The organism is Streptomyces sp. NPDC027672 (assembly GCF_055566335.1).
The window spans coordinates 1-112,861 of the sequence record NZ_JBVHSO010000018.1; the positions used below are offsets into that span (position 1 = coordinate 1).

98 protein-coding genes and 12 pseudogenes are annotated in these 112,861 nt (G+C 71.6%); 43 read left to right on the top strand and 67 right to left on the bottom strand.

Annotated elements, in window-relative coordinates; translation table 11 throughout:
- The 5 genes and pseudogenes from ACZ4SV_RS32160 to ACZ4SV_RS32180 form a co-directional block, all read right to left on the bottom strand.
- A pseudogene (locus ACZ4SV_RS32160) lies at positions 1-161 on the bottom strand (cytochrome P450); the annotation flags it as partial.
- Positions 162-186: 25 nt separating this feature from the next.
- Positions 187-903 carry a hypothetical protein gene (locus ACZ4SV_RS32165; protein WP_468008829.1) on the bottom strand — a complete coding sequence of 239 codons (717 nt, stop codon included), beginning with the start codon at positions 901-903 and terminating at the stop codon, positions 187-189.
- Positions 904-1,213: 310 nt separating this feature from the next.
- Complete coding sequence (locus tag ACZ4SV_RS32170) at positions 1,214-1,924, bottom strand: hypothetical protein (protein WP_468008833.1); 711 nt, start codon at positions 1,922-1,924, stop codon at positions 1,214-1,216.
- A gap of 93 nt (positions 1,925-2,017) precedes the next feature.
- Positions 2,018-3,188: pseudogene (locus ACZ4SV_RS32175) on the bottom strand (MFS transporter).
- The gene (locus ACZ4SV_RS32180) at positions 3,185-4,588 is read right to left on the bottom strand and encodes an NAD(P)-binding domain-containing protein (RefSeq protein WP_468008836.1); all 1,404 of its coding nucleotides are present in this window, start codon (positions 4,586-4,588) and stop codon (positions 3,185-3,187) included. The pseudogene ACZ4SV_RS32175 and the gene ACZ4SV_RS32180 overlap by 4 nt, the downstream one beginning before the upstream one ends.
- A 114-nt stretch (positions 4,589-4,702) precedes the next feature.
- Between ACZ4SV_RS32180 and ACZ4SV_RS32185 the strand changes: the two genes are divergently transcribed.
- Both ACZ4SV_RS32185 and ACZ4SV_RS32190 read left to right on the top strand, forming a co-directional pair.
- Entirely contained in the window at positions 4,703-5,755 is a 1,053-nt protein-coding gene (locus ACZ4SV_RS32185; RefSeq protein ID WP_468009299.1) for a flavin-containing monooxygenase, read from the top strand.
- A gap of 43 nt (positions 5,756-5,798) precedes the next feature.
- Positions 5,799-6,173, top strand: a complete 375-nt coding sequence (locus tag ACZ4SV_RS32190; RefSeq protein ID WP_468008840.1) for an ArsR/SmtB family transcription factor — start codon at positions 5,799-5,801, stop codon at positions 6,171-6,173.
- Between the two features lie 157 nt (positions 6,174-6,330).
- Here the strand turns inward: ACZ4SV_RS32190 and ACZ4SV_RS32195 are convergent, their stop codons facing one another.
- From ACZ4SV_RS32195 to ACZ4SV_RS32210, 4 genes are all read right to left on the bottom strand, one after another.
- Entirely contained in the window at positions 6,331-7,155 is an 825-nt protein-coding gene (locus ACZ4SV_RS32195) for a sulfite exporter TauE/SafE family protein (RefSeq protein ID WP_468008845.1), read from the bottom strand.
- Positions 7,156-7,227: 72 nt separating this feature from the next.
- On the bottom strand, positions 7,228-8,295 hold the full coding sequence (locus ACZ4SV_RS32200; protein WP_468008849.1) for an ArsO family NAD(P)H-dependent flavin-containing monooxygenase: 1,068 nt from the start codon (positions 8,293-8,295) through the stop codon (positions 7,228-7,230).
- Entirely contained in the window at positions 8,292-9,404 is a 1,113-nt protein-coding gene (gene arsB, locus ACZ4SV_RS32205; RefSeq protein ID WP_468008853.1) for an ACR3 family arsenite efflux transporter, read from the bottom strand. The genes ACZ4SV_RS32200 and arsB overlap by 4 nt, the downstream gene beginning before the upstream one ends.
- Positions 9,401-9,709 carry an ArsR/SmtB family transcription factor gene (locus ACZ4SV_RS32210; RefSeq protein ID WP_468008857.1) on the bottom strand — a complete coding sequence of 103 codons (309 nt, stop codon included), beginning with the start codon at positions 9,707-9,709 and terminating at the stop codon, positions 9,401-9,403. The genes arsB and ACZ4SV_RS32210 overlap by 4 nt, the downstream gene beginning before the upstream one ends.
- Before the next feature lie 91 nt (positions 9,710-9,800).
- On the opposite strand from ACZ4SV_RS32210, the gene ACZ4SV_RS32215 reads away from it, so the two are divergent.
- The 4 genes and pseudogenes from ACZ4SV_RS32215 to ACZ4SV_RS32230 all read left to right on the top strand — a co-directional run bounded on the left by ACZ4SV_RS32215 (position 9,801) and on the right by ACZ4SV_RS32230 (position 11,417).
- A complete protein-coding gene (locus ACZ4SV_RS32215) occupies positions 9,801-10,235 on the top strand; it encodes an arsenate reductase ArsC (protein ID WP_468008861.1) in 435 nt (144 codons plus the stop codon).
- Positions 10,232-10,360, top strand: a complete 129-nt coding sequence (locus ACZ4SV_RS32220) for an FAD-dependent oxidoreductase (RefSeq protein ID WP_468008866.1) — start codon at positions 10,232-10,234, stop codon at positions 10,358-10,360. Before ACZ4SV_RS32215 ends, ACZ4SV_RS32220 begins: the two co-directional genes overlap by 4 nt.
- Positions 10,360-10,639: pseudogene (locus ACZ4SV_RS32225) on the top strand (FAD-dependent oxidoreductase); the annotation flags it as partial. The gene ACZ4SV_RS32220 and the pseudogene ACZ4SV_RS32225, both read left to right, overlap by 1 nt.
- A gap of 250 nt (positions 10,640-10,889) precedes the next feature.
- Positions 10,890-11,417: a DUF6233 domain-containing protein gene (locus ACZ4SV_RS32230; RefSeq protein ID WP_468008869.1), complete on the top strand. Its 528-nt coding sequence runs from the start codon at positions 10,890-10,892 to the stop codon at positions 11,415-11,417.
- A gap of 8 nt (positions 11,418-11,425) precedes the next feature.
- Here ACZ4SV_RS32230 and ACZ4SV_RS32235 read toward each other — a convergent pair whose 3' ends face one another.
- The 4 genes and pseudogenes from ACZ4SV_RS32235 to ACZ4SV_RS32250 form a co-directional block, all read right to left on the bottom strand.
- The gene (locus ACZ4SV_RS32235) at positions 11,426-11,572 is read right to left on the bottom strand and encodes a hypothetical protein (RefSeq protein WP_468008873.1); all 147 of its coding nucleotides are present in this window, start codon (positions 11,570-11,572) and stop codon (positions 11,426-11,428) included.
- Positions 11,573-11,627: 55 nt separating this feature from the next.
- Positions 11,628-14,330 (bottom strand): GDSL-type esterase/lipase family protein, encoded by a 2,703-nt coding sequence (locus ACZ4SV_RS32240; protein WP_468008878.1) that lies wholly within the window; start codon positions 14,328-14,330, stop codon positions 11,628-11,630.
- 338 nt (positions 14,331-14,668) lie between these two features.
- Positions 14,669-15,210 (bottom strand): annotated as a pseudogene (tpg, locus tag ACZ4SV_RS32245) (telomere-protecting terminal protein Tpg).
- A 12-nt stretch (positions 15,211-15,222) separates the two neighbouring features.
- Positions 15,223-15,785, bottom strand: a pseudogene (locus ACZ4SV_RS32250) (telomere-associated protein Tap); the annotation flags it as partial.
- Positions 15,786-15,828: 43 nt separating this feature from the next.
- Here ACZ4SV_RS32250 and ACZ4SV_RS32255 point away from each other — a divergent pair.
- The gene (locus ACZ4SV_RS32255) at positions 15,829-16,023 is read left to right on the top strand and encodes a hypothetical protein (protein ID WP_468008883.1); all 195 of its coding nucleotides are present in this window, start codon (positions 15,829-15,831) and stop codon (positions 16,021-16,023) included.
- 860 nt (positions 16,024-16,883) lie between these two features.
- Here ACZ4SV_RS32255 and ACZ4SV_RS32260 read toward each other — a convergent pair.
- The 3 genes from ACZ4SV_RS32260 to ACZ4SV_RS32270 form a co-directional block, all read right to left on the bottom strand.
- Positions 16,884-17,087, bottom strand: a complete 204-nt coding sequence (locus ACZ4SV_RS32260) for a hypothetical protein (protein ID WP_468008887.1) — start codon at positions 17,085-17,087, stop codon at positions 16,884-16,886.
- Positions 17,088-17,277: 190 nt separating this feature from the next.
- Positions 17,278-17,436 (bottom strand): hypothetical protein, encoded by a 159-nt coding sequence (locus ACZ4SV_RS32265; RefSeq protein ID WP_468008892.1) that lies wholly within the window; start codon positions 17,434-17,436, stop codon positions 17,278-17,280.
- Between the two features lie 1,178 nt (positions 17,437-18,614).
- Positions 18,615-19,385, bottom strand: a complete 771-nt coding sequence (locus ACZ4SV_RS32270; RefSeq protein ID WP_468008896.1) for a hypothetical protein — start codon at positions 19,383-19,385, stop codon at positions 18,615-18,617.
- A 260-nt stretch (positions 19,386-19,645) separates the two neighbouring features.
- Between ACZ4SV_RS32270 and ACZ4SV_RS32275 the strand changes: the two genes are divergently transcribed.
- From ACZ4SV_RS32275 to ACZ4SV_RS32290, 4 genes are all read left to right on the top strand, one after another.
- Positions 19,646-20,155, top strand: a complete 510-nt coding sequence (locus tag ACZ4SV_RS32275; protein WP_468008900.1) for a SigE family RNA polymerase sigma factor — start codon at positions 19,646-19,648, stop codon at positions 20,153-20,155.
- Entirely contained in the window at positions 20,148-20,960 is an 813-nt protein-coding gene (locus tag ACZ4SV_RS32280; protein WP_468008904.1) for a hypothetical protein, read from the top strand. Before ACZ4SV_RS32275 ends, ACZ4SV_RS32280 begins: the two co-directional genes overlap by 8 nt.
- Positions 20,961-21,259: 299 nt before the next feature.
- Positions 21,260-21,463: a hypothetical protein gene (locus ACZ4SV_RS32285; protein ID WP_468008910.1), complete on the top strand. Its 204-nt coding sequence runs from the start codon at positions 21,260-21,262 to the stop codon at positions 21,461-21,463.
- Between the two features lie 140 nt (positions 21,464-21,603).
- Positions 21,604-22,110 (top strand): hypothetical protein, encoded by a 507-nt coding sequence (locus tag ACZ4SV_RS32290; protein WP_468008914.1) that lies wholly within the window; start codon positions 21,604-21,606, stop codon positions 22,108-22,110.
- Positions 22,111-22,219: 109 nt separating this feature from the next.
- Here ACZ4SV_RS32290 and ACZ4SV_RS32295 read toward each other — a convergent pair whose 3' ends face one another.
- From ACZ4SV_RS32295 to ACZ4SV_RS32310, 4 genes are all read right to left on the bottom strand, one after another.
- A complete protein-coding gene (locus ACZ4SV_RS32295) occupies positions 22,220-22,483 on the bottom strand; it encodes a hypothetical protein (protein WP_468008918.1) in 264 nt (87 codons plus the stop codon).
- Positions 22,480-22,785, bottom strand: coding sequence for a DUF6247 family protein (locus ACZ4SV_RS32300; RefSeq protein WP_468009301.1), 306 nt, complete (start codon positions 22,783-22,785; stop codon positions 22,480-22,482). The genes ACZ4SV_RS32295 and ACZ4SV_RS32300 overlap by 4 nt, the downstream gene beginning before the upstream one ends.
- Before the next feature lie 20 nt (positions 22,786-22,805).
- Entirely contained in the window at positions 22,806-23,318 is a 513-nt protein-coding gene (locus tag ACZ4SV_RS32305; RefSeq protein ID WP_468008922.1) for a hypothetical protein, read from the bottom strand.
- 181 nt (positions 23,319-23,499) lie between these two features.
- A complete protein-coding gene (locus tag ACZ4SV_RS32310; RefSeq protein ID WP_468008925.1) occupies positions 23,500-24,093 on the bottom strand; it encodes a CGNR zinc finger domain-containing protein in 594 nt (197 codons plus the stop codon).
- A gap of 91 nt (positions 24,094-24,184) precedes the next feature.
- Between ACZ4SV_RS32310 and ACZ4SV_RS32315 the strand changes: the two genes are divergently transcribed.
- From ACZ4SV_RS32315 to ACZ4SV_RS32340, 6 genes and pseudogenes are all read left to right on the top strand, one after another.
- The gene (locus tag ACZ4SV_RS32315) at positions 24,185-24,979 is read left to right on the top strand and encodes an MBL fold metallo-hydrolase (protein ID WP_468008929.1); all 795 of its coding nucleotides are present in this window, start codon (positions 24,185-24,187) and stop codon (positions 24,977-24,979) included.
- A gap of 118 nt (positions 24,980-25,097) precedes the next feature.
- Positions 25,098-26,183, top strand: coding sequence for an LLM class flavin-dependent oxidoreductase (locus tag ACZ4SV_RS32320; protein ID WP_468008933.1), 1,086 nt, complete (start codon positions 25,098-25,100; stop codon positions 26,181-26,183).
- Between the two features lie 183 nt (positions 26,184-26,366).
- A pseudogene (locus ACZ4SV_RS32325) lies at positions 26,367-26,441 on the top strand (hypothetical protein); the annotation flags it as partial.
- Positions 26,442-26,556: 115 nt separating this feature from the next.
- Entirely contained in the window at positions 26,557-26,799 is a 243-nt protein-coding gene (locus ACZ4SV_RS32330) for an NADPH-dependent FMN reductase family protein (protein WP_468008938.1), read from the top strand.
- 248 nt (positions 26,800-27,047) lie between these two features.
- Positions 27,048-27,692: a hypothetical protein gene (locus ACZ4SV_RS32335; protein WP_468008942.1), complete on the top strand. Its 645-nt coding sequence runs from the start codon at positions 27,048-27,050 to the stop codon at positions 27,690-27,692.
- Positions 27,693-27,745: 53 nt separating this feature from the next.
- Complete coding sequence (locus ACZ4SV_RS32340) at positions 27,746-28,507, top strand: SDR family oxidoreductase (RefSeq protein ID WP_468008949.1); 762 nt, start codon at positions 27,746-27,748, stop codon at positions 28,505-28,507.
- On the opposite strand, the gene ACZ4SV_RS32345 is transcribed toward ACZ4SV_RS32340, so the two are convergent.
- The 11 genes and pseudogenes from ACZ4SV_RS32345 to ACZ4SV_RS32395 form a co-directional block, all read right to left on the bottom strand.
- The gene (locus ACZ4SV_RS32345; protein ID WP_468008952.1) at positions 28,422-29,087 is read right to left on the bottom strand and encodes a hypothetical protein; all 666 of its coding nucleotides are present in this window, start codon (positions 29,085-29,087) and stop codon (positions 28,422-28,424) included. The genes ACZ4SV_RS32340 and ACZ4SV_RS32345 overlap by 86 nt on opposite strands.
- Before the next feature lie 742 nt (positions 29,088-29,829).
- Positions 29,830-30,000: pseudogene (locus tag ACZ4SV_RS32350) on the bottom strand (RHS repeat-associated core domain-containing protein); the annotation flags it as partial.
- Positions 30,001-30,076: 76 nt separating this feature from the next.
- Positions 30,077-31,501: a chondroitinase-B domain-containing protein gene (locus ACZ4SV_RS32355; protein ID WP_468008957.1), complete on the bottom strand. Its 1,425-nt coding sequence runs from the start codon at positions 31,499-31,501 to the stop codon at positions 30,077-30,079.
- Between the two features lie 205 nt (positions 31,502-31,706).
- Positions 31,707-32,105: a DUF8189 domain-containing protein gene (locus ACZ4SV_RS32360; RefSeq protein WP_468008961.1), complete on the bottom strand. Its 399-nt coding sequence runs from the start codon at positions 32,103-32,105 to the stop codon at positions 31,707-31,709.
- A 513-nt stretch (positions 32,106-32,618) separates the two neighbouring features.
- Positions 32,619-33,360: pseudogene (locus ACZ4SV_RS32365) on the bottom strand (calcium-binding protein).
- Between the two features lie 103 nt (positions 33,361-33,463).
- Complete coding sequence (locus ACZ4SV_RS32370) at positions 33,464-33,967, bottom strand: DoxX family membrane protein (protein WP_468008963.1); 504 nt, start codon at positions 33,965-33,967, stop codon at positions 33,464-33,466.
- Positions 33,968-34,428: 461 nt separating this feature from the next.
- A complete protein-coding gene (locus ACZ4SV_RS32375) occupies positions 34,429-34,599 on the bottom strand; it encodes a hypothetical protein (RefSeq protein ID WP_468008965.1) in 171 nt (56 codons plus the stop codon).
- Positions 34,600-34,758: 159 nt separating this feature from the next.
- Positions 34,759-35,646, bottom strand: coding sequence for a prohibitin family protein (locus tag ACZ4SV_RS32380; RefSeq protein WP_468008967.1), 888 nt, complete (start codon positions 35,644-35,646; stop codon positions 34,759-34,761).
- 271 nt (positions 35,647-35,917) lie between these two features.
- Positions 35,918-36,725, bottom strand: a protein-coding gene (locus ACZ4SV_RS32385; protein WP_468008971.1) for an IS5 family transposase whose coding sequence is annotated in 2 segments (ribosomal slippage) — positions 35,918-36,374 and positions 36,373-36,725 — 810 coding nt in all. Because the reading frame shifts where the segments join, the coding sequence is not laid out codon by codon here.
- 1,043 nt (positions 36,726-37,768) lie between these two features.
- A pseudogene (locus ACZ4SV_RS32390) lies at positions 37,769-37,921 on the bottom strand (LexA family protein); the annotation flags it as partial.
- A 260-nt stretch (positions 37,922-38,181) separates the two neighbouring features.
- Entirely contained in the window at positions 38,182-38,934 is a 753-nt protein-coding gene (locus ACZ4SV_RS32395) for a hypothetical protein (RefSeq protein ID WP_468009304.1), read from the bottom strand.
- 607 nt (positions 38,935-39,541) lie between these two features.
- On the opposite strand from ACZ4SV_RS32395, the gene ACZ4SV_RS32400 reads away from it, so the two are divergent.
- The 8 genes and pseudogenes from ACZ4SV_RS32400 to ACZ4SV_RS32435 form a co-directional block, all read left to right on the top strand.
- Positions 39,542-40,741: an ROK family protein gene (locus ACZ4SV_RS32400; RefSeq protein WP_468008976.1), complete on the top strand. Its 1,200-nt coding sequence runs from the start codon at positions 39,542-39,544 to the stop codon at positions 40,739-40,741.
- Positions 40,742-40,945: 204 nt separating this feature from the next.
- A complete protein-coding gene (locus ACZ4SV_RS32405; protein WP_468008980.1) occupies positions 40,946-41,989 on the top strand; it encodes an ABC transporter substrate-binding protein in 1,044 nt (347 codons plus the stop codon).
- Between the two features lie 5 nt (positions 41,990-41,994).
- A complete protein-coding gene (locus ACZ4SV_RS32410; protein WP_468008984.1) occupies positions 41,995-42,834 on the top strand; it encodes an ABC transporter permease in 840 nt (279 codons plus the stop codon).
- Positions 42,810-43,544: an ABC transporter ATP-binding protein gene (locus ACZ4SV_RS32415; protein WP_468008987.1), complete on the top strand. Its 735-nt coding sequence runs from the start codon at positions 42,810-42,812 to the stop codon at positions 43,542-43,544. The genes ACZ4SV_RS32410 and ACZ4SV_RS32415 overlap by 25 nt, the downstream gene beginning before the upstream one ends.
- A complete protein-coding gene (locus tag ACZ4SV_RS32420) occupies positions 43,541-44,899 on the top strand; it encodes an LLM class flavin-dependent oxidoreductase (protein WP_468008990.1) in 1,359 nt (452 codons plus the stop codon). The genes ACZ4SV_RS32415 and ACZ4SV_RS32420 overlap by 4 nt, the downstream gene beginning before the upstream one ends.
- Before the next feature lie 11 nt (positions 44,900-44,910).
- A complete protein-coding gene (locus ACZ4SV_RS32425; RefSeq protein ID WP_468008995.1) occupies positions 44,911-45,801 on the top strand; it encodes a TauD/TfdA dioxygenase family protein in 891 nt (296 codons plus the stop codon).
- 218 nt (positions 45,802-46,019) lie between these two features.
- Positions 46,020-46,250, top strand: a pseudogene (locus ACZ4SV_RS32430) (hypothetical protein); the annotation flags it as partial.
- Positions 46,192-46,569: pseudogene (locus tag ACZ4SV_RS32435) on the top strand (sulfatase-like hydrolase/transferase); the annotation flags it as partial. The pseudogenes ACZ4SV_RS32430 and ACZ4SV_RS32435, both read left to right, overlap by 59 nt.
- A gap of 360 nt (positions 46,570-46,929) precedes the next feature.
- Here the strand turns inward: ACZ4SV_RS32435 and ACZ4SV_RS32440 are convergent.
- The 5 genes from ACZ4SV_RS32440 to ACZ4SV_RS32460 all read right to left on the bottom strand — a co-directional run bounded on the left by ACZ4SV_RS32440 (position 46,930) and on the right by ACZ4SV_RS32460 (position 54,103).
- Positions 46,930-48,378: a hypothetical protein gene (locus ACZ4SV_RS32440; protein ID WP_468008999.1), complete on the bottom strand. Its 1,449-nt coding sequence runs from the start codon at positions 48,376-48,378 to the stop codon at positions 46,930-46,932.
- Between the two features lie 1,241 nt (positions 48,379-49,619).
- The gene (locus ACZ4SV_RS32445) at positions 49,620-49,988 is read right to left on the bottom strand and encodes an STAS domain-containing protein (RefSeq protein ID WP_468009008.1); all 369 of its coding nucleotides are present in this window, start codon (positions 49,986-49,988) and stop codon (positions 49,620-49,622) included.
- The gene (locus tag ACZ4SV_RS32450) at positions 49,985-51,409 is read right to left on the bottom strand and encodes a PP2C family protein-serine/threonine phosphatase (RefSeq protein WP_468009011.1); all 1,425 of its coding nucleotides are present in this window, start codon (positions 51,407-51,409) and stop codon (positions 49,985-49,987) included. The genes ACZ4SV_RS32445 and ACZ4SV_RS32450 overlap by 4 nt, the downstream gene beginning before the upstream one ends.
- A gap of 866 nt (positions 51,410-52,275) precedes the next feature.
- The gene (locus tag ACZ4SV_RS32455; protein ID WP_468009014.1) at positions 52,276-52,848 is read right to left on the bottom strand and encodes a hypothetical protein; all 573 of its coding nucleotides are present in this window, start codon (positions 52,846-52,848) and stop codon (positions 52,276-52,278) included.
- An 844-nt stretch (positions 52,849-53,692) separates the two neighbouring features.
- The gene (locus ACZ4SV_RS32460) at positions 53,693-54,103 is read right to left on the bottom strand and encodes a hypothetical protein (RefSeq protein WP_468009019.1); all 411 of its coding nucleotides are present in this window, start codon (positions 54,101-54,103) and stop codon (positions 53,693-53,695) included.
- 690 nt (positions 54,104-54,793) lie between these two features.
- Here ACZ4SV_RS32460 and ACZ4SV_RS32465 point away from each other — a divergent pair.
- From ACZ4SV_RS32465 to ACZ4SV_RS32485, 5 genes are all read left to right on the top strand, one after another.
- Positions 54,794-55,486: a lytic polysaccharide monooxygenase gene (locus tag ACZ4SV_RS32465; RefSeq protein WP_468009023.1), complete on the top strand. Its 693-nt coding sequence runs from the start codon at positions 54,794-54,796 to the stop codon at positions 55,484-55,486.
- Between the two features lie 159 nt (positions 55,487-55,645).
- Positions 55,646-57,052: a helix-turn-helix domain-containing protein gene (locus ACZ4SV_RS32470; protein WP_468009028.1), complete on the top strand. Its 1,407-nt coding sequence runs from the start codon at positions 55,646-55,648 to the stop codon at positions 57,050-57,052.
- Between the two features lie 233 nt (positions 57,053-57,285).
- The gene (locus tag ACZ4SV_RS32475; protein ID WP_468009032.1) at positions 57,286-60,492 is read left to right on the top strand and encodes a M20/M25/M40 family metallo-hydrolase; all 3,207 of its coding nucleotides are present in this window, start codon (positions 57,286-57,288) and stop codon (positions 60,490-60,492) included.
- Positions 60,493-60,767: 275 nt separating this feature from the next.
- Positions 60,768-65,399 (top strand): phage tail protein, encoded by a 4,632-nt coding sequence (locus tag ACZ4SV_RS32480; RefSeq protein WP_468009036.1) that lies wholly within the window; start codon positions 60,768-60,770, stop codon positions 65,397-65,399.
- Positions 65,400-66,050 (top strand): hypothetical protein, encoded by a 651-nt coding sequence (locus ACZ4SV_RS32485; RefSeq protein WP_468009041.1) that lies wholly within the window; start codon positions 65,400-65,402, stop codon positions 66,048-66,050.
- 108 nt (positions 66,051-66,158) lie between these two features.
- Here the strand turns inward: ACZ4SV_RS32485 and ACZ4SV_RS32490 are convergent, their stop codons facing one another.
- From ACZ4SV_RS32490 to ACZ4SV_RS32590, 21 genes are read right to left on the bottom strand one after another with little or no spacing between them, the layout of a single operon-like run.
- Complete coding sequence (locus ACZ4SV_RS32490) at positions 66,159-66,449, bottom strand: hypothetical protein (protein WP_468009045.1); 291 nt, start codon at positions 66,447-66,449, stop codon at positions 66,159-66,161.
- Positions 66,450-66,454: 5 nt separating this feature from the next.
- Positions 66,455-68,629: an ATP-binding protein gene (locus ACZ4SV_RS32495; protein WP_468009049.1), complete on the bottom strand. Its 2,175-nt coding sequence runs from the start codon at positions 68,627-68,629 to the stop codon at positions 66,455-66,457.
- Positions 68,630-68,634: 5 nt separating this feature from the next.
- Positions 68,635-70,416 carry a hypothetical protein gene (locus ACZ4SV_RS32500; protein ID WP_468009052.1) on the bottom strand — a complete coding sequence of 594 codons (1,782 nt, stop codon included), beginning with the start codon at positions 70,414-70,416 and terminating at the stop codon, positions 68,635-68,637.
- Positions 70,413-70,949, bottom strand: a complete 537-nt coding sequence (locus ACZ4SV_RS32505; RefSeq protein ID WP_468009055.1) for a hypothetical protein — start codon at positions 70,947-70,949, stop codon at positions 70,413-70,415. The genes ACZ4SV_RS32500 and ACZ4SV_RS32505 overlap by 4 nt, the downstream gene beginning before the upstream one ends.
- A 2-nt stretch (positions 70,950-70,951) precedes the next feature.
- Complete coding sequence (locus tag ACZ4SV_RS32510; RefSeq protein WP_468009057.1) at positions 70,952-72,085, bottom strand: hypothetical protein; 1,134 nt, start codon at positions 72,083-72,085, stop codon at positions 70,952-70,954.
- Positions 72,082-74,073 (bottom strand): hypothetical protein, encoded by a 1,992-nt coding sequence (locus ACZ4SV_RS32515; RefSeq protein WP_468009059.1) that lies wholly within the window; start codon positions 74,071-74,073, stop codon positions 72,082-72,084. The genes ACZ4SV_RS32510 and ACZ4SV_RS32515 overlap by 4 nt, the downstream gene beginning before the upstream one ends.
- Positions 74,074-74,075: 2 nt before the next feature.
- Positions 74,076-75,335, bottom strand: coding sequence for a hypothetical protein (locus ACZ4SV_RS32520; RefSeq protein ID WP_468009062.1), 1,260 nt, complete (start codon positions 75,333-75,335; stop codon positions 74,076-74,078).
- An 11-nt stretch (positions 75,336-75,346) separates the two neighbouring features.
- Positions 75,347-77,317, bottom strand: a complete 1,971-nt coding sequence (locus ACZ4SV_RS32525; RefSeq protein WP_468009066.1) for a phage tail protein — start codon at positions 77,315-77,317, stop codon at positions 75,347-75,349.
- Positions 77,314-79,347, bottom strand: a complete 2,034-nt coding sequence (locus ACZ4SV_RS32530) for a putative baseplate assembly protein (protein ID WP_468009069.1) — start codon at positions 79,345-79,347, stop codon at positions 77,314-77,316. Before ACZ4SV_RS32530 ends, ACZ4SV_RS32525 begins: the two co-directional genes overlap by 4 nt.
- Entirely contained in the window at positions 79,344-81,284 is a 1,941-nt protein-coding gene (locus ACZ4SV_RS32535) for a putative baseplate assembly protein (RefSeq protein WP_468009073.1), read from the bottom strand. The genes ACZ4SV_RS32530 and ACZ4SV_RS32535 overlap by 4 nt, the downstream gene beginning before the upstream one ends.
- A complete protein-coding gene (locus ACZ4SV_RS32540; protein WP_468009077.1) occupies positions 81,281-81,703 on the bottom strand; it encodes a GPW/gp25 family protein in 423 nt (140 codons plus the stop codon). Before ACZ4SV_RS32540 ends, ACZ4SV_RS32535 begins: the two co-directional genes overlap by 4 nt.
- The gene (locus tag ACZ4SV_RS32545) at positions 81,700-82,401 is read right to left on the bottom strand and encodes a phage baseplate assembly protein V (protein WP_365876943.1); all 702 of its coding nucleotides are present in this window, start codon (positions 82,399-82,401) and stop codon (positions 81,700-81,702) included. Before ACZ4SV_RS32545 ends, ACZ4SV_RS32540 begins: the two co-directional genes overlap by 4 nt.
- The gene (locus ACZ4SV_RS32550; protein WP_468009083.1) at positions 82,398-83,579 is read right to left on the bottom strand and encodes a phage late control D family protein; all 1,182 of its coding nucleotides are present in this window, start codon (positions 83,577-83,579) and stop codon (positions 82,398-82,400) included. Before ACZ4SV_RS32550 ends, ACZ4SV_RS32545 begins: the two co-directional genes overlap by 4 nt.
- A 10-nt stretch (positions 83,580-83,589) precedes the next feature.
- Complete coding sequence (locus tag ACZ4SV_RS32555) at positions 83,590-84,261, bottom strand: CIS tube protein (protein WP_468009087.1); 672 nt, start codon at positions 84,259-84,261, stop codon at positions 83,590-83,592.
- Entirely contained in the window at positions 84,258-84,443 is a 186-nt protein-coding gene (locus tag ACZ4SV_RS32560; protein ID WP_468009092.1) for a putative phage tail protein, read from the bottom strand. The genes ACZ4SV_RS32555 and ACZ4SV_RS32560 overlap by 4 nt, the downstream gene beginning before the upstream one ends.
- Positions 84,444-84,448: 5 nt before the next feature.
- Complete coding sequence (locus ACZ4SV_RS32565) at positions 84,449-84,967, bottom strand: phage tail protein (protein ID WP_468009096.1); 519 nt, start codon at positions 84,965-84,967, stop codon at positions 84,449-84,451.
- Entirely contained in the window at positions 84,964-86,463 is a 1,500-nt protein-coding gene (locus tag ACZ4SV_RS32570) for a phage tail sheath family protein (protein WP_468009100.1), read from the bottom strand. The genes ACZ4SV_RS32565 and ACZ4SV_RS32570 overlap by 4 nt, the downstream gene beginning before the upstream one ends.
- A gap of 25 nt (positions 86,464-86,488) precedes the next feature.
- Positions 86,489-86,944 (bottom strand): phage tail protein, encoded by a 456-nt coding sequence (locus ACZ4SV_RS32575; protein ID WP_365876955.1) that lies wholly within the window; start codon positions 86,942-86,944, stop codon positions 86,489-86,491.
- A 31-nt stretch (positions 86,945-86,975) separates the two neighbouring features.
- Positions 86,976-89,240: a phage tail sheath C-terminal domain-containing protein gene (locus ACZ4SV_RS32580; protein ID WP_468009106.1), complete on the bottom strand. Its 2,265-nt coding sequence runs from the start codon at positions 89,238-89,240 to the stop codon at positions 86,976-86,978.
- A 12-nt stretch (positions 89,241-89,252) separates the two neighbouring features.
- Positions 89,253-89,981: a carboxypeptidase-like regulatory domain-containing protein gene (locus ACZ4SV_RS32585; protein WP_468009108.1), complete on the bottom strand. Its 729-nt coding sequence runs from the start codon at positions 89,979-89,981 to the stop codon at positions 89,253-89,255.
- Entirely contained in the window at positions 89,978-90,556 is a 579-nt protein-coding gene (locus ACZ4SV_RS32590) for a Pvc16 family protein (RefSeq protein WP_468009111.1), read from the bottom strand. The genes ACZ4SV_RS32585 and ACZ4SV_RS32590 overlap by 4 nt, the downstream gene beginning before the upstream one ends.
- A 186-nt stretch (positions 90,557-90,742) precedes the next feature.
- Between ACZ4SV_RS32590 and ACZ4SV_RS32595 the strand changes: the two genes are divergently transcribed.
- The 5 genes from ACZ4SV_RS32595 to ACZ4SV_RS32615 all read left to right on the top strand — a co-directional run bounded on the left by ACZ4SV_RS32595 (position 90,743) and on the right by ACZ4SV_RS32615 (position 96,835).
- The gene (locus tag ACZ4SV_RS32595) at positions 90,743-90,940 is read left to right on the top strand and encodes a hypothetical protein (RefSeq protein WP_468009115.1); all 198 of its coding nucleotides are present in this window, start codon (positions 90,743-90,745) and stop codon (positions 90,938-90,940) included.
- A gap of 97 nt (positions 90,941-91,037) precedes the next feature.
- On the top strand, positions 91,038-91,841 hold the full coding sequence (locus tag ACZ4SV_RS32600; protein WP_468009119.1) for an AfsR/SARP family transcriptional regulator: 804 nt from the start codon (positions 91,038-91,040) through the stop codon (positions 91,839-91,841).
- A gap of 290 nt (positions 91,842-92,131) precedes the next feature.
- The gene (locus ACZ4SV_RS32605) at positions 92,132-93,334 is read left to right on the top strand and encodes a peptidoglycan-binding domain-containing protein (RefSeq protein ID WP_468009123.1); all 1,203 of its coding nucleotides are present in this window, start codon (positions 92,132-92,134) and stop codon (positions 93,332-93,334) included.
- A 554-nt stretch (positions 93,335-93,888) separates the two neighbouring features.
- Positions 93,889-94,485, top strand: coding sequence for an SRPBCC family protein (locus ACZ4SV_RS32610; protein WP_468009126.1), 597 nt, complete (start codon positions 93,889-93,891; stop codon positions 94,483-94,485).
- A gap of 37 nt (positions 94,486-94,522) precedes the next feature.
- Positions 94,523-96,835, top strand: a complete 2,313-nt coding sequence (locus ACZ4SV_RS32615) for an FdhF/YdeP family oxidoreductase (protein ID WP_468009130.1) — start codon at positions 94,523-94,525, stop codon at positions 96,833-96,835.
- Positions 96,836-96,898: 63 nt separating this feature from the next.
- On the opposite strand, the gene ACZ4SV_RS32620 is transcribed toward ACZ4SV_RS32615, so the two are convergent.
- Positions 96,899-97,045, bottom strand: coding sequence for a hypothetical protein (locus ACZ4SV_RS32620; RefSeq protein WP_468009134.1), 147 nt, complete (start codon positions 97,043-97,045; stop codon positions 96,899-96,901).
- Here ACZ4SV_RS32620 and ACZ4SV_RS32625 point away from each other — a divergent pair.
- On the top strand, positions 97,034-97,534 hold the full coding sequence (locus tag ACZ4SV_RS32625; RefSeq protein ID WP_468009137.1) for a hypothetical protein: 501 nt from the start codon (positions 97,034-97,036) through the stop codon (positions 97,532-97,534). The two genes, ACZ4SV_RS32620 and ACZ4SV_RS32625, sit on opposite strands and share 12 nt — an antisense overlap.
- Positions 97,535-97,859: 325 nt before the next feature.
- Positions 97,860-98,045 (top strand): hypothetical protein, encoded by a 186-nt coding sequence (locus ACZ4SV_RS32630; RefSeq protein WP_468009141.1) that lies wholly within the window; start codon positions 97,860-97,862, stop codon positions 98,043-98,045.
- Between the two features lie 327 nt (positions 98,046-98,372).
- Here ACZ4SV_RS32630 and ACZ4SV_RS32635 read toward each other — a convergent pair whose 3' ends face one another.
- The 7 genes and pseudogenes from ACZ4SV_RS32635 to ACZ4SV_RS32665 all read right to left on the bottom strand — a co-directional run.
- Positions 98,373-99,404, bottom strand: a complete 1,032-nt coding sequence (locus ACZ4SV_RS32635; protein WP_468009308.1) for a hypothetical protein — start codon at positions 99,402-99,404, stop codon at positions 98,373-98,375.
- 1,974 nt (positions 99,405-101,378) lie between these two features.
- Complete coding sequence (locus ACZ4SV_RS32640) at positions 101,379-101,837, bottom strand: alpha/beta hydrolase family protein (RefSeq protein WP_468009144.1); 459 nt, start codon at positions 101,835-101,837, stop codon at positions 101,379-101,381.
- The gene (locus ACZ4SV_RS32645; protein WP_468009148.1) at positions 101,834-102,334 is read right to left on the bottom strand and encodes an RICIN domain-containing protein; all 501 of its coding nucleotides are present in this window, start codon (positions 102,332-102,334) and stop codon (positions 101,834-101,836) included. The genes ACZ4SV_RS32640 and ACZ4SV_RS32645 overlap by 4 nt, the downstream gene beginning before the upstream one ends.
- Before the next feature lie 139 nt (positions 102,335-102,473).
- A complete protein-coding gene (locus tag ACZ4SV_RS32650; protein ID WP_468009152.1) occupies positions 102,474-103,922 on the bottom strand; it encodes an endo-1,4-beta-xylanase in 1,449 nt (482 codons plus the stop codon).
- 1,055 nt (positions 103,923-104,977) lie between these two features.
- Complete coding sequence (locus ACZ4SV_RS32655; protein ID WP_468009156.1) at positions 104,978-105,484, bottom strand: DinB family protein; 507 nt, start codon at positions 105,482-105,484, stop codon at positions 104,978-104,980.
- Between the two features lie 8 nt (positions 105,485-105,492).
- A complete protein-coding gene (locus tag ACZ4SV_RS32660; protein WP_468009160.1) occupies positions 105,493-105,741 on the bottom strand; it encodes a VOC family protein in 249 nt (82 codons plus the stop codon).
- 56 nt (positions 105,742-105,797) lie between these two features.
- Positions 105,798-106,132, bottom strand: a pseudogene (locus ACZ4SV_RS32665) (IS5/IS1182 family transposase); the annotation flags it as partial.
- A 251-nt stretch (positions 106,133-106,383) separates the two neighbouring features.
- Here ACZ4SV_RS32665 and ACZ4SV_RS32670 point away from each other — a divergent pair.
- From ACZ4SV_RS32670 to ACZ4SV_RS32680, 3 genes are all read left to right on the top strand, one after another.
- Entirely contained in the window at positions 106,384-106,728 is a 345-nt protein-coding gene (locus ACZ4SV_RS32670; RefSeq protein WP_468009165.1) for a GNAT family N-acetyltransferase, read from the top strand.
- Between the two features lie 219 nt (positions 106,729-106,947).
- Positions 106,948-108,597, top strand: a complete 1,650-nt coding sequence (locus ACZ4SV_RS32675; protein ID WP_468009168.1) for a purine-cytosine permease family protein — start codon at positions 106,948-106,950, stop codon at positions 108,595-108,597.
- Positions 108,598-108,877: 280 nt separating this feature from the next.
- Complete coding sequence (locus tag ACZ4SV_RS32680) at positions 108,878-109,378, top strand: hypothetical protein (protein ID WP_468009172.1); 501 nt, start codon at positions 108,878-108,880, stop codon at positions 109,376-109,378.
- Here the strand turns inward: ACZ4SV_RS32680 and ACZ4SV_RS32685 are convergent.
- On the bottom strand, positions 109,359-109,736 hold the full coding sequence (locus ACZ4SV_RS32685) for a MerR family transcriptional regulator (RefSeq protein WP_468009176.1): 378 nt from the start codon (positions 109,734-109,736) through the stop codon (positions 109,359-109,361). The two genes, ACZ4SV_RS32680 and ACZ4SV_RS32685, sit on opposite strands and share 20 nt — an antisense overlap.
- Before the next feature lie 73 nt (positions 109,737-109,809).
- On the opposite strand from ACZ4SV_RS32685, the gene ACZ4SV_RS32690 reads away from it, so the two are divergent.
- From ACZ4SV_RS32690 to ACZ4SV_RS32700, 3 genes are all read left to right on the top strand, one after another.
- Positions 109,810-110,538, top strand: a complete 729-nt coding sequence (locus ACZ4SV_RS32690) for an SDR family oxidoreductase (RefSeq protein WP_468009181.1) — start codon at positions 109,810-109,812, stop codon at positions 110,536-110,538.
- Positions 110,539-111,277: 739 nt separating this feature from the next.
- On the top strand, positions 111,278-111,544 hold the full coding sequence (locus tag ACZ4SV_RS32695) for an MDR/zinc-dependent alcohol dehydrogenase-like family protein (RefSeq protein ID WP_397942670.1): 267 nt from the start codon (positions 111,278-111,280) through the stop codon (positions 111,542-111,544).
- 73 nt (positions 111,545-111,617) lie between these two features.
- Entirely contained in the window at positions 111,618-111,845 is a 228-nt protein-coding gene (locus ACZ4SV_RS32700; RefSeq protein ID WP_468009185.1) for a hypothetical protein, read from the top strand.
- A 32-nt stretch (positions 111,846-111,877) separates the two neighbouring features.
- Here the strand turns inward: ACZ4SV_RS32700 and ACZ4SV_RS32705 are convergent, their stop codons facing one another.
- Entirely contained in the window at positions 111,878-112,264 is a 387-nt protein-coding gene (locus ACZ4SV_RS32705; RefSeq protein ID WP_468009188.1) for a hypothetical protein, read from the bottom strand.
- Positions 112,265-112,861: the final 597 nt, after the last annotated feature.

Below are 112,861 nucleotides of genomic sequence, written 5' to 3' on the forward strand. Positions count from 1 at the left end.
CCACCGGCGACATTAACCGCGAAACGCTCGTCCGTCAGCAACAGACGCAACGTGTTACAGATCCAGTTCCCGGTCGGCTGCTGCGCGGCAGCAATAACAGAAATCAAATCCTGCACAACCTCCACATCACTCAACCCAGCAGAATGGACCAACATGTGCGAGTGGTTCGACCCGAACCGCCCGCCGCTACGACCGCTCGGCGCGCCGGGCTGCGTCCAGGGCATGGCGCTCCGCATAGGCGCCGTCACCACTTGCGGGAAGGGAGCCGTAGCGTTCCGTCGCGATCTGGTCAATGCGCGCGGCGTAGCGGCTCTTCGCTGCCTTGACCGCCTCCGCAGGGGGGAGAAGCTCTTCCGCGGCACGCAGTGCGCGAAAGAGCTCCTGGGTGAGCTGCAGGAGTCGGTTGAGCTCATCTTCGGCGACGGAATACCCATATGAGGCGGTGGACTTTCTGCGGGCAGCCATGCTGCGGCACGCCTGCTGCTCCATGGCCAGGCACACCGCCTGCCGGCGTCGCTCCAGGGCCCGGAATGTGGCGCTGCCGGGATCCGCGATGATCTCTTCGGCAGCTTTCACGGCCCTGGCCAGTACCGGCGAGAAACGCGTCGCGGCAAGCGCAGCAGCTTCCTGCTCCTTGCGCTCAGCCTCGCGCCGCTGCTCCTGGAGTGCTGGCCAGGCGGGGAACTCCTCATCCCCCAAACGCTGTCCGCGAGTACGCGGCTGCGCCTTCTCGGACTTGGTCAGGCGGCGGTCCCACTCGCCGTGCGCTGTGTAGCTGTAGGCGCTGCAACCAACCGTCCCCCATCCTCCGATCCCGTAACGGCCATGGCTCCACCGGTCGTTGACACGAGTGATCGGCTCACCGCAGTGTCGGCACAGTTCTTGAGACCCGTCACGCTCCATTCGCGCGATCCCCCCGATCTGGTATTCGACTCTTCCCAGAGCCGCGTGAACTGCTTCAGTTTGCCACCTGTAGAGATGCGAGGAACGCCGGGGGCCATCGCTGCAGGAACCGGTGAGAGTCACACTGGATGCACCGCGCCGACGGTCCGGCCACTCACCTCGTGCGCCAACCCTGGGAGACGTTGTCCCCTACGCCGACGGCACACCAACCAGCGTCCAGGTCCGCTCGCCGCGCCGCTCTGCCGATGGCGTATGGAACCAGAACTCCCGGCCGGACAGCATCCTCTACGGGCACCGTCCGCTGCCCCGACTAGGGGGTCGCACAAGCGGGTTGCAGGATCGGGTTCCAGGCGAACCAGTCCAGGTTGTCGGCGCCCAGTTCCCACGGAGCATCCAACAGCCGTTCCCTCGTTGCCTCAAGACTCCCAGTGATCCCAGCCGGTGCGGGACCGATCCGGGTCATCAAGTCGCGCCGTGTGCGCCAGGACTCTTCGTCCTCGCCGTGCAGCCGGCTCATCGCCGCTTCCACGCAGGCAGGCCATCTCGGCATGCCGTAGTGGTCGACATGGGTTCCGATCCGAGGAGCGCCGGCGAAGAGGAGGAAGTCCTCTGGCGGTAGTCGCCGCTCGAAGTGGGCGAGCATGCCGATGTGATGTCTCACGTGCTTCTTGATGTCTCCGAGGAATCCCCAGCCGAAGTCCGTCAAGGTCCCCTCGCATCCCGGCCAGACCAGGTCCCGGTCCCGGATCAGGTCCTCCAGGTCATAGAAACGGAACCGGCTCTCGGAGCCCAAGGCATCGAACGCCTGCCGGGTGAGCCAGGTGTTGCGGGCGAACGTCGTCCCGTCGTGCAACGCCTTGCGCCGACTGGTCGGCCGCGAGGCGTGCGCGTCCTCGACCGGGCTGTTGCGCCACACGGACACGACAATGCCGTGAGCCGCAGCCCACCGCAGCCCATCCTCCGCCTCGAAGACGCCCATCTCTTTCAGGCTCTGCCGCGCCCAGTCCAGCGCGGCCTGCATCAGGTCGCGCCGGGCGCCGCTGTCCTGTGACCACGCAGCTCAGTTGGCAAATCAGCACGCTTCTAGGCAAACGTTGCTGGTGTTGCTGCGTGGTTACTCTGCGGAGTGATCGCGGCTGTCGTCAGAGTCGCGGGGTCGGCGGCGTACAGCGCTGATGGCTGTCCACGGTGCGATGAGCGCGGCGACCACGGAGACGGCGGCCAGGATGCGAAAGAGCGGTCCGTAGCCGCCGAGCGGCACGGCCAAGGCGGCGCCGGTGAACGGGGCGAGGGCTGCGGCGGTGGTCGCTGGTGCTGCGAGGAGTCCGGAGAGGCGGCCGTAGTGGATTGCGCCCCAGCGGTCGGTGATGGCGGTGGCCTGGAGGAGGGTGAGGTTGCCGCGGACCATGCCGGTCACGACCGACACCGCGATGAGCAGGGCGTACGGGCCGGGGGCCGCGGCGAAGGCGGCGGTGGTCAGCCCGCCGAGCGCGGTCAGGATCGTTGTGCGGGCTGTTGGGGTGGTGCGGCGGGCGAGGGCGGCGTACAGGGTGCGGCCGAGGGTCTGTCCGGCGCCGCCGATGCCGAGGGCCCAGGCGGCCTGGCTAGACGTGTACCCGCGTTCCAACAGGAGCAGCGAGGGACGAGCGCGACGACGGCGTACATCGCGAAGCCGGACAGGGTGAAGGCGGCAGCGAGCACCAGGAACGGCCGGCTGCGCCCGACGCCCTCAGCGCCTTCGGCCTTGTGTGCCGGGCTGGTTGGGGCGTCGGGCCAGGGTGCGCGCAGGGCCAGGGCGTGGGCGGGGATGGTGACGGCGGCGAGGTGACGATGGTTAGGGCGCGCACGTGGTCGGGTGTCCCCCAGCGGGTGAGGGCGGCGAACGTGGGCTGGTAGAAGGTGGCGGCCATCGCGAGTCCGGCCAGCGCCCAGCCGGCGATGAAGACCAGGATGTTAGGGGCCGCGGCCACGATCAGCAGGCTGACCACGCCGAGCACGGAGCCGATGGTCATGACGGCGCGAGGGCCGCGCCGGTCGAGGATGCGTCCGACGCGGATCCCCGCGAGGGCGGAGACGACGAGCGCGAGGGAGAACCCCGCGGTGGTCGCCCCGGCCGGCCAGCCGGTCGCGGCGGCGATCTGGGGGTTGAGGACGGGAAAGGCGTAGTAGACGATGCCCCAGCTCACGATCTGCGTGGCGCAGAGGGCGGGCAGGGCGGCGCGGGGCCGCGACCGGTCCCCTGCTCCGGTCGCGCCCCCACGCGCGGGGGTGCCCAGGTCGGTCACGAGCCGCAGCAGCCGCCCGCCGGCGCCTGCCCGGCAGGCGCACCCACCTCGGCGGGGACGCCGACCTGGACGAGCTGCGGCGCGGGTGCGCAGCAGCCACCACCGTCGCCCTGAGCGGCGTCGGGAGCGTCCAACAGGCCGGCGCCGCCGCAGACTCCGGTCTCGGGCAGGGTGAGTTCCACACGGTCGGCCGCGTCGAGGTCGCCGGTGATCGCGGCGGCGACGGAGCGGACCTGCTCGTAGCCGGTCATCGCCAGGAACGTCGGGGCGCGGCCGTAGGACTTCATCCCGACCAGGTACACGCCCTGCTCCGGGTGGGACAGCTCACGGTGGCCGTGCGGGTAGACGGTGCCGCAGGAGTGCTGGTTGGGGTCGATCAGCGGCGCCAGCGCGAGGGGCGCCTGGAGGCGCTCGTCGAGGCCCAGGCGCAGCTCGTCGAGGAAGGACAGGTCGGGGCGGAAGCCGGTCAGCACGATCACCTCGTCGACCGGGTCCAGGCGGCGGCCGTCCTCACCGACCAGGACCAGGCGGCCGTCGCTGTCGCGCTCGATCGCTTCGGTGCGGAAGCCGGTGACCGCGTCCGCGTGGCCCTCGTCGACGGCGGCCTTCGCCGCCAGGCCCAGGGCGCCGCGGGCGGGGAGCTGGTCGGCTTCTCCGCCGCCGAAGGTGGAGCCGGAGATGCCGCGGCGCAGGATCCACACGCCCTTGGTTCCCGCGCCGTCGTCGGACTTGGCGAGGTCGGCGAGGTAGGCGAGAGCGGTGAACGCGGAGGCGCCCGAGCCGATGACGGCAGTGCGCTTGCCCGCGTACCGGGCGCGGACGGCGGGGTCCTTCAGGTTTGGGACGCGGTAGGTGATCCGGTCAGCGGCGGCCTTCTCGCCGAGTGCGGGCAGCCCGCTGCCGCCGGCCGGGCTGGGCGTGGCCCAGGTGCCTGAGGCGTCGATGACGGCGCGGGCGAAGACGCGCTCCTCACGGCCGTCGGTATGGGCGACGTGCACGACGAACGGCTGCTGTTCGCGGTCGGCGTCCACGATCCGGTCCCGGCCCGTCCGGGAGACGCCGGTGACGCGCGCGCCGGTGCGGACACGGTCGCCCAGGACGTCGGCGAGCGGCTGCAGGTAGAACTCCGCCCAGTCACCGCCGGAGGGATAGGTGGCCGGGTTGGGGCGGGTCCATCCGGTGGGGGCGAGGAGCTTCTCGGCGGCGGGGTCGACCACCTCGCCCCAGGTGGAGAACAGCCGCACGTGCGCCCACTCGCGCACTGCGGTGCCGGCGGTAGGCCCGGCCTCCAGGACCAGGGGTTCGATGCCCTGGTCGATGAGGTGGGCGGCGGCGGCCAGGCCGGCGGGTCCGGCCCCGATCACGACGACGGGCAGCTCGGTGGTGGCGGGCGCGTTCACGGCGACTCCTTGCGTGTTTCGACATCTGTCGATGGCTTGCGCGGCTCAGCATGGCACCTGTATTGATGAGCGTCAACATAGACATTCATCGAAATCAGGGGGGATTGCTCGTGCATCGACGTCGCCGTCATCGGCGGCGGCCAGTCCGGCCTCGCCACCGCCCACGCACTGCTGCGGCGCGGGCTGCGCCCGGTGGTGCTGGAGGCGTCCGGCCGCGCGGCCGGGTCGTGGCCGCACTACTACGACAGCCTCACGCTGTTCTCACCCGCCCGGTACAGCTCCCTGCCCGGGATGCCGTTCCCCGGCGCCGACCGCGACCGCTGCCCGCACCACGACGAGGTCGTCGCCTATCTCGCCGCCTACGTCGGCCGCCTGGACGCCGAGATCCGCACGGGCTGCCGCGTCAGCGCGGTCCGCCGCACCGGCGACGTCTTCGCAGTGGAAACGGAGAGCGGCGGCCGGCTGTCCGCGCGGGCCGTCGTGGCGGCCTCCGGGACGTTCGGACACCCGCACCGGCCCGCACTCCCGGGCCTTCAGGAGTTCACCGGCCAGGTGCTGCACGCCGCCGGCTACCGCAGCCCGGCCCCGTTCACCGGCCGCCGGGTGGTCGTGGTCGGGGCCGGGAACTCCGCGGTGCAGATCGCCGCCGAGCTCGCCGAGACGGCACGGGTCACGCTCGCCACCCGTCGGCCGGTGAAGTTCGCAGCCCAGCGCATCCTTGGCCGCGATCTCCACTTCTGGACGGCCCGCACCGGCCTGGACACCGCGCCCCTCGGCCGGCTCCTGTCGCGCCCGCCGGCGCAGCCGGTCCTCGACGACGGCCGCTACCGGGCCGCCCTGGCCGCCGGACAGCCCGACCGGCGGAAGCTGTTCACCGGCACCGACGGAACCAAGCCCGTCTGGCCAGACGGGCAGCGGGACGAAGTCGACGCGATCGTCCTCGCCACCGGCTACCGCCCCCACCCGCCCTACCTCACCGGCCTCGACGGCGCTCTCGATGCTGAGAGGAACCCACGGCACCGCGAGGGCCTCGCCATCAACATGCCGGGCCTGGCGTTCGCCGGGCTGGAATGGCAGCGCAGCTTGTCGTCGAACTCGCTGCGAGGAGTCGGCCGGGACGCAGAGCGGATGGCCCGGCGCCTGGCCACCTACCTCGCGCGCCGGTGAACGGCTCTCGCCCTACTGGTTCGACGTGTGTCAACATAGACGTATGTCGAATGCGAAGGTGCTGCCGCTGCTCGAGCCCGCCGACGACCAGGGCGTGGCGCCGTGCTGCCCGCCGCTGACCGAGCGCCCGATGACCGCCGAGGAGGCCGAGACCGCCGCGCGGATGTTCAAGGCGCTCGGTGACCCGGTTCGGCTGCGGCTGTTCTCGCTCGTGGCCTCGCACGAGGGCGGAGAGGCGTGCGTGTGCGACATCTCCGATGTCGGCGTCTCCCAGCCCACGGTGTCCCACCACCTGAAGAAGCTGAAGGAGGCCGGGCTGCTCACCTCCGAGCGGCGCGGCACCTGGGTGTACTACCGGGTCGAGCCGTCGGTGCTCGCCGCGATGGGCAAGCTGCTGACGCTGCCGGCCGCGGCCTGACGAGTAGTCGTGCCCGCACGAGCGTGCGGTTTCGTGTGCTGGGCATGCGAGCGCATCGGCAGGAAGCACGGCCGCTGGCGCGACGTTGTCCTGGCCGAGCGCCGCAGCCCGGTCAGCGATTGATTCAGCGCTGGGCGACGGACGGCTCCACGGGGGTTCAGTCGTGACGCGCGAGCTTGACTGAGGAAATGAGCAGGATCACTGCCAGTACGGGCGCGAGCACCAGGTCGGAGAAGACACCGGCCAGCAGTCCGCCCAGCAGCGCGCCGGCGACCGAGCCCGCGGCCATCACGGCGGTGAAGCGAAGGTTGGCGCCCAGGACCGCGAAGCTGCCGTCGCGGCTGTAGCGGGCGAAGGCGACCAGCATGGCCGGCAACGACACCAGCAGGGACAGGCTCCCGGCCGTCTTGATGTCCAGGCCGAAGAGCAGCACGATCGTCGGGATCAGCAGCTCGCCGCCGGCCACGCCCATGATCGCGGCGACCACGCCGATGCCGAAGCCGGCCACGACTCCGCAGGAAACTTGCGCCCACAGCGGCAGCCCGAGTGTCCCCACGGTCGCGAGGTGGGTGGCCAGCAGAGCGGCGGCCATGAGCACCATCAGTGACGCCAGCACCTTGTACAAGGTGGCGCTGCGCATCCGTACCGCCCAGCTCGCCCCGGCCCATGCGCCCAGCAGGCTCCCGGCCAGCAGGTTGACCGCGACGGGCCAGTGACCGGCCAGCTGGGAGGCGGACACCGCGGCCAGCCGGGCGGGCAGCGCCACCACGACCACGACCAGGCTCATCGCCTTGTTCAGGATGACCGCGGACAGTGCCGCGAACCCGAACAGGCTGATCAGCAGGGGGAGCCGGAACTCCGCACCGCCCAGGCCGATCATCCCGCCGAGGACGCCGATGCCCGCGCCCGCGCTGAACACCACGGGCACGGAGCCAGCCCGGCTCACAGGGCGGGGAGGATCGTCGGCCAGGGGTGAGGTCATGGAGGGCAGTCTGCAGCGATCACGCCGCGACGCGGTACTGGGGGAAGTCACGAAACACGTGGGGTCGCCCTGTCAGTTCTGCGTGCACAGCGCCGCGATCGCGCGGGCGGCCTCCCGCGCGGGGCGCCCCACCCCGATCAGCGTCGCGGACGCCGGGCCGGTCCAGTCGCCGTAGCCGAGCAGGTGCAGCCGCGGTTCGCCGACCGCACGAGTGCCCTCGGTCGCGATGTGCCCGCTCGCGCCCCGGAGCTGGAGCGGGCCGAGGTGGGACAGGGCAGGGCGGAAGCCGGTGCACCAGATGATCGCGTCCACTTCGGCGCGGGTGCCGTTGGCCCACACCACGCCGTCCCGTTCCATGCGGACGAACATGGGTGACGCCTTGAGCAGGCCCGCATCCCGTGCCTCCCGCACCGGTGGCACGGCCACGATGTCGCCGAGCGAGGCCACCCCGCCGGTGTCGTCGCGGCCGGCATCGAGGGCGCGGCGGCGGGCGGTGGCGACATCGAACAGGGCACGGCCGTCGATGTCGTCGGCCAGGAACCGCGGTGGGCGCCGGGTCACCCACGTCACCTCGACATGGCCGTCCAGAGCGAGGTCGGCGGCGATCTGGGCGCCGGAGTTCCCGCCGCCGACCACGATGACGCGCTGACCGGCGAAGTCGGCCGGACAGCGGTAGTTCACCGTGTGCAGCTGCCGGCCGGTGAAGACGGATCGGCCGGGGACTGCGGGCAGGAACGGCCGGGACCAACTGCCGGTGGCGCTGATGACCGCACGGGCCCGCCAGGTGCCGGAGTCGGCTTCGACCAGGAAGCGGTCTGTGTCGCGGCGTACGGCGTTCACACGGGTGCCGTGCTGGACGGGCAGGTCGTAGCGCTTCCCGTAGTCGGCGAGGTAGGCGACCACGTGCCCGGCGCCCGGATACGTCTCGCCGGGCTGGGCGGGCATGAGGCGGCCGGGCATCGAGGAGTGCTCGGCCGGGGAGAACAGGTGCAGTGAGTCCCACATGTGCTGCCAGGACCCGCCCGGCGCCGCCTCGGCGTCCAGGATCACGAAGTCCAAGCCCTGGCGACGCAGGTGGTAGCCGGCGGCGAGCCCCGCCTGACCGCCGCCGACCACCACCACATCCGTCTGCTGCGTCACGGGGCCGTCGTCACCGCGTCGGCGGTGAACTTGGCCCGCCAGGCGAGCGCGACGTAGACCAGGCCGATCAGCACCGGGACTTCGATGAGCGGGCCGACGACGCCGGACAGGGCCTGGCCGGAGGTGACGCCGAAGGTGGCGATGGCGACCGCGATGGCCAGCTCGAAGTTGTTGCCCGCCGCGGTGAAGGCGAGGGTCGCGGTGCGGTCGTAGGCCAGGCCCAGGCTCTTGCCGAGCAGGAAGGTGCCGAAGAACATGACCGCGAAGTAGACCAGCAGCGGCAACGCGATCCGGGCGACGTCCAGCGGCTGCGACGTGATGGTCTTCCCTTGGAGGGCGAACAGGATGACGATCGTGAACAGCAGCCCGTACAGCGCCCACGGCCCGATCTTCGGCAGGAACCGCTGCTCGTAGTCAGCGCGGCCGAGCTTCTTCTCGCCCAGGCGGCGGGTGAGGAAGCCGGCTAGCAGCGGGATACCGAGAAAGATGACCACGTTCAGCGCGATCTTCCACATGGAGATGTCGAGGTGCTCGCCGTCGCCGAGGCCGAGCCAGCCGGGCAGCAGGTCGAGGTAGAACCAGCCCAGCAGGCCGAACGCGAGGACCTGGAACACCGAATTCAGCGCGACGAGGACGGCTGCGGCCTCACGGTCGCCGCAGGCGAGGTCGTTCCAGATGATGACCATGGCGATGCACCGGGCCAGGCCGACGATGATCAGGCCGGTGCGGTACTCGGGCAGGTCCGGCAGGAAGATCCACGCGAGCGCGAACATGACCGCCGGGCCGACGATCCAGTTGATGACCAGCGAGGAGGCCATCAGCTTCCGGTCGCCGGTGACGGCGTCGAGCCGGTCGTAGCGGACCTTCGCCAGCACCGGATACATCATGATCAGCAGACCGAGCGCGATCGGCAGGGAGATCCCGCCGATCTCCACCTTCGCCAGGGCGTCGTCGAGACCGGGGATGAGCCGGCCGAGCCCGAGGCCGACGGCCATGGCGAGCAGGATCCACACCGCGAGGTAGCGGTCGAGGGCGGAGAGCTTCTTGACGATCGAATCGTCCCCGCCTCCGGCCGGAGCGGAGGCGGTGGTGGGCTCGGTGGAGGTCACGGGCAGGCCCTCTTGTTCTCGGCAGCGGTGCGGGCGGAGGCGGCGAGTTCGGCGAACTGCTCGGACAGGCCGGCCAGGACGTCGGGCTTGAGCTTGTAGTAGGTGAAGCGGCCGCACGGCTCGGTCTCCACCAGCCCGGCCTCGCGCAGCACCTTCATGTGGTTGGACAGGTTGGTCTGCCTGGCCCCGGTCTCCTCCACCAGGTGCGTGGTGCACAGCGTCTCGCGAGCCAGCAGGGTCACGATCTGCAGCCGGAGCGGATCGCCCAGCGCCCGGATCACATCAGCATCGACTGAAGTCAGCATGCACTGATACTCTCACATCACTATTCGCTGATACCAGCGGATGCTGATGTCATGGGTGGCGTCCAGCCGCCGCGAGACGAGAGAGCCCCTCATGCCCGAGAGCCCCGGCACGAAGCCGTCCGTCCTGTTCGTCTGCGTCCACAACGCCGGCCGTTCCCAGATGGCCGCCGCCTGGCTGACCCACCTGGCCGGGGACCGCGTCGAGGTCCGCTCCGCCGGCTCCAACCCGGGCGAGCAGGTCAACCCGGCCGCCGTCGCCGCGATGGCCGAGGTCGGCATCGACATCTCCGCCGAGGCCCCGAAGATCCTCACCGTGGACGCGGTGAAGGAGTCCGACGTGTGCATCACCATGGGCTGCGGCGACACCTGCCCCGTCTTCCCCGGCAAGCGCTACCTGGACTGGAAGCTGGACGACCCGGCCGGCCAGGGCGTCGAGGCGGTCCGCCCGATCCGCGACGAGATCAAGACCCTGGTGGAGGGCCTGATCGCCGAGATCGCCCCGGCCAAGCCGGAGGCGACGGCGTGAGCGAGAGACGCGACGTCGTCGTCATCGGCTCCGGCCCCGCCGGATACACCGCCTCCCTCTACACCGCCCGCGCCCAGTTGCGGCCCCTGCTGTTCGGCAGTCCAGGTCGCGCGTGGCGCCGGTGAAGACCTCGCGCAGGACCGTGACGGGCCTGTTCATCGCGATCGGCCACGACCCGCGCACCGAGTTGTCCACCGGCCAGCTCGAGCGGGACAGCGGGGGCTACATCAAGGTCGCCGCCTCGTCGGCGTACCAGCCTGCCTGGGGTGTTCGCGGCCGGCGACGTCGTCGACCACACCTACCGCCAGGCCATCACCGCCGCCGGAACCAGCGCGGCCGCGGCCCTGGAGGCCGAGCGCTACCTCGCCGCTCGCGGCGCGTCCGAGACCGAGTCGGTGACCGCCGCCGTCCCGGCCCGAGCACAGTTGCAGGCAGGCCGCCCGGAGCCCCCGGGCGGCCCCGTCGTCGTTCTGGCATCAGCCGCCACCGGTAAGGCGAGCCGATCACATTCCGTGACCACGACTTGCCAACTATCCTGCTGCGCCTTTGCCAACTACACAGCGACACAGCCGTCCGACCAGCGGCAACCTGCGCCGCTAGCCTCCAACAAAGCTGCGTGGTCACAGTCCCGGCGTCCGTCCGTACGGTGGTGACATGACGGCGTCCTCCGCCCCCGAACCGGTGCCGGTGCCCATCCGGGTGCTGCTGCCCGGGGACCAGGAGGTCGTCGCCCACCTGTGGTCCCGACGCCAGGCGCCCGACGGCTGGAGGTGCGAGGTCGGACTCCCGGCGTACCGCAACGGCCCCGGGGACTCGGTGGAGCCTGCCGAGTACCGGGTCTGGGTGCGCGCTCCGGACCATGTGCGGCCCGTGGACGGCGTCTCATACGACCAGGTGCCCACCGAGTACCTGCCGAAGCCGTCGCTCGTGGACCAGGCACTCGGGCCGAGCCGTCCGTCGGGCTGGGTGCTGGCGAGGGCCGGCGGCCGCGGTCCCGCCCGGGGCGGAGTCGTGCACACCGTCGACTGCGACAAGGCGCCGGCCGGGACGCCGGTGCTGCCGCTGGAGCGGGCCTTGGACGCAGCAGAGCAGCCGGGGGTACGGCTGTGCTCGCTGTGCGACGCGGCCGCGGAACTGGACCCCGTCCTCAAGGGCTTCGACGGCGGCTTCGAAGAGACCTGAGCGGCAGATCAGCGGCGGGCGACGGTGTCACCGGCGTCGTTGACGGCGCGGGTCCACACGTCGCGGTCGAACCACTTGATGATGTTCGGCTGCAGTTCGGTGATGGGCAGCGTGGCGATGCACGTCTTCGCCCTCGCCGTCGGCTGATCCGCCACCGGTGTCCCGTGGTGCTGTCGCGTCGCGGCAGCACCACGGGACACCGAGGCCGGGTTACCGATCACCTCCGTTGACCCCGACACCGACCGCGACGGGACTTCCCGTGCCGTCCGGGTTCCTCAGGGTGGTGAGCGAACCGATGTCCACCGCATCCGACGACGCGGTGTGAGCGCTCGGTGAGAGGTTCGGCGCGCTGTCGCCGAGGCTGGTCAGCGCGCTGTCGGCGGGATGGGACGGGACTACGCAGTTGGACTTGTCGGACTCGAAGGAGCCGTTGACGGCCGTCACGCAGAACTCGAAGTTCCACACGCCCGGGAACAGGAAGGCGACGCCGTGGTGGGTGTCCTCGATGATGTTCTCGTCGGCCTCCGGCGGGGTGGTGCCGCCGTCCTTGGCGTTGGAGATCCACAGCCGGTAGCCGGCCGCCGAGTTCGCGCCGTTCCAGTTCAGTTCCACCGTGGTGGGATCGACGGTGGTCACCCGCAGGCCAGTCGGGGTGGCCGGGATGCCGCCGCCGACCATCACCGGCCGGGCCAGTCCGGGCAGCCCGCCGCCGGCGGCGTTCCAGGTGGCCGCCGCGACGAGGTAGCGGTGGCCCGGGTTCAGCCCGTAGATCTGCACCCGGTTGCCGCGGAAGCCGGTGCCGGTGAGCCAGGCGTCGGGCGTGTCCCTGTCGAAGAGGATCACTTCGTACCGGTCGATGGGGATGGGGTAGTCAGGTGGTGCGATTTCGAGCTCGATGCCGTCCTGGCCGATGGGCCGGCTGGCGACGATCCGCGGCGGCCGCGCCGTCTGCGGGTGGGCGACCGCGCTGACCGTGCCGGACCAGGGGCCCTTGACGTTGTCACCGCCGACGGTGCGCACCTGGTACTCCCACTGGATGCCGTCGACGGTCCAGGTGGTGTCGGTCCGGTTGCTGTTGACTCGGCCCTCGCTCCAGGTCGTCTGGCCGGCGATCCGCGACCGCACGTCGTAGCCGAACGCCCCGTACACCGGGTCCCAGGTGACGGTCACGCCCTTCGGCGTGGACTCGGCCTTCAGACCGGTCGGCACGGGTGTCGGCCGGACCGGCAGGTTCTCGGGTGGGAAGGGTATCGGACCCCGGCCCAGGCCGTACTGGTCGTGCAGGGTCTGCTCGAAGGCGATGGCGAGCTGGTACTCGCCGAAGGCGTTGGGGTGCAGGCCGTCATAAGCGGCCGGGCAGGCGGCGGGGGCGCACGAGTACCCTTTCTGCCAGTTGACGACCTCCACCTGGGAGATGGCCTTGCTCCACCGGGGGGCCGCGTTCGCGAGCAGCCGGTTGTAGTTGTCGGTCTTGGTGATCAGGTCGTCCCGGCCGCGGATCTTCGACCGGTGCGGCACGGTGGCCACCGCGAAGTCGACCCCCGGCTGGGCCGCGCGGGCCTGGTCGATGATGGTCTCGACGCTGTCCAGGGTGCCGTTCTCGTCGCTGACGAACCAGCCCATGTCGTTGAAGCCAGCCGCGAGCAGGACGAGGTCCGGCTGGTAGGTCTCGACCTGCCGGCGGATGTCGCCCTTGATCTGCGCGGCCTGCCTGCCCCAGTGCGCGAAGTGGTCGCTGTCGAAGGCGACCCCGGCCGCGTAACCGCCGTCGACGCGGATGCCCTGGTCCGCTGGCTTCTCACCGACGAAGGGCGGCGGTTTCGGCGGGGAGGGCTGGTCCGGGGTGAACGTGCCGTGGTAGGGACCCACGAAGTCGACCGAGACGTTGTTCTGCTGGAACCACTGCCACAACCGGTAGCGCCAGGTGTAGTCGCCCTCGTGGCCCTGGCTGATCGAGTCGCCGACCACCATCACCCGGATCGTCGACGGCCAGGCGGTGGGTCGCAGGCCCTGGCTCAACCGTTCGAGGGTCGCCGTGAAAACCCGCGTGAAGTCGGCGTTGAACAGGGCTTGGATGAGCGGCAACGGGTTCGACCACGAGCCGAGCCGGTCGATGATGTTCCGCATGGTCTGCTGCACCGCTTCGACCACCGAGTTCGCCCCCTGCGCGGCCCAGTTCGTCATCTGCCCGAGGAACGCCCCGCCCGCCGCGGACACCACCGCCACGGCGAGCGCCTCCGCCCAGACGTCCGCGTCGCCCAGCGACCGCCCGTCGAAGTAGGCGTTCATCAGTTCACCGACGAGCCCGCCCAGTCCGCCGGCGACGGCCCCGCAGATAGGTCCGGCGACGGGCGCGGCGGGGGCGAAGAAGAGGGTGCACACCGCACCGGACGCGATCGCCACCGCGATGCCGACCGAGGTGGCGATGGCCTTCTGCCACCAGTTCGCCGAAGCGTTCACCTCGCCCGTGGGTATGACGATGACGAGGCTGTTGCCGGCCACCTGGATGCTGCCGTCGAACTGGACGCCGCTTCGCCGCTCGTAGAAGCCCACATTGTTCTTCTGCGCCCGCAGATCGAACGACTCGCTGAGCGTGAGCCCCTTGCCCTTGTCGGCACGCACCGTGTCGACCATCTGCCGCATCTGCCGCTGCCACTCGTCCGGCCGCTGCGTGGTGTTGAAGTCGATGGCGGCCACCATGTCGGTGTCACTGCCCGCCAGCGACCGCAGCGCTCCCGCGTCGCGGGCGCACCCCATCCGCAACGCCGCCGTGCTCTCCGCGATCGACCGGGTGGCGAAGTTCGATCCAGCCGTGGCACACGCCTCCCCCGCCGCCGCGGCCGGTTTCGCCGTCCCCGCCGCCATCAGCGTCACTGCTAAGACGAGCGCGGTCAGCCACCCGGGTCTTCTCATGAACGTCCCCCTCAATCAGCGCGGTCAACATCCGCCGAACCTGAAAATCCTACGAATTCGGACCCCGAGGGGCGTCACCCCGCAGTGGACATCCGCGTGTAGCTCGCGCGGGGGACAGCGCGCCGGTGGTTCACTACGAGTGCAGCGCCCCCGTTCGGGTGGCTACTGACAGGTCACCCAGATGGCGATCTTGACGGCACTAGTTCGGATCGCCGACTCACCGGCCGCCCGGGCACTCGCCGGACACCGCAGCTCGGCAGGCTTATAGCCCGACGGATCTCATCCCAGCTGTAGTGCTCAGTCTCATCCGGACTCGCGGGCTGTTCGGGGCGCGGTTGCTACAGCTCGAACTCGAGGTGCTCGATGTCCGTGAAGCGCACCTCCTCCAGGCTGCCGGCGCGGCGGCCGCCGTCCTGGAAGTACACCTCCCTGAGCGCTTCGGCGGCGATCTCCTGGAGACGGGCGTCGCCGGCACCCTGCTCCTGGGCGTCGAAGAGGCGGGCGGCGTACTGCGGGGGCAGAGCGACGGTCAGGTGCCGGACGCGGTCTTCGTCCGTCGACCCGATCGGCGCGGTGTAGCCCATGCGGGCGCGGGTGTCGATGACGATGCCGCCGGTGGTGGCCACTTTCTGCCGGGCCTTGGCCCGGATCTGGGGCTGCCAGCGCTTCTTCACCTCGCGCTCTATGCGCGCGGCGAGGTCGGGGCGGGGCTTTTTGATCTGGTCCTTCACGTACCGCTCGACGGTGCGCTGGGAGATCCGCAGCATCTGGGCGACCGCCTTGGTGCCCTTGAGCTGTTTGACCAGGTAACGCATCTGCGCGCCGGGCGGGTGAACGCCTTCTGCACCGCGGCGTCCAGGCCGTCCCCGATCAGGCTCATCGTGGCCTCCTCCTACTCTCCGGTGTCGATGTCGGTGACGGTGCCGTCCTTGATGTACCGGGCGAGATTGAGCTCCGGGGCGGTGAACCGCTCCCGGACCTCCTCGCCCCACAGCACGGACTGGGTGCCCTCGTGCTTGACCAGACCGGGGTTGATGCCGAGCCTGAAGCCGCCGGGCCGCGGCTTGCCGTCCCGGTAGGGCAGGAAGTCCAGCGGCGAGGGTCCGGTGGCGGCGTAGACGACGCAGTCGGACAGGACCGCGATGGGGTACTGCCCGGTGAACGCCGCGTGCTTGACGATCTTGCGGTGCAGGTTGATCCGGGTGCGGGAGATGACCGCCGCCCGGATGTCCGGCCGCCACGTCGGCCGGGACAGGGCCCGCCACGGCTCGCCCGGCCGCCAGCCCTCGCCCCGGGCCGCTCGCGCAGCTTGCCCAGGCCGCCCTTCACCGTCGCCTTGACCGCCGAGACGACGATCGCCAGCTCCGGGTCACGGGCCTTGTAGCCGTTCATCGCGGTGAGGAAGTCGGCCGGGGCGAGGTCGGCGTCGACGCCGAGGTCGGCCATCGTGGCGAGGGCAGGGGGTCACGTGGGGTGGAAAAGTTCGTTCGAGGAGGCGATGAAGAAGCTCGCCGATATAGAGGACCTACTGGAGGCGGCGCAGCAGGGGGTCAAGCGTCTCGACGACCCGACGGTCGGGCTGACCGCGATGCACGGCGAGCTGGTTCACAGCCGCCTGAAGATCCTCGAGAAGATCGAGGGGGGGCGTCACCGGGCTGCGCGAGGAGAACCGGGAGATTCGCCGGCGCCATGACCGGGCCGGCAGTCTGGCCACCGCGACCGATCCGCCCGGCCACCGCCGTTCCACGTGCCGCGCCGCTGGCTCTTCACGCCCGCCTGCTGTCCGAGGCTGCGATCCTGTTCGGCGTCCGCTCCGGGTGCCCGAGGGAGGAACCACTGCCGGTTGCCCGCTGCCGGTCCGCTCCGCCGTGCCTTCGCCGTCCCGGCCCGCGCCGCTCACCGGGCTTGGCGGTGATAAGGTTGCAGCAGGCCACGCGGCGTAGGAGGCCGGGCGGCACGACGGCGCTTCGGTGGCACGGCGGACGGGGACCGGCAGCAGACGGCGGACCGACAGCGAACGGACGGCGACCCGGCGGCGGGGGACGGCCCGCGGCAGGAACGGCCGGGGAAGGACCGGCGTACCGGCGGCGTATCGGAGGACCAGTCCAGGCGGAGTGGGACGGGCACAGTCCGGGCAGCGGCACGGCAGGGCCCGGCAGCGGGCGGTGCGGACGTGCAATGGGCGAGGGACGCCGGCCCGCCGCTTGCTGTCGAACCGCTCCGAGCCGTTCTCTCCCGCCGGACAGCGGCCGTTGTGCCGTGCCGGACGCCCACCAACCCGCCGCCGTCCCGCCGCGGCCGTATGTCCGACTCCCCGGCCGGGGACGGCCTGCTACCCGCGCAGCACCCGTGTGCCGCCTGGCCCATGCAAATGCTGCGCTGCACCCACGACACCACCCTGCTGCAACCCGAAGACCACCACCAGGACCATGAGCAGCACCCCGGTCACTACGGCTGCTGCCCACCGGGCAGCACGACCAGGAGCAGCGGTACCCTCTGCCAGGTGATCTTGACCGATTGCCAAGCGAGTCTGACCGACGGCAAGACCTCAGATCAGGTGTAGACGTTCCGTCCGTACTCCTCGCAGCTTACCTGGAAGTCGTCCGGCCGGTCGCGGCGGAGTTGCTCGTATCGCACCTCGAACATGTCGATCGCCTCCTGGAGCGTGCAGCCGGAGGCGTCCATGATCGCCTTGAGCGCGAGGACGATCCGATGGCCCAGAATGTGACGGTCCGCGCTCTCGGGCAGGTTTTCCATGAGCCGACCGTACCGACAGGCGTTCGGCCGGTGCCGGTCAATTTCACCTGGCAATCGGTCAAGATCACCTGTCAGAGGACACTCACGGCCGCAGGCCCGCGCCTCAATACCCACACACCCTCACCGGCACCGCGCCCGCCTGGGGAAACGGGCTGTGTGCCTCACAGGGAGAGCAGCCGGGATGGGAGGTCTACAGCACGGTGCCGTGCAGGGCGCGGCGGTCGCCGGACATGGCGTAGCGGCGGGCGACGAGGCCGTGTTCGGGGGGTTCGCCGATCTGGTCGCACAGCAGCGCCAGGACGTCGGCGGCCTCGATGTCGGAGAGGTAGGCCGGCGCGACTTCGAGCATCAGCTCACCGATCGCGTGGGTGCTGGCGACGAGGTCGTCTACGACGCGCGCAGCGCGGCGACGGCCGGGTCCGCCGGCGGATCGGCGGGCGGCGGTGGCGGGGCGTCGCGGACGGCCTGGCGGACCACCGTGCGCACCGTGGCGGTGTCGAGGGCCTGGAGGCCGCTGTGGGCGAGCGTGGCAAGGCGGCGGGTGATCAGCTCCGCGGCGACGTCCGCACGGCTGGACGGCGATCAGGGCGCGCTGGGGCAGGCCGTAGTCGAGCGCGGCCTCGGCGGCTGGGTCGCTGTCTCGCGTGCGAGACGTCTCGGTGCCGGCGGCGACGGCGCCGTGGATCGCGGTGAGGGAGCGGGCGACGTCCAGGAGCCGGTACGCCTGGGCGCGGCTGATGCCGAACTCCGCGTCGCAGTACGACTCCCAGCCGCCGTGCCCGAGGGGGAGCCAGACGCGGGCGGCGCCGGGAGGCGAGGATCGCCACGGAGCGCCGGACGTCGTCCATCGCCTCGCGGAGCCCGGCCGTCATCTCCCGGGCCTGCGCCGCAGTGAGCGGCGGCCGCGCCGGTTCGGCGCCGTGCTCCTGGTCCTCGTGCTGCTCGCACACGACTCCATCGTCCTCCGCGCCGGCGGGGTCCACCAGGGCGTGCGGGAGCACCAGCGTAATCCCCGTCTCACAGGCTCACAGGCTCACAGTTCACCGCGTCTACCTGGGGAAACGGCCTGTGCGCCTGCCAGCCTCCCAGCGTGACACCGAGCGCGGGTCTGTCACGCTGATCCGCGACGGCGGGCGCGGGCCCGCCGCACGACGTGAAGGGGACCTGGTGGCGGGGACCGAGCGGGAGCCAGCGGAGGTGCGGACGCTGGACTGGCTCTGTTCACGTCGGAGAGCAGCGTTGCGACAGCAGTTCGGGAGGCACCTCCCGCGCCGGACGTTCACGATTTCCGGTTCTGGTCCACTTCTTGTGGGTGTGGTGGCGGGTTGTCACGAGGTAGGGGCGTGATGGTTTACCGCCGCGGCGACAGGACCTGGTGCCCGAGGCCTTTGCAGTGGTCTCCCGGGGGGATGGGGAGCAGGGCTGGGCGCACCGGGCCCGCGTTTTGAGGGAGAGTGGGTGGTCGTTGTGGTCGCTGCGGCCCGGGCAGGGTGCCGGGGCCGCAGTGAGGGCGTGCGGCGACGGGTGTTACTGCTTGGCGGTGGGTTGCGTCTGCTGGTTGTAGATCTCCTGGCCCGCTGCGTTGTAGGCGTGGACGTAGGGGGCCGGGGAGGGGGAGTTCCCTTCGCGGCCGGAGATGGCCGCCGTGTAGACGAACGCGCCGTCTGCCATGAGGGCCGGGTACTGCGTCGGGTTGTCGCCGTAGCTGATGGTGATCTTGGCGACGTCGGGTGTGTAGTGTCCGGCGCCCAGTGAGAGGGTCTGTTCCCCGCCGGCCGGCTCGCTGAAGCTGTCGAAGAACTCGATCAGGTGGCCGGTGCCCCACAGGCGGTCGTTGATGAACGTCGGCGGGACGGACATGCTGGTGCCCTTGTGGCCCTTCGTCTCGCACTGCACGTACTGGTGGGCGGAGTTGACGGCGATGACCACGCCGTCCGTGTCCTGCGTGGCGAGGGGAGCGCGGACCGCGATCACCGCATGGTAGTTCGAGGCGTCCGGGCCCAGGCAGGAGGCCAAGATCCCAGCGACGGCCCCGGCACCGATCGGGGACGTCCTCGTGCTGGTAACCGTGAACCCGGCCGGGGTGGCGGTCACGCGGTTCCCGGAGACACCGGCACCAGAGACCACCGAGGCGCCGGCCGAGCCGGTGCCGTGAACCTTGGCGGCGGGCGCACCGGACGGCTTGCCGTGAGCCGTGGCGGTGGGCTGGGGGGTGCCGGTCACAGCGCTGGCCACTCCCCCTGCCGTCGCGATGGCTGCGGCGGTGGCCGCGATGAGCATGATCGGGCGGATACGCATGAATCAGTGTCCTTTCCTGCGGGCGTCCGGTTGATGCCCGCACCCCTGTACGCCCCTCGGTGCCCATGCGGTCGCACCCCGGACACGTGGCCCATGTCACAGGACGTGGGCGCGACCTGGGGACGGCGCTCGTGCGTACAGGCTTGAGCGGCGCGAGGCTCCGCCCGGGAGGCACGGCTCCACCGCCGTGATCGAGGAGTGCTTCCCGGCGAACCGCCTGTGATGCGAGCCGATCGACAGCACCAGGAGAGAAGTCGTTGATGACGCCACAGGAGTTCGACGCGTTCTACGCAGCGTCCTTCTCCCGCCTGACCGGGCAGCTCTACGCGATGACCAGCAACTGGTCCGAAGCACAGGACGTGGTCCAGGAGGCCTTCATCCGCGCGTGGGACCGAAGGCGCACGTTCGACCTCGACGATGCCCCGGAAGCCTGGATCCGGACCACCGCCCGGCGGCTGGCCATCTCACGTTGGCGACGTCTGGCCCGGGGTCTGCATCTGGCCGGACGCCACCACCATGAACCCCGCACCGTCGAGCCGCCCACTGAGGAGTACTTGATGCTGGTCATCGCGCTCCGCGACCTGCCCGAGGCGCAGCGCAGCGCCATGGTCCTGCACCACATGTGCGACCTTTCCATCGAGCAGGTCGCGGCCGAGACCGGCGCCAGCGTCAGTGCCGTCAAGAGCCGCCTTGCCCGAGGGCGGACCGCGCTGGCGGCCCGGCTCGGCGACCAGCCCCCGACCAGCGAGGAAGGACGACTCCATGTCTGACCCCCTCCACGACACCCTGGGCGACCGGCTGCGGCTGCTCGGCATGCAGATGCCGGCACCGCCCCTGCCCGCCGCGGAGATCCGCCGACGCGCCGACCGGCGCCGCCACCGCCGGCACGCTCTGGGCGCGACCGCGGCCTGCACCGCGGCAGCCCTGTGCCTGGCTCTCCCGTCCTTGCTGCACTCACCCGGCCCACGGCACGGAGCAGCCCCCACGGACACCTCCTCCGTGTCAGCTTCCCCCCGCCCCCCGGCCGGGTTCACTGTTACCAGCACGAGGACGTCCCCGATCGGTGCCGGGGCCGTCGCTGGGATCTTGGCCTCCTGCCTGGGCCCGGACGCCTCGAACTACCATGCGGTGATCGCGGTCCGCGCTCCCCTCGCCACGCAGGACACGGACGGCGTGGTCATCGCCGTCAACTCCGCCCACCAGTACGTGCAGTGCGAGACGAAGGGCCACAAGGGCACCAGCATGTCCGTCCCGCCGACGTTCATCAACGACCGCCTGTGGGGCACCGGCCACCTGATCGAGTTCTTCGACAGCTTCAGCGAGCCGGCCGGCGGGGAACAGACCCTCTCACTGGGCGCCGGACACTACACACCCGACGTCGCCAAGATCACCATCAGCTACGGCGACAACCCGACCCAGTACCCGGCCCTCATGGCAGACGGCGCGTTCGTCTACACGGCGGCCATCTCCGGCCGCGAAGGGAACTCCCCCTCCCCGGCCCCCTACGTCCACGCCTACAACGCAGCGGGCCAGGAGATCTACAACCAGCAGACGCAACCCACCGCCAAGCAGTAACACCCGTCGCCGCACGCCCTCACTGCGGCCCCGGCACCCTGCCCGGGCCGCAGCGACCACAACGACCACCCACTCTCCCTCAAAACGCGGGCCCGGTGCGCCCAGCCCTGCTCCCCATCCCCCCGGGAGACCACCGCGAAGGCCTCGGACACCGGGGCCTGTCACCGCGGCGGTAAACCATCACGCCCCTACCTCATGACAACCCGTCACCACACCCACAAGAAGCGGACCAGAACCGGAAATCGTGAATAAAGCCATTTTGGAGGCCTTCGTCGCGGCACTGAGCGTGCGCACGGGCGATGCGGACGTGGCCCGACGGCATCCAGTGGATGCACCCGGTGGGCACGTGGGACGAGGCGCACCTGGAGGTGGCGCTCATGCCCGGCGGCGAGGAGGTGTGGCTGCGGATGTCCACCGACCGCTCCAGCGTCGCCGTGTGGACCATCGAGCAGTGGTGGGCCTTCTCCGGGGAGCTGACCGGCGCGACGCCGCCGCAAGCCTGAGCCGCGAGGCCCACGGCGGTTCGGCCGGCGCACGGACGGCGGCGGTCGACGTGGCTCCGGCGGGCCCGTGTCGTTGAGCATCCGGCCGCGCCGCAGGCCCTGCGGTGGGCTGACCGCCGTAGCAACGCGAACGAGGACCGATGCCGAAGAAGCCCGCCCACGACCCGACGTACGGCTACGACCCGGAGACGCACACGGTCCGGGTCGACCAGCACGACCTGGCGCGGCTGCTGCTGATGTTCCGCTCGCTGATGCGCGAGCAGAAGCCGGGTTCGTGGGATCACATGAGGGACTACGACCTGTCCTTCGAGCGTCTCGCGGACGCGGTCGATGCCAGCTCGCAGATCCGGTACGGCAAGCGCTGGACGGGGCCTGATCTGCGGATGCGCTGCACGACGACCGAGCCGGTGTACGACTGGCCGGAGGGCGCGCCGTACGACGGGGAGGCGACGTTCACCTGGATGGTGCCGGGCTACGGCTCGCACGCCTCCGAGGACGATCAGGTGTCCCCCTACTCGAACACGGCGCTGTGCGGGTTCTACTGGGTGAAGGGCGACAGGCCGCGCCGGGTGGAGGGCCTGCCGGACTGCCCGGAGTGCCGGCGCGAGGTCCAGCTCGGTGCCGAACGGCCCCGCGGCCGTTGGTGACTACCGGTTGCTGCCCGGGTGGCAACCGGTGGATACGGCCGTGGCTACGATCGGAAACGCCCTGACCCCAGCAGTTGCGATGCCGGGGTCAGGGCGCCTGCACGGGTGGCTATCCGAGCCAGGTGGCGGTGAGGACGGACAGACGGCGCAGGGGGCGGTTCACCCAGTAGGTGAGGGAGAGCTGGCCGACGGAGGCGTGGCGGACGTCCTCACCCTCGGGGTCGTCGGCGTTCCACTGGCGGAAGCCCCACGGGTCGCCGGCGGCGGCGTCCAGGACGTCCCACACCATGTCTTCGACGTGTTCGGGCAGGGTGGCGAGGGCCTTCGCGGCCGGGGCGGAGAAGCGGACCGCGTACGGCGGCCGTGCGGTCACCGGCGCCGCCCGCGGAGCTCCGCCATGTCGATGAAGTCGCTGTCGTCGTGGCCGGAGGCGACGAACGCGTCGACGGCCGGGGCGGAGGCGAGGCGGCCCTGCCACTCCTGGACGACCGTGTACAGCCCGGCCAGGGAGAACGTGCGCCGCGATTCCTCGAGGGCGGCCGCCCACTCCCGCTCGAAAGCCGGCACCCAGGTGTTGGCGCGCGCGTCGGCACGCAGCTGGGCGAGGAGTTCGGCCGGCGCCCCGGGCGCGGGGGCGTACGGCGTGACGGGGGCGTGGTCGGGCTGCGCGCTCATCTGGTCCTCCCGGCGGGTCGTCACCTCACGGTACGCGCGCCGGGAGGCCGTGGATGCGGGCATGGACAGATCCCTCCTACGGGGTGAGCGGCGGCACGAGGGCCGGGCCCCGGCAGTTGCGATGCCGGGGCCCGGCCCGTGGTGTGCCAGCCGGGGCAGGCGGCGGGGCTGAGGGCCAGCGTGTAGCGGCGGCCGGTGGCCAGGTGGACCGTCAGGGTGTTGCCGTCGGCGGTGGCGGCCCGGTAGGCGGGGTGGGCCAGGAGCGCGGGGACAACGACGGTGCGCAGCACGGCGGCGGCGGGACCGCTGGCCGGGGCCGGAGCGCCGCTCGGGTCCTGGAAGACCTCGCCGTCGGCGCCGGACTGGAAGTCGAGCACCCAGGTGCTCCCGGCCGCGGTGCCGGCGTCGGTGACGTCGCTGGTGCCCGGGTGGTCCTCCAGGACGTCGGTCAGGCGCACGGCCTCTTCGTACACGGCGGTCAGGTGGCTCTTGTCGCGGTCGATGGGCGTGAGCCGAAGCTCAGGAGTTGTCACCTGGGAGCCGAGTGAGCCGGCGAAGTGGAGGCGTCAAAGCAGTCTGGTTGTCACCGACAAGGCATTCGACTTGTCACACGCCCTCATTCAGCGCTTTTTCTGTCACCAGAAACGAAGATCGAGAGCCGGTGGCTCTCCCGGTTGGTGCGGCGACCTGCTGAGTTCTGGTGATGTGGCGTCGTCAGTCCGTCGCGGTGCGGCGGGCGTAGGCGCGGGCGGCGCGGGCGCGGTCGCCGCAGCGGGTGGAGCACCACTGGCGGCGGCCGTGTCTGAGCAGGAAGCGGTTGCAGGGCGGGGAGGCGCAGGCGGCCAAGCGGGCGGCGTCGGGGGAGGTGAGCAGGTCGGCGGCGTCGGCGGCGATGGCCGCGAGGGCGTGCTCGACAATCGCGGTGGTGGGGTGGGGCGTGGCCCGGTAGGGCCCGGTCTTCTCGTCCCACAGCAGCAGGGGCGCGGTGGGGACGCGGGTCATCGCGTCGTTGATCGCTGTGACGGCCGTGGGAAGTGCGGAATGTCCGGCGACGCGGGAGGCCAGCAGCGACCTGATCTGCTCGCGCAACGAGCGCAGCTGAGTCGCACAGACCTCCGCCAGGCCGGAGTCCGCCGGAGCTAGATCGCGCCGCGCCAGCCACTGCTCGGCCCGTGCCGGGGTGGACAGCAGGTCGGCCGTGTGCCCGCCGGGCAGTGCGACGGCGCTGTTGGCCAGCGCGAGGGAGGGGTGCTCCGTCTCGCCCGGCGCCGATGGCAGGGCGGCTTCTTCCGTCACGAACTCTTCCATGCTTCTCATGGTACGGGTTGCGTCTATCCGTGAGGCGTGCGTACAGTCGAATCACGGTTAACGCCCCCTCTATCCGTGAGGAACCTTCTTCGTGTCTTCCCCGACCCTGCAGACCGCTCCGTTCCCCGTCCGTGTCTTCGGCGGCCCGACCGCCCTGTTCGAGTACGGTGGCCTGCGCTTTCTCACCGACCCGACCTTCGACGGCCCCGGCGACTACCCGGCACCGGGCGTCGTGCTGACCAAGACGGCTGCGGCCGACGGCAGCCCGGCCGATCTCGGCCGCGTCGACGTGGTCCTGCTCTCACACGACGAGCACGCCGACAACCTCGACACCTCAGGCCGCGCCCTGCTCGCCGACGTCCCGCTGACGCTCACCACCCCCGGCGGCGGGGAGCGTCTCGGCGAGGCGGCCACCGGCCTCGCCGACTGGCAGTCGGTCGAACTCGAGCGCCGGGACGGCGGGCCCGGCACGGTCACCGTGACCGGCGTGCCCGCCATCCACGGCCCCGGCCCGCGCGAGGAGGTCGAGCCGGTCGCCGGCGAGGTCATAGGTTTCGTCCTGACCGGCGAGGGCCTGCCCAGCGTCTACGTCAGCGGCGACAACGCCTCGCTCGACGCGGTCAAGGAGATCGCCGAACGCTTCGCCCCCGTCGGCACGGTCATCCTCTTCGCCGGAGCGCCCCGCTTCACCGAAGTCTTCGGCGGCGAGGTAATCGTCCTGGACAGCGCCCAGGCCGCTGAGGCCGCGAAGATCCTCGGCGCCGGCCGTGTGGTTCCCGTCCACTACGACAGCTGGGCCCATTTCACCGAGGGCCGCGACGAGTTCGCCGCCGCCTTTGCTGCTGCCGGTCTCGCCGACCGCGTCGACTTCGGCGTCCGCGGCTGACCCCACCTACGTCGCACGCGTACGCCCGACAGCCGGGCGCCGGCCGACAGAGACCTGCCGCGCTGTCGCCCGGCGCCCTCGCGTGCCGCACACCTTGAAACCGAAGGACCGCACCACCATGACCGACCCGATCCGCGGCACCCGCCACGGCTCCGCCCCCGCCGCCCTGTCCGTGCTGGACTCCGCCATGACCGGCACCGGTCAGACCGCCGCGGAGGCGCTGGCCGGCAGCGTCGAACTCGCCCGGCTCGCCGACCGGCGTGGCTTCACCCGCTACTGGATGAACGAGCACCACGCCATGCCCGGCGTCTCCACCTCCAGCCCGCCTGTCCTGCTCGCCCGGCTCACCGCAGAGACCAGCAGGCTGCGGCTCGGCGCGGGCGGGATCATGCTGCCCAACCATCCGCCGCTGGTCGTCGCCGAACAGTTCGGCATGCTCAACGCCCTCGCCCCCGGCCGCATCGACCTGGGCCTGGGCCGCGCCCCGGGCACCGATCACGCCACGGCCGCCGCCCTGCGCCGCGGTGCGAGCGGCGCCGAGGACTTCCCCCAGCAGGTTCTCGAGCTGCTGCACTTCCTAGGCGACGACTTCCCCGCCGAGCACCCCTATGCCGGACGGGTGTACGCCGTCCCGGGGCCCGCCCAGGACCGGCTCAACGGCGCCGCCCCGAGCGCCGGACGCCTGCCGGTGTGGCTGCTCGGCTCGTCCGGCTACTCGGCGCGGCTCGCCGCCCGGCTCGGCCTGCCGTTCGCCTTCGCCGCGCACTTCAACCCGCGTGATGTCGTCACCGCCCTGCGCCTGTACCGCGAGCGGTTCACCCCGTCCGAGGCTTTGACCGAGCCGTACGCACTGGTCAGCTTCACCGTCGCGGTATCCGACGACGATGGCGAGGCCCGCCGCCAGGCAGGCACCCTCGCACACGCCATGCTCCGCATGTTCCAGCGCAAGTCCTACTTGCTGCCGTCCCCCGAGGAAGTGGACGCCTACACCTACGACGCCCAGGAACGCCAGCTCGTCGATAGCTGGCTGAACCACGTCCCGCACGGCACCCCCGAGCAGGTCACCGCCCACCTAAACCAGGTCCAGCGGGACTCCGGCGCCGACGAACTCATGATCGGCAGCGTCGGCCACTCCCTCCAGGCCCGCCTGCGCTCCACCGAACTCATCGCCGACGCCTACGATATGCCCGACAGCCAGAGCTGACGCGCAACGGGGGCCCGACCCGTCGACGCCGATCGCCCTTCACCGGCAAGTTTTCCCCTGTTCTTCCAGGAGTTCTCGAGGAGTCCTCGTGGCCACCGTCCTCGTCCTGTCCGGCCCACGCTCCTGGCCGAGCACACCGCCACGGCCCGGCAGGCCCGCGGCCACCGGGCCCACGTACTTGCCCTGCGCGACCTGCCCGCGACACCGATGCTCACCGCGGACACCCACGACGCGTCCCTCGCCCGCGCCGTGGCCTTGGTCGACGAGGGCGACGCCCTCGTCGTGGCCGCCCCCATCCACCAGGCCGCCTACTCCGCGCCTGCTCAAGACCTTCCTGGATCTGCCGTCCCAGCACGTGTTCGCCGGAAAACCGGTGCTTCCTCTCGCCACCGGCGGCAGCCCGGCCCACGTCCTCGCCCTCGATTACGCCCTGCGCCCGGTCCTCACCGCGCTCGGTGCCGAGGTCTCCCAGGGTCGGTTCATCCTGGACCGGCACATCACGGCCTCCCCGGACGGCACGATGGCCCTCCACGACGCCGACGAGCAGCAACTGGCCCATATCACGGATCGGTTCGCCCGCACGCTCCCGTCGAGCGCACACCTTCCAGTCGCCTGACGGTCATCGCCTCGCCCGATGCCTGGCCACCGGCCTCCCGGCACACCGAAAGCACGGACTCCATGGTCCACTCGCACCCCACTGCCACTCCCACCGGCACGTCGCCCACCACCGCTTCGACCGCCTCCCCGCTCGTTGGCTGCGGCGATCAGCTTCGGTGCGCTCCAGCGCAGCTGCATGCCGTACGCGGGAGCATCGGGGGCGACGTCCAGGCGGCCGGTATCCGCTTCGAAGCCCACGGCCTGGACGTGACCGGCGAGCTCGGGAGCGGCTGCGGCTGCGGCTGCGGCTGCGGCTGCGGCCGCGGCGAGAATGTCGTCGAACTGCGCGAGGACGCTGCCGCCGACGGACGGGGCGACCATGCCGCGCTCGGTCATCATCATGCCGATCGCCGTACCGAGCCCGAGCGGATCACGGCCGTCGCGGCATGCGAGGGTGCCGGTGCGCCGCTTCGGCTTCTTCGTCTGGGTGGCGCCGTTCTTCTTCACCGCCTCCCTGGCCGCGCTCAGCGCCTGGCGCGCGAGGTCGACCCCCGTCGCCCGCACGTCCGTTCGCAAGACTGCGCCCCTTTTGAGAACGCAGGTCGGCACACTGGTCCGGTGACTTCCTGGCTGCACCGCTGCTGGTTGGGGCTCTGGTCCCGTCTGCACCGCGGCTTCGACGGCACCGATCCCCGGCGGTCGGCACTACCTGTCATGGCAGCCGAATTTGGCTTCCTCAGGGTACTGACCGAGGCCGACCGGAAGTTCCTCATCCTCACCGACCAAGAGGTCACCTCGCGAAAAGGAAATCGCAGCTCACTGAGCACGAAGCCGCCCTGTAGCGGGGGTGTTCCGGAAGAGGCGTGGACAACTGTGGGACGCGACTCCGGGACAAAAGTCAACTTTGATTAGTCGCTCCGCGGAGGGCTAGATTCGCAAGCCAGACCACCCCCACAGGAGGAACCATGGCGCACCCTGATCGTCCGATAGCCCTCGTTACCGGTGGCAGCCGCGGCATCGGCGCCGCCACCTCGCTGCGGCTGGCTTCCGCAGGGTTCCGTGTGGCGGTGAACTACTTCTCGAACCGCTCCGCGGCCGACGAGGTCGTCGCGAGGATCGAGGCGGACGGTGGCAGCGCCTTCGCCCTCCCGGGTGACGTACGCGACGAAGAACAGGCCGCCCGGATGATCGAGCAGGCCGCACCCGAAGGCCGTCTCGATGTCCTGGTATGCAACGCGGCCGCGGCCGCCTTCACGCCCACAGCGGTAAGCGCGTTGTCCTGGTCCGACTTCCGTACGAAGGTGACGGACGAACTGGCCGGCGCCTACATCCTGGCGCAGCGCGCGCTGGTCCTGATGGAGAAGCGGAAGCGGGGAAGCATCGTCTTCGTCTCCAGCACGGTGGCCGACGGGCCGCCCGCCCCCGGGATGACGGCCCACGGAACGGCCAAGGCCGCCCTGAACACCTTTGCCCGGTTCCTGGCATGCGAGGCCGGCCCCCTGGGTGTCCGTGTCAACGTGGTCGCCCCGGGCTTCGTACGCACCGAGGCCAGCGCCCACATGCCGCAGGCAGTCCAGCAGCAGCTGGCGGACCGGGCGCCGCTCGGGCGCGTCGCGGAGGCGGATGACGTCGCGAGGGCCATCACGATGCTGGTGGGCGACGACGCCCAGTTCGTGACCGGGGCGGTGGTGCCGGTCGATGGCGGGACAAGCGTGTCCCGCATGTAGACCGTGCTTCGGTGATCTGCAAGAACTCCTGCCATGCGGCGGCGATGCTGCTGCCGATGGCCGTCCGGGCCTTGGCGGTGACGGCCGCGACGCTGCCCGGGTCGGTCAGGCCAGCGGACCCGGCCGCCGCGAAGAGAGCGGCCTCACCGATCAGGGTCTCGGTCTGACGGCGGTGGTCGCACGCCTCGCACAGCCCGGTCGCCTGGTCCCGACCGCAGTCCTCGCACGGCAGGGCCTGGCGCACCGCTTCGGCGGCCGCCGCCTCCTGGCGCTCGTGCTCCGCCCGCTCCCGGGCAGCCGCACGGGCGGCATCGCGGCGGGCCTGCTCCGCGCGGGCCTGCTCGCGCCGCCACACGAGGTCCTCCGCCTCGATGGCCGCCTGCTCCCGCAGCCGCTCCTTGAGGACGCGGCGGCGTTCGGCCTTGCTCAGGCCGGGCAGCTCCCGGTCAACCTGCGCCGTGATCTTCGCCCGCCGGGCGCGGCGGAGGTGGATCACGTTGCCGCAGTTCTCGCACTCGCCGCCGGTGTCCAGCCTCCTCCCGTCGTCGCAGCGCCGGTCCGAGCACGCTTGACGCTGCATCAGGCCACGGCGCATCAGCCACGGGAACGGACGGTCGACCAGGGTCTCGCCGCCGGTCTCCTCCAGCCCTCGACACCGTGGCACAGTTGCGGGCGACGGCCGCGCCAATGACGGATCCGCACTACCGCATACGAAGTCCGCGGTGGCCGCGCCGATTGGCTGGGCGGCCACCGCGGTGGTGCGGATTGCAGGAGGGCCGGAGAAGTGCCGTTCTTGTCCTCCTGCTTGTGTCAGTTCCGCTTTTGACCCTTCTTCCTCATCACGAAAAAGATGATGAGGAAGAAGAGGAAGCCAGGAGAACGGCGTGGTCGTGCAAGACATCCACGGTGCGGAGCTGCCCCTTGAACATGTTCACTGGCCGCGCCTGCGACGCAGATAATCGCGGAATCCGGTTCCCTGCATCCACATGGCCAGCCCAGCGAGCAGGGCTACGCCGATGATGGCCGGCACCAGCACGACGCCATGCATGGGCACCTCTCTCTTTCGGATATCGGTCAGAAGAAAGACTTCGCTACGTCCAGGACGTCCTTCGCCTTCATGACCGTGTCGATGGCGTCCGAGGCACCCGTTCCGTCCTCGCCGCCGTAGTCGCCGAGTACTTCAAGACCCACGTCGACCGCGCAGCCGGAAGCAAAGGCGCCCGCTGCTCCCACCCCTGTTTCGGAGACACCTGTGTACAGGCCGACTACAGTTGACTGTGCCCCGCCCTTCAGGCATTTCTCGCCGTACTTCGCCCAAGCAATCAGCCCGCCGGGTCGATGCGGTTGACGGGGTCGCCTTCGGCGTAGAGGTAGGGGTTCTGTTCCTGGCCGGAGGGGTCGGGCTGGGTGAAGCGGCCGATGTTGGCGTCGTAGTAGCGGGCCTGGAGGTGGTAGAGGCCGGTGGGGTCCTGGTAGTTGCCGGCGAAGCGGTAGGGCTGCTCGACCGGCTCGTCAGGAGGGCGGTCCCGCCGACGGGCCGCCGGAGCGGGGGCCCGTCGGCGGAGTCGTTCACGACGCGTTCGGGCCCACGTCGGACACGGTCAGGGGGCGGCGGAGCGGGGCCTGGGCCGAGTACTCGTCGGCGCCGACATCACGGGCGCTGCCGCGCGGGTGGCCGTCGATGTCTTCGACCAGGATCAGGGTGTTGAGCGTAGCCGCGTCGATCGCGGGGCTGCCCGCCGACAGCCGGGACACTCCGTCGGACTCCTGCCTCAGGAGCGGGTCGACCCGGCGGTATCCGCCGGAGGGGATGGTGCCGTTGGCCGCCGCGCCCCACAGGATGTTGCCCTGCCAGCGGAAGCCGCTGGTCTCCCTCATGTCGACCAGGCTGCCGGTGCTGCCGACCAGGAGGTTGTCGGCGAAGACTGCGTCCTGCGGCGCGTAGGTCCGCTCCTCGCCCGAGACCGGCCTGGCGTTGCCGACGAAGGTGTTGTGCACGATGACCGCGCGGTCGCACGCGTCGTTGCCGCGCCGCTCCTCGGTCGTCTCGCCCGGGTGGTGGTCGCGCGTGGTGCCGCTGCCGATCACCAGGGCCCGGCCCGACAGACCGCCGAAGTAGTTGTTGACCACCGTGTGGTCGTTGCCGTAGAGGCGTACGCCGTCGGTGCCGTCGAGCAGGTAGTTGGCCTCCACCGTGGACTGGTTGCCGTGCCGCAGCACGATGCCGCCACGGCTGTTGCGCACCGTGTTGTACCGGATGGTGTTGCCGGACGACTTCACGGAGACGGCCTCGGGGTCGCCGTTGCACCGCTCGAACAGGTTGTACTCCACGACGCCGTTGGCACTGGACAGTGCGCGGCTGCTGACGCCGAGCCGGATGGATTCGCCGCCGTTGTCCCCGGCGTAGCTGTGGTCGGAGAAGTAGTTCTTGAGGATCTGCGGCTTCTGGGCCATGGCGGTGGAGCCCGGGCCGTCGACGACGACGAAGATGCCCTCGGTCGTCTTGTCGTGGAAGTGGTTGCGGTCGATCTTGGTGTTGTCGCCCCGCACGACGATCCAGTCGAGTCCGCTGACGTCGGCGAAGCGGAAGTCGTTGCGGGTCAGCCGGATGCCCGTGCAGTTCGCCGGGATCTCCAGGGTGGTGCTCTGCCGGAAGGCGAACCCGCTGATGGTGATGTTGCTCGAGTTGCCGAGGACGAAGCTCTTCGCGCCCTGGAGCACCGCTCCCCCACGGGACTGCGCGACGATGGTGATCGGCGCGTCGGCGGTGCCTGCTTTGCCCGAGATGGTGATGGGGTTGTTCGAGGGGACGGTGTAGGTGCCGTCGGCCAGGACGATCCGGTCGCCGGGCTTCGCCTCGTTGATCTTGGTCTGGAGGTCGGCCAGGGAACCGACGGTCACCGTGGCCGCCGACGCGCCGGCCGACAGGGCCGGGACGGAGGCGAGCGCGGCGGCGCCCAGCACGGTGCCGGTGAGGAACGTACGTCGTTGCATGATGTCTCCTGCGAAGCGGGAACGTGTCGAGCCGGCCCGCCGGGCAGGGCGAGTGCCGTCGGCGGGAAAGGTGTGGGTGTGGCCGGCAGGGGCCGTTGGGGTCCGGTGGTCCGCGTGGCTGCGCCTCGGTGACGTCGTCACCGGCCCGGGCCGGCGAGGTGGCGCCTCGCCGGTTGCCCCCGCCGGGTGTGGGACCGCGGACCTGCTACTTCGGGTCCGGGTTGCGGTTCCAGTCGGTCCAGTAGCCGTTCACGTTGCGCAGGCGGTACCAGCCATAGCCGTCGGGCATGATGACGTGGATGGCGAACTGCCAGGGTCGCTCGTCCGTGATCGCCACGGCGCTCACCGCCACCCCGCCCATCGACTCCCACTCGCTCCAGTCGCCGTCGGAGTCGGTCCAGCGCGTCCACACCGCCCGCTCCGTACCCACCACGAAGACCTGCTTGGTCCCGTCCGGCAGCTTCTTGGTGGTGATGCCGAACTCGCACATGTAGGCCTGGCCGCCGGTCTTGCAGCCGTTCGCGGCCTGCGCGGCGGACGGGACGGCCACGGCGAGGCCCGCCACGGCGGCGACCGCGACAATGGCGGCCCTGATCTTGTTCATAGCTGTCTCCCCAAAGGAGGCGGGCACGTTCGGCCCTGCCTCCTGACGTCGTACAGCCAACCCGTCGCTGTCGTGTGCGACCAGGAAGTTCCACCGGCAGAAGTCGTGCCCGGCCCATTCCTGCCGGATTCCCGCCTCCTCGCCGAAGCTGGAGCGGTGGCGGCGCGGCTGCTTCGGCTTCGGTGCGGCGGCGCGGCGCGGCACCGTGAGCGGGGCGGTGCGGGAGCGGCCGGCAGGCCCGGGCGCGGCAGATGCTGTAGCCCCAGGGCGGGCTGTCGGGCCGGGCCGCCAGGAGGGCTTCCAGCACTCCGATCGTGGGCTTCGTCAACCGGATCGCGGGCGTTGCACCTGCCGCGCGGGGGCGCGGCTCCCTCGCGTCACGCGAGTCTGCGGAACGTGCCGTGGACCGAGTGAGCATGTGTCGAGAACGACACCCCTTGTCCGTTGGGAAGGAGCCCCGTACCGCGCCGGGTTCGGTGCGGGGCTCCCCCGCTCCGGCTTGTCCGGTCCGGACTACTGCAGGACGACGTCGCGGCCCGGGCCGCCCGTGACGGTGTCCCGTCCGGGACCACCGACGACCAGGTCGTCGCCGTCCTCGCCGTCCAGGTTGTCGTCGCCGGGACCGCCGAGGAGGGTGTCCCGGCCGTCCCCGCCCAGGGCGCGGTCCTCCACCCGGGCCGGCGTACACGATGTCCGCGCCGCCGTACGCCTCGATCCTGTCGTCGCCCCGGCCGCCCCAGAGCCGCTGGTCCGTATCGCCGCCCATGACCACTCGTCCCATGACCATGTCGTTGCCCGCGTCGCCCCGCACCGTGTGCGCGGTGTGGGCGTGCAGGACGTCGTCGCCGGGCCCGCCGCGCACGGTGCCCACCCCGGGGTCGCTGGTGACGATCTCGTCGTCGCCGTCGCCGAGGAAGATGTCGATCCTGTCCGACCGGGCGCTGCCGGTGGGCAGTTCGCAGACGACGAAGGTCTCGTCCGCGGGATCGAGGTAGGCGCAGTGGTCGCCGGGAGAGAGCGGGACCGCGTCGCGGAAGCCGATCTGCCGGACGCCGGCGCCGCGTTCCATGGGGAACACGTGCAGGTCGTTGGCCTGTCCCGCGGCGGCGGTGAAGACGATCGACTGAGTGGCCCAGTCGGCGCCGACGCCGGCCTTCGCCCCGGTGGCGGGAGCGGCGGCGGCCGGGGTGGCGGCGAGACCGGCGGCGAGCAGCGCCACGGCGGCCGCGCGGGCGGTGACCGGGTGTCGGTTCATGAGACCTCATCTCGATACGGCGACCGTGGGCCGGCCGGACGACAGGGGGAGTGGGCAATACGGGCGCGAAGGACGTACGCACTCCGTACGCCATCCGTACGGTTCACTGTGGCGTACCCGGCAACGAGGGCAGACGGCGGCGCGTCCGGTGCCGGAGGCGGAAGGCCGTGCGGCGCCCCGGTGCGCTTCCGGGGGCGAGGATGTGATCAGGGCGGTGCCGTGTGCGGCCCCACTCGTCGGCCGCCACCACGGCGCAGGCCGCGACCAGAACGAGGTTCTTGATGATGTACTGGCCCTCCAGGGTGGGTACCGGCATGCCCGGCTGCCACATCTCCCCGGACAACGGCAGCAGCGCCGAGAAGACCCCGGCCATGTGGGCGAAGAAGGCCGCCAGGGTTACACGCAGCAGCACCCCCGCGACCAGGCCGAGGCCGACGGTCGTTTCGACCACCGCCAGCATCCGCAGCGCCGCGTCCGGCGGCAGCAGCCCGAGGGTGAGCTTCGTCGCGGCCCGTACGGCGGACCCCCTCGGGGGGCTCGCCGCAGGGAAGAACTTCAGGACGCCGAACCAGAGGTAGACCACGCCCACGCACAGCCGCAGCAGCACCGGGCCGCGCCGCTGGACTCGGCAGGCCAGTGTCCGCGTCGCCCGGGCGGCCCGCCCCTCGCTGCCGATGTCCGGCCGGCCCCTGCGGGGCGCTCGGGCTTCGCTCGCTGATTCTCTCCACCGTCGTACCCGACCTTCCGCGCGCGCTCGTCCGAGGCTTCCGGCCGCCGCCGGGACACCGGCCGGTCCGGGGACCGGCTCGCCCCGACAGAACCGGGCCTGACACCGCGTCAGCTCACGTCCACGCAGGACAGCATGCACATGCCAAGCGGCAGTCCCGACACCGCAGGGACGGTCACGGTGCGAAGGAAGCGTACCCTGCTTGGTCTAGACCAGACCAAGGTCGCGGAGCGTGGCATGCAGGAAGTTCGGGCCGCCAGCATGCAGCGGCGGGACCGCAGCGGTCGGCAGACGCCCGGGCCGGGGGCAAGGCGCGTGACGGCCGGCGACACACCACCAGCTCACCACCCGCCCATCTGCTCGGTCAGCTGGGCGAGGACGGCGGCGCGGATCTCCGGGCACGCCGCCGTCATGTCACCGCGGCGGACCAGCCGGGCACAGCAGCCGTCCCGCTTCGGCTCGGCGGCCCACACCGGAGGCAGATCAGGCCCGGGCACAGCACGGGTGAGCATGGAGTGGGGAAGCGTCCACGTCACTCCCCCACTGCGTGTTGCCTGCGGGGGTACGCCGAACGCATCGGAACCGTCCCAGCAGTACGGGGGATGACCGGTCGATCAGCCGCATGCCCCGACGCGCGGAAGCAGCGGCCGAACTATCTCTCCACGCCTGTGTCACCTCTTACCGCTGTCCACGATCACCGGTGTGCCGTCAGCGTCCGTGCCGCAGGGGACCGCATAGACCGGATTGGCCTTGGCGGCCTCCTTGTAGGCCTCCAGACACTGGTTGTACAGCACCTTGTCGCTGAGCGAGCGTTCGATGATCTTGTTGGCGGCGGCGATGCCCTCCGCCTCGACCCGCTTGCGTTCCGCTTCCGCCTTCGCCGTACGGGCCGCCTCCGTGGCCCGCTCGGTGGCCTGCTCCTGCTGGATCTTCTTGTCGATCTGGTCCTGCAGCCTGTCCGACGGCCGCACATTGCGCAGGTTGACGGTGGTGACGTCGATCCCGCGCGACGCCAGACGCTCCTTGACCAGGCCGGCGATCTCGGAGCCGATCCGCTCACGCGCGGAAGCGTACCCCTCCTCGCTGGTGTGCTTGGCGAAGACGTTGCGGATGATCTCGCGGGCGTCGGGCAGCACCAGCCGCTGCTCGACAGCCTCCTCGCTGCCCGCCAGCCGGTACAGCTCAACCGCCTTCGCCGGCACCACGGCCCACTTGACGGTGACGTCGGCGTACAGCACACCGCCCTGCGAGGAGCGGACCTCGACGACGTCCTTGCCGTTGAGATCGAGATCGACCGGACGGGTCGAGAAGGACGTGACGTCGGTGAAGGGCGACTTGAAGTGCACCCCGGACGTCAGCGGCGTACCGGTCTTCCCGAAGGTCACCGGGACGCCGACCTCGTAGGCACTCACCACATGCACACAGGCGAACGCCGCCGCCAGCACCCCCGCCAGGCCGCTGAGCGCCGCCCCCAGCTTCCAGCCCGTCACCTCCCGGTGCCTGCCGACGAGAAAAAGGACGACGGCCGCTATGAGCAGCACGATGGACAGCACGAACACAGGTGATCCCCCTCAGGAAACGTTTCCGCGCCCCCCTGGGACGCGACCCCGGCGCGCATCGTAGCGGCCAGAGGTGACGCCCATACCTCACCACGGTTCACCCGTGACACGGGCGAACGAACACAAGATCACCCTCACCCGCCAACTGGTGACAGCAGAAACCGGAGATCACCAGCCAGACAGTGCCCGAGCCTGGCCTACGCCGCCTCCTTTCGCCAGTTCAGCTCCTGGACGACGCACCCGTTCCGCTTCTCCGTTCTAACTGATCATTTCAGAATGAGGTTCGGAGTCGTCTCAAGCAGATGATGCTGCAGGCGAGTTGGAGTAGTCCGAGGTGGAGGTCGGCTCGTATCTCGTAGTGGATCAGCAGGCGTTTGAACTGGTGGAGCCAGGCGAAGGTTCGCTCGACGACCCACCTGGTCCTGCCCAGGCCGGACCCGTGGGCCGTCCCCTTGCGCGCGATCTTCGGCGTGATGCCGCGGGCGCGGAGGAGCCGCCGGTACTTGTCGTAGTCGTAGCCGCGGTCGGCGAACAGCCGCCGTGGCCGGTGGCGGGGCCGGCCCACCAGGCCGCGGATGCGGGGTATCGCGTCCAGCAGGGGCATGAGCTGGGTGACATCGTGCCGGTTCCCGCCGGTCAACGGCACTGCGAGGGGGGTTCCGTGCCGGTCGGTGATCAGGTGGTGCTTGCTGCCCCGGCGGCCGCGGTCGACCGGCGAAGGTCCGGTGTGAGCCCCCTTTGAGAGCTCTGACGTGCGAGCCGTCGACCGCGGCGTCCTCCATGTCCAGCAGTCCGGCCTTGCGGAGTTCCGTGAGGAGGATTTCGTGCAGGCGGGGCCAGACGCCGGCTTCGGTCCAGTCCCGCAGGCGCCGCCAGCTCGTCACCCCGCTGCAGCCGATCGTCTCGGTCGGCACGTGCGCCCAGGTCACACCCGTGCGCAGCACGTAGATGATCCCGCGCAGAGCCACACGGTCATCCGCGGGCAGCCGGCCCGGGTACCGCCGACGCCGCGGCGGGCGAGGCGGGAGCAGCGGAGCGACACGATCCCACAGATCATCAGGCACAAGATCATCCGACACCTGCAGGACTCTGCCGCTCACCAGCCCAACTGCCAAGGCCTAAGCCACAGTCATTCTGAAATGATCAGTAAATGGTGGCAGCTCGGCTGGGTCCGCTCCCCTCAGGCGGTCGAGGTGCGCTTCGGCACCTCCCGGGCCGGGGCCGTCGATGTCGGCCCTCTACCGGTCCGCCGACGTCGACGCGATCTCCGCCGCCCACCCCGAGGTCAACTGGGAACAGCTGCGCACGGTGGAGAAAGGCCGGCGCTCGCCGCGCTGGCGAAGCAGGTCACCCTGGCCTGACCTGTACCGCTGTCCGGTGACGCCGCCCCTCCCCGGTGTGGTGGGTGGGGCGGCGTCACCGTGTCTGGGCCAGTCGCGCGGTCCCAGGAGCCGCCGGGCCCGGTGAACGACACCGCTGCCTGGACCGCAGCGCTCGCGGACCGCCAGGTGCGCTCCACCTCGATCCGGGCGGGCCGGCTCACCCCCGAGTTGCGCGAGCAACTGCTGTCGATCATGGACGTCCTGGACGCCGGCGTTCAGCCCCCCCCCGTCCGGCCAACCCTCCGATCAGCGGTGCGCGATTCCCGGCCGGCGCAGAAGACCCACCGCTTCGCATTCTCCAGCGGCAGCTTCCCGGCTTCGGCAGATGTGATCAACGGATGGGAGCGAACAGCGGTGAGCGAGCGTTCGACCTGCCGCCGAATGTCATGCTGGCGGCGTCCGGGGCCTGGGCGGCCAGGTATCCAGGGAACGGGGCAGCTCGCCACGCGCCGGTCTGCTCGTCGGCCAGCAGCAGGTGCTCGGCATGGTCGGTGGGAACTCCCTGCCGGGCCGGGACACACCGGAGCGGAAAACGAGCCGGTACTCGCGGGTGAACCGTCAGCCAAACGGCGGGGCCGCGGGTGCCCGGCCTGCCGCCCCGCTCGCCGATCAGCGCCGGAACTTGTCCCGCGCGGTCTCCTCCCGGCCCCACCAGCCGTGCTGCACCGCCCGGCCGTCCACGGTGAGCAGCAGGTGGAAGCGGCCCGGGCCGCGCATGTGAGGCGGATCCCCCGGCTGCGACCCGGCACACGCACGATCCCGGACTTCGTCTCCAGCTCGACCAGCCGGCAGTGCACCGAGGCCCGGCTGCGCATCCCGACCGCCTGCCCGACCTGCTGCACCCTCGGCGCTTCCCCGTGATCGGCGATGTGCCGGCGGATACAGCACAGGATGCGCTCCTGGTGTGACTGACGCGCTACTTGGCCGGTCTAGCCAAGTAGCGCGCTCAGGGTTCTGCGCCGCGCACTTCACTCGCAGGAAGCGGACCTCAGAGCAGCGTGAGGTCAGCCAGCCCAGGGGATCGAACTTTGCTTGGCCACAAGATTTCCGACCCCTGCGGCGTCGGCTACAGGTCGATGAGGTCACTGGGGTCCCCGGCGCCGGTCCGGATGATGCCGTTTCCGCAAGGGGAGGTGATCCGCGCACGCGTCGCCTACCTCACGGCGACGTAATCCCCGGTCGACGACTTCGCCCCGGAGGTGGTGTTCCCGTAGTACGTCCACCGCCACGTCCCCGACCCGGTGGCCTTCACCGTGGTCCTGAGCGCCCCCGTACTACTCGACGTCGCCTTCTTGACCGTCGTGTACGAGGAGGCACCCGCCGCCTTGAACTGCAGGCTCACCGTGCGGCCCGCGTACCCCTGGTATGTGTGGGTGTCCCAGTTCGCCCGTGTGACCCGCCCGGTCACGGTGATCGTCTTTCCTGCCGCGACCGGCTCAGGCGAGGCGTTGACAGTCACGCGTGTGGCCCGCTTGACCTGCACCGGGAGGTTCAGGTCGTCCGTGTCGTAGGCGTCACCGGCGAGGAAGACCCGAGCAGCGGATTTCCAGGTGCCGGCGTCCTCGTTCCCGAAGTCACCGCTCCGCGGGTCGATGTACAGCCATTCCTTGAAGTCGCAGATGCCCTTCGCCCTGTCCACGACCTTGCAGTCGCTGGTGATGACGGAGCTGTACAGCGTGTCTCCCGTGTCGGGCTTTCCCCGGTAGGGGAACACCGTCGGCCCGAAGTCGTATTTAAGTGTGGTCGTCATCCGGAAGACCGCGGGCACCTCGACCTCCTCCTGGACCCCGATCACGATGGGCTTCCCGCCATTCACCGCGACCCGGGAGAAGGAGACCCCACCCTCCGCCGCTCCGGCCGGCACCGCCGCCACCCCTGCGAACACGACCGCGACTCCACCGGCCATTACCGCGTTCCACGTCGTCTTTCCCACTGACAAGCCCGTCCTCTCCCCTGCAGCCTGGACCGAGCGCGCGGGCGCACCGGCCAGAGGATCATCCTCAGTAGCTGACTGTGGGACAGGAGAGGGCCGTACGCGGTTGCACACCGTGCGACAACGATTTGATCACCCTGGCGAGCGCTTGTTCGAATTGATGAGCAAGCTGAGACACGAGGACCGGGAGGAGCAGGTGAGCGGTGGTGAGCAGCCGCTCTCGCGCCTGGACGCGCGGCGGTGGCGGTGCTCATGGGGACTCCGCGAGGTGGTGCGGACATGTCGGGACACCGCGACGCTATGCCAGCGCCCGGACGGCGATACCGCGTCCAGCGACTGTGAGGAACCACCAGAACGCGCCGAGGTGTCCGTCTCGCTGGTCGGTCGCCGTCTGGGCAGGGCGGAGGCGTTTTGCTAGCTTCGCAGGCATGGTTGCCCAGGCCCGGTACTTCACCTCGCGTCGCTATGTCGACCTGCGACGCCAGGGCACGGCCACCTGTCGCCGTCCCGGGTAGGGGCGGGCCCCGGCACGCCCCTGTCCTCCGCGACGTGTCGGCCCCGTTCCCGAGGACGGTTCTCCATGCCCCGCAGTGCGGCATCCACCCTTCCCTCCCCCGTTCCGCGTGCCGCCGACAGCGACCGGCGGCGCACCAGCGCCAGCGTGGTGCTGCGCTCCGTCCTGGAGCACGGCCCGGTGGCGCGCAGCACCATCGCCCGGCTGACCGGTCTGTCGCCGGCGTCGGTGACCGAGCACTGTGCCCGGCTCACCGGTCTCGGCCTGATCCGTGAGTCGGACGTGCCCCGCCGCTCGGGCGGGGTCGGCCGGCCGCACGTCCCCGTCGACTTGGACGACGCCGGTTTCCTGGTCGCCGGGGTGCACGTGGCCGTCCCGTACACCACGGTCGCCCTGCTGGACCTCCGCGGCCGGGTGGTAGCCCGGCGCGAGCTGAAGCACGAACGCACCGACCCCGGCCGGGTGCTGGCGCGGGCCGCCGAGGGACTGGGGTCGCTGCTCACCGGGGTGCCCGGCCGGCGCCCGCTGGCGGTCGGGGTGGCGGTCGGCGGCTGGGTGGACCGGGAGACGGGCACCGTGGTCGAGCACGAGCTGCTGGGCTGGCGGGACGTGCCGGTGCGGGAGCTACTCGGCGCCCGCACGGGTCTGCCGGTCCAGGTGGACGGCCACGCACGGGCGCTGGTGAACGGGGAACGGCTGTTCGGGCGGGCCCGGGGCAGCCGCAGCGTGCTGCACCTGTTCGTGGGCAACGTGGTGGACGCGGCGTTCGCCACCAACGACGAGGTGCACCACGGACCGCGGTCGGCGGCGGGGGCGATCGGTCACCTGCCGGTGCCGGGCGGCGGCGAGCCGTGCGCTTGCGGCGGCACCGGCTGCCTCCAGGCCGAGCTGAGCGAGCGGACGCTGTGCCGGCGGGCGCGGGCGGCCGGGGTGATCGACTCGGCCAATCCGATGCACGTGGTGGCCGCCGCGCGGGCCGGGGACGCGGTGGCCCGGCGGCTGCTGGTGGAGCGGTCCCGGATGACGGGGCGGGCGGCCGGGCTGCTGCTGGACGTGCTGAACCCGGAGACGGTCGTGGTGACCGAGGTCGGGGTCATGTACGTCGAGGGCTGCCTCGACGCGTTGCGGGAGGCGGTGGGCACGGCACGGTCGGCGCACGTCCTGCCGACGAGTTTCCCGGAGCACGTACTGGCGACGGCGGGCGGTTCGGTCGCCCTGGACACTTTGTTCCGGGACCCGTTGGGCGCGTCACCTGAGGCTATTTAATTCAGAAACTCGGAATGTTGACAGGGGTCGTCCATGACCGGGAACATCCTGGTCATGGACCCGCACACGAGCTGTCGCACCTTCCGTTGCTGACACGTTGCCGCGCATGAAGCGCGTGTTTCCGTTGCGTGAGTTCTTTTCTTCCGGCTTGCCCTCCCGGAATTCTTCCTGCCTTTCCTATTTCCCCTCCCAGGGAGTTCTCCCATGCACCGTCGTGTCTTTCTCACCTCCCTGCTCGGCGCGTCCGCCGCCGTCGCGGGTCTCAGCGGCTGCGCCGACGGCGAGGCCACCGCCGCCACCCGGGGCGCGGCCACGAAGCCGCTCGCCCGCAAGGTTCCGGCCGGCACCAGCCTGAAGATCGCCTCGTACCAGAACGTGCAGCAGCTCCAGTTCCGGCTGGCGAAGCTGGCCCCGCTGCCGTTCACGGTGTCGAGCTGGGCGAACATCGGGGCGGGCCCGGACGTGATCAACGCCTTCCGCGCCCATTCCCTGGACGTCGCCAACAACGCGGGCATCCCGCCGATCCAGGCCCACTACCAGGGCTTCGACGCGAAGATCGTCGCGATCGGCATCACCCGCAGGCCCAACTACGTCTTCGCCACCAAGCCGGGCAGCGACATCCGCACGGTGGCGGACTTCCAGGGCAAGCGGCTCGCCTTCTCCCAGGGGCAGGCGCAGGGCGTCGTACTGCTGCGGGCGCTGAAGCGGGCCAGCCTGAAGTACGACGACGTGAAACTGGTTCCCCTGACCAGCAACCAGTTCCTGACCGCCCTCCAGTCCGGCCAGGTCGACATCGCCCCGCTCGCCAACAACCAGGCACCGGCGTATCTGAAGCAGTACGAGGGCAAGGGCGCCCGCGCCATCAGGACCGACGTCGTCGACCTGCTCAACCTGCTGTGGGCTCCGCAGTCGGTACTGAACGACCCGGCGAAGGCCGCCGCGATCGCCGCCTACATCCCCGAGTGGGCCAAGGGCCAGGTGTGGCAGTACGAGCACCCGGACGTGTGGAACGAGGAGTTCTTCGTCAAGACGCAGAACCTCAGCCTCGACCAGGCCAAGTCGATCACCGCCCTCGCCAACAAGCCGCTCTTCCCGCCCAGCTGGGACGAGGCCGTGAAGTGGGAGCAGGAGACCGCCGACCTGCTCGCCGAGGGCGGGTTCGTGAAGAAGTTCGACGTGTCCTCCCTGTTCGACCACCGCTTCGAGTCCATCGCCGCCAAGGCCGTACCCGAGGAGTACCGGAGGTGACCGCCGTGACCACGACGACGACCGCGCCGCCGGCCGCCGCGACCGGGGAGCTCCCCCAGGTCCGCAGGCGCCGCCGCCTCTCCCCCGGCCGCCGGCTGCCCGCCGCCCGGCTGGCCGGTCCGCTGGTGGTGCTCGCTCTGTGGGCCGGCGCCTCGGCCGCCGGGCAGCTCGACCCGGGCGCGATCCCCGCACCGTGGACCGTGCTGCGGACCGGCGTCCATCTGTGGACCGACGGGACACTCCCCACCGATGTGCTGACCTCCCTGGAACGGGCCGCCTACGGCTTCGCGATCGGGCTGACCGCCGGGGTGCTGCTCGCCCTCGCCGCCGGGCTCAGCCGGACCGGCGAAGCGCTGATCGACGGCACCGTGCAGCTCAACCGGGCGATACCCACCCTCGGCCTGATCCCGCTGTTCATCCTCTGGCTGGGCATCGGGGAGACGTTCAAGATCGCCATCATCGCGATCGTCGTCTATGTGCCGATCTACCTCAACACGCACGCCGCACTGTCCGGCATCGACAGCCGCTTCGTCGAACTCGCCGAGGTGCAGGGCCTGTCGCGGCTCGCCTTCGTCCGCCAGGTGGTCGTCCCCGGCGCGCTGCCCGGGTTCTTCGTGGGCCTCCGGCTCGGCGTGACCGGCTCCTGGCTGGGCCTGGTGGTGCTGGAGCAGATCAACGCCACCAGCGGGCTCGGATATCTGATGTTCCAGGCGCAGAACTACGGCCAGACCGACGTCATCCTGGTCGGCCTGCTGATCTACGGCGTCTTCGGCCTCGTCTCCGACAGCGTGGTCCGTCTCATCGAACGGAGGGTGCTGTCGTGGCGCCGCACACTGAGCAACTGACCCGTCCCGCCGTCCAACTGCGCGGCCTGACCCGGTCGTTCGAGGGCCGTACCGTCCTCGACGGCATCGACCTCGACCTGCCCGCCGGCCAGTTCACGGCCCTGCTCGGGCACAGCGGCTCCGGCAAGTCCACGCTGCTGCGGGCGGTGGCCGGCCTGGACCACGGGGTGACGGGCAGCGGGCAGCTCACCGCGCCGGAGCGGGTCTCGGTGGTGTTCCAGGACTCCCGGCTGCTGCCCTGGCGCCGGGTGCTGGACAACGTCCTGCTCGGCCTGGACGGCAAGGACGCCGCCGAACGCGGCCGGGCGGCCCTGGCGGAGGTCGGCCTGGAGGGCCGCGAGCGGGCCTGGCCGGGCCAGCTGTCCGGGGGTGAGGCGCAACGCGCCGCGCTCGCCCGCTCCCTGGTCCGCGAGCCCGAACTGCTGCTCGCCGACGAGCCGTTCGGCGCCCTGGACGCGCTGACCCGGATCCGGATGCACCACCTGCTGCGCGAGCTGTGGAAGCGCCACCGGCCCTCCGTGCTGCTCGTCACCCACGACGTCGACGAGGCGATCGTGCTCGCCGACCGGGTCCTCGTCCTGGACGGGGGCCGGATCGGCCTCGACCTGACCATCGACCGTCCCCACCCGCGCTCCTACCGGGAGCCGGTGCTGGGCGAGTACCGGGAACGGCTGCTGGCCGCCCTCGGTGTCACGGAGGACCACCAGTGACCACGCGACAGCTCCACCTCAACGCGTTCCTGATGAACACCGGCCACCACGAGGCGTCGTGGCGGCTGCCGGAGAGCGACCCGTACGCGCACGTCGACCTCGCGCACTACGTCGGCCTGGCGCGGACCGCCGAACGCGGCACCTTCGACTCCCTCTTCCTCGCCGACGGCCCCCAGCTGTGGAGCAACCTCGCCCAGCGGCCGGCCGGCGCCCTGGAACCGCTCACCCTGCTGACCGCGCTGGCGACGGCCACCGAGCACATCGGGCTGATCGCCACCGCCTCCACCTCCTACAACTCCCCCTACAACCTGGCCCGCAAGTTCGCCTCGCTGGACATCATCAGCGGCGGCCGGGCCGGCTGGAACATCGTCACCACCGCCGGCGCGGAGGCCGCCCGCAACTTCGGCCTGGAGCACGAGCCGGCGCACGCCGAGCGGTACGCGCGGGCCGCCGAGTTCCTCGACGTGGCCCTGAAGCTGTGGGACAGCTGGGAGGACGACGCGATCGTCGCCGACAAGGCGGCCGGGGTGTGGGGCGACGACAGCCGCATCCACCCGCCCCGGCACCGGGGGACGTACTTCAGCGTGGCCGGCGCCCTCAACGTGCCGCGCTCCCCGCAGGGCTATCCGCTGCTGGTCCAGGCGGGCTCCTCCGAGGACGGCAAGGCGTTCGCCGCCCGGTACGCGGAGGCCGTGTTCACCGCCCAGCAGACCCTCGCCGACGCGCAGGCCTTCTACCGCGACCTCAAGACCCGCACCCGGCGGGCCGGGCGCGATCCCGAGCACGTCAAGGTGCTGCCCGGCATCGTCCCCGTCCTCGGGTCGACGGAGGCCGAGGCCCGGGCGAACGAGCAGGTCCTGGAGGACCACATCGTTTACGACCACGGTGTGGCCCGGCTGGAGAGCCTGCTCCAGCTGGAGCCCGGCACGCTGGAACTGGACGCCGAACTGCCCGCCGAACTGCCGCCCGAGTCGGCCGTCGAGGGCGCCAAGAGCCGCTACACGCTCGTCGTGGAGCTGGCCCGGCGCGAGCGGCTCACCGTCCGCCGGCTGATCGGCCGGCTCGGCGGCGGGCGCGGGCACCTCACCTTCGCCGGGACGCCCGAGCAGGTCGCCGACCAGATCGAGACGTGGTTCACCGAGGGCGCCGCCGACGGCTTCAACATCATGCCGGCCGTGCTGCCCTCCGGGCTGGAGGCGTTCGTCGAGCACGTCGTGCCGATCCTGCGCGCCCGCCGCCTGCTGCGCACCTCCTACGGCCCCCGGCAGACCCTGCGGCAGCGCTACGGCCTGCCCCGTCCCGCCAACCAGTACGTGACCGCCACCAGCGCCTCGCCCACCCCCGCGCTCGTCTGAAAGGACCCGTCATGTCCCTCGAGATCACCAAGGTCACCGCGCGCATCGGCGCCCGGGTCACCGGCCTCGACATCACCCGGCCGCTCTCCGCGGAGCAGGTCACCGCCGTCCGCGAGGCCCTCAACACCCACAAGGCGCTGGTCTTCGACGCCGGGGACCTGGACGACGCGGGCCAGCAGGCCTTCGCCCGCCACTTCGGCGACCTGACGACCGCCCACCCGACGGTCGGCGCGGTCGACGGCGCCCCGAACGTGCTGCCCGTGGACAGCGAACGGGGCCGGGCCAACCACTGGCACACCGACGTCACGTTCGTGCTGAACCCGCCGCAGGCCAGCACCCTGCGCTCGATCACCGTCCCGCCGTACGGCGGCGAGACCCTGATCGCCGACGCGGCCGGCGCCTACCGAGACCTGCCCGAACCGCTGCGCCGTTTCGCCGACACCCTGTGGGCCGAACACACCAACGACTACGACTACGCGGTGCCGGAGGAGGAGATCGACGAGGAGCGGGCCGCCCAGCGCGCCCAGTTCACCTCCATCCGGTACCGCACCGCCCACCCGGTGGTCCGCGTCCACCCGCTGACCGGGGAACGCGGGCTGTTCGTCGGCGGGTTCGCGCAGCGGATCGTGGGCCTGTCGGCCGGCGAGTCCCGCAAGGTCCTGGACCTGTTCCAGGCCTACGTCACCCGCCCGGAGAACGTGCTGCGCTGGCGCTGGTCGGAGCGGCAGCTGGTGCTGTTCGACAACCGCATCACCCAGCACTACGCCATCGACAACTACGACGGGCAGCCGCGCCGCCTGCACCGGGTGACCGTCGCCGGGGACATCCCGGTCGGCATCGAGGGCAAGGAGAGCTACTCCATCGAGGGCGACGCCTCCCACTACACCTCCGTAGCGGCGTAGTCGACCGATCACTGTGGCGTAACTGTCCGCATGCTGGGCAGGCCCTTCGCGCCGGCGGACGGGCCGCCCAGACGGGCGGGGCTTTTGTCCTTCCTTCGTGTGCAGCATCCGGACCACGCGATGAAGTGTCCCCGTTGCCCGGCGGCCTTGTCCTGCTCGGTGACCAGCGGAGGGGCCCGGGCCCAGGCGTCCTGCCGGGCCCGGTCACCTGCCAGCACATCTGGGACAACCGGGCGACGCAGCACTACGGGGTGGACGACTCCGACGACCACGAGCGCAAACTGCGCCGGGTCACCATCGACGGTGACGTCCCGGTGGGCGTCGACGACCGGTCCGCCGTGCTGCTGTCCCCCGAGTCGGTGCCGGACCCGGCGTTCGGCGTCGCGTCGGGTGCGTCGAGCACGTCGGACGCGTCGGGCGCCCCGACCGCGGAGGCCGCCACCGCATGACCGTGCCCCGTCGTCCCCACGCGATCGTAGTCCTCACGGACCAGCAGGGCTGGGACACCACGGGTGTGCCCGGCAACCGGGCGGGGGGCTTCCCGAGTTCGACCGGCCGGCCCGCGAGGGCACGCTCGTCGAGCACGCGAGCACCCCCAACCCGGTGTGCGCGCCGGCCCGTTCTTCCGTCCGGACCGGCCTGTACCCGACGGCTACGGGAGTGTTCCGCAACGGTCCGCCACTCCCCCGCGACGTGCCGAGCCACGCCGAAGTCCTCGGCGCGGCCGGCTGTGCGACCGGGTACATCGGCAAGTGGCACCTGGCGGGCGAGGACGGGCCCGATGGGCGGTCTTCCGAGCGGCGCGGCGGTTTCCGTTCCTGGCTCGCCTCGGACCGGCTGGAGCTCACCTCCGACGCCCACCGGACGGTGGTCCACGACGGGGACGGCGAGCCGGTGCGTCTGCCGGGCCACCGCTCGGAACCAAGGCCGAACGTCAGTCATCCGGGCCTACCCGGCCCTTGTGCGCAGGGCTTCGTTCTCGATGGACGGCTCGGCGCAGGAAAGCCGTCGCGCGGCGCTCGGCGGCCAACTCCTTCTTGTCTCGCTGCAGTTCCTCACGGCCCTGACCGGTGCGTGCCACCCCCGACCAGCCCCGCCTCGCAGGCCGAAGAGACAAGCCGTAGGCGTTCACCTCTCCGCGATCCGCACCACACCGGTGATCGTGCCCTGGTACAGGACGCCGCCGGGTGCGAGGGAACCGGCCATCTGCAGGGTGTCGTACAGGGACGAGGACCCCAGATAGTGCCTGCTCACGATGGCGCCCGTGTCGGGGTTGATCCGGGCGTAGTAGTAGGGGTCCAGGACGGAGGTACCGTCACTGCCCGGAAGAACGGAGCCGCGCACGACGGTATGGATGAGGCCGTCGGCGGTGGACAGGCGGGGAACGGCTGCCGACCGAACCGTGGTGTCCCACGTCAGGTCGCAGCCAGTGCCGTCGGCGCGTACGTCGACACGGGACAGGCCGCCGGTGAAGTCGGCCGACGCGGGCACGCTCTGCCCTGCGCCCTCGGGCACCGCCGGGTAGGGATAGCCGTATGTGCTCGCCACGAAGACGGAACGGCCGGCGCCGATCGGCGAGTTCTCGCTGCCGCTGCCCCCGGCCGCCAGAACGGGCGTGGAGCAGACCTGGGCTCCATCGTCCGTGCGGTAGACGAGGAGGTTCACGGTGGGTGAGGCGTTGTCGACGATGGTAACGAAGTCGGTGCCGGTGGTGGGGCCGAAGAAGGTCGGGGTGGATCCCGTGCCCCAGCTCAGCTGTCCGGGCCGTCGGGCCGCGCCGCGGTCGTAGGTCCGGCGCCAGGAAACGGTCGGGGTACCGTCCCTTCCCGCGGTCAACAGGTAGGTCGCGTGCGAGGTGGCGACAGCCGTTCCCTCGGGCGAGGTCGAGATGGAGTTGTCGATGCGTTCACCCGCAGGCAGCATGAGGGAACGAACCGTGCCCGTCGCCTCGTTTGCGGTGCCGACGACACCGCCCCCGGTGGCGAACCAGACCCTGCCCTGCCAGTCGGGCGCCAGGCCGGTGACCGAGTCGCCCTCCGGGACGCCCGACGCCAGGGACAGCGTGCTCGCGACGTACAGCTCCCAGCCGCCATCGGCCTTCTTGCGGTGCGCGATACGCAGCAGGTTCCGGTCGCCGTCCACCACGACGAGCCGGTCCTCGTGGTCCAGGTAGGCGTAGACCCCTCCCAGCAGCGATCCCTTGGCGATGGGCAGGCCGGCCAGTGACGCGCCTGTCGCCGGGTCCAGCAGGTGCACCGTAGGGACGCGGGTCAGGATCGGCGTGCACAGAGCGACCGGGTACCCGTCGGCACCCACGAGGATGGTCGGGCACGCCGATTGCAGGGCGACCCGTTTCGAGGTCAGGGGGCCCGGCCCGGGTCCCGGCAGGGGCGTGGCGTCGGAGGAACCGGTGTCGCCGTGCATGGTCGCGGTTCCGTCCGGCCCGGCGTACGGGTTGTGCGGCGGTAGAGGTCCGAAGCCGGTTCCCTGTGCCTGGGCGGGTGCCAGCGTGGCGGTGAACGCGAGCGATAGGGCGGCGGCGAACACACCGGCATACGAGAGGCGGACGGAATGCATCGAGTCGAAGTCCTGTCGACAGGCGGCGCCAGAAGGCGCCGGCGGAGGAGGAAGACGGTCCCGGCCGGTCGCGGAAGCGGAAGGGCGTCGCACCGGGCCGCCGACGAGAGAGAACCGACGCCACAAGACGTCACAAGGCTGGTCGCTGAATCAGATGGCCACGGGGCGACACAGCGCGGAACACGCGTAGGCCAGGTCGACATGGAGTCGACGGCTCAGGTACGCGTACTCGATCACGCCGGTCAGTTTTCACCCTCGTCAGGTACGCGACAAGTCCTGTCTCACTTGCCGGACGCCACCAGCTACGGCCTCTCACCGCCGCCGGGCTCCAGGCCAGCCTCACTACAGAGCCGGTATCCGGCGTGGCTGCGGTCACATCAAAGAAGGGTGCTCGCGCCCCGCGGACAGCCTCCTCCACAGCCGGGTCGGCCAGTCGAAAGGGCCCGCCGCATGAGGCGAATACGCCACCCGGTCCCAGCAGTGCGGCCACGCGCGACCACCGGTCCTGCGGGTTCGTCCAATGCAGCGCTGTTGCCGCATGAACCAGTCCATACGGTTCGCCCAGTCGCAAGTCCTCGAACGCAGCTTGCACCGTTCTGACCCTGTTCCCACAGGTCCCGACATGCGTTCACGCCGGTCCGACACCGTCCCCGGCATCCTCGATCAGGCGCGTCGGCACCGACGGGATGCCCGGTGACCGAGCCTTGACCGCCGCGCTCGTGATGGCCAGCGTGGAGGCGGTCGGTGTTCCTGCCCCGGTTGACAAGCCGTGGCAGCGTGCTCTCTGACCCGCCGGCGGATCCGATGATGCGGCGTTCTCCGAGAGCCGTGTCGTTCGGGCACGCCTCGCCAGACGCGGCGCCCCGTGTGGGACGTAGTACTGGCTGCTGCCCCCGCTCCTCATGGACACCAGGGTGCCCGAGGGTTCGCGGACGAAAATCGACGACAGCGTGGTCGAGCCGGTCTTCACCTCGACCTTGACCGGGCGGCTGGACTCGTCCGGAGTGACGGTCTGGGTGGTGCCGCCGGGGAAGGTCCGCGGCCTGAGCCGGGCGAGAGGCCGGCGTCCAGTGGGCTACGCGCGCCATCGCACCGGACGGCCGGGGCGCGTGGCGCGCGGGTGCGGACCGGCACGCCGCACGGTGCGTCGAGTTGCGGACGATGTAACGCACTCCCCACCCGAGGGAGAGCACACCGGGTTGTGCAGTGCTAGGCGGTTATTGACTGGCGAGCGAGGGGTTTCAGGCGGTGGTGCGGTTGCCTTGGCGTGCGGCGAGCGCGGCGTCGGCGCTGGGGTAGGCGGGCAGGAAGGTGTCCATCCCGGTGACGCTGAGCAGGCGGTCCAGCCGGTCGGGGATGGCCGCCAGGGTCAGGGAGCCGTCGGCGTCCTTGGCGCAGCGCCAGATGCCGATGAGGGCGCCCAGTCCTGAGGAGTCGCAGAAGGTGACGCCTGAGAGGTCGGCGACCAGGTCAGGGTGGCCGTTCGCGATGAGTTCCAGGGCACGGGCCCGTACGGCGGGTGCGGCGGTGATGTCGAACTCGCCGGACAGGGCGATCACGGCCAGGGCGCCGTCGGTGTGCGGGACGTCGATGTGGAATGCGTCGGTCATGGGCGTGGGTTCTCCTGCCCGACGGAGACGTCGGCGGTCGGGGCGGCGGCGCTGTGGGCGGTGGTGGTGATGCCGGCGGGAGCAGCATCGGGGGTGGGGACGGACAGGGCCAGCAGGGCCACGTCGTCGCGTTCGGTGTCGGGGAGGGTGTCCAGGAGCGCGACGGTGTCGTCGATCAGGGCGCCGGCTCTGATCGGCGCCGGCCGCTGGGCCAGGAAGTCGGTCAGGCCCGTGTCGGAGAGCATGCGGCCATCGGCGGTGCGGGCCTCGGTCAGCCCGTCGGTGTACAGCAGCAGTCCCTCGCCGGGTGCCAGGTGCAGGGTGCGTGAGGCGAAGGAGGCTTCGGCGAACGCGCCGACCAGCATGCCGCCCTTGGCACGGGCTGCCTCGACCCGCACGCCGCCACCCTCGATGGGGCTGAGGTGGTAGGCGGGCGGGTGACCGCCGGTGGCCAGCGTGACCGTGAAACCGCCGTCCCGGGCCGGATCAAGCAGGCCGAAGACGGCGGTGCAAAAGCGGGTACCGATCGCCGCGTCCAGCAGCAGCGCGGTGTTCAGGGCCTTGAGCGCGGCCGTGGGGTCCGCGTCGACGAGGGCTGCGGCCCGCAGCGTGTAGCGGGTCAGTGAGGTGATCGAGGCGGCTTCGGCGCCCTTGCCGCACACATCGCCCAGGAAGAACGCCCACCGGCCCCCGCCCACGGGGAAGACGTCGTAGAAGTCACCGCCCACTTCCTGTGGGGAGGCGGTCTTGTAATGGCAGGCCAGTTCCAGGCCCGGTACCGCGGGCAGTGCCGGGGGCACCAGGGTGCGCTGCAGGGTGGAGGCGAACGCGGCGATGGCCGCCTTGTCCCGCTCCGCACGCCGGCGGGCCTCTTCCTCCGCCTGGCGCTTCTCCTGCTCGGCCTTGCGGCGCTCCTGCTCGGCGCGTACCGCTTTCAGTGCCGACAGCCGCAGCTCAAGCTGGTCGCGCACGACCGCGGCCAGGTCCGCGAGGGTGGAGGCATCGGCCTCGCTGATCTCGCGGGGGCGGGTATCGAGGATGTTGACCGTGCCCAGCCGGTGCCCGTCGGCGGTGATGATCGGAGCGGCGGCGTAGAACCGCACCCCCATCGGGCCGGCGACCAGCGGGTTGGAGCAGGCGACCGGGTCCAGCAGAGTGTCGGGGATGACGGTGGTGTCATCGGTGAGCACCGCCGAGGCACACAGGCCCGGATCGCGGCCGATCTCGCTGACGCCTTCCAGACCGTGCGCGGCCTTGAACCAGATCCGGTCCTCGTCCACGATCGTCACCGTCGCCACCGGCACCTCGAACAACCGTGCCGCCAGCGCCGCGACTCTGTCGTAGGCGCCGTCCGGCGGAGTGTCGAGAATGTCGTAACGGCGCACCGCCGCCATCCGCGCCGCCTCGACCGCCGCGGCCACAGGCCGGCTCGGTGCTATCACAGGCGGGCTCGCTTGCTCCGGCATGTTCCTCGTCTCGTCATCCCCCCCAGGAAGGCACCGACCAGACAGTCAGCACCCCGGAACCCTATCGAACGCCCCCAGCGTCACCGCTCAGGAGGCGCCGCCGAGCGGCCGGTCCAGAAGCAGCTTGCGGAAGAAGCCCGTCCCCACGGACGTACGCGCTCGCGGTCAGCCAACGTGACAGTGCCCACGCACTCCCCCACGATGTCGTCCACTCCCGGCCGGTGGACTCCACTCGTGGTCTCCACTCTGGGCGGACGCCACCCCCGCCCGTCCAGCGGTCCACGCACGGGGCGCGCGGTGGAGTCCACCGTGGCCGCTCATCCCCGGCGGCGGCCCCGCGCGGTGCGCCACGGGTTCGGCCGGCCACCGGGGTACTGCCGTGAGCGGGAGCGGCGCCGGAGAGGTGGCGGCTTCGGTGACGGGTACAGCGCCGTGCGCCGCCGGGCCGCGTCGGCGAGCTCCTTCAGGCTCTCCAGCTGCTTCGGCGCGAGGAACCCGCGCCGGCCACATCGCCGGGCGACATCGTCCACCAGGGCGGCCTCGGCCGGTGGGTGCTCCCGGTCCGGCTCGGCTGGGAGGAGCTGACGACTGTGCATCCATGGACCGACCCTGCTGTTCGGCGCCTGGTTCGGCGGACGGACGCCCGCGCCCTGGCCGCACATGTCGACCGGGTGTACGGCCGAGCGTCCCGTGTCCGCAGCGATCCGGCCGATCGGCAGCAAGGCCCCGTCCAGTGACACGGATGCCGTGACCGATGCCTCCGGACCGCCTCCGCAAGGGTCGGCGCGAGAGCGGTCAGGAGCCGGCCCGCCAGCCTGGCGTCAGAGCAATACGCTGAAGGAGACGGTGCCGGAACGCTGAGTGATGCCCGTTCCGACACAGTCGAGCAGGTTGATGGCCGGGGTGACGGAGATTCGTTCAGCGATCGAGCCGGTGAACAGCCCGGAGGTGATGGTCCCGGTGTCGGTGACTACGGTTTGGCCCGCAGCGGTGACGACGGCCCGGGTGGCCTGAAACCTGCTTGTCGTGGCGGGATTACTGTCCCAGACGATGGTCATGTCCACGCTGGGCACCAGCACTGTCAAGCAGGAGTTGGGGCGGTTCACTGTGGAGTTGATGGTGCCGTTGGTGACATCCGGCGTGGACAGACCCGTGCAGGAGAACGAGTTCTGAAGGGTGGTCTGGGTGGGGACCGTGACCAGGGTCAGTCCAGGGTTGAACGACTGGCTCTCGTAGCCCGTGCAGGTTTGCAGTGTGTCGGCCGCCGACGCGGGCGCGGCCGGGGCGAGGAGTAATCCGGCGGTGCAGGCTCCCGCGAAGAGCACTGCCGAGGCGCGGCGCTTCCATCTTGTGGCCGAAAGTGCCGAGCCGGGTATGGAGCGTAGGGTCTTCATCTTGCACTCCTTGCTGCGGCGGGCATGAGCGCGCCGCGTGGACGTGGGAAAGATGGACTGCCGTGGGACCGATCGTGGCGGCTCGCAGCTTGACGACCGGCGGTGAGCTTCTGCGCCGGGCCATGCCCACCCGCTGGAATCACGATTCTCCGACAGGGGAGCGGCCCCGCCCAGGGGGTGCGCAGGGGCACCGGAAGCGCGGGCTTCACACGGAGAGCGCAGGCGCCACCCGGGCAGTGCAAGCAGCAGGGACCCGGAACGAGAGCACCGTATGACGGGGCATCAAAGCGGCGTCGAAACGAACACGCGCCCGGGGCCGGGGACGGCCACACAGTGGTTGCGCAGACCAACCCGCCATAGTTCACGCCCCAGCAGAACATCGCGCGCCCCGTCCTTGAGGAGCTCGGCACCCTGCCGCGGAGTCGGTGCCGACCGTATCGTTCGCCGCGGCGACGGTCCGCCGGTGAACAGCCGGAGCCGAGTGACATAGGCCGGGAGTCCGGGTGCAGGTCGAGCTGACCTGTCTCCGGGTGGAACGCGACGGCCTCGACACCGCAGTCGGAGTGGCCGATGGCCAGGAAGGCCGCAGACGTCCATTACTCGCCTGAGTCCACTCTCGCGAACATGGCCAGGGCCCCACGGGGCCGGGAAGTCTGTTCAGCGGTTGTCCACGCTGACCGCTCTGTGGGTCCAGTAGACGGTGCCACCGGTCTGGTAGTCGGTGTCGACCGGGGTGTCGCTGGCGCAAATGAGCCACTTGCTGGTGCAGTTTCGATCTGCACGGTCAACAGTGTGGCGCCGTAGCCCGGCTGACTGCTGGAAGCAACTGCTTTCTTTGGGCGCCCTACCCGGAAACCTTGAGTTCGAGTTCGCAGTCCAGTGTCTGTGTGTAGGTCTGGCCGCCCTGCTCATATGCGAAGCGGCACTCGCGGGCTGTCTCTTTGGGCGGCGCAGTGATCTTCATCTTGGCCAGGTAGAAGATGTTGCTTTCTTTCCCGGCCGCAACCCTGACAGGTTGTGTGGCGTAATTCTTCAGCTTCGCGAATTTGGGCGTGTACGGCTCGCCTTCTTTGGCGAGAAGCGGAAGACCCTCGGTGTCGTTCAGATCATATGCGCCATACTCAAGAACCCTGATACCGGAAGGGATGTGCTCGACGGAGACATCCTTGATCTCGATGGGTTTCGAGGAGGTGTTGTACGGCACGGGGAGAGCGAAGTACCAGATCTCCCCCACCCGAGCGTGCTCGTTGCCCACGGTGCCGCTTGACTGGGTCCCGTCGGTCGCCAGGGCGCTTCCGGTCGCTGCCCGGCCGCCTTCCTGTGCCGGTAAGCATCCGGCCAGCATGAGGGCGCAGAGCAGTACGAGCGCTCTATAACGAGTAGAAGACGCCCGGCTTGCCAGAGACCCTGTCATTCTTTCCCCAGATGTCTGGAAGTGCGGTCCTGCCTCAACCAGTGGGACAGTAACCCTGCATGCACCTCCCTGCCAGATCACGCTGGCCGTGCGGCCGAGAATGACCCTGACGCGCAAGTCGGACATCAAGTCGCATTCGGCTCAGGACAGTAAAATATCCGTGCTCAACCTGCGCCAATGGGCACGCGGTCCACAAGCGGAATGACTGAAACCGCCCCTATGGGAACCTCATATTCAGCTCAAGGCGCTGAAGGTCAGAGGCACAAGCACCTCATGGCTCCAACCTCACCCCGGCCATTCCGTCTTGCGCGCTTTACGCCATCACCAGCTGGCGACCAGGCCGTCGGTCGCCGGCGCGGACCGGACTCCGAAGTAGCTTTCGCGGGGCGGCAGTTCGCCTCGCCCGGAGTCTTGACCGGGCCCGGTTGGCGGCTATGGTCTAGACCTAGTACATCAGGTCTGGACCAGCGTCGGCCCCACGCCCCGACCCATGGCGGCGGTCCCGGCGTACACCGAAGGAAGTGGCATGGCATGAGCGCGAAAAGACGAGTGGCTGTCGCCGTCGGCGCGCCGGTCGGCCCCCTGCTCGCCGTCAGCCTTCCGGCGAGCTCCGCCAGTGCCCATGGCTGGGTGACCCTGCCCACCAATCGGCAGGAGCAGTGCGCCGAGGGCATCGTCGCCTGCGGCCAGATCCCGTACGAGCCGCAGAGCATCGGGGGACCCAAGGGCCTGCGCGATTGCAGCGGTGGACACGCCCAGTACGCCGAGCTCGACGACGGCAAGCCCTGGCAGGTCACACCGGTCGGCTCGAGCGCCACGTTCACCTGGCACCACACGGCCCGGCACGCCACCAGCACCTGGCAGTACTTCATCGGCGGCCAGAAGATCGCCGAGTTCGACGGCCACAACCAGCAGCCGGGCGCCGATGTCAGCCAGCAGGGGTACCTCGCCGGTTTCACCGGCCGGCACAAGGTGCTCGCCGTGTGGAGCATCTCGGACACCGCCCACGCCCTCTACTCCTGCGTCGGCGGCACCGGCGGTGGTGGCGGTGGTGGCACCACGTGCACCGCGGCGGCCTGGGACGCCGTACGCGTCTACGACGGCGGCGACACCGTCTCCTACGGCGGCCACACCTGGCGTGCCAAGTGGTGGGTGACGGGCGACAGGCCCGGCACCACCGGCCAGTGGGGCGTCTGGGAGGACCTGGGCGCCTGCCCGGCCTGATCCCGGCCGCGTCGGCGCGCGCTCCCGGGAGCGCGCCCACCCACGTCCGGGACACGCGGCGCACGGGCCGGCCCCGCCCGGCCCGGGTGCGCGCGGACATGGAGCACCCGGCGCAACGCTGTCGGTAGCGGGGCCTTCGTCAGCAGGAGGGGCGGGTCCGTGGAGACGGCACAGCCGGTACAGACCTGGGCGGAGTTCGGGCGGCGGCTGCGGGCCTGGCGCAGACAGGCCGGTCTGACCCAGTCGCAGCTCGGACTGAAGGTGGGGTACCACCACAGTCTCATCAGCAGGCTCGAAGCGGGGCTGCGCGAACCGCCGGCCGGGCTCGCGGGCCGGCTCGACTCCGTCCTGGGGACCGGCGGCGAACTGGCGGCGGTCGTCGCCGCCCCGTGCGGGACGCCGTACCGCCCCGAGCGCCCGCCGGCGGACCCACGGCTGTTCGCGCCGGTGCCGGGCGGCGGGGAGGCCCTCGCCGGCCAGGACCTGCTCGATCCCGCGCTGTGGCCGTCGGAACTGCCCGCCGAGGGGCTGGCGTGCCCGCTGCACGGCACGGTGGGCTGCGCGGTGCCCGAACGGGCGGGGGCACCGGACCTGCTGGACGGGCTGACCGCGCCGCAGGGCGGGTTCGACGTCCCCACGGGCAGGGAGCCGGAGCTGCTGCACATGCTCACCGCGGTGCTGGCCTGTCTGATCCGCGGCGCGCTGCACCGGGGCACGTCCGACGGCGTGGCCACGGTGGAGCGGCTGTTACGGGCACTGGTGCGGTGGGCCGGGGAGGTGAACTCCGCCGGCCGGCTGCCGTACGGGCAGCTCCGGCTGGCTGCCCAGTACGCCCAGGTCGCCGGGCGGCTGCGGATGCAGCGCGGGCAGAGCAGCATCGGCATGGCCTGGTTCGGCCACGGTCTGGGCTGGGCGGACGCGGTGCACGACGTACCGGCCCGGGCGACCCTGCTCAGTGACGTGTGCACCCTGGTCCGGCTCGACCGGGACGCCGGGTCGGCTCTCGCGTACGCCGAGGCCATCGGCGCGGTGGACCCCGGGCGGCGGTGGGTGGTCACCCTCTCCCATCTGTACCGGGCACGCGGGCACGCGCTCGGCCACGACGTCGCCGAGTGCCGGCGGCACATCGCCCTGGCGCGGCGCGGGTTCGCCCGCCTGGGCCACCGGGACCGCCTGGAGGCGCCCTGGCTGTCCGGCGCCGAGGGCGAGATGAGGGTGGAGTCGGCGATCGGCGGGGCGCTGCGCGACCTCGCCGCCGCGACCGGCGACCGGGTGACGGCGCGGCGCGCCGTCGACGCCACCGCGCGGTCGTGCGCCCGTCTGCCGCCGCTGATGCGGGAGACCCGGCTGCTGCTCACCCTGCGCCTGGCGGACAGCTGGGCGTGCGCGGGTGACCCGGGCGCGGCGGTCGCCCTGGCGACCCCGGTGCTCGACGAGGCGGTGTCCTCGCGCGAGTTGGTGGTCAGCGCCGAGTTGCGCGGACTGCACGGCAGGCTGCTCGCCCGCTGGGGCGACGTGCCGGAGGTCAGGGAGTACCGCGAGCAGCTTCCGGCCCTGGGGATCTGAGCGCGCTGCGCGGCCCTGGGCCTGTGCCGGTTTTTGACAGGACGGGACGGCGGGCCGCGAGCCGTTGACCCGGGCGCGGGGCGATGTGAGGGTTCGGCCAGCCCGGGGTGGCATGCCACCCCGGCGCGGGCGGGCGGAGACACCGACGTACCGCGGACTCCGGCGAACCGGTTGGCATGAGCATGCCTATCCGGGCACCGGGTGAGCCTCACGACCTCTCACAAGGAGCAACGATGCTGAGAAAGCTGGCGGTGGCCGGGACATCCCTGGCCCTGACGCTGGGAGGGGTGGTGATGCCGGCCGCCTTCGCCTCGGCCGCGCCCCACGCCGCTCCCCCGGCGGGCAAGCCGGAACCGACCCCCGTCGCCAGAGCCGTCGCAGCGGCCGACCAGGCGGCACGCAGCGGCCTCGACGCGCTGGCCAAGGGGCCTGAGGAGCAGTACGACCGGCGGCAGGTCACCCCTTGGGTCAAGGGCCTGTACTCCGTCGCCTACGAGCGCACCTACCGGGGCCTGCCCGTGGTGGGCGGCGACGTGGTCGTCCTCGCCGACGGCGGCGGCCGCGTCCGCTCGGTCCAGTCCGCCACCAAGGCCAGGATCGCGGTCTCCACCAAGGCCCGGGTCACCGCCGCACAGGCGGTCCGCACCAGCCGGGCCAGACTCGCGAAGACCGAGAAGGTCGACTCCCGGCGGCTGGTGGTGCGGGTCGAGGGCGACCGCGCCACCCTCGCCTGGGAGACCGTGCTGACCGGGCACACCAAGGCGAACGTCCCCAGCCGACTGCACGTCTTCGTCGACGCGCGCACCGGAAAGGTCGTCGACAGCTACGACGACGTGCGGGCGGGCAGCGGCACCAGCAAGTGGAACGGCCCGAACCCGCTGACCATCGACACCTCCCGGTCGGGCTCCTCCTACGTGCTGCGCGACACCACCCGGCCCGGACTGCAGTGTTCGGACTACAGCGGCGGCCTGTTCACCAAGGCGTCCGACAACTGGGGCACCGGCAACCCCACGAGCAAGGAAACCGGCTGCGTGGACGCGATGTTCGCCGCGCAGAAGGAATCGGACATGCTCAAGAACTGGCTCGGCCGCAACGGGCACGACGGCAACGGCGGCAGCTGGCCGGTCCGCGTCGGCCTCAACGAGCTGAACGCGTACTGGGACGGTTCCACCATCACCATCGGCCACAACAGCGCCAACGAGTGGATCGCCGGAATCGACGTGGTGGGCCACGAGTTCGGCCACGGCCTGGACTCCTTCACCCCCGGCGGCGCCAACCACGAGAGCGGACTGGGCGAGGCGACCGGCGACATCATGGGCGCCCTGACCGAGGCATACGCCAACGAGCCGGCGCCGTACGACACTCCCGACTACACCGTCGGAGAGATGATCAACCTCCAGGGCCGCGGCCCGATCCGCAACATGTACAACCCCAGCCAGGTCGGCAACAACCCCAACTGCTACTCCGCGTCGATCCCGCAGACCGAGGAGCACGCGGCGGCCGGCCCGCTCAACCACTGGTTCTACCTGCTGGCCGAGGGCTCCAACCCCGGCGGCGGCAAGCCCTCCAGCCCGACCTGCAACAACTCCACCGTCAGCGGCGTCGGCATCCAGAACGCGGGCAAGATCTTCTACGGCGGCATGCTGCTCAAGACCAGCGGCATGACGTACAAGCGCTACCGCACCGCCACCCTCACCACGGCGAAGAACCTCGACGCCAGTTGCTCCCTGTTCAACTCCACCAAGGCCGCCTGGGACGCGATCAGCGTGACCGCGCAGACCGGCGACCCGACCTGCACGGGGGAGCAGACCGACTTCTCGCTGGCGCTCAGCCCCACCTCGGGCGACGTCAACGCGGGCTCCTCGGCGCGCGCCACCGTCAACACCAGCACCGTCTCCGGCAGCGCCCAGCAGGTCTCGCTGACCGCCTCCGGCGCGCCGGCCGGGGTGAACGTCTCCTTCAGCCCGGCGACGGTCACCTCCGGCAGCAGCTCCACGATGACGGTCTCCACCTCGTCGGCCACGGCCGCCGGAACCTACCAGATCACGGTCACGGGCACGGCCGGCACCAGGACCCACACCGCCCAGTACGCGTTGAGGGTGGGCGGCGGTGACGGCGGCAACCCGTCCACCCCGCCGGACGTCGACGTGGCCAAGGTGCAGGCCCACCTGACCCAGCTCAACACCATCGCCTCGCAGAACGGCGGCAACCGCCGTGCCACCACGGCCGGTTACCGGGCCTCGCTCGCCTACGTCAAGGACCGGCTCCAGACGGCGGGCTACACGGTCACCGAGCAGAGCTGCACCTCCGGCTGCACCGCGGGAGCGGGCAACAACCTGGTCGCCGAGTGGCCGCAGGGCGACGCGGACAACGTCTACATGTTCGGCGCACACCTCGACAGCGTGGCTGCCGGGCCCGGCATCAACGACAACGGCTCCGGCTCCGCCGCGCTCCTGGAGACCGCGCTGACCCTGGCCCAGTCCCATCCCACCATGAAGAACCGGATCCGCTTCGCCTGGTGGACCGACGAGGAGCAGGGCATGAAGGGCTCCGGCTTCTACGCCCGTTCGCTCTCCACCACCGAACGCGCCCGGATCAAGGCGTACTACAACTTCGACATGGTCGCCTCGACCAACGCGGGTTACTTCGTCAACAACCTGAACTCGGCCGCCGCGGCGCCGATGAAGGCCTACTGGGACTCCCTGGGCCTGGCCCCGCAGGAGAACGTCGAGGGCCAGGGCCGCTCCGACGACTACTCCTTCCAGCAGGTGGGCATCCCCACCTCCGGCTACGCCACCGGCGCCTCGGACGTGAAGTCCGCCGCCGAGGCCGCCAAGTGGGGCGGCACCGCGGGCCGTGCCTACGACTCGTGCTACCACTCCGCCTGCGACACCACCAGCAACATCAACGCCACCGCGCTGAACCGCAGCGCGGACGGGATCGCGTACACGATCTGGAAGACCGCCGTCGGTGACGCGCCCACACCGGCCAACGACTTCTCGATCTCCGCCGACCCCGCCACCGGCACGGTCTCGCCCGGCTCGTCCGCCACGGTGACCATATCCACCGCCACCACCAGCGGAAACGCCCAGAGCGTCAGGCTGTCGGCGTCCGGCGCTCCGGAGGGCGTGAGCGTGTCGTTCAGCCCGTCCTCGGTGACCTCCGGCCAGTCCTCGACCGCCACCGTGCGGGTCGCCGCGGGCACGGCCGGCGGCACGTACACCCTCACCATCACGGGAACGGGCGAGGCCGGCCACACCACCACCTACACCCTCACCGTGTCCGGCGGCAGCGGCGACACCACCTGGCAACTGGGCGCCACCTACGCGGCCGGTGACCTCGTGACCTACGACGGCGTCAGCTACCGGTGCCTCCAGGGCCACACCGCCTACCCGGGCTGGGAGCCGCCGAACGTCCCCGCCCTGTGGGAACGCGTCTGACGGTCGCCACCCGGCGGGACGCAACCGCACACCCGCACATACCGGCCCCGGCCGGCCCTCGCGGAACGGGGGCCGGCCGGGGCCCCGTCATGCGCGACGCGATCGCGTGCGGAACAGCCTCGGCAAGCCACCTTGCCCGGCGTGGCGCGCGGAGACGCTGCGGAGGACGCGGAGGTGACGGGCCCGTCACGCCCGTGCGGGCACACTGCGCCGGGGGTGTCCCTGAGGCGCCGGGCGCCTGGCACCACCGGCCTGTTGGGGAGGGATCGCGTCCGATGCCAGTGCCGAGGGCTCTCGCGGTACGGCCGACGGCGCCGGCAGTGGTGTCCGCGCCGGCGAAGCAGCGGCCGCAAGCGGCCGGTTCCGCGTCGTCCCCGGTGCACGCCCCGTCGAACGCGGCGGTGACGGCCGCCCTGGCAGGCGCGGCCGGACCGGTGACGGCACCACCGCCCTTGCCGGGGCGGCCGCCGCTCGCCGCGCAGGACATGCTCGGCAACGGCGCCGTCGCGGCGGCCGGCCGCGCCGGGACGGGTGCCGGGCCGGAGGCCGCCGTCGCGCCACCGGGACGGCATACGGAGGCGCAGGCGGTTTCCGGCACCGGACCGGAGGCGGAGGCCGCTCCTGGTGCCGGGGCGCAGGTGAAGGCCCGGCCGGGTCCCGAGGCGGATCCGAAGTTCGTGTCGCTGAAGAAGGACGTACAGCACAAGAAGCGGGCGCTGGCCGCCTCACACCCGCCCCCGCGTGCCGAGGCGACCTCGGCGCAGGAGGCGTCGGTGCCGCCCAAGGACGACGCGGAGGCGCAGGGCAAGACGGCCAACGCCGAGAAGATGAACGAGGCCAGGCCCAAGGAGTTCGACAAGGACGCGTTCATCAGGGCGGTCGAGAAGGCGATCGCGGACAAGGCCCCGAAGAACCTCGACGAGGCGGACAAGTTCGCCGGCTCCGGCAAGGCCGACGAGGTCCGCGCCGAGGTGCACGGCAAGGTCGGCGAAGGCAGGTCGGACTCGGCGGAGCAGATCGCCACCACGACCGCCGCCCCGCCGGACACGTCGGCGGCCGTGCCCAAGAAGGTCATGCCGATGAGCCCGGACCGGCCCCCCGGCACCCCGCCCGCGCCGGATGCCGCCCAGGCCGTCCCCGACAGGCTGCCGCCGTCGGCCACCGACCTGTCGGCCGGACCCGCCCAGGTGAACCGGCAGATGGCCGGCGCCCAGGTCACCGAGACACAGCTGCGCACGTCCAACGAACCCGCCTTCACCCGTGCCCTGGGCGAGAAGAAGACCGCCGAACAGCACTCCCACACCACCCCCGCACGGCTGCGCGAGCACGAGACGGCCCGGCTGCACTCCTCCACCGCGCAGGCCAGGCGCCTGGGTGCGGCCGCGATGGGCGCGATGGGCGCCCAGCGTGTGCGTACCGGGCAGCAGGTCCATACGGGCAAGAGCGGCGCCAAGAGCCGGGACGAGGAGAAACGCGCCCAGGTCACAGCACTTCTGCAGGGCGTGTTCGACACGATGAAGAAGGACGTCGAAGCCATCCTCGGCGGCCTCGACACACTCGTCGACGAGCAGTTCACCCGGGGTGAGAAGGCGGCCAGGGAGGCGTTCACCGCCGAGCACCGGCAGAAGATGGACGAGTACAAGGACCGCCGGTACTCGGGCGCGATGGGCAAACTGCGCTGGCTGCGGGACGCGTTCGCCGGTCTGCCCGCCGAGGCCGACAGGATCTTCGAGACGGCCCGCGACACCTATGTACGCCGGATGCGGCAGGTGATCTCCGAGATCGCCGGCACCATCGGCACGGAACTGAACCGGGCCAAGGCGCGTATCGCCCAGGGCCGCACCGAGATGCGGGACGCGGTGCGCAGACTCCCGGACGACCTGCGGGCCCTGGGCCGGCAGGCGGCGGCCGAGTTCACCGACAAGTTCGACGCACTCACCCAGACCGTGGACGACAAGGGCACCGAACTGGTCGACACCCTGGCCACCAAGTACACCGAAGCCCTGAAAGCCGTCGACGACGAGGTCGCCGCGGAGAAGGAGAAGAACAAGGGCCTGGTCGACAGGGCCGTCGACGCGGTCAAGGCCGTCATCGGCACCATCCTGGAACTCAAGCGGCTGCTGCTGGCGGTCCTCGCCAAGGCCGCCCAGGCGGTCATGCTGATCCTCAAGGACCCCATCGGTTTCCTGCGCAACCTCGTCTCCGCCGTCGGCGCCGGCCTGCGGCAGTTCCTGGCGAACATCGGCCGCCATCTGCAACAGGGCATCCTGTCCTGGCTGCTGGGCAAGGCCACCGAGGCCGGCATCGCGCTGCCCGCCACGTTCGACACCCAGGGCGTGGTGAAGATGCTCGCCGGCCTGCTCGGCCTGACCTGGCAGAACATCCGCGCCCGCATCACCCGCAAGGTCCCCGAGCCAGCCGTCGCCGCGGCCGAGACAGCGGTCCCGCTGCTCGCGGAGGTCCGCAGACGAGGCGTGGCGGCGATGTGGGAGGACCTGCAGACGCGCGTCGGCGACCTGCGCAGACAGCTCCTCGACCACGTCATCGCCTATGTCACGCCCACCCTCGTGGTCGCCGGGATCACGTGGGTGATCTCGCTGCTCAACCCGGCATCCGCGTTCGTCCGGGCCGTCAAGCTGATCATCGACTTCGTCCGGTTCATCGTCACCCAGGCCCGCCAGATCTTCGAGTTCGTCAACGCGGTACTCGACGCGGTCATCGCCATCGCCCGAGGCGGCACCGGCGGCGTCCCCGCCCTGATCGAACGCGCCCTGGCCCGCTCCATCCCCGTCCTGCTCGGCGTCCTCGCCGCCGTCCTGGGCGTCGGCGGCATCGCCGGCCGGGTCCGCACGATCGTCCAGCGGCTGTCCGCCCCGGTCGACAAGGCGGTCGACTGGGTCATCGACAAGATCGTCGGCCTGGTGAAGAAGCTGTGGGCCAAGCTCAAGCCGGCCTTCGACGGGAAGAAGCCGAAGAAGCGCCGCGACGACCACGCCCGCCCCGGCAGACGTCCCCGCCGACGGCCGGGGCGCCGCGCCGAACGGCGGCCGAGGAGCAGGACCCGTCCGGACCGCCGGAAGGAGGACCGCGCGAAGAAGCGGTCCCAGAAGGACATGCAGCGCGCCCTGGACGCCGCCGTCCGCGCTGCGACGCGTCTGCTGGACGCCAAGTCGGCGACGGAGGAGACCGTACGGCGAGGGCTGCCCGCCATCAAGGCGCGCCATGGCCTCTCCCGGATCGAACTCGGGCAGTCGGCGCGCAACACCTACTTCGTCACGGTCTCCATCAATCCCAGCGCCAAGACCCCGCTCAGGAAACTCTTCCCTTACAAGATCGGCAAGGCTGCGGCGTCGACCGTGCCGACCGATACCGGCGTGTCGGTCGGCGCCCTGCGTGACATCGACCAACCCATGCGGCCGAAGGAGCACTTGGCCGGCTTCGTCATCACGATGATGGCGACGCCCGGTGAGGTGAAGAGAAAGCCGAGGATCGCCGCGCGCTATCTCGACGAGGCCTGGGCGGGCTCCTCCGAGAGCAAGGCCGCCTGGGCCAGGACCGCGGTCGTCATCGGCGTCAACTCCGCCGAACGTCTGGACCCGAGGCGCTCGCAGAGCGGCGCTCCCGCGATCTCGGACGCGCTGGGGGCCATCCACCGGCCGGATGACCTGCGCATGATCGCTTTCGGCTTCGTCTGGACTCCCGAATGGTTCCAGACCGAGGGCAAGCAGAGCGTTCCGTTCGCCACGGTGAGGAACGCGTATGACGGCCTGTCCGACGAGCACAAGGAAGCCGCACGCCGTGAGGAGGAGAAGGGCATCGGCAGTAAGCGGGCGAAGGCGGTGCCGTACGGACTCCTGCGCGGACACGTCTTCCGGCACGCTCACACCAGGCATGCGGTCGACATCCTCAGCAAGGTCAACCGGCAGGTACACGTCCTGAGCCAGGATCCCGACGGCGGCGTCCGCGCTCCCAGGGACCGTGGCGTGCTGACTGCGTACGACCAGATCCTGCACACCATCAAAGGCGATCCGATCATGATCGTCGGCGGTTACGACTTCGAGGGCCTCGCTTGGCAGGAGGGCGCCCCGGAGCGGGTGGTGCAACTGACACGGCTCTCCAACGCGGTCGACCGAGCGGTCCGGGCGGTCACCGCCCGGCACATCCCGGAGATGACGTACCCGACCGAGCCCAACGCACTGGTCAAGGTCTGGGACAAGGACCGCCTGAACGGCGTCTTCCAGAAGATGCAGGAGCAGGCCGACGAGGCGGCAAGGAAGGAAAGTCCCTTCGGCATCGGCGAAGGGGAAGGACGCAGTTTCCGCAAGTGGCTGTTGCGTCTCTACGGCCGCGTCTTCTCCCCCGTGTCCGATGCGAGCGCATCCATCGGCACGGACCCGAAGGTGCACGACCGGGGCCGGAAACTCGCGGTGTGGGGGCCGAGCGCGCGCGGCAAACGCCACGTGGCGTACGCCGTCATCTTGCAGTCGCAGTCCATGGCGAACGCGCAAGTGCTGGCCAACGAACTCTTTCTGGCGAATCTGGGACTGGGCCTGCCGGCCAAGAACTTCGTGCGGGCGGACGTCTTCTCCCATGTGGAGGCCGTCATCAAGATGATGGTCGACAACCCGGAGCTGACCGTGCACGACCCGAAGATCCAGCAACGCGTCAAGGCCATGGAACTATCGGTCCAGGAGTACCTCGCGAAGCTCCCGCCGCAGGCAGACCGCAAGGCCGGGGATCAAAGACTGCACGACGTCGTCGTCAGGGCGGAGGCCATGACGCGCGGGATCATCACCGCGTTGACGGCCAAGGATCTCCAGAGGGTCTGGCAGGAGCTGTCCCGCCTGCTGAAGGAGGCCAAGGCCGAGGCCGAGGCCGCCAAGGACGCGAAAGCGGGGAGGAAGTAAGTGGACGAAGCCGCACTCCGGCGACTGCGGGCGGAGGCGTCCCGCGCGGACTACTCCTCGATGGCCCGTCTGGCGCGTGCCCTGTACGAGAACGGCCTGTCCGTGGCGGAGGTGATGCGCGAGTGCTATGAGGTCGACCTGCCGTTGGAGTTCCTCGTGCTCGCCGAGGCCGAGCTGTGGCGGCTCGGCCTCTTGGTCGTGTGCACCGATCAGCCGTGGCGGCTGGCCGTCCCGCCGGCCCGGGGCGGTCCGCTGGCCGCCTCGGATCCGCCCGACGGGACGGAGCAGAGGCTTCTCGCCCTCGACCCCGATCTCCTGCCCCTCGTCTTCACGCTCGGCATGAACAGTCCTTCCTGGGCGAACAAGGAGATGCTCTGCTACCGGCTGTCCGAGCTCGCCGCAGGCCGGCCGACCGTCTTCAGGCTGCGGGAGAAGACCACGCGTCGCGACAGGGTGAAGCGGCGGGGAGACTCCCTGCTGGCCGTGCTGGAGGAGCTCCATCTCGAGGAACTGCGCGAGACGGAGCGCCTGATGGACGCCCCGGACGGCTGGGGCGTCGGCGCCGAGGACGAACATCTTCAGGCGGCACGGGAACTGGTCGAGCGGGTCGCGAAGCTGCGGCGCGCACTCGCGGCGCGCGAGGGGCGATGAGCGCGGCACGCCTGGAGACGCCGCCCTCGTCCTGCGAGCTGCCGTTGCACGCGTCGGCTGTGCCGTTCGCCAAAGCGGGTGTGTACGTCGCTCGGGTCGTGCGCGGTCTCACCGACTCGGTGCGGACGCCGAGCGCGTCTGCGACGGCATGACGAGCAGCGGTACGGCGGGGGGCGCCTTTGCGGCAGCGTTGGCCACGGCGGCGTTGCCGAGCTGGTCCTGGGTAGCGGCAGACGGAGTCTTGGCCACCGCGTAGATGCTGTGGGCCAGTGCCGCGTTGCTCACCGGAACCGGGCCGGCCGGCCCCTGGTGGGCGGACGGCGCGATCTCCTGGGCGCGCGCCGGCGGCACCGGTGCCACCAGGCGGTGCAAGGAGAGCGGGGGTTCGGCGGGCAGCATCGGTGTCACTCCCGGGAGGCGTCGTCGAGGTCGAGCAGTCGGGCGTGGGGGCCCAGTTCCGTCGGGCGGAGCAGGCGGGCCTCGCGCTGGAACTGGCGGGCGACCCCGAGTACGACATGCCGCATGGCGATCGCGTCGCCGCCGCCGTCCGCCGCGGCGAGCGCGGCCGTGCGGGCCGCCGCCGTGATGGCGGCGCCGGTCATGTCCAGGCGGGCCAGCGCGTCCAGGTCCACGTCCGCGGCGAGCGGGGCCTGCTCGGGGAAGGCGAGGCGCCACAGCCTGCGCCGCTCGGCCACGCCCGGGCGGGGGAAGTGGACGACGAAGTGGAAGCGCCGGGTGAACGCCGGGTCGATGTTGTCCTTGAGGTTGCTGGTGAGGAGCACCAGGCCGTCGCTGGCCTCCAGGCGCTGCAGCAGATAGCCGACCTCCATGTTGGCGTACCGGTCGGTGCCGTGCTTGACCTCGCCGCGCTTGCCGAACAGGGCGTCGGCCTCGTCGAAGAGCAGCACCGCGTGGCTCTCCTCGGCCTGGCGGAAGGCGGTCTCCATGTTCTTCTCCGTCTCCCCCACCCATTTGGAGACGACCTGCGCGAGGTCCACCTTCAGCAGTTCCAGGCCGAGCATGCCGCTGATGATCTCGGCGGACAGGGTCTTGCCGGTGCCCGGCTCCCCGGTGAACAGCGCCTTGACCCCGCCGTGCGCCGAGCGGCGGGCGAAGCCCCAGGTCTCGGCGATCCGGGGCCAGACGCGGAAGGCCGAGACGATCTCCATGATCTGGTGGAACTGGACGGCGGGCAGGACCAGGTCGTCCACGGTGCGCCGGGGCACGATCGCCTGTACGGCGCTTCCGCCGCGTCCGCGGGTGACGGTGGCGATGGCGGGTTCGACGTGGTCGGCGACCGGTCCGGGCCGTCCGTTGCCCGCCAGGCGGGCCCCCGCGTCCGCGACCGACGCCACGGCGCGCAGCTCGCCGCCGCTCATGCGGTACCGGACGGCCAGGTCCTCCAGGAGGCTGCCGTCCAGGGACGGCAGTGCCGCCGACCACATCGCCCGCCGGTCGGTGAACCCCGGTACGGGAACGGTCAGTTCGGCGTAGGCGCGGGCCGCGAGCAGGGCCGCCGGACGCCAGGGCTTGAGACCGGTGAGGCACACCGGCGCGCGGGAGCGGAGCAGCGCGGCGGCGATGATGTCGGCGTGGCCCTGCGGTTGCGGCTCGCGGTGCAGGTCGTCGGTGGGGATCCACAGCACCGCGCCCAGCGCGGCGGCCGTGCGCAGATCGGCCTCGGGGTCGGTGGTGAGGGTCCGCAGCGGCGCTCCGGCCGCCCGGGCCAGAGCCTGTGCGGCATCGAGCTGGTCGTCGGGCGGGCAGCCCCACAGCCCGGCCAGGTCGATGCCGCCCGCGCCCAGCGCCCGGCCGAGGCGGGTGAGCCGCTCCGAGGCCAGGTGCGGGGGCAGCACCTGCGGGCCGGGCGGCACGACCTCGCCGGGGTCGTGGCCGAGCAGTCCGACGTCCGTGCCCCAGCCCAGCAGGAAGTCCAGCACCCCCGGGCCCAGGAGGAGTTCCTGGGCCAGTTCGACCGCGGCCTCTCCGTGCGTACGCACCAGTCCGTACCGGCGCAGCGGCCCGGCCGGCCCGAGTGAGCGGCGCAGGGCGAGGCGGGCGGCCGCAGCCGGCGGCTCGGCCGCGCCCTCCGGTCCTTCGGAGCCGGCGTCGGAGCCGGCGCCTGATCCACTCAATGCGCCCACCGTGAGCAGCAGTTCCACGCTGGGCAGCCGGCGGTTCAGGTTGTCCACGATGTAGGCGTAGATCCGCTCGTAGCCGCGGTCCAGTTCGGGTGCGGCCACCAGCAGCAGCGCGTCCTGTTCGGCGCGGGACAGGCCGAACCGCGTGGCGAGCGCGTCCAGCGGGAGGGCCCGGCCCTCGGCCGACGCCCTCCGCCTCAGCTCCCGTTCGCCGTCCGGCTCGGGCCGTCGGGGGGCGTACGGGTCCGCCATCGAGTCGGTGAAGGCGCCCACCTCGCCGAGCAGCACATCGGCCTGTTCGTCGGTGACGCAGTACGGCGTGAGATCCGGCCGGGTGAGCCGGGCCGCGATCCGCGCCTGCCGTCCGACGGCGGCGCGCAGTGCCCGGTGGACGACCGCGAGGCGGATCCGCAGGTGTTCCAGTGCCGGTTCGCCCATGCGGGTCAGCCTCCCGAGAAGGTCAGGGCCCGGCCGCCCAGCCAGTCCACGCCGGGCACGTCGGCGAGCAGTCCACCGCGCAGCAGGTCCGCGTGGCGCCGCCCCATCGGAACGCGCACCCGGACGGCGGCCGGCTCGAACCGTACGGTGGCCTCCAGGTCGGCGAAGCGGTGCAGGGCCGACACCGGATCGGGGGTCTCGCGGTCACGCCAGAGTGTCCAGGCCATGGTGGCCAGGCCCAGGGCGGCGGCGAGGGTGACGGAGCGCTCCAGTGCGCCGTCCCGGGCGAGCGGTACGGCCCGCCGCTCGGTCACCAGGGCGGTGACCAGGTCCGCGAGCCGGTCGGTGTGGCCGGGCAGTCCGGTGGCGAGGTGCGGGTCCGCCAGCCGCCGTGCGGCGCCCGTCCACAGGGGCGTGCGCCAGGGCAGCCGGGTGACGGGGTCGCCGCGCAGGGGCCGTACGGAGGTGAGGAACGCGACGCCCGCGCGGTCCAGTTCGCGCAGCGAGCCGTGGGGGAGGCTGCCTCCGCAGACCAGCACGGGCGGCCGTCCGCACGCCCGCCAGTGCGGGAGCAGCGCCGCGGGGTCCGCCGCCCAGGTGATCGGGAACATGCCCTGGGCGTCGGCCAGGAGGAGCCCGTCGTCGGTCCCGGTGAGCAGGAGCGGGTCGGCGGGGTCGTGGCCGCGGCACACCGAGAGCGCCAGGATGCCGTCGAGCACCGGGAGCGCGGGTCCCACGGTGCGCGCGAACGCGGCCAGCCGCTCCTCGGGGACGGGCGGTTGGAGTCCGGCGAAGGCGGCGGCGGTCTCGCGGTCCGCTTCGTGCCGGCGCCAGCCGCGTGCGGTCACGCCCAGCACCTTGTAGGCGAGGGCCGCGGCGAACAGCGGTGCGTCCCCGGTGAGTTCGGCACCGGCCAGCGCGGGGCCGACCGCGTCGAGGTAGCCGATGCGGGCCAGGGGTCCGGCGAGCAGGAACGGCAGCACGGACCGCACGCGCACCTCTCCGGCGGCGCGGACCGTGACGGCACCCGACGCCGCTCGCGGAGGCGGTTCCCCGGCCGTCCGGTCGTCCTCGGCCGGCTCGTCGTGCTCCGGTGCCGGGGACCGCACCGGCCGGGCCACCCCGTCAGGCCGCGCGGAGGTCACGTACTCGGCGAGGAGCCCGGACAGGGCCGTGGCGCCGGTGTCCGCGGCCCCGGTGCGCAGCGGCTCGGGCAGCGGATCGGCCGGCCCGCCGGGGCGGGCGCGCACGGCGAGTTCCGTAAGGAGCCGGGCGGCCAGCGTGTCGTCGTCGCCGAGCAGGGCCAGTGCGTACACCTGGAGCGACCTTGCGGGCAACAGCGCGAGAAGCGCGTCCAGTTCACCCCGTTCGGCGAGTTCACCGAAGAGCGCGGCGGCCGAGGGCGTGTCCCGGACGGCCGCCTCGGCGCGGAAGGACTCCTCGAACGACAGGGCGTCCGGTGCTTCGCCGGGGGCCTCGGTCATCACGACGGGCGCGAAGTGGACCTCGGCGGGCGCGTGGGACGGGCCGGGCCAGGCGGTCCCGGTCCGGCCCAGCCGGACGGTGACGGTCACCGGCTCGGTGATCTCCACGTCCGGGCCGTCGCCGGCCAGTTGCTCGGTGAAGTGGTCCGCCAGCAGTTCCGGAAGCGCGTCGATCACCTGCCGCACCAGGCCACGCGGGTCCGGCCCCCAGCTCCACCCGCCGCGCCGGACCACGGTCACCGTGCACCGGTGTACGGCGATCTCACCGGCTTCCGCGTCGAGGGGTGCGGTGGGCGCGGTCACGTCACATTCGCCTCCTCCAGGCGGCCCGCCCAGCCGGCCACCAGCACCAGTACGCCGTGCTTGCCGCCGGGGCCGAGGCTCACCGGCAGGGTCACCTGGGATCGCTGCGCGGGGATCTCCCCGGCGAGCACATGGGTGTCCTGGTCGTCGGAGACCAGGGCGACCACCGTGGCGGGCCGGGCCTGCGCGACCTGCACGGTGACGGTGAGTCCGGTCGCCGACAGCGCGACACCGGCGCCGCCGGTCCAGGCGGCCAGGCGCACCAGCGTGGGTTCGGGCCTGCCCTCGGGACTCAGTTCGACTCCGAACGCCAAGGGGTCGAAGAGGGCCCCCGGTTCGTCGTCCACGGCCGCCACGGCGAGGTCCCTGGCGTTCAGCGGCAGGGCGGCGACGCGGCCGTCGTCGAGAAAGACGCGCATCGGCAGCGCGCGTCCGACGAGCGCGGCCACATCGGCCGGGGCGGCGGCGCCGGTCAGGGCCAGCGCGCCCACCACATGGCCGGTGCCGGCCGTGTACACCACGGTGAGAGCCATCGTCAGCCGCCTCCGTTCGTTGCCACGATCGTCGCCAGGACGAGGAAGTCGACGGCCCCGGGCCGTTCCACGACCTTGGCCAGCGCGACATCGGCCGACCGTGTCCGGCACCTGACCCGGCGGTCGCCGTCCACGGCGGCCTCCACCGCGGTGACCAGCGTGGTCCTGGTGGCCGTCGGCGGTATGCGCGGGGTGAGGTGCACATGGATCACGACCCGGCCGTCGGCGATCTGCTCCGGGGTGATGCCGGACGGCAGCGGGAGCAGCGTCCCGTCGGTGGCCGTCCCGGACGTCACCAGGGTGCTGCCGACCGGCATCCGGCCGCTGAAGCTGCCCTCGATGGTGAGGTTGCCGTTGGCCGCGAGGGTCATCAGCGGGGCGACCGTACCGCTGCCCTGGTAGAGGCCGAAGACCAGGCTCGGCTGGTCTCCCCCGGACAGTACGAGGGCGGGCTTGCCCTCCTGGGCGGTCGGGCCGGTGCGCAGGGTCAGCGCGCCCGACGCGGCCGAGACGGTGTCCGCGCGTACCCCGGTGAAGCGCACCCCGACGCCGCGTGCCCTGGCCTCCACCCCGCTGAAGTGGCCGTCGGTCCAGCGGACGAAGCCGAGCAGGACGAGCCAGCGGACGGGCGGGCCGGCCGGCGGGGCGCCGATCGCGGGCGGGCGCTGCTCGTCGGCCAGCCGCTCGTCACCGAGGCGCCCGAAGAGGATCTGGTACGACTCCTCCACGCGCGCCTTGGCCGCGCCGCCGGCGCACCCGACGGGCCCGGGTGCCCGGGCGGGTTCCCGGTCGGCCGCGGTGAGGAAGACCGGATAGGGCTCGTCCGTCGGCTGGTCGGCCCCGTTGACCTCCTCGAAGTCGCTCTCGCGCAGCACGACCGGCTCGGTGAGGACCACCTCGCGGCCGGTGCCGTCGACGGCGATGCCCGGCACCACGCTCACCTCGACGTAGCGGGCGTGGGTGAGCGGGTCGGTGCGGCCCCCGGTGACCAGGCCGAGGCCCTCGGCGATGCCCCAGTCGTGCAGATGGCGCGCGTGCCGGCCGGAGGTGCCGCGCGCGTACTCCACCGTGGCCGACAGGTCCGCGGCGGCCAGCACCTGGCCCTCGTGGAAGGCGGGGCGCAGCGGGCCCGTCATGGCGTCTCCCCGGACTTCGGGCTACGGGAGGGGCGGGTGCGCCGGGCCGGCGGCTTGGCGGGCCCCTCCGGGCCGGCGGACTCTCCGGAGGGCTCGCCGGCGCCGCCCTCCAGGTACGCGAGGCGGCCCCCGAGGTCCTCCGGGACCCGCTCACTCAGCCGGCCGACCTCGCTCTGCGCGGTGCCCAGTTGGGCTCGGAGTCCCTCCAGGGACGCCGTGAGTGCGGACACTTGGGTGCGGAGTATGGACAACTCCCGGATGCTGTCGGTCACTTCACTGGGAGTGGTGTAGACCTGTTCGGGCAGCGCCTTGGGCGGTGTCTCGCCGGGTGCCGGGGTGAGCAGCAGGGAGAGCATCTCCTCCAGGTCCCCGGTGCGCGGCCAGTCGCCGAGCAGGCCCTCCGCGTAGGGGCGCACGATGTCACCCTGCGGCGCGGACGCCGGTTTCTCGGCGCGCGGCAGGGGCGCGCGGCACACCCGCTCGGCCAGTTCGCGCAGCCGGTAGAGCTTGGGCAGCCACTCGCCGTACGCCCCTCCCCCCGGCAGCACCTGCTCGCGGGTCCCGGAGCACACCCGTACGACGTCGCAGCCGTCCAGCTCCAGCTCGGCGAGGAGCACGTCGGTGTCGGTGCAGTCGCCGCACGGCGGGCTGAGCGTGGCGCACGCCGCGTCGGTCAGGAAGCGCCGCAGCGCGGCCGTGAGTGCCGCCGTCGCCTCGGCGATCCGCTGCACTTCGGCGATGGTCGCCTTCTCCGTGCTGTCCGGCGGCGGGGCCGGCAGCAGCGGCGGTACGTCGACGGCGGCGACCTCCGAACGCAGCCGGCCGTCGCCGGTCTCGCCCACCTGGTCCAGCCGGGCCAGCAGCCACCCCCTGATCAGGCCGAGGTCCGCGCGGAACGCCACCCGCAGCGCATGGCTCAGCGGTGTCCCCCGGGCCACCATGCGCACCTCCAGCGGGGCGTCCGGGTCGCCCCCCTCGGGCACCACCCGGGCCGCGGTCTCGGTAACGACCGCACCGGCGAGGGCGCGGTGCAGCGGGTCCGGCCAGGCCGCCTCCGGGTCGGCTCCGCGGAGCCGCTCGCAGGCCGCGGCCAGTGCGCCGCGGGCCTCCTGGACGGTGGCGAGGTCCGGGTACTGCGCCTTGAGCCGCTCCTGTCCGGCGGCGTCGTAGGTGTCGTGGCGGGCCACGCCGGCGGCGAGCGCGCGGACGTGCTCGGTCATCTCGCGGGCGGCCGGCGGTGGCGGCGGCCCCTCACCGCCCGCGTGCTGCCGCAGCCAGGCCAGGGACGTGGCGTACCGCTGGGCGTCGGCCGCGTCGAAGCGGAACGTCCGGCCGGTGCCGGCCGCGGCGGTGGACAGGGCGTCGGTGTAGTACTCCAGGCGCCGGTCCCGGGTGCGGGCGCGGTCGGCCCGGGCCAGGTCGCCGATGCGCGCGAGCAACCGGGTGCCGGGGTTGTGGCGGTGGTCCTCGAAGTCGTCGTACCTCACGACGAAGCGGAACCCCTCCTGGATCCGGGAGGGCACACAGCCCGGCGAGGGGCAGGGCTCCTCGGTGGCGTAGGGCGCCACCGGTTCGACGGGCGTCTCCTGGTAGCGCACATAGAGGCCGTAGCGGCGGTCGCCCTCGTCGTCGCAGTTCTCCCCGCAGTCCACACCGAGGGCGTTGACGCGCTGTTCGCGCACCAGGGCCCCCACGTCGACCTGTTCGGTGCAGGGCACCACGATGTCGTTGCCCGCGCAGTCGAGCGCGTGTCCGGGGTGGACGGTGACGGTGCCGCCGCCGCACGGGGCGCAGGTCACGCCGAGGCCGCAGATCACCCCCGGTCCGTACAGCGATCGGTTGTGCAGCCTGCCCTTCGCGGCCGTGTAGTCGACCAGCAGACCGAGGTCGTCCTCGGTCAGCAGCTGGCCCGCGAAGAAGCGCGGCCGTACGAAGGCGGAGGACCGGGTGACGTCACCACCACAGCCGCATGCGCAGTCTGTTCGCATGATCAGCGCTCCTTGACGAAGAACCAGCTCTCGAAGACGTCCCCGCCCGCCCCGGTTCCGGACGTCCAGGGACCGATGCCGGACGGCGGGAGGTCGCGGCCCCCGCGGGCCGCCGCCGGCGTGTCCGGGGCGGCGTCGATGGCCGGTACACGTCCACCGACGTGGGTGCCGTCGACCGGGCGGCGGCAGCGGTCGAGGAGGAACGCCGCGCGGACGGTGATCAGCACGCGGTCGCCGTCCTGCAGCATCTCGCGCGTGGTCTGGCGGTAACGGAACTCCCGGGTGAACTCGCCGCACTCGGCGTCGGGTTCGGTGAAGGTGCCGCCCATGTACCAGGTGGAGGCATTGCGTCCGCTGCCGCCCTCGATGACCTGGATCTCCACGACGCCCGGCTGGAAGGAGTCGGTGCGCACCCCCGCGGAGAACCGCACCACGAGCCCGCCGTCCTCGTCCTGGGTGCCGAGGAGTGCCTTGGCCTCGTCGATGGTGTACGTGTGTCCGTGGATCCAGTTGACACCGGTGATGACCGTGGGCACATGGCGGCCGAACGGGCGGCGCACGTTCAGGTGGATCTGGTCCCGGCGCACCGGCCGGCGCCAGTCGACGCGGTCGATCCTGGCCAGCCAGAGCGTGGTGTGCGCGCCGTGCGAGCAGCAGGTGTCGCAGCGCTCGTCCACCGGCGGCGCGCAGCCGGTGACGACCACCTTGTGGCACTCCTCCGTCCAGCCGAACTCGCAGTCGGAGGTGTCCGCGCAGGCGTCGTTGTAGACGGCGCGGGTGGGCTCGACGGGCCGCTCGGCGTAGCGGATGCCGACCCAGACCGTGCCGGTGTCCCGTTCACCGGGGGGCAGCGCCTTCCACAGGTCGATGTCGCAGCCGCCGCGCACCACCACCTCGTTGCCGTCGCTGTCCACGGCGAGGCCGGAAGTGATCCGCACCCTGGCCCGGTGCCGGGCGTACTCCGCCTCCGTGTGCTCGTCGGCGGGTTCCTCCGGCGCGGCCGGCCCGTCGGCCACCGGATGCCCGTCATGGCCGGGCGGACAGTCGTCGTGCCCCGGCACCGGCTCCACGAACAGGCCGCAGACCACGCCGTAGCCGAGGAGGCCGCGCATGCGCAGCTTCAGTCTCTCGCGGTAGTAGTCCTGTTCGCGCTGGAAGTCCCGGGCACCCAGCATCTGGCCGTGGAAGTACCGCAGCCTGCGCAGCGGCGGCGCCTCGAACTCCCCCGCCCCTGGTGTCCCTGGTGTCTCTGGCTCCGTCATCGTCCGTCCTCTCACGACATTCGCGTATGCACACCGACGGCGGAGACGACTCCCACGCCCACCCCTCGGCGCGATCCTGCGGGTCCCGGCCTGAGCACCGCGTCGCGGTTCAGCCGCAGCGGGCCGGCACCGCCGAGCACGGGCGGCGGCAGCGGGACGAACGCAGTGTCCACGCCGACCGTGGACCGGGAGCCGACCACGAAGCCGGCGCCCCCCGTCCGTACCGAACCCACCGTGTGCGCGGGCGCCTGGCGCTCCACCAGCCGTCTCAGCGCCCGCACGTCCGCCGATCCGGCGGGCAGCAGCACCCGGAACCGGTGCGCGTGCGCGGTCAGCGGATCGCTGTCGGGCGTCCCGAACGCGCGCAGCGGCGCGGCACCGAGTTCCGAGCCGCCGATCCGGAAGCGGCTTGCCGAGCGGCCGAACAGCCGTACGCTGCCGAGCCCTTGACTCTGCCCCGGCGGGCACCCGACGGCCGCGCGCAGGTGCGCCCAGCGGCGGTCCCCGGCCAGCTCGTCGATGACCGGGGCCACCCCGAACACGATGCGCACCGCTTCCCGCAGCGCCCAGGGCGTGCCCCGGCGCCGGTACAGCTCGGGGGCCGCGGCGAGCAGCGCGCGCCGGGTCGGCGCGTCCCAGCCCGCCTCGAAGGACAGGCCGAGCAGTCCGGCGAGCCACGGCAGCACCCGGTCGGGTACGCCGGCCGGGTCGAGGAGCGCCGGATACCGCTCGACGACCCGGTCCACATCGGCGAGCGTGGCGTCGAACAGCGACAGGAAGCGCTCGGTGAAGTCGTCGGCCGCGGGGTCCTGGCGGAAGGCGGGCGGCAGCAGGTCGGCGCTGGTGACCCGGGGGAAGTCCAGCCGGATCCGGTGCACGACCGGGGTCGCGCCGCCGTCGCCCGTGAGGCGCAGCCGCAGCCGCAGGAAGCGGCCGGGCGGCTGGTCGACCAGGAAGTCCGTGGCCCCGGGGGCCGATGCCTGCCAGTCGCTCTGCTCGTAGCGGCCGTCCTCCGTCACCACGATCGCGACGGAGACCGAGGTCCCGGAGGGCACCTCGGCGTCGACGCGCACCCGGTGCCAGCGGCAGCGCGACTGCCCGCTGTCGATCAGGGTCGTGAGGTACGAGCCGCTGGTCAGGTAGGTGTCGGTGCGCGGCGGCAGGAGGTCTCGGGGCAGGCCCTGCCAGGTGTGGCAGTGGGTCGCGGGTCCGTCGGGGCCCTTCTCGTCCAGGCAGAACCCGTCCTCGTCCGCCGAGGTGAGCGTGGACGGCGTAAGCGCCCCGGCCAGTTCGTCCGCGGTGACGGTCCGGAAGGGCCGGCCGTGCCCGCCCCGGTGGATCCGCACCCGGACGCCGTCGTCGGTGAGCAGCCAGACCGTCCGGTCGTCCCCGACGCGCAGGCCGACGATCTCGCCCCGCACCCCGGTACGCAGTACCCCTCTGCGTCCGCCGGCCGAGTCGAACCGGCGCAGGTCCGTGCTGCCCCGGGTGGCGAGGAGCACGTCGTCGCCGGGCCCCGGCGCGGCGAGGACGGGCCCGGGCACCCGGATCACCCCGGCGAGCTGGGCGCCGTCGCGGCGCCACACGAGCACCCGGTGGGACTCCACCACGACGAGGCGGTGTCCGCGCGCGGCGACGGAGACCGGCCCGCGCAGCGGGTCCGGTTCGCACCCGGGCGGCCATACCGGGCCGAAGGCGCCGCCGCACGGGTCGCGGCGGAGCAGCCGCCGCTCGCCGGGGACCAGCAGGTACCAGCCGCACGGACCGCAGGCCGGGGCCAGGCGCGGGTCGGGAAACCACGGCAGGAGCTCTTGCCTGGTGGGGCCCTCCGGCGCGCCGCCGCGGTAGGCGAGCCGGAGGCCGGCCGGTTCGCCGAAGCGGACGATGCCGCCGGTGTCCGGCTCGCTTCCGGCGGGGGTCTCGTCCCAGCCGGTGTACCCGTCCAGGAGGCGGAAGGTCGCGGGGTGCGGTGCGCACGTCATGGCCGGTCTCCTACCGGGATCAGCAGCGGGCGCTCCGGCCAGACGAGGTCGTGCGGCCCGGGCGCGTGGTCGGTGCAGGGCGGCAGCCGCACTCCGTCGACGGTGAGCGAGAGCCGGGCCACGGCCAGCACCCCGTCGACCGCGAGGAGGCGGCGGACCAGCGCGGTGTGCCGCAGCACGCCGCCGAACGGCCAGCCCGCGCCGTCCTCCCCGCCGCGCAGGGGATCCAGATAGCCGCGCACCGCGTCGCCCGCCCTGGTCAGGACCGCGGCGCGGTCGAGGTCCGGGTCGAGGGCGACCCATGACTCGACGGCGACCCGGCGGTAGGACACGGGCGCGGCGACCACGGTGACCCCGGCGGGGGCGGCCTCGCGGGTCAGGTAGTCGGCGACGGCCCGCAGCGTCGCGGCGGTGGGCACGGGCGGCTCTGCGCCGTCGTCGCCCGGCGGCACGACGAGGACCCCCACGACGCCGGGGATCGGCACCCCGGCGTAGTCGGGGTGCAGGCCGGGCACGCCGTGGGCGCGGGCCACCGAGGCGCCGGGCGCGCGGGTGGCCAGCAGGCCGTAGTCGGCCGGGGCCACGGCCCGGCCCCGGGCCCGCAGTTCGCCCACCCCCCGGCGGATCGCGTCGGCGTCGGGCTCGGCATCCGTGCCGCCGGAGGCCGGGAAGGGGTTGTTGACGCCGATGACGTACGGCAGGGCGGTCACCACCGAGCCGATTGCGCCCGCGCGCACGGCTCCGGCGCTGCCGCCGCCCACGCGGTAGCGCACGGCGCGGACGTTGCGGAATCCGGGCGGTACGGCCGCGCCGTGCACTCCGTCGCCGAAGGTCACCTCGCCGCTCTCGTGGTCGACGGTGAAGACCCGGTCGTCGGCGCCGTGGCCGGCCAGGCTCTCCACCTCCCGCCAGCGGGAGGCCGCGCCGGCCGTGGTGCCGAACAGGTCGGCGCCGGGATCGTCGTCGACCTCGATGACCACGGAGCCGGTCAGGATGGGCAGTTGGCTGAGCCTCATACGGCGCCGGCCGCCGGCCCCGGCGTCCTCGATCGGCTGCAGCGGCTCGTCCCTGATGGTGCGGGCGGCCGTGGCGGCGACCATGTTCAGCCGCAGCCCCGACAGCACCGGCGCGGGCCCGCCGAAGGCGCCGTGCGCGATCCGCAGCCGCAGCCAGCGCAGCGGGGGCCTCGGCCGGGTGCCGGGCGGGCTGCCCGGCGCCCATGAGCGCGGCACCCGCAGTTCTACGGTCCCGCTCGCCCGGAACCCGGCCGTCGAGTCGCGCACCAGCTCGGCGGGGACCAGCCGGGTGCCGTCGAGCACGTCCCAGCGCAGCAGGGGCGCGGGCGACAGGGGCTCCGGGCCGCCGGAGCCGGCGGGCGCGGGCGGGGCGGCGACCACCACGAAGCCCAGTGAGAGCCGCGGGTAGGGGGCGGCCGTCCCGGCGAGCCCGATCCACAGGCCGTTGCCGGGCTCCGGGTCCCGGCCGAACGGCGCGAAGGAGCGGCTGGGCCCGGCCGGTCCCAGCGGCAGGGACTCCAGCGTTCCGCCCTCCTGCACGGCGAGGGCGGCGAGGGTGGCCGGGGTGGCGTGGAGGTCCTGGTCGGTCTCGTACACCACCTGCCCGGTGGGGCCGGACGCCGCGCTCTGGAATCCGGCGGGTACCAGGACGGAGGTGCCGTCCGGGGGGTGCACGGTGAATTCCAGCAGGGCCGTCGCCGCCCCGGCCGGGCGCCGCCGTACCCCGGCCTCCGCCAGGTGTTCGGCCAGCACCTTCTCGGGCAGCCGGTTGACGCGCGTGAGCACGGGCTCGGCCTGGGTGCCGAAGAGGCGGACGAGCGCGACTCCGGCGTCCTGCCGGTCGGGGTCGGTCCAGTCCGGGGTGTAGCCCGCGATCCGGCCGCGTACCGCGGCCCGGACCGCCTCGCGGGTGGCGTCGGTCAGCTCGGGCTGGACGCCGGTGGGCCCGGAGCCGGGCACGAGCCGTCCCTCCTGGTCCCGAGCGGCCTTCTCCCACCACACGTCGCCGGTCATGCCAGTCCCTCCCCCGGTTCGGCGGCGGGCACGATCCGCGTGCGGACCGCCCGCAGGACGGGTAGTTCGCCGGGCCCGAGCGGCACTTCCCGGCAGTCCTCGTCCGGGTCGGCCCCGTCCAGGCCGATCGCCACGGCGAAGACGTCCGCGAGGTCCCCCAGCGCACGGTGCGCGGCCCGCAGCAGCGCCGAGGGGCGCAGGGGCTGTCCGAACGGCCAGCCGTCCTGGTCGTCGCCTCCGACCAGCGGGTCGAGGAAGCGGCGCAGCGCCTCGGTGAGCCGGGCCGACACCCGGGCGCGGTCGGCGGGGTCGCCCGACAGGTCGGCCCGCAGCACCACGTCGCGGTAACGGGGCGCGCGGACGAAGACCTCGGCGGTGAGCAGCCGCGCCTGCTCCAGGTGGGCGGCGACCGCGCACAGCATGCCCGGGTCGGGCCGCGGCGCGGCCACGAAGTCCTCGCGGGCGGGGTCCTCGCGCGGCACCGCCGGTACGAGGTGCACGGTCACGGCGCCGGGCACCGGGGTGCAGGGGAAGCCGGGGTGCTCACCCAGGGAGGCGTGGGCGCGGGCGACGGCGACGCCCGGGGTGGCGCGGGCCAGGGTGGTGAAGTCGTCCACGGTGACCGCGCGGGTCACCTCGCCGAGGGAGGCGGCCGCGCGCTGTCGCGCCTCGGCGACGGTCTCCGCGTCGGCGCCGCCCTCGGCGCGCACCAGGTTGGCGGCCGTGATCGCCGCCGGCGTGTCCCCGGCCGGTACCCAGTTCGCGGTCATGCCGCCGTTGCCGTCCCGGCCGCCGCCGATCGCGTACTCGACGCTCGCTTCCTGGTACGGGTGGGGGATGCGGCCGGTGAGTCCGTCGCCGAACACCAGCGCGCCCTCGGTCCGGTCCAGTACGAAGACCCGGTCGGCGGGCCCGCCGAAGGTGAGGTCGGGCACGGCCCGCCACTGCTGTCCCCCGAGCCGCAGGCTCGCCTCCAGCAGGCGCTCGGCGGCCTCGGGCAGTGCGAGGTGCTGCCCGGGCAGCTTGAGCCAGGCGTCGGTCTGTTCCCGGAGCTCGTCGCCGCTCGCGGTGCGCCGCCGGCGGTGGTGCGCGGCGGACGCGTTGACGGCGAGCCGGAGCAGGCGCGGCGGGGCGGCGTGGGTCGCGGCCGGGGTGGACACCACGATCCCGCGGTCCTGGGTGGTCCAGCCCGCGGGCGGGTGGAGGCGCACGATCCCGGACCGCCTGAGCCCGGCCGTGCCGTCCTCGACGCTCTCGAACGGACCGCAGGCGTCGGTCCCGGGCCGGTACCAGGACCAGGTCAGCTCGGCGGGCGGCGGTACGTCGGCGACTGCCCCGGGCAGCCAGGCCGGCGCGGACGCGGCGGGCGCGTCCAGCTCGAACAGCAGGCTGAGCGGGCCGGGCGCGAGGTGCGCCCCGGTGAGCGGCAGGGTGAACCGGGCCTCGGCGGGGACCCCGTCGGCCGCGAGCAGCGGGACGCCGTGGCGGGCGCGCAGGTCCGCCGTGCGGTCCCGGCCGGTCCATACGGTGACCTCGCCGTCCTCGGCGAGCGGGAAGACGGCCACGTCGTCGTCGAGGGTGAAGACGATCTGCCCCGCCGGGTCGCGGGTGAGTTCGGTCCCGGCGGGGACGGCCGGGACGGCGGTGCCCGCCTGCCGGGCCGCGACGCCCAGCACGGTGGCGGCGGGCCGGACGGGGTGCGGGGGTTCCAGGCCGAGCAGGCGCAGTACGGCGACCACGAGTGCGTCGGGCACCTGGTCGAGCCAGTACAGCCGCTGTTCGAGGAGGTAGGCGAAGAGTTCGAGCAGGGTGACACCGGGGTCGACGGGCGCGTGGAGCGTCCAGTTGCCGTCCGACTCGGCGGGGACGCGGCGGCGGATGGCCGCCATCATGTCGGCCCAGGTGAGGTCGTCCAGCTTGGGCGCGGGCAGGGTCATGGCGTCCCTCCCGGGGTACCGGCGGAGCCGCTGAGCCCGGCGTAGAACGGGAACACCAGGTTCGCCTTGGTGTTGCTGCGCCGGATGCGGTAGACGACCGAGACGGTGATCCGCCCCTCGTCGGCCGGGTCGGCCTCGGCGCGGACCTCGTCCAGCTCCACCCTCGGTTCGTGGTCGCGGACGGCGGCGGCGATCGAGTTCTCCAGGTCGCGCAGGTTCTGCACACTGCCGGGCGCGAACACCAGCTCATGGGCGCGGGTGCCGAGTCCGGGCCGCATGACCCGCTCGCCGGTGCCGGTGAGCAGCAGTGCCCTCAGGCAGTGCTCGATGCTCTCCTCGCCGACGGCGTACCCGAGGCGGCCGGAGGCGTCGGGCAGGATCGGGAAGCGCCAGCCGGTGCCGAGGAATGACTCGCTCATGCCGTCCTCGCCTTCTTGGCCAGTACGGCGGGGGTGAGCGGCGGGGCCGGCGGGCCGGTGGGCCCGGCGGCGGACGGGTGGGTGTGGGTGTTGAACGCCTGGAGCAGCGCGTTGCCCAGCACCAGGGGCTCGGTGGCGCCGCCGCCGAGGTCGATGGAGGGCGAGTCGACGGTCACCTTGGGCGCCTTGAGCGTGACCTCTCCCTGCGCGGTCACGGTCACGCTGCCGCCCTCGGCGGCGGTGATCCGGATCGCCTTGCCCTGGTCGTCCAGCTCCACCACGTGCCCGGCGGCCGAGGTGATCCGCACGGCGGCCTTGTCGGCCGCGTCGTCGAAGAGCACCTCGTGCCCGTGGCTGGTCCGGATCGTCTTCTGGTCGCGGCTCTGGACGCGGGCGGCCGGCGGCTTGTCCTCGCCGTTGTAGAGGCCGCCGAGCACGATCGGGTAGCGCATGTCCCCGTGTACGAAGGCCACCAGGACCTCGTCGCCCTTCTCGGGCACGAACACCGTGCCGTAGCCGTTGCCCGCGTAGAGCTGGCTGACGCGGATCCAGTCGGTGACCGTGACGTCGTCGAACCAGGGGAACCTCACCTTGACCCGGGCCTCGTCGTCGCCGTCGTTCTCCACGACGATCGCCGAGGCGACGCCGTAGTACCGCTTGTCGGTGCTGCGGGCCCGCGGTGTGGTCCTGATGCTCACTGGTCCCCCTGGTGGATCCGCCGTCCGGTGAACTGGGTGAAGAACCCACTGGTGTTGAGCGTGTGCTCGACGCGTTTGACGAAGTACATGCCGGAGAAGCGGCGCCCGAGGCCGTGGATCTCCAGGTTGTCGCCGGGCCGCAGCTCGGGCAGGCCCGCCACCTTGCCGGTGGCGGTGATGAACTCGTACGCCCGCTCCCGCAGCAGACTGATCGCCAGTTCCCGGGCCTCCTGGTCGCTGCCGACCGGCGCGTCGACCAGGACGTCCTGGCGGCCCTGGAGGGTGGACTCGGCGACCTGCGGTCCGCTCTGCCCGTCGGCGCTGTTCTGTCCGGCCGGCAGGTTGTCCGCGGTCGCGGTGAACGCGATGGGCTGTTTGGTGCGGGGGTCCCAGCCGCGCACGGTGACCTTGCTGACCTGCTGGGAGACGGTCAGCGTCGGGGTGAACTCCAGCAGGTTGGGGATCAGCCCCTCGGGCTGGGCGGTGGAGTCGGTGGTCAGCCCGGGCGCGTAGGCCAGCCGGTACACCCGGACGGGGCGTCCGTCGCGGCCGTCGGTCGGTCTGATGAAGTAGAGCGTGTCCTCGCCCGTTCCGGGGTCCGGGAGGATGTAGCAGTCGAAGTCCAGCCGCTTGGCCCGCTCCAGGAGGAACGTCGCGTCGTCCTGGTTCTTCTGCACCACCAGGTCGTGGGTGGGTCCCTCCCGGGTGACCTCGGCCCGCAGGTGGTTGCGCTGGGCGATCTGCTCGGCGATCCGCCAGTCGGGCTGGTTGCGGTAGATCTTGGTCTCGTTCTCGGTGGGCTTGCGGTCCTTGAGCCGCAGCAGCCCGTCCACTCCGCTGACCTGCACGGTGGGCGAGGCGCTGTCGGTGAACTTCGGGCTGAGCGTGGAGATGGTCCCGGTGGCGACGGTGAGCAGCTGGTCGGCGTAGCCGAGCCGCACCGAGACCCGGCCGCCGAGCCGGAAGGCCGGCGAGTCGCTGTGCTTGAACCGCAGGCCGGCGTCGTCCCAGTTGTTGAGGGTCAGGTCGAAGCCGGACATCTCGTCGATGTCCCGGTTCACCTTGATGTCGATGATGTCGTTCTTGGTGGACGGGTCCATCTCCAGGCCCTCGATGCGCACGTCGAACTCGGGCGCGTACCGGTCGGGCGAGGCGGCCTCGGGGGTGGGGGTGCTCATCGCGCGCTCCTCACGGCAGCCGGGGCACGGTCAGCACCCGGCCCGGCCGCAGGTCCCGGGGGTCGGTGATGCCGTTGGCGCGCGCCAGCTCCCGCCAGGCGTCGGGCCGCCGGTACAGCGCGTGGGAGATGGAGCTGAGTGTGTCGCCGCGGCGCACCACATAGCTCTTCTCCACCGTGGGCGAGGAGCGCGGTGTGGCGGCGACCTGCACGGCGGCGGTGCGGTACTCCTTGAGCGAGAGGTCCAGCACCGCCCGCAGCGGCACGCCGTCCGGACGGAACATCTGGTAGCTGACGTCCAGCTTCTCCACGACGCCGGTGAAGACCTCCTCGTCCCACACGAACCGCACGACGGGCGGGGCGTGTTCGCGGCTGTCCGGCCGCAGCAGGTTGCGCAGGGCGTCGACATAGGTTTTGCGTACGTTCTCCAGGGTGTCGGAGGTGTCGACGAGCGCCTGGACGGTGAGGGTCTCCGTGCCGCCGCGCACGTACTGCAGCGGAGGGGTCTCCAGGCCCGGGATGGTGATCTCGGCGAAGGTGTTGCTCTTGCTCAGCTTGTAGTCGGTGGGGTTGAACCGCAGCGGGATCCGCCGCCGCCGCTCGTCGGCGATCACCGGCCGGACGATCTCCAGCCGGGCCTGGGCCGCGCCCTGGCGGACGAAGGACACGGGTGTCACGCTCATGACTGGCCCTCCCCGTCACCGAAGCGGCGTTCGGCCGCGGTGCGGGCGGCGCGGGCGCAGGCGTCCTCGTACAGCTTCGACCAGGCCTGGATGTGCTGGTTGAACAGGCGGGTGAACACGGCGCCGTCGTCGCCGTCCACCTGGAACCGGACTTCGAGCTGGTGAATGGTCACCTTCGGCACGACGGTCACCTCCCTGGGTTCAGTTGCGACAAGCCGCTCGCCGCGGCGTCCTGCACGACCTTGACCAGTCCCTCGTGGGCGATCTCCAGCGACTCGACGGCGACCGCGTTCTGCTCCGCGTGCAGATCCGGGCCGGTCCACTTGGCGGCGAGACCGCCGTGGAACGCCCATGCCGCGCCGGGCACCCCGTCCGGGCCGAGGACGATCACCGCGCCGTCGCGGCGGGCGCCCAGCGAGTCGCCGAGCCCGGCCTGGTACCAGGCCCACAGGCCCGGGTCGCGCACCACGCCCCGCTTGAGGGTGATCCGGTTCCACGAGTGGCGCAGCGGAAGCTGGTGCACCGAGTCGTTGCGCCCGCCCTCCGCATAGCTCGTCACCTCCAACTGCGCGCCGAGGCCCGTGACTTCCTGGAAGGCGCCGGACGCGACCAGCGGCAGCAGCAGCGCCTGGGCGGGGGGCAGGTAGGCGTCGCCGGGGTCCAGGGTGACCAGGAACCGGTACTTCGGCAGCGGATCCTGCATCATGCCTCGATCACCTCCAGGCCTCGGTCCTGGCCGAGCACCAGACGCAGCCGGATGAACTCCATGGGGACGGCCGGGGCGGCCTCGATCTCGCAGACGAGTTCTCCCGGGTCCTGTCCGGGCGGGTTGTCGGTGTCGTCGCACACCACCCGGAACGCCTGCTCGGGCCGCGCCCCGGCGAGCGCCCCGGCCCGGAAGGCGGACAGCAGCACCGAGGTGACGGCCCGCACCAGCGTCAGCCGCAGCTCCGGGGAGTTGACGTCGAACACCAGCGGGCCCGCCACCCGGCGGACGGCGCGCACCAGGAGGTGCACGAGGCGGCGGTGGGCGACGTAGCGGCTACGGGGGTCCGCGGACAGAGTGCGCCCGCCCCACACCGTCAGACCCCGCCCGCGGGTGCACCGCACCAGGTCGACGCCCGCGTCGGACAGCCGGGCCTGCTGCGGCTCGGGGAACTCGTCCGCCAGGTCGACCGCCTCCAGGATCACGGCGTTGGCCGGCGTGTGGTGCGCTCCGCGCTCGCCGTCCAGGCGGGCGATGACGCCCAGGACGTGCCCGGAGGCGGGGACGGTGCGCAGCCCGTGCCGGTCGGGGACGCGCAGCGCCGGGTGGTAGACGGCCGCGCAGTCGAGGAGCCGGTCGTCGCCCGTCGCCGTGAGCGATCCCACCCAGTCCACCACCTCGTCCACCGAGGACAGCCGGCGCGGTACGTCCAGGACGGCCAGCCGGTCGTGCAACGGGGCGACGCTTCGCAGCAGTTCGAGCACCACGTCGGTGTGTGCGGTCCCGGACAGGTCGGTGCCGAGGTCCGGCAGCGCCACCAGCGCCGGTTCCGCGAGTTCGGCCTGTACGGCCACGGCGTCCTCGTACTCGGCGCGGGTCGGCGGGGACTCCGTGCCGCCGGTGAGTGTCAGGTCCCAGGACGTCGAGATCGGACCGGGCCGGCCGGGCGGGGGCGGGGGCCCGTCCGGGAGCAGCCGGACGAAGCGGGAGGCGGACAGCCGGTCCACCGCCTCGAGGAGCGGCAGGCCGGGGAACACCTCGGGTGACTCGCCGGGCACGGTGACCCGTACGCTCACCGTCGGCGGTCCGGCGACCGTGCTGGCCTGGTAGCGGATGGCGAGTCGCGCGCCGTTGGCCCAGGCGCCCGGGCTGGTGGCCGCCACCCGGTAGCGGGCGGCGGGGAACCCGCTCAGCGGACCGACCGTCCACCGGGTCCGGGCCGTGGTGGCCGGCCCGGACACGCGCAGCACCCAGGCCGTGCGGCCGCCGTTCTCGAAGAAGCCGCGCAGCGCGTAAGGGGTGGCGAAGGCGCCGTCCGGCCGGGCCGCCCCGCCCGGCGGGCTCGCGAGGGGTCCGAAGGCACCCATGACGTCGTTCCAGCTCTCCACCCGCACCGGCGCACCGACCGGTCCCCGGCCGAGCCGGCCGAGGAACGCCGCCACGTCGGTGCGCAGCGGCTCCGCCCCGGACCCGCGCGGCGCGAGCGTCAGGGACACGCCGGGAAGCGTTTCACTGGCCATGTCAGGCGTCGATCTCCAGCTTCTCGACCGCGAGGACGAGGGTCTCCATGGCGATCTCGTTCTTGGTGGCGCTCAGGGTCGGGCCGGTGTACTTGGTCGGCCAGCCGCGGTCGAAGTTCCAGCGCATGGCCTCCTGGCGGTTCTCGTCGAGGAGCACGATCGAGCCGGAGGTGCGCCGCACCTTGCCGTTGAGCGCCTCGACCACCCAGTTCCAGAAGCCGGCATGGCCGGTGATGCCGCGCTTGAAGGTGAGGTTGGTGTACTTCTTGAGCCCCGGGATCTTGCGGACGGTGATGTCCTCGCTCCCGTTGCGGTACTCGATCGGCGGGATCTCCAGCTCCAGGCCGCTGGCCTCGGTGAAGGACCCGCTCACCGCGACGCCGTCGTCGCTGACGTTGGTCACGATGATCTGGAAGTTGTAGGACGCGTATGGATCGTCCCTGGTCACAGGCGGCATGGTGGCCCCTCCTCGGTCCTCGGTCGGATGCTCAGGCGAGCTGGGTCTCGCGGGTCTTCTGCTGGATCCGGAAGATCACGAACTCGGCGGGGAAGACCGGCGCGACGCCGACGACGCAGATGAGACGGCCGTTGGCCAGGTCGTCCTCGGTCATCGTGGTGCGGTCACACGCGACGAAGAACGCCTCGTCGGCGGTGGTCCCGGCGAGCGCGCCGCTGCGCCACACCGTGCTGAGGAAGTTGGTGACGGTCTGGCGGACCAGGGCCCACAGCGACTCGTCGTTGGGCTCGAAGACCACCCACTGGGTGCCCTCGTCGATCGACTCCTCCAGGAAGAGGAAGAGCCGCCGGACGTTGACGTACTTCCACGAGGTGTCCGAGGAGAGCGTGCGCGCGCCCCACACCCGGTGGCCCAGGCCCGGAAAGAACCGCAGCGCGTTGATCCCCTTGGGGTTCAGCAGGTCCTGGTGGCGCCTGGTGATGTCCTGGGCGAAACCGTCGGTCTGCCGGATGCCCCGGACGACCACGTTGGCGGGTGCCTTGTGCACGCCCCGCTCCACGTCCACCCGGGCATAGATGCCGGCCATGTGGCCCGACGGCGGCACCTCGACATCGCGGTTGGTGGACGGGTCGCGGGTGACCAGCCACGGGTAGTACAGCGCCGCGTACTTGGTGTCGAACGGCTCGCGGAACGCCTGGATCCCCTCGAGGTCGAGGCCGTCGCGCGGGTCGAGGATCGCGAACCGGTCCTTGAGCAGTTCGCAGTGCGTGACCAGGCTCGATGCGACCGTGCCGGACCACATGCCGGGCACCGCGCAGACCGCGACCTCGTCGATGTCCTCCAGCGCGACGATTCCCGTGCGCCGCCCGCTGCCGCCGTCGGCGCCGACGAAATCGGCCGGGCTCAGGGACTCGTACGCGTCGTCGCCGTCCGCCAGGGACAGCCAGGAGCCGGTCGCGGGCACCGGGAACTTCGCGGGGTCGGTGGACAGGCCCGGCAGCGCGGTGGCCCGCACCAGCCGCGACCGGACGGCCAGGGCGGTCACCAGGTTCGACGGGGTGTCGCCGGTGAGCCGGAGCCCCGGGAAGGTCTCGGTGACGGTGGCGCCGCCCGGGTCGGTGAACCGGGTGCTGACCTCGGCCTCGACCAGATGGATCCGGTCGGTCTCGAAGAACGTCCCCGGTACGTCGCGGTCGAAGGTGACGGCGTCGCCGGTGACCGTCCGGACGGTCACGGCGGTCAGGGCGGTGCCGTCGTCGAGCTGGACGACCGCTCCCTCGTACAGCCTGCTCGCACCGCCGATCCTGAGGGTCGGCCCCGCCTCCAGGCTGCCCCGGCGCACCCGGCGCACGGTGAGGCCGGCCTCCCACGCCGGGTGACCGGTGCCCGCCGGGAGGGTCAGGGTGACCTTGCCGTCCGCGGGCCGGCCGACCGCGGCCTGGTACCGTTCGGAGCCGATCTGGGCCCAGACGTCGGCGGGCAGGTCGTCCGGGTCGAGCCCGGGCGCCGCGGCCACCTCGACCGCCCCGCTGTCGGCGGCCGCGTCCGCGACGAGCCGGGTGACGAACAGCGTGCCCTCCTGCGGGTCGGGCAGCACCGGCAGCGCCGCGCCGACCAGTGGCTGGACCCGGACCTGGACGCCCGATCCCCATGTCCCGGGGCTGTTGGCGGACAGCCGCAGCGTCTGCTCAGAACCGCGCTCCCCGACCTGGACGTAGTCGCCCCGGGCCGTCCTGACCTCGGCGGGCAGAGGGGCGCTCAGCGTGATCCGGCGCCTGGACATGTCGTAGCCGGAGACCGTGGTGGTGTGGACGGCCTGCTGGTCGTCGCCGCGGAAGATCTGGATCTGCTGTCCGACGCCGGTGAAGCCGACCAGGTGGCCCAGTTGCAGGCTGGTCGCGCCGCGCGCGGCATCGGTGACCAGCGGGCTCACCAGGCCCTGCCGGAGGACGCCCGAGGCGGGCTTCGCCCCGGCGCCGACGACCCGCTTGATGTAGAGGCGCTGGCCGCCGTTGTCGAAGAATCCCTTGACGGCCAGCGGGAACAACCACCAACGGCCGCCTTCTGCTGGGTTGTTCGCCCACGCGTCCTGCACGGACGCCTCCGGCTCGGGCAGGAAGCCGCCGAAGGTGTTCTGGAACTCCAGGAAGTTCGTGACGAGTTTGGGCTTGCCGGTGTACGGCCCGCGAGCGGTGACCCCGACCATCCCGGCGGTGCTGGTGCTCACCCCCGCGATCGGCCGCGGCCCCGCGTCGATCTCCTCGATGTAGACCCCGGGGCTCAGATACTCGGCCATGAAATGGGCTCCTCACTGCTCACGGATCTCGATGACGTGCCGACGCTCCGCGCCCTGGGGCAGATGCACGAGGAGCGACCCGGTCCGGCCCGGCCGCTCGACGGCCTCCAGGCGGAACGTCTCCTCGACCGCGTGCTCGGCGGCTCTCTCGCCCTCCCAGCGCAGGGCGAGCCGGAAGGCTCCCCGGGCGTCGGAGAGCGTGCGTTCGTGCCACGGTGTCAGGTCCTGGCCGGTGCGCCCCCGGGCCTCGACGAGCGCGTTCGCGACCGGCGCCCCGCCGGCAGCGTCGACGACGACGCCGTGGACCGTGCGCGTTCCGGGCGGGTAGGAAAAGGAGACTGCCGGCAGCAGCCGGACCAGCCGCGGCGAGACCTCCGCGGCGGGCGGGCGGGTGTCGTCATACGGGTGGACCAGGAACTCGACGCCGACGAGGCCGGCCGAGAACGGGTGGCCGTCGGCCGGGTACAGCGGCTGGTAGCCGGCGGCCACGAAGAGGGCCCGGTGGCGCTCCGGCCGGGCCGCCCACGGCTCCGCCCGTCTGCCGAGCCCCGGAAAGGCGAGGGATCCGCTGGGTGTGCGCACCGCCCGGTCGTCCAGCGGCAGCCAGCCGTCGGCGTCGTCGAGCCGTTCGAGGCGCACGTCCACGCCCGCGGCACGCACCCGCCGTGCGTGGTCGTCGAACGGCACCAGCCAGACGGGGCTGTAGAGCGTCGACCGGGCGAGGGGCAGGAAGGCACTCATGGCGTCGCCGGCCCCTCCACGGTCCGGCTCCGCACCGGCCGCACCGCCGTCTGGACGGCGGAGTCCAGGTTGACGACGCGGACCTCGTAGTTCAGTGAGAGCCGGTACGGCTTCTGGATCGCGTACCAGACCCAGGACTTCTGGTCGAGGGTCAGCGGTGTCAGGGTGAGGTGCAGCGAGTCGACGCTGCCGGCCAGGCCGCCGGTGAGCTGCGGGCCGTCCAGGATCGCGTCGTCGTAGAAGGTCTGCAGAGCGCGTCCGAGCATCCGGTGCTGGGTCGCCTGGTCGCCGCCCCAGGGAGTGATCAGGTACCGCAGCAGCAGCGCCATCGGCGGTTTGCGGGTGGCCGGCGGTTCGGGCGGCTGGGAGCGCACCGGCGGGCGGTTGCGCGAGGTGGGGTCCTCGGCGATCTCGTAGAGGAACACCGTGAGTTTGGGGGGCGGTGTCTGCACCGTCTCGGACAGGTCGTTCAGTTCCGCGATCGGCGGTTCCACCCGGCTCAACCCGCGCAGGGCCCGCGTCAGCGAGCCGACGACGACCGACGAGACATCGGCGATCACACCGAAGTCACCCATGCGAACACCCCCCTTGGCCCGGCCGTGGCGCCCCTGTGTGCCGCAACGATGCGGACTCCCCCGTGATCCGTCCGCGACTCGCCCGTCGCACCGGCGTCACCCGCGCGTCCTCGCCGGGTGCCGTAACGCCGCCGGACACGGACGGACGACGTCGGGGTGACACCCGTGGGGAACACTCGGTCTCCCATGGAGACCCCTTCACAGCGGTCCGGCGTCCTCATCCTGCGGGTGTGGGTGGAAGGCGACAGGTCGGACGGCTTCCGCGCGCGCATCATCCGGATCGTCGACGGGGAGCAGCAGCCGCCCGCGGCGGCGGACCAGACCGCCGCCGTCTTCCTGGCCCTGCGGACCTGGCTCGATGAGCTGCTGGAACGGGAACGGTGACGTTCCGGCGACGTTCGGTTGATCCTGCAGTGACGCCGTCCTGCTAATTCTCGACCCGGCGGCCATAACTCGCCCGTAATATGGCTATGACAAGCCGATGAGCCGAACGAAGATCACCCGCCGACATCGGTACCGGGGGGCGTCGATGAACGGACAATCACACTTTATTACCTTGAGGCTGCTCAAGGGCTTCACACTTGTGGTCGATCAAGCACGTATTCCGGTTTGTTCCAGCACTCAACGGCTCCTCGCATTCCTGGCTTTACAGGGGATGCCGCGATCCCGTACCTACGTGGCCGGAATTCTCTGGCCGGATGTCACGGCGTCGCGCGCCAACGCGAACCTGAGATCGTCTCTGTGGCGAGCGGCGCGCACGGGTCACCCCGTCATCGACGCGACCGCGCGTGAGCTGGCCCTCTCCCAGCACATCGTCGTCGACCTGCACGAGGCGATGGCTCGCGCACACCGGCTGCTCGACAGGACATGCCCGTGCGACGACATCCTCACCCTGCAGACGCTGACGGACCTGTCGGCGGATCTCCTGCCGGAATGGCCGGATAACGACTGGATGATGATCGAGCAGGAGCAATACCGTCAGCTCCGGCTTTACGCCCTGGAAGCGATGACCGAGCGGCTGACGTCGGCCCGTCGCTACGGCGAAGCCGTCGCCGCGGGACTGGCCGCCGTACGTACCGAACCGTTGCGGGAAAGTGCCCATCAGGTACTTATGAAGGCGCATTTAGCGGCCGGCAACAGAGGTGCGGCACTGCGCCAATTCGAACATTGCCGCCGCATCCTGCGGGAGGAATTGGGGCTGGAACCCTCTACTTCGCTGCGTGACCTCGTGCCGCTGCGCGGCGAGCACGGCGAGCAGTCACGGCCGGAGCCCTACAGCGGCTAGCCCCCGGGGCCTCCCGGACACCGTCCCATACGGGCGGACGCCTCCGCTCCGCCCGACGGCCGCGCGGTGTGCGCCCTCGGCATTCGACGCCCCTCCGGCACCACGAGGACCACGCCGCCCCGAGCGCATCGTGCCGCGGCCACGCGACCCCACCGAGGAACGGACCGGGCGGCGGCCTCCTCCCCCTCCCCCGACCTGCCCTGCCGCCATGTGCCGCACGCACACCTCGACGCCCTCCGCACACCGCGCATACGCGCACTCCACACACTCCACGCCTCACGAGGAGCGCCATGACCGCCTTCCACGCTGCCGTCGTCCACCCCGACCAGTCCGTCACCTACTGCGGCGAGGTGAGCCAGGCGCACGTCGACGAGGCACTCGCCATAGCCGCCGTCGAGACCGCACCGTGCTCCGCCGCCCGGCACCCACGGCGCCCCGGCTCGGTCTTCGTGCTGCGCGAGGACGGCGACCTCGACTGGTACGAGCCGGTGGACGCCGAGCCGTTCGTCACCCGCGACCCGGGCCCGAAGCCCCGTACCGAGGGCGGCGACCCCACCACCGACGACCCGTCCATGGCCGGCGAGCGGGTGCGCGGGCGCGCCGGCACCCGATGGATCTCCGGCGCGATCCGGCTCGGCGACGGCGTCATCGGCGGGGCGATGGACACCCCCGGCAATCCGCCCCGGGTCGTGCACCACACCACGGAGTGCCCGGCCGGGGGCAGATATCTGGAGAGCGCCGGGTCGTACCTGATCCGTGTGGCCTCCGAGCCGCAGCTCATCTACTGCCCGGTGACCGACCGGGTGGGCCAGTTCGGACCGCTGGACCTCAGCGCCCGGGCCCTGCGCAACGACGGCGCCCGGCGGACCAATCGCGAGGGCAGGGTCTGCGTCCAGATCGAGGTCCTCGGGCGCGCCCGCACCCCCTGGACCACCGGCTGGGATCCGGCGAAGAAGCCGGGCTGGCACCGGATCCTGGCCGCCGTCCGCTCCTGGGGCGTGCCGGACGTGTTCCCGGCCGGACGTCCCGCGGCGTACCCGGGGCCGGGCAAGTCCCGCTCGCGGTCCGTCTGGCGGTCCGAGGGCGGCCACTTCGGGCATGTCGACGTCCCGGGCAACGACCACGGCGATCCGGGGGCGATCGACACCGCCAAGGTGCTGTACCAGGCCCGTCCCACCCCGCCGAAGCCGGCCAGGCCGAAGGTCAGCGTCGCCCACCTGGTCGCCGCCGCGAGGAAGGACGTGCCGGCCCGGGACGGACACACCACCTACCCGGCCGAGGTCCGCATCGTCGAGAACGCCCTCGTCGCCGAGGGTCTCCTCCACCGCGGGTACGCCGATGGCTCCTTCGGCTCCAAGACGGTCTCCGCGTACGCGGCCTGGCAGCGCAGCAAGGCCGGCGGCGCCTACACCGGCGACGCCGCCGACGGCATCCCCGGCATCGCCTCCCTGAAACGCCTGGCAGCCCGGCACGGCTTCACGGCAACGGCCTGAACACAGTGCTGGACCGACAACCGGGAGGGCGAGGACGCGCACTCCTGCCGGCTGCACGAGGACCTCGCCGAGTGTGGGAGCGCAGTCGTGGCACCGATTCGCACTGACGGGCCAGGCCCCGTCGTGGGAGCACGGCCGGATCACCGCGCGCTACGGCGACCTCGTCCACGCCGCACGCGCGCCGAGCCTGTCGTACGCTCCCAGGACCGCTGACGCCGCCGGGTACATCCCTCGGCCGGCGGGGCGCCGCGGCGACGGCGGAGCGGCGCCCCGGGGCGTAGCCGCCCGCCCGCCTGCCGGGGAGCGGTGAGTGGCGGGCGGCCGTGTCCAGGGGTGAAGCTGGAGGTGCCCGCCGGGCAACGGGAGAAGCCCGTCAGCGGCGTTCCTTTCGGTGCCTCGGGTCCGGCGCTCTCTTCGCGGTCGGACCCGCGCCCAGGGACGCCGGTGCGGTCGGGTGACTCAAAACCCGGGATCGGGGAACCGGAAGTGGTGCCCTGACCCATGAGGGGCGGACGGGTGCCCGGACGCCCGGCATTCCCACCGGAAGAAGGACCATGATGGCGCACGAAGAGGACGACGGGCGCACCGACGGTGACGGTGTCACCCGCCGCCGTCCGCTGCGTGAGTGGCACGTCGAGGAGACAGTCGAGGTCGCGGTGCCGGTCCGCACGGCCTACAACCAGTGGACGCAGTTCAAGACGTTCCCGCGCTTCTCGGCCGTGGTGCGTGGCGTCGAGCAGGTCAGGCCCACCGTCACCGCGTGGACCATCGGCTACGGCCTGCTGCGCCACCGTTTCCTGGTCGAGATCCTGGAGCAGGACCCCGACGCCTATCTGGCCTGGCGTGGCCTGGAGCAGCACCCCACACACGAGGGCGAGGCCGAGTTCAGGCCCACGGGATCCGGCGGCACCGCGATCACGGTCCGGATGCTCCTGCGGCCGCACGGGGCCGCGAAGGTCCTCACCCGCTCCCCCGGGGTCACGGGTCTGACCGCCCGGCTGGTGCGCGCCGAACTGGTCGGCTTCAAGAACTTCATCGAAGGGCTCGGCCAGGAGGGCGGCGCCTGGCGCGGCACCATCCGCAACGGCCGCGTCCAGCACGACACCCCGGAACCGCCCAGGAGTCGTGTCGCCCAGTGGCCCGTCGGCTGACCCGCCCGCCCGCACACGGCAAGAGAAAGGCCAAGCGATGCAGAACCCGCCCGGTCGGGAGCCGGAGACCTCCCTCTCCGTGACACCGCCGAAGAAGTGGGCGGCCGGGGTCCCCGCCGTCGTGCACGCGCTGGAGTACTCCCTGGAGCAGACCTCCCCGCGCAAGACCGGGGTCGACCTGCTCACCATGAACCAGGTGGGCGGGATCGACTGCCCCGGCTGCGCGTGGGCCGACCCCGCCCCGGGCCGGCGCCATCGCAACGAGTACTGCGAGAACGGGGCCAAGCACATCAACGACGAGGCCACGACGCGCCGGATCACCGCCGACTTCTTCCGGGAACACAGCGTGTCCGACCTGGCCGCCCGTTCCGACATGTGGCTCAACCAGCAGGGCCGGCTCACCGAGCCGATGATCAAACGGCCCGGATCGGACCACTACGAGCCCATCGGCTGGAACGACGCCCTGGGCGTCCTCGCGCAGGAACTCAATGGACTGGACTCGCCCGACGAGGCGGTCTTCTACACCTCCGGCCGGGCCAGCAACGAAGCCGCTTTCGTCTTCCAGCTCTTCGCCCGGGCCCTCGGCACCAACAACCTGCCCGACTGCAGCAACATGTGCCACGAGTCCAGCGGCTTCGCCCTGAACGAGACGCTCGGCGTCGGCAAGGGCACCGTGAGCCTCGACGACCTCCACCACGCGGACCTGATCTTCCTGGTGGGACAGAACCCGGGCAGCAACCACCCGCGGCAGCTCTCGGCCCTGGAGGAGGCCAAGCGCAACGGCGGCCGCATCGTGGCGGTCAACCCGTTGCCGGAGGCGGGGCTGCGGCGCTTCAAGAACCCGCAGAAGCCGCGCGGGGTCGTGGGGCGGGGCACCCAGATCGCCGACCGCTTCCTGCACATCAAACCGGGCGGGGACCTCGCCCTGTTCCAGGCACTGAACCGGCTGCTGCTGGAGGCGGAGGACGCGCGTCCCGGCACCGTCCTGGACCACGACTTCATCCACGCCCACACCTCCGGTTTCGAGGACTTCGCCCGGCACGCACGCACCGTCGACTGGGACGACGTGCACGCGGCGACGGGACTGACCCGTCAGGAGATCGAGAAGGTCCGCGACGAGGTCCTGCGCAGCGAACGCGTCATCGTGTGCTGGGCGATGGGCATCACCCAGCACAAGCACGGCGTGCCCACCATCCGGGAGATCGTCAACTTCCTGATGCTGCGCGGCAACCTGGGGCGCGCGGGCACGGGCGCCTGCCCGGTCCGCGGCCACAGCAACGTCCAAGGCGACCGCACCATGGGGATCTGGGAGCAGATGCCGGACGTCTTCCTGGACGCCCTGCAGCAGGAGTTCGGCTTCGACCCGCCGCGTCCGCACGGCCTGGACTCGGTGAACTCGATCAAGGCGATGCTGGAGGGCCGCATCAAGGTCTTCCTCGCCCTGGCCGGGAACTTCGTGCGCGCGGCGCCCGACAGCGAGGTCACCGAGAAGGCGATGCGTTCGTGCCGGCTGACCGCCCACATCTCCACCAAGCTCAACCGCTCGCACACCGTCTGCGGCGACACCGCCCTGATCCTGCCGACGCTGGGGCGCACCGAGCGTGACATCCAGGCCGACGGCGAGCAGTTCGTCACCGTCGAGAACTCCATGAGCGAGGTGCACACGTCCCAAGGGCGGCTCGAACCGGCCTCGCGCATGCTGCTGAGCGAGGTCGCCATCCTGTGCCGGCTCGCCCGGCTGACCGTCGACGGCGTGGGGGACATCCCCTGGGCCAGGTTCGAGGGCGACTACAACACCATCCGCGACAGCATCTCCCGGATCGTGCCGGGCTTCCACGACTTCAACGCCCGGGTGACCCGTCCGGGAGGCTTCCAACTGCCCAACCCGGTCAACGAGGGCGTGTTCCGGACCGAGACCGGCAAGGCCCGGTTCACCTGCAACGACCGGGTGGTCCCCCTGGCCCCCCAGGGGCACCTGCTGCTGCAGACCCTGCGCTCGCACGACCAGTGGAACACCGTCCCGTACACCAACAACGACCGCTACCGCGGCATCCACGGCAGCCGCCACGTCATCCTGGTCAACCCGGCCGACCTGTCCGAACTCGGCCTCGCGCAGGGCGACCGGGTGGACCTGGTGAGCGTCTGGGAGGACGGCACCGAGCGCCGGGCGGAGAACTTCGAGGTCGTGTCCTACCCGGCGGCCAAGGGTTCGGCCGCCGCCTACTACCCGGAGACGAACGTCCTGGTGCCGCTCGACAGCGTCGCCGACATGAGTAACCAGCCCACGTCGAAGGGCATCGTCGTCCGCCTGGAACCCACGGGCGACCAGTCCCGGCCGGCACCCGTCTGACGGGGACCGGGACGGTCGTACCCCGAACGGGGCCCGCGGACGCACGGCGGTGACGTGCCGGCGTCAGGGGCGTTCGTACAGCTGGAGCAGGCCGCCCACGCACGGGCATCCGGCGCCGAGGAGCGTGCTCCAGTCGGCGATGCCGGCGTGGACCAGGCTGCCGGTGACGGGCGGGTATGGGCGACGGGTGCCGAGATCATGGCGATCCACCAGCCGAGGCTGCGGCGGCGCAGGCAGGGCCGGCCGCGGTGGCAGATCTCGACGAAGGCGGGGCGGCCGGAGATCAGGAACAACAAGCAGCCGATGACGGACGGCGGCGGCGCGAGCAGCAGCGGCGGGTTGGTGGGCGACCGCCACGGCACAACGGCCGCTGCCCGGCAGGGGGCAATGGCCCGGAGTGGCCCGGCACCGGAGCTGCGGGCCGACCTCGACACGCTACTGAGAGACCGTGAACGACTCGCTGACGCAACCGAGTTGGACGACTGGGCCCGCACCGAATCGACCCCGTCCAATGAGGAGTTCAAGCGCATCCGCACCCTGATCCTCCGTGTCGAGACCGACCTCGAAGGGCTCACCGACGACGAAATCGAGCAGGTCGAGGAGGCCGCCCGGACCCTGCGCAAGACCCGCACGGTCTCCCTCGGCATGCCCGGCATCCGAGCCCCGGAGCCGGACCTGCAACTGGAGCGCAACGCATGACGACATCACCGGACCACCTGGTCAAGGCACGGGCCGCGGACTCCGAACGCCGCAGATCCCGCGTCCTGAAAGTCCTGGACCAGCTCACCACCAACGGCGAGGAGATCAGCGTCTCCGCAGTCGCCCGCACGGCAGGCGTCCACCGCAGCCTGATCCATCGTCACAACGACCTGCACACGACCGTACTCGCCCGCGCGAGTGAGCCCCCACCCGGCACGACGGCGGCCACGCAGGTCAGCCGTCGGCCGACGTCGCGAACCTCACCGCCCGCAACAGCCGCCTGTCCGCACACATCGCCCGGCTCGAACGACGCCTCTCCGAGGCCATGGGGCAGGCAGCCTGGAAAGCCTCCGGCCTCGGTGCCCCGGCAGACGTCGAAATCCTCACCCGCCGGGTCACCGAGCTGGAACAGCAGATCCTCGACCTCCGCGCGGAACTCGCCGAACGAGACGAGGACCTCGCCGCGGCTCGGGCGGCCAACCGCGCGTTGATGAACCAGGTCAACCGCTGAATGCCCCATCGCTGTCACCCTCACCATGCCAGCGCGACCGCATTGATCGCAGGGTCCACCATGTTGTCGGCGATGATGACGAGGGCGTTCGCGAGGCCCGACGGAACGGCCACCGGCGAGCCCTGGTTCTTCTGCACATCGGCCCACGGCACCCGGCGCGAGTCCGACACCAACAGGGTGCGCGCCCAGAACGAGGTACTTCGCGGCGCGATAGTGGTCCAGGATGATGTGCGCCACCACGATCATTGCAGGCGCAAGCGGAGACTGCGTGATCAGCAGGAACGGCAGGCTCAAGGGCGACGCCCGTCATGCCCCAGATGGCCCGCCCTAACTTGGCGAGCTTGACGATCTGTCGTCTGCGGCCGGAGACGGGCGAGCCGCGGGCAGTGTCGGCTGGATCGGTGTCGGCTCGCCTGTCGCGCTCGACTCCCCGGAAGCGGTCCTATAGGTATCCAGCGCGGTCTGTGCCGGGTGGAATCCGGTGCGGACGAGATCGCTGGCCAGGCGCCACATAGCACGCTCCTCCTCGACCCTGTCAGGGACCGTGAGTCCAAGCGCAGCGGCCAGGGGGTGTCGCCCAAGATTGACCATGGCCCGAACCGCGCCTGCCCACTCGTCGGTGGCCACGACCGCCAGGCGATACCAAAGCAGTGTGAGCGGTGGCAGAACCGCAATGGTCGCGGCGACCAACCAGGGGCGTACAGCGGTGCCGATAGCGAGGTCGGCGACGGCGGCCGCAACGACGAGCAGGTGCCCGTAGAGCAGGCTGACGAAGAAGTCGACGCTCATCCGGGCGTCGTCGGTCTGCTGGCGTGCCATGTCGGGTACAGCAGCGTTGAGTTCGTGCCAGAGCACCTGCGAGTCGAGTCGGTAGCGGTCATAGCCATACTCCTCGAACCGTCGGATCGCATTGCCGAGCCGAGTTGGGGTGACCTGTCGATCGTCCAGGGGATAGCGGTGCAGCTGCTCGTTGAGGAGCGCGAACCAGGCATCGCCCTTGCGGGTGTCCGCTGTCAGGTAGCGACTGATGATCGGGTGGGCGCGGAAGGCGGCAAGCACGGACTCGTCGGCAACGGCCAGGCGACCTGCTCGTTCCTGCTCAGCCAGGACCAGAGCGTCCACGCGATTACGCAGCAGGTGCTTGCGGGCCAGATGATGACGACGACGCACGTGGACCAACCACCGCGGCCAGCCGCGATACCCTTCGAGAACGCGGTAGAGCGGCGTCTGGAGAGCAGCAAGGACCAAACCGAGGACCGCCGTGGCAACCAGGCCGAAGATCGCGGCCTGGCCCTTCTCGTCCCCGAGCGCTGCGAAGCTGCTCAGCTTCGGCACCACCACGAACCCCAAGACCAGCACATTGATCAAGCTGGGCAGGATCCAGCCGACCAGCAAGGCACGCCCACCGCCGAGGGCACTCTGAACCAGCCCAGTCACCGCGGACTACTGCCGGCCCCGGTTCCGGCCCAGCAGACGGCGATACCACGGTTCGCGTAGATCGTCGTAGGGGCCGGCGGTCTCGGGAACCGAGTCGGCATTCGCCGGGTTCACGTGGCGCTGTTCCTCAACAACGGCCTCGGCACGAGCCTGCTCACGCTGATAAAAGCCTGGGCCAGGCGGGCGCGAGCCAATTGGAGCAGAATCAGGCTGAGGGGGGTCGAGTCTGCGAATGACCTGGCTGAGGTGCCACTCGACGTCGCTCAACAGAGTGACCTTACGTGCATTGTCGTGCTCGGAGCGCATCTTGAGGAGTGCGGAGAGGGCGGACCTTGCGTCCGTGTCCGGATGGGCATGATCGTGGGAGACCATCTCGGCGCACGCGGCTAGGACACTCTCCACACTGGCGTCGAACTCGTCCAGTACGTCCTTTAACGCGGCGCGCATTGTATCGGTGTCCGTGTCCGGCCACCACCGTGGAGGGTAGCCAGTCCTGGTTTGCAGCTGGTCGTGAGCGCGGCGGGCCGCCTTGTAGACCGTTCGAAGTACTCGCTGAGCCTCTTCTGCCTCCATGCGCCATGACCGTACTTGACTCGTGCCGATTTGGTTCGCCGATTGGCACACTCCGGGTGTGAAGCAATGAGCAGCGTGGACCGCTCGCCGCTACCTTGCACCGTGAGTCAGAGATGGGAGCCCTGGGGCTTCGACGGCCCTCAAGTCTAGAGGCCCGTCCGCGACACTTGTCGCGGACGCTTCCGGGACCGTTCACCGGTCACCAGCACGCATTCGGCATGCTCGTCTCCGCTGATCTTACGAACCCGAGGGAAAGGCAGTGGAAAAGGGATGCCAGCGCCTCGGTCTGCCACCGGGTGGCCGCGGCCGCGTGGGCGGTGGCGAACCCCTCCCTGTCGTCGGGCTCCGCGGACTGCGCGAGGGCGCTCGAGGACCTCGAGCGCCCTCGCGTTGACTGCATGCCAGTCGCCACCGTGGTACCAGCAGCAGGTACGGGCGTCGCCGCGGCGCGGCAGCACCTGCCGCGTCCAGCGCCGCTACCAGGGCACCCCGGCCGGTACGCACACCGACGCGCGGAACGGACGCGGCCGGGAGAGACGGGCCACCGCGAACTCGGCGGAACACCAGCCGCGGTTCCGGCTCGACGGCGCGCGGCACGTAGCCGCTGCCGCGGTCCGTGGCGACGGTTGCGTCGACCAGGTCCCGCAGCTACTCGTGGGTGATCACCGACCGGCGCGGGCCCTGTGGCCGGTAGCGGTCGGCGCCGGCGAACTGCACGCGCCGAAAGCGCCAGCAGACCCCGGAACCTGTGGGCCCATCGCAACGGCCCGCCGGCAGCGCCGTGGACGGTCACCACCACCTCCCGCAGCAGACCCGCGACCTCGTGGCCGGGCAGGCGCGCGGCCCACTCCCGCTGGAGCACCTCCAGCAGGTCGGGGAGCGCCTCGTGGCTGGCGGTGCCGACCGGTTCCTGGCCTGCGTGTGCGGGCCGGCGCGCGGCCTCGAAGGCCAGGTATCCCGTGTGCCCGAGGTCGACGGTGTCCCTCGGCAGCGCCTCGACGGCGAGCAGCCAGTCCCCGTCCCGCGCGGGCATCGGGAGATTGCCTGCCGAGCTGGCCACCAGCCGGCGCGACAGACTTGCCTCCTCGGCCGGCATCCCGGCCGGGGGCCGGGCGGTGACGTGCGGGACCAGCAGCCGGACACCGGCGGGAGGAAGGCACCTGCGTCGGCCAGGCGCAGCAACGCATCCAGCGCGCCCGGGCTCCCGGCGGCGACCTGTTCGGCACAGGCGGGCGGGCTCCGGGGCAACGGCGGCCACGTGCACAAGCAACCGGGCAGTCGGCCACACGCCGGCCGCCCCGTCGGCCAGAACCAGCTGCTCGGTCAGCACGCCCTGCCAAGCCCGGGCCGGGCCGGAACCGAAGGAGAGCGCTGGCTGAAGGTGGCAGCGTTGTACGGGCCGAAGATCGTCAGGCTCGTCCCAAGGTGGCGGCGCTGCTCTGGCCGGGTGGAGCCGTCGACCGGGTCGGGGTAGTGGTCGCCGTCGAAGGCGGCCCACTGGACCGGGTATCCGGTGCGGCAGCCCGGGTAGGTGGTGGTGATGTGCGTCCGGCTGCCGGGTGTGGGTTCGCGCGGGGTCTGCGGGGTGCAGCCGTTGTTGGCGACGAACTTGTCGCGCAGGGCCCTTCCTTGCGCGATGTGGAGGACGGAGTCGCTGATGCCGTGGATACCGAAGTAGGCGATGGGCTGGGCGCCTCCGTCGCATCCGCTGATCTGTCCGCCGGAGATGACCGCGACGGCCTGGAAGGCGTTCGCCCGACTGCAGGTGAGGGCGTAGCTCATGCCGCCGCCCCAACTGAATCCGGTGGAGAAACGCTGTGCCGGGTCGACGCAGAGGCCCGACTCGATGCGCCGGAACAGTCGCCGTACTGGGCGACATTGCCGCCGTCGGCGGTGGAGCCGCCCTGCACCTCCACCGCCTTGCCGCCGGCGCGGTTGATCAGCCGGACGTGGCCCCCGTCGGAGTCGGCCAGGCGGGACTGCTGGTTGGTCCCGTTCTGGTCGGCCCACTGCTGGATCTGGGCACCGTCCGCGGCCGAGGAGCCGGCCACGTCGAGGACCTTGCCCGGATGCCGGGCCTTGAGGCGGTAGTAGCCGCCGCCGGAGTCCACGAACTGCCACTGCTGGTTGGCCTGGTCGGGCCGGGTCCACCGGTTGATCCGCGCGCCGTCGGCGGTGGACGTGCCGGAGACGTCCAGCGCCTTGCCGCTGTTGCGGTTGACCAGGACGTACCAGGCGTTGGTGTCCACCGCCGCCGCCGCGGCGGGCGTCGGACGCACGGCGGTGAGCATGCCGAGGGCGAGGGCCGCCGCCAGCAGGGCGGCGGTCCGGGACTACCAGCGATGCCTTGCCGGTGGGGCGGGGGGAGCCGCACCGTAGGTCGTCATCGATGCGTCCTTTCGTTCGTGGGGGGTCTCATCAGGTGCGGGTCCAGCGCTGGTTGCCGCCGTTGGAGCAGGTGTAGAGCTGGAGCAGGGTGCCGTTGGCGGTGCCGGCCCCGACGGCGTCGAGGCAGAGGCCGGACTGGACACCGACGACGGTTCCGTCGGAGTTCAGGCGCCATTTCTGGTTGTCGGCGCCCCAGCAGGTGTAGATCTGGACCTTGGCGCCGTTGCCGGTGCCGGCGGCGTCCAGGCACTTGTTGCCGTAGACCCGCAACTCACCGGCGTCGGTGTACGCCCACTGCTGGTTGGTGGCGTCGTGGCAGTCCCACAGCTGGACCTGGGTGCCGTCGGTGGTGCTGGTGCCGGGCACGTCCACGCAGCGGCCCGAGGCGACGCCCTTGAGCGGCCCGGAGTCCGAGGGGTTCCCCGGGTTCCCGGGGTCGGTGCCGGTGCCGGCGTTGAGGGCGTTGAGGACGGCGGTGTAGGCGGGCTTCTTGCTGCCGTCGTTGTTGAACAGCAGCGGCGTGTCACCGGACCGCCAGGAGTCGCTGTCGCGCACGCCCCAGACGGTGATGCCGAGGCAGCGCGCGACGGCCAGGCAGTCGTTGGTCACGCTGGCGTAGGTCGAGGACGAGGCGCCCTGGATGTCGAGTTCGGTGATGGCCACGTCGACGCCGAGGGCGGCGAAGCTCTGCAGGGTGGTGCGGAAGTTGCTGTCGTACGGGCTGCCGCTGTTGAAGTGCGACTGGAAGCCGACGCAGTCGATCGGCACGCCGCGCTGCTTGAAGTCCCGGACCATCGCGTACACGGCCTGGGTCTTGGCCCAGGTCCAGTTCTCGATGTTGTAGTCGTTGTAGCAGAGCTTGGCGGCCGGGTCGGCGGCGCGGGCGGTGCGGAAGGCGACCTCGATCCAGTCGTTGCCGGTGCGCTGGAGGTTGGAGTCGCGCCGGGCGCCCGAGTTGCCGTCGGCGAACGCCTCGTTCACGACGTCCCACTGGGCGATCTTGCCCTTGTAGTGGGCCATCACGCCGTTGATGTGGTCGATCATCGCCTGGCGCAGCGTGCTGCCGCTGAGGCTCTGCATCCAGCCCGGCTGCTGGGAGTACCAGGCCAGGGTGTGGCCGCGTACCCGCTTGCCGTTCTGTACGGCCCAGTTGTAGACGCGGTCGGCGGCGGTGAAGTTGAACTGGCCGCGCTGCGGCTCGGTGGCGTCGATCTTCATCTCGTTCTCGGCGGTCACCATGTTGAATTCACGGTTGGCGATCGTCGTGTACGCCGAGTCGTTCAGCCTGCCCGAGGCGATGGCGGTGCCGAAGTAGCGGCCGCTCTGCGCCGCCGCGGCGCCGAGTGTGCTCTCGGCGGCGTGCGCGGACGGCGGCGCGACCAGCGCGGCGACCACGCCGAGGACGCCGGCCACCAGCGTCAGCAACAGGCCGCGGATCATGCGGCGGTTGACGGATCTGGGAAGGGCGTACGAGCCCATGACTGTGCCTCCAGGGTAGGGATCACGGAAGGACGGAAGCGCGGGGGCGCGTCGTCCGGTCATGGCACCGACCTCACCGGGACGTGAGGGGGTGGCGCGGGTGCTTGCCCAGGCGGCCGAGCGGTTCGGCATGCCGAACTTCGGCCGGTTGTTCAGACAGGGATGATTGAGGTTTTGACGGTGGATCGTCAATACAAGTTGCAGAAAAAGTCTCCGCCAGTTGTCCGAAAGTTTCGACTGCTCGGCTGAGGGTGCGGTCCGTGGCCAGATCAGGGACGGGGCTGTGACTGGACGGGGCACCTTTCCGGCTCGCGGGGTCCGGAACGCCGGAAGTTTCTCGAAAGTTTCGAGACGGCTTCGATCTGCTGGAGGGCTTCGCACACGACGGCTGCGTAGAGGGCGGCCTGCTCGGTGGTGAGCCGCACCAGGCGTGGCTGGTCGATGCGGTGTCGGTGGCGGCGCAGGCGCGGCGCTCGATGGTGGGCATCTGGACGGGACGCAGCCGGCGGGCCGTGGCAAGGGCGGTGCCGACATCGCCGAGGTGGCGGCGGATCCCGATCCGGTAGAGGGCGCACTGGCCGGCGGTCAGCTCCCGGGGGCAGCGCGGTGTGCGGGCGGCCCGCGAGGTGGTGGGCGTTCTCCTCGGCCCGGCCGCGAACCCTCGCGCCCCCGGGGGCCGGTGGGCCTGGGCCGCGGTGGAGGCGGCGGTGGAGCGCCGCCATGCCGGCCGCCTCCAGCCCGGCCGCAGTGGCGCGACGAAGCCTTCCGGGCGGCCCGAGGCAGGCGGGTGTCCTGGGCACGGCAGCAGCTCGCCGAAGCCGAGGCCGACACTGGGCAAGTGGAAGCGGTTCGGGCCGAGCTGGGCCAGTTGATCCGACACAGCGCCTCGACCCTGACCGAGCCGCGGCGTTGACCCGTCTGAAGGTCGCCTGCCAGCACTGGGAGACCCGTACCGGACGAATGCCGACCCGCTGAAACGGTTCGGGGCAACCGTCCGTCGAGCTAAGGGGTTGTCCCGTAAGTGGCTCGTTCCTTTCGTGGGTCCGCGGTCGGTTTCAGGTCAGGACCATCCATCGTCGGCCGTCGATGAGTTCTCGTGCGGCGTCGAGATGTCCGGCATGGCATGCGGTCTCGGTGATGACGTGCAGCAGGACGTCCCGGACGGTGTGCAAGTGCGGTGCACCGAAGAGGTGGTGGGGCCACCAGGCCAGAGGGGTGTCCGCGGTCACAGCAGCGACGGCGGTGTCTGCGAGGTCCGCCTCCGTGCGATATCCGTCGAGTACCTCGGTATGCGGTACGTCAGGGGCCACCTGCCAGGCGTCGTCGATGTCGTCGAGGGCTTCGATGACAGTGGGATCGCCGGTGATGACGGCACGGAACCAGAACCGTTCGACGTCGAGCGCGAGGTGCTGAACGAGCCCCAGGCAGCTCCATCGGGACGGCAGCACGGGCCGTCGCAGTGCCTCCGGGTCCAGCCCGTCGAGTATGCCGAGGACATGGCGGCGCTGTGCGTTCAGAAAGGACAGGAGCACTTGCATCTCGGTGTTGGCTGTCGGGGACACTTTCGCGGTCACTGTGCGATCTCCCAGATGTGGCCGGCCGGATCCTCGAAGCTGGCAGTTCGTATTCCCCAGAGTCGGTTCATCGGGCCGTTCAGCGGCGTTACGCCGCGGGTGGTCAGCTCCTTGCACATCGCGTCCACGTCGTCCACGCGGAGGGTGAGCTGAACGCGGGAGCCGGCGTTCGGGTCGGCAACGCGCGCGGGGCCGATCAGCTCGTGTGCCGCGGTGGATCGCAGCAGGTTTGTCAGAGGGGTCACGGCTACAAAGGATCTACCAGTGGCTGCCCGCTGCATAGGTCGCACCAGGTATCTCCTCACGAGCAGGCCGAGACCTGCCCGGTGAGGCACAGGTTGTGCAGGCGGGCGATGCCGAGCATGGCGTGGTCGACGCCGTCACCTTTCAGGCGGCAGTCGCGGAGAGTCTTCGAGATCTTCATGCGGGCGAAGGCCGACCGACGGTGACGATGAGCCGGGTGTCGGCGTCGATGACGACCTGGTGGTTGGTGGAGTACCGGTAGTTCTCCGACTGCTGGGCCACCTTGTGGACACGAGTGGGGACCAGGGTGCCGCCCACGATGAGTACGGTGTCGTTGCGGAACCTGTTGCGCTGCCGGAGCGCGAGCGCCGGGCCTAGGTGGGTGAGGTGCCGCCTGTTGGCAACAGACATCCGCCTCATCCGCGGCAAGGTTGATTCACGCCGACGCCCAGCACTCCGTATACACCGAAGCCTTCTGCGCCCCACCCTGGAACGAGGACGAGGAGCGGGGAGTCGAGTTCGTGGGCCGGCTGGTGGGCAACGTCCGCCGCCCCCGGCTTCACCGCGCCGCTCGCCTTCGCCGGAGCCGGGACCATCGGCTTCGTCACCGCCTGAAGGACCATGGAGCCACCGCCTGGACGACCATGGCACCCTCCCCCACCGACCGTTGTTCCCCGCAGGCCGCCGCCGGACCGGGAGCCCAGCGCACGGTGGAGTGGCTGTGCGGCGCCCGCGAGATCGACGAACTCGCCGTCCGCCCGGAGGCCCACGGCACGGAACTGGCCGCCGAGCTGCTGGAAGCGGTCACCGAGGACGCCCCCAAGGGCCGCCCCTGGCTGCTCACTTCCGTCCGCTCCCCGCGCGCCGTCACCTTCTACCGCCGGCAGGGCTGGACCCAGACCACCCATCCCTCACCCCGAGGGCAAGGGCATCGCGGTCTTCCTCAGCCCCCGCCACCCGGCACGCGCTCTGCCGCTCTGCCGCTCTGAAGATCCGGACCTGCGGAAACATCGGGTTCACGTCAAGGGGAATCGGTGGTAACAACCACTTTCTAGCGTGACGGGCCGTGGGATCACCGTCGTATGCGGAGCTGCCGGAGACAGCATCCGACGGCCCGTAGGCTTTCCCGTTCTGCCAATGACGCCACGCGGGGCTCCCACTGCATCACCGCACCCGCACCCGCACCCAGCCCCACCGGGAGACGTGGCATGACTACCACCGAGTCATCGCAGACGACACCAGAAGCAGCGGAGCCCGCCGCCGACCAGGCGGCCAGGGAGACGCTGGAGGACTACACCCTCCGTTTCGCGCCCCGCAGTTACCGCCGCTGGACCCCGATGGTCGTGGCCACCACGGCACTCGGCGGCATCGCCTACATGGCCGACTTCTCCATCGGCGCCGGCATCGGTCTCGCCCACGGCACCGGCAACGCCCTCGTCGCGATCGCCGTCGCCGCCGTGGTCATCTTCATCACCGGCTTCCCCCTCGCCTACTACGGCGCCCGTTACAACATCGACCTCGACCTGATCACCCGCGGCTCCGGCTTCGGCTACTACGGCTCGGTCCTCACCAGCGTCATCTTCGCCAGCTTCACCTTCATCTTCTTCGCCCTCGAAGGCTCGATCATGGCCCAGGGCCTCAAGCTGGGCCTCGCACTCCCGCTGTGGCTGGGCTACCTGGTCTCCACGCTCATGGTCATCCCCCTGGTGATCTACGGCATGAAGGCGCTCAGCAAGCTCCAGGTCTGGACGACCCCGATCTGGCTGCTGCTCATGGTCGGCCCGTTGGTCTACCTGATCTCCACCGACCCCGGCACCGTCGACCGCTTCCTCGCCTACGCCGGCACCGACGGCAACGGCGGCGTCAACACCGCCTCCGTGCTGCTCGGCGCCGGTGTGTGCCTCTCGCTCATCGCGCAGATAGGCGAGCAGATCGACTACCTGCGCTTCATGCCGCCCAAGACCGAGGCGAACAAGCGCACTTGGTGGACCGCGGTCATCATGGCCGGTCCCGGCTGGGTGGTACTCGGCGCGCTCAAGCAGGCCATCGGCGTCTTCCTCGCCGTGTACATCCTCGCCAAGGTCGGCCCGGACGTCGCGCCCGAGCCGATCCAGCAGTTCAAGGGCGCCTTCGACACGATGATGCCGTCCTGGCTGGTGCTCCCGCTCGCCGTGGTCCTCGTCGTGATCAGCCAGATCAAGATCAACGTGACGAACGCCTACTCCGGCTCGCTCGCCTGGACGAACTCCTTCACCCGCATCACCAGGCACTACCCCGGCCGCATGGTCTTCGTCTTGGTCAACCTGGGCTTCGCGCTCGCCTTGATGGAAGCCGACATGTTCAGCTTCCTCAACGACATCCTCGGCTTCTACTCCAACTGCGCCATCGCCTGGGTCGTCACCGTCGCCACCGACATCGGCGTCAACAAGTACCTGCTGAAGCTCTCCCCGCTCCAGCCCGAGTTCCGCCGCGGCATGCTCCACGCCGTCAACCCGGTCGGCGTGGTCGCCTTCGTCGCCGCCTCCGGTCTGTCCATCGCCATGTACTTCCACGCCCTCGGCGACACCCTCCAGCCCTACTCCCCCGTCGCCGCCGCCGTCATCGCCTTCGTCCTCACCCCGCTGATGGCGATCGTCACCAAGGGCCGGTACTACCTACGCCGCACCGGCGACGGCATCGACGAGCCGATGCTCGACGCCGACGGCAACCCGAGCGCGGTCACCTACGACTGCCACGTCTGCCACCAGCCCTACGAACGCCCCGACCTCAGCGCCTGCGCCACCCATGACGCGGTCGTCTGCTCGCTGTGCCTGAGCACGGACAAGGCCGGCGACCACGTCCTGCCCGCTACCGTGTAGGCCCGCCGAGCGGGACCGCCGAAACCAACCTCCAGGAAGGGAACACGGTGCCTCGGCGCATCGCCACACGACGCCGAGGCTCGCGCTCCGCATCAGGCGTCACGACCTGCGGGAGGCACAGTGTCTGCCGCGACGCCGGCGCTTTGGACCAGGAGCCCGCGTACCGCGGTGCCGGCTCGTCCGATGCCCCGCGGCGCCCGCCCCGCGCGTCGCCGCGCCCCGTGAGCCGGTCGTCCCGGCCCGGAGCGGCCACCGCGTCGTACGGCGCCGGGCGAAGGGCATGGACGCCGGCGCCGTCGCGGCCGCTCTCGAGGACTCCCGGTTCGATGCGCGACAGGCGTCCCGGCACGAGGACCTGGCCGACGACGTCCGCGGCCGGGCTGAGCGCGTGGAGCGGGAGCGCATCGCCCAGATGCTCGGCGCCCCGCCGCCGGACACCGGCTACGACCCGGACACCGACGAAGTCGCCCGGGCCGAACCCGCCGCCGAAGCCGCGGCCGCCGCCGAACGTGAGGCCGCCGTCCGCGACGCGCAGCGGATCGGCGCCCGCGCCGAGGGCTCCAGGCGTCGCGCGAGCTGGACACGCTGGAGCGGACCGAGCCCCGCACCGGGGACGAAGCCGCCCGAGACGAACTCACGCGGCGAGCCGACGGGACACGTGGAGCCGGTCGGCCTGTACTGCCCGTACTTCCATCCGCGGGACGACGGGTGGCTCGTTACTCCAGCCGTAGATCGCTGGTGCGACGTCCGGCCGACCGCGCTTACGGGTGCGTGTCTGTGACCGCGATGACTTCGTCGAGGCGGTCCAGAGCGGCCTGCAGGTCGTCGACCTTGGCCTGGATGCGCTCGCGCTCGGCGCGCAGCATGGCTCGTTGCTCGGCATCGGTGTGCCCGGAGTCCCAGCACGGGAGGAGTTCCGTGATCCTTCGGCTGGTCAGACCGGCGGCGAACATCTGCTGGAAGAAACGGACCCGGGGGATGGCGTCCTGCCGGTAGAGGCGCTGGCCTGATGGGCTGCGCTCCGCGATGAGCAGCCCCTGCTGCTCGTAGTAGCGCACGGCGCGTACCGAGACGCCAGCACCCCGTGCCACCTCGCCGATGCGAATCAGCCGCTCGCCCACAGCCTGCCCGACGGTCATGGTGATTCCTCCCCCAGGCCCTGATGGCCGGCACTTGCCTCTGACGTCAGCGTCAGGTTTTAGCGTACAGGGCATGGACATCGACAACTCAGTCGCCCTTGTCACCGGAGCCAACCGCGGTCTGGGCCGCGCCTTCGCCCAGCGCCTGCTCGAACGGGGCGCCCGCAAGGTCTACGCGACGGCCCGCCGGCCGGAGACCGTGGACCTGCACGGGGTCGAGGTGCTGCCCCTCGACATCACCGATTCCGCTTCCGTGAAGGCCGCCGCCGAGGCCGTCCCGGACATCTCGCTGCTCATCAACAATGCCGGGATCCAGACGGGGACCGACCTGGTGACCGGTTCGCTGGACGCGGTACGGCACGAGCTGGAGACCAACGTGTTCGGGCACCTCGGAATGATCCGTGCGTTCGCGCCGGCGCTCGCCGGGAACGGCGGGGGTGCGATCGTCAACGTCCTCTCCGCCATGTCGTGGTTCGGGGCCAAGGGCTCCTACGCCTACCACCTGACCAAGGCCGCCGCCTGGGCCATGACCAACGGCGTCCGCCTGGAGCTCGCCGAGCAGGGCACGCTCGTGACAGCGGTGCACCTCGGCCTGGCCGATACCGACATGGCCGCGGGCTGGCCCGTGGACAAGATCGCTCCGTCGGACGTGGCCGACGCGGCCCTGGACGGTGTCGAGGCGGGCTCCGCCGAGGTCCTCGCCGACCGGTGGAGTCGGGACGTCAAGTCCCGGCTGCCGCTGGCGCCGGAGGAGTTCAACGCCGCGATGGACCGCGCCCTGGCGGCGCTGACGGCGGTCTGAGGGGCCTCTCGGGCCGCGCCGACTTCGGTCGGTTGCTTCTGGGGTCGGTCAACTACGGTCTGCTGCTCGTGGACCTGGTCGTCCGTGGTGCCGAGTCCGGTGGCGGTGTTGACCACGAAGCACCCACGGCCGGACGTGCCGTCGGCCGGGCGGCATCCATTCCCGCAGCGCCTCACGGACCGGGCGGTCACTCGCGTCCAGGCGCTGGCGGTCCTGCGTCGACTCGGTGGCCTGGTAGTGGTCGAGCGCGCGCAGAAAGAGCGTGTGCTTGTCGGTGAACGTCCGGTGCAGGCTGAACTTGCCAACAGGGAGGTGTACTCCAGTCCGGCAGGAGACGGCCAGGACGTATCCCGCCCCGTGTCCGGCGATCACCGCCGAGACCGCAGCGGCCGACGGGCAAGGGCGCCACGATCCGGCACGCGACGGGGGCGTGGCGGCGGCAGTTCCAGCGGTACGCCTGCCGTCCCGTCCGCACCGACTGCGGTGCCGCGTTCACCGGCGGACGGTGGCGGGCGGTCGAGCGCGTCGGCTGGGGCACCGCCCGGGAATCCAGACCGGCTCTGCGGGGACTGCGACCGCAGGCCGTCGCCGAGGTAGGCAAGGCTGGCCGGGGCGGGTACCGGCGGCAAGGGCAGGACCAGGCCGTGCCCGGGCGGAAGGCCGGCGGCACCCGGCTCCCTCGCTTCCGCAGGTGACACGACCGGGCCTCGTTGTCAGTGGGAGCTGCCAGGCTGAACGGATGGACCGTGACGAGGAACAGCTGCTACGCCGCCGGGTCTACGGCGCCGACCACGATCAGCCCGGCCCGCGACCCGGCCGGCGCTACGCCGAACTGGTCGGCGGCCCGCTGGACGGCCTGCTGCTCGACATCACCGGCCGGACGCAGGACGAGGCCGGTGTCGCGCTCTCCACCGAGCTGGGGCGGTTCGGCGCCGGCGGCCGGGCCCTGTACGACCCGCGCCCCGGTGACCCGGGCCGTTGGGACTGGACCGGTGATGCTCCCTGACCGGCCTGGGCCGGCTCGCTCACCAGCCCGGGCCGGGACACGCCGAGCGGTGTGCGCAGCGCGTCAACCCTCCTTGCCGGGCGGCCGGAGAGCCACCCTGCACAGCGACGGCCGGGACGACATCGGCTGCGCGGCCGGCCGCACCATGTCCTGCACGGACGCCCGTGTCGAGATCACCACCGGCGACCTCGGCCCGCACGCCCGCCAGTACGACACGGACACCGGCCGTCTCCGCACTCCGACCGCGTTGCAGAGGCCCCCCGACGCTCAGGCGCATGACGCCCCGGCCTTCCTGCCGTGACGATCAGGTTCCGGTCGGCTCGCAGGGGAAGGTCAGGCGTGGGCGGTGTCGGTGCTGGCGAGGCCCATCTGGCGAAGGCCCGCGTCGTAGGTGCCGCGGGCGGTGCCGTGGGCCTCGGAGTCGCTCACCAGGAGTAAGGCGAGTTCCGCCCAGGAGGCGCCGTGGTGACGGTGGGCGACGGTCAGGTGCCGTACGCGTCGGGTCAGCTCGTTGGTGAGCGCGGCGGTGTGGCGCAGCAGCCTGGCGCGCTGGGCCTTGGGCAGGCTCGCCAGGTCGTGGTAGTCCCGCAGGCCGAGGACGGTCAGGGCGGCTTCCAGATGTCCGCTCTCGACGGCCTGGGCGATGTGGCTCTGTGGGTCGTCGGTCCGGGTCCAGGTGAGCGTGGTGACCTTGGCGGTGCGGTTGACGGAGACGGTCATGGGTCCTCCCGGGGCCTGCTGTGCGTTGTCCGCACGCTACTGAGTACTTTCCGAACACCTGTACTGAGCACTTTCCGCGCATCGGCGGTCAACCCGCTTGGGAGAGGCTTGGTGCATTCATGTTCACGGCGCCATGACGTCATTGCGCTCGCGTTGCGATGTGCACGGTGCCGGGGTACGTCGGAAAGATTGGAACCAGGGGAGGTAAAGGGTCTTCCAGGGTGGTGGCCAGGCAGGTCTGGCGCCGTGAGGATTCGAGAGGAGGAGGGGGAAAGCGGAGCGATGTCGGTGTCGAAGGCCCAGCGGCCCCCCGCTCGCGCAGTGCTTGAGGGGGCAACGATAATGCACGGGAGAACCGGATCCTCGCGTTAGAAGACGAAATTCAGCCCGCTTTCCCCGGCTCTCCCGGCTGCGTGTGCAGCGCCCGCCATGTTCGGCGTCCTGGCGGTCACCGGCCATCAGGAGCAGACCGACGGGCGGCCCGTCGGCGCATCCCGCGGGCACGGACCACGACGGGTATCCGGCGACGGCGGCCGGCGCGCACCGGTCGCGGTCCCGCGTCACGACCAGGCCGCCGGCCCCGGCCCCGGCCGGGGC

Bases quoted from the DNA above. Each gene is read 5' to 3' on its own strand.
- ACZ4SV_RS32165 (WP_468008829.1), bottom strand. From the start codon at position 903: ATGGAGCGTGACGGGTCTCAAGAACTGTGCCGACACTGCGGTGAGCCG.
- ACZ4SV_RS32170 (WP_468008833.1), bottom strand. From the start codon at position 1,924: ATGCAGGCCGCGCTGGACTGGGCGCGGCAGAGCCTGAAAGAGATGGGC.
- ACZ4SV_RS32190 (WP_468008840.1), top strand. From the start codon at position 5,799: ATGTCGAATGCGAAGGTGCTGCCGCTGCTCGAGCCCGCCGACGACCAG.
- ACZ4SV_RS32195 (WP_468008845.1), bottom strand. From the start codon at position 7,155: ATGACCTCACCCCTGGCCGACGATCCTCCCCGCCCTGTGAGCCGGGCT.
- ACZ4SV_RS32210 (WP_468008857.1), bottom strand. From the start codon at position 9,709: ATGCTGACTTCAGTCGATGCTGATGTGATCCGGGCGCTGGGCGATCCG.
- ACZ4SV_RS32215 (WP_468008861.1), top strand. From the start codon at position 9,801: ATGCCCGAGAGCCCCGGCACGAAGCCGTCCGTCCTGTTCGTCTGCGTC.
- ACZ4SV_RS32230 (WP_468008869.1), top strand. From the start codon at position 10,890: ATGACGGCGTCCTCCGCCCCCGAACCGGTGCCGGTGCCCATCCGGGTG.
- ACZ4SV_RS32240 (WP_468008878.1), bottom strand. From the start codon at position 14,330: ATGAGAAGACCCGGGTGGCTGACCGCGCTCGTCTTAGCAGTGACGCTG.
- ACZ4SV_RS32255 (WP_468008883.1), top strand. From the start codon at position 15,829: ATGAAGAAGCTCGCCGATATAGAGGACCTACTGGAGGCGGCGCAGCAG.
- ACZ4SV_RS32260 (WP_468008887.1), bottom strand. From the start codon at position 17,087: ATGGAAAACCTGCCCGAGAGCGCGGACCGTCACATTCTGGGCCATCGG.
- ACZ4SV_RS32265 (WP_468008892.1), bottom strand. From the start codon at position 17,436: ATGCTCGAAGTCGCGCCGGCCTACCTCTCCGACATCGAGGCCGCCGAC.
- ACZ4SV_RS32270 (WP_468008896.1), bottom strand. From the start codon at position 19,385: ATGCGTATCCGCCCGATCATGCTCATCGCGGCCACCGCCGCAGCCATC.
- ACZ4SV_RS32275 (WP_468008900.1), top strand. From the start codon at position 19,646: ATGACGCCACAGGAGTTCGACGCGTTCTACGCAGCGTCCTTCTCCCGC.
- ACZ4SV_RS32280 (WP_468008904.1), top strand. From the start codon at position 20,148: ATGTCTGACCCCCTCCACGACACCCTGGGCGACCGGCTGCGGCTGCTC.
- ACZ4SV_RS32285 (WP_468008910.1), top strand. From the start codon at position 21,260: ATGCGGACGTGGCCCGACGGCATCCAGTGGATGCACCCGGTGGGCACG.
- ACZ4SV_RS32290 (WP_468008914.1), top strand. From the start codon at position 21,604: ATGCCGAAGAAGCCCGCCCACGACCCGACGTACGGCTACGACCCGGAG.
- ACZ4SV_RS32300 (WP_468009301.1), bottom strand. From the start codon at position 22,785: ATGAGCGCGCAGCCCGACCACGCCCCCGTCACGCCGTACGCCCCCGCG.
- ACZ4SV_RS32310 (WP_468008925.1), bottom strand. From the start codon at position 24,093: ATGGAAGAGTTCGTGACGGAAGAAGCCGCCCTGCCATCGGCGCCGGGC.
- ACZ4SV_RS32320 (WP_468008933.1), top strand. From the start codon at position 25,098: ATGACCGACCCGATCCGCGGCACCCGCCACGGCTCCGCCCCCGCCGCC.
- ACZ4SV_RS32340 (WP_468008949.1), top strand. From the start codon at position 27,746: ATGGCGCACCCTGATCGTCCGATAGCCCTCGTTACCGGTGGCAGCCGC.
- ACZ4SV_RS32345 (WP_468008952.1), bottom strand. From the start codon at position 29,087: ATGCAGCGTCAAGCGTGCTCGGACCGGCGCTGCGACGACGGGAGGAGG.
- ACZ4SV_RS32355 (WP_468008957.1), bottom strand. From the start codon at position 31,501: ATGCAACGACGTACGTTCCTCACCGGCACCGTGCTGGGCGCCGCCGCG.
- ACZ4SV_RS32360 (WP_468008961.1), bottom strand. From the start codon at position 32,105: ATGAACAAGATCAGGGCCGCCATTGTCGCGGTCGCCGCCGTGGCGGGC.
- ACZ4SV_RS32375 (WP_468008965.1), bottom strand. From the start codon at position 34,599: ATGCTCACCCGTGCTGTGCCCGGGCCTGATCTGCCTCCGGTGTGGGCC.
- ACZ4SV_RS32395 (WP_468009304.1), bottom strand. From the start codon at position 38,934: ATGGCCGGTGGAGTCGCGGTCGTGTTCGCAGGGGTGGCGGCGGTGCCG.
- ACZ4SV_RS32400 (WP_468008976.1), top strand. From the start codon at position 39,542: ATGCCCCGCAGTGCGGCATCCACCCTTCCCTCCCCCGTTCCGCGTGCC.
- ACZ4SV_RS32405 (WP_468008980.1), top strand. From the start codon at position 40,946: ATGCACCGTCGTGTCTTTCTCACCTCCCTGCTCGGCGCGTCCGCCGCC.
- ACZ4SV_RS32425 (WP_468008995.1), top strand. From the start codon at position 44,911: ATGTCCCTCGAGATCACCAAGGTCACCGCGCGCATCGGCGCCCGGGTC.
- ACZ4SV_RS32440 (WP_468008999.1), bottom strand. From the start codon at position 48,378: ATGCATTCCGTCCGCCTCTCGTATGCCGGTGTGTTCGCCGCCGCCCTA.
- ACZ4SV_RS32445 (WP_468009008.1), bottom strand. From the start codon at position 49,988: ATGACCGACGCATTCCACATCGACGTCCCGCACACCGACGGCGCCCTG.
- ACZ4SV_RS32455 (WP_468009014.1), bottom strand. From the start codon at position 52,848: ATGAAGACCCTACGCTCCATACCCGGCTCGGCACTTTCGGCCACAAGA.
- ACZ4SV_RS32465 (WP_468009023.1), top strand. From the start codon at position 54,794: ATGAGCGCGAAAAGACGAGTGGCTGTCGCCGTCGGCGCGCCGGTCGGC.
- ACZ4SV_RS32475 (WP_468009032.1), top strand. From the start codon at position 57,286: ATGCTGAGAAAGCTGGCGGTGGCCGGGACATCCCTGGCCCTGACGCTG.
- ACZ4SV_RS32480 (WP_468009036.1), top strand. From the start codon at position 60,768: ATGCCAGTGCCGAGGGCTCTCGCGGTACGGCCGACGGCGCCGGCAGTG.
- ACZ4SV_RS32490 (WP_468009045.1), bottom strand. From the start codon at position 66,449: ATGCTGCCCGCCGAACCCCCGCTCTCCTTGCACCGCCTGGTGGCACCG.
- ACZ4SV_RS32495 (WP_468009049.1), bottom strand. From the start codon at position 68,629: ATGGGCGAACCGGCACTGGAACACCTGCGGATCCGCCTCGCGGTCGTC.
- ACZ4SV_RS32505 (WP_468009055.1), bottom strand. From the start codon at position 70,949: ATGGCTCTCACCGTGGTGTACACGGCCGGCACCGGCCATGTGGTGGGC.
- ACZ4SV_RS32510 (WP_468009057.1), bottom strand. From the start codon at position 72,085: ATGACGGGCCCGCTGCGCCCCGCCTTCCACGAGGGCCAGGTGCTGGCC.
- ACZ4SV_RS32515 (WP_468009059.1), bottom strand. From the start codon at position 74,073: ATGCGAACAGACTGCGCATGCGGCTGTGGTGGTGACGTCACCCGGTCC.
- ACZ4SV_RS32520 (WP_468009062.1), bottom strand. From the start codon at position 75,335: ATGACGGAGCCAGAGACACCAGGGACACCAGGGGCGGGGGAGTTCGAG.
- ACZ4SV_RS32525 (WP_468009066.1), bottom strand. From the start codon at position 77,317: ATGACGTGCGCACCGCACCCCGCGACCTTCCGCCTCCTGGACGGGTAC.
- ACZ4SV_RS32530 (WP_468009069.1), bottom strand. From the start codon at position 79,347: ATGACCGGCGACGTGTGGTGGGAGAAGGCCGCTCGGGACCAGGAGGGA.
- ACZ4SV_RS32535 (WP_468009073.1), bottom strand. From the start codon at position 81,284: ATGACCCTGCCCGCGCCCAAGCTGGACGACCTCACCTGGGCCGACATG.
- ACZ4SV_RS32540 (WP_468009077.1), bottom strand. From the start codon at position 81,703: ATGAGCGAGTCATTCCTCGGCACCGGCTGGCGCTTCCCGATCCTGCCC.
- ACZ4SV_RS32550 (WP_468009083.1), bottom strand. From the start codon at position 83,579: ATGAGCACCCCCACCCCCGAGGCCGCCTCGCCCGACCGGTACGCGCCC.
- ACZ4SV_RS32555 (WP_468009087.1), bottom strand. From the start codon at position 84,261: ATGAGCGTGACACCCGTGTCCTTCGTCCGCCAGGGCGCGGCCCAGGCC.
- ACZ4SV_RS32565 (WP_468009096.1), bottom strand. From the start codon at position 84,967: ATGATGCAGGATCCGCTGCCGAAGTACCGGTTCCTGGTCACCCTGGAC.
- ACZ4SV_RS32575 (WP_365876955.1), bottom strand. From the start codon at position 86,944: ATGCCGCCTGTGACCAGGGACGATCCATACGCGTCCTACAACTTCCAG.
- ACZ4SV_RS32580 (WP_468009106.1), bottom strand. From the start codon at position 89,240: ATGGCCGAGTATCTGAGCCCCGGGGTCTACATCGAGGAGATCGACGCG.
- ACZ4SV_RS32585 (WP_468009108.1), bottom strand. From the start codon at position 89,981: ATGAGTGCCTTCCTGCCCCTCGCCCGGTCGACGCTCTACAGCCCCGTC.
- ACZ4SV_RS32590 (WP_468009111.1), bottom strand. From the start codon at position 90,556: ATGGGTGACTTCGGTGTGATCGCCGATGTCTCGTCGGTCGTCGTCGGC.
- ACZ4SV_RS32595 (WP_468009115.1), top strand. From the start codon at position 90,743: ATGGAGACCCCTTCACAGCGGTCCGGCGTCCTCATCCTGCGGGTGTGG.
- ACZ4SV_RS32600 (WP_468009119.1), top strand. From the start codon at position 91,038: ATGAGCCGAACGAAGATCACCCGCCGACATCGGTACCGGGGGGCGTCG.
- ACZ4SV_RS32605 (WP_468009123.1), top strand. From the start codon at position 92,132: ATGACCGCCTTCCACGCTGCCGTCGTCCACCCCGACCAGTCCGTCACC.
- ACZ4SV_RS32610 (WP_468009126.1), top strand. From the start codon at position 93,889: ATGATGGCGCACGAAGAGGACGACGGGCGCACCGACGGTGACGGTGTC.
- ACZ4SV_RS32615 (WP_468009130.1), top strand. From the start codon at position 94,523: ATGCAGAACCCGCCCGGTCGGGAGCCGGAGACCTCCCTCTCCGTGACA.
- ACZ4SV_RS32625 (WP_468009137.1), top strand. From the start codon at position 97,034: ATGGCGATCCACCAGCCGAGGCTGCGGCGGCGCAGGCAGGGCCGGCCG.
- ACZ4SV_RS32630 (WP_468009141.1), top strand. From the start codon at position 97,860: ATGGGGCAGGCAGCCTGGAAAGCCTCCGGCCTCGGTGCCCCGGCAGAC.
- ACZ4SV_RS32640 (WP_468009144.1), bottom strand. From the start codon at position 101,837: ATGAGCTACGCCCTCACCTGCAGTCGGGCGAACGCCTTCCAGGCCGTC.
- ACZ4SV_RS32650 (WP_468009152.1), bottom strand. From the start codon at position 103,922: ATGGGCTCGTACGCCCTTCCCAGATCCGTCAACCGCCGCATGATCCGC.
- ACZ4SV_RS32670 (WP_468009165.1), top strand. From the start codon at position 106,384: ATGGCACCCTCCCCCACCGACCGTTGTTCCCCGCAGGCCGCCGCCGGA.
- ACZ4SV_RS32675 (WP_468009168.1), top strand. From the start codon at position 106,948: ATGACTACCACCGAGTCATCGCAGACGACACCAGAAGCAGCGGAGCCC.
- ACZ4SV_RS32680 (WP_468009172.1), top strand. From the start codon at position 108,878: ATGGACGCCGGCGCCGTCGCGGCCGCTCTCGAGGACTCCCGGTTCGAT.
- ACZ4SV_RS32685 (WP_468009176.1), bottom strand. From the start codon at position 109,736: ATGACCGTCGGGCAGGCTGTGGGCGAGCGGCTGATTCGCATCGGCGAG.
- ACZ4SV_RS32690 (WP_468009181.1), top strand. From the start codon at position 109,810: ATGGACATCGACAACTCAGTCGCCCTTGTCACCGGAGCCAACCGCGGT.
- ACZ4SV_RS32695 (WP_397942670.1), top strand. From the start codon at position 111,278: ATGGACCGTGACGAGGAACAGCTGCTACGCCGCCGGGTCTACGGCGCC.
- ACZ4SV_RS32705 (WP_468009188.1), bottom strand. From the start codon at position 112,264: ATGACCGTCTCCGTCAACCGCACCGCCAAGGTCACCACGCTCACCTGG.